Annotated in this window: 111 protein-coding genes, 1 other RNA gene and 1 riboswitch (2 of these 113 cut by a window edge); of the genes, 49 read left to right on the top strand and 63 right to left on the bottom strand. The window is 73.6% G+C overall.

Annotated elements, in window-relative coordinates; all coding sequences use genetic code 11:
- Together HBO46_RS04165 and HBO46_RS04160 are read right to left on the bottom strand one after the other, a co-directional pair.
- Positions 1–25 carry the 5' portion of a hypothetical protein gene (locus tag HBO46_RS04165; RefSeq protein ID WP_166136399.1) on the bottom strand. 635 nt of this gene lie to the left of the window's left edge, so the window shows 25 of its 660 coding nt (coding positions 1–25); its start codon is at positions 23–25; its stop codon lies beyond the left edge, outside the window.
- A gap of 8 nt (positions 26–33) precedes the next feature.
- On the bottom strand, positions 34–255 hold the full coding sequence (locus HBO46_RS04160) for a hypothetical protein (protein WP_166136402.1): 222 nt from the start codon (positions 253–255) through the stop codon (positions 34–36).
- A gap of 482 nt (positions 256–737) precedes the next feature.
- Between HBO46_RS04160 and HBO46_RS04155 the strand changes: the two genes are divergently transcribed.
- Both HBO46_RS04155 and HBO46_RS04150 read left to right on the top strand, forming a co-directional pair.
- Positions 738–1,730 (top strand): hypothetical protein, encoded by a 993-nt coding sequence (locus HBO46_RS04155; RefSeq protein ID WP_166136405.1) that lies wholly within the window; start codon positions 738–740, stop codon positions 1,728–1,730.
- Positions 1,727–2,572, top strand: coding sequence for a hypothetical protein (locus tag HBO46_RS04150; protein ID WP_166136408.1), 846 nt, complete (start codon positions 1,727–1,729; stop codon positions 2,570–2,572). The genes HBO46_RS04155 and HBO46_RS04150 overlap by 4 nt, the downstream gene beginning before the upstream one ends.
- A 101-nt stretch (positions 2,573–2,673) precedes the next feature.
- Here the strand turns inward: HBO46_RS04150 and ssrA are convergent.
- From ssrA to ftsE, 8 genes are all read right to left on the bottom strand, one after another.
- Positions 2,674–3,044, bottom strand: a transfer-messenger RNA (tmRNA) gene (ssrA, locus tag HBO46_RS04145).
- 78 nt (positions 3,045–3,122) lie between these two features.
- A complete protein-coding gene (locus HBO46_RS04140) occupies positions 3,123–3,914 on the bottom strand; it encodes a hypothetical protein (RefSeq protein ID WP_166136411.1) in 792 nt (263 codons plus the stop codon).
- Positions 3,915–4,088: 174 nt separating this feature from the next.
- A complete protein-coding gene (locus tag HBO46_RS04135; protein ID WP_166136414.1) occupies positions 4,089–5,384 on the bottom strand; it encodes a hemolysin family protein in 1,296 nt (431 codons plus the stop codon).
- Between the two features lie 24 nt (positions 5,385–5,408).
- Positions 5,409–6,044, bottom strand: coding sequence for a maleylpyruvate isomerase family mycothiol-dependent enzyme (locus HBO46_RS04130; RefSeq protein ID WP_166136417.1), 636 nt, complete (start codon positions 6,042–6,044; stop codon positions 5,409–5,411).
- A 54-nt stretch (positions 6,045–6,098) separates the two neighbouring features.
- A complete protein-coding gene (gene smpB / locus HBO46_RS04125; RefSeq protein ID WP_153322258.1) occupies positions 6,099–6,578 on the bottom strand; it encodes an SsrA-binding protein SmpB in 480 nt (159 codons plus the stop codon).
- 68 nt (positions 6,579–6,646) lie between these two features.
- Positions 6,647–7,906 carry a M23 family metallopeptidase gene (locus tag HBO46_RS04120; protein WP_166136420.1) on the bottom strand — a complete coding sequence of 420 codons (1,260 nt, stop codon included), beginning with the start codon at positions 7,904–7,906 and terminating at the stop codon, positions 6,647–6,649.
- 75 nt (positions 7,907–7,981) lie between these two features.
- Positions 7,982–8,899, bottom strand: coding sequence for a permease-like cell division protein FtsX (gene ftsX / locus HBO46_RS04115; protein ID WP_166136423.1), 918 nt, complete (start codon positions 8,897–8,899; stop codon positions 7,982–7,984).
- Between the two features lie 105 nt (positions 8,900–9,004).
- Complete coding sequence (gene ftsE / locus HBO46_RS04110) at positions 9,005–9,694, bottom strand: cell division ATP-binding protein FtsE (RefSeq protein ID WP_166136426.1); 690 nt, start codon at positions 9,692–9,694, stop codon at positions 9,005–9,007.
- Between the two features lie 61 nt (positions 9,695–9,755).
- Here ftsE and HBO46_RS04105 point away from each other — a divergent pair, with 61 nt between their 5' ends.
- The 6 genes from HBO46_RS04105 (at position 9,756) to HBO46_RS04080 (ending at position 15,690) form a co-directional block, all read left to right on the top strand.
- Positions 9,756–10,400, top strand: a complete 645-nt coding sequence (locus HBO46_RS04105; RefSeq protein WP_166136429.1) for a hypothetical protein — start codon at positions 9,756–9,758, stop codon at positions 10,398–10,400.
- A gap of 179 nt (positions 10,401–10,579) precedes the next feature.
- Positions 10,580–11,659, top strand: coding sequence for an ABC transporter substrate-binding protein (locus tag HBO46_RS04100; RefSeq protein WP_166136432.1), 1,080 nt, complete (start codon positions 10,580–10,582; stop codon positions 11,657–11,659).
- Entirely contained in the window at positions 11,656–12,528 is an 873-nt protein-coding gene (locus HBO46_RS04095; protein WP_166136435.1) for an ABC transporter permease, read from the top strand. Before HBO46_RS04100 ends, HBO46_RS04095 begins: the two co-directional genes overlap by 4 nt.
- The gene (locus tag HBO46_RS04090; protein WP_166136438.1) at positions 12,507–13,319 is read left to right on the top strand and encodes an ABC transporter ATP-binding protein; all 813 of its coding nucleotides are present in this window, start codon (positions 12,507–12,509) and stop codon (positions 13,317–13,319) included. Before HBO46_RS04095 ends, HBO46_RS04090 begins: the two co-directional genes overlap by 22 nt.
- The gene (locus tag HBO46_RS04085) at positions 13,316–14,653 is read left to right on the top strand and encodes an LLM class flavin-dependent oxidoreductase (protein ID WP_166136441.1); all 1,338 of its coding nucleotides are present in this window, start codon (positions 13,316–13,318) and stop codon (positions 14,651–14,653) included. The genes HBO46_RS04090 and HBO46_RS04085 overlap by 4 nt, the downstream gene beginning before the upstream one ends.
- Positions 14,650–15,690 (top strand): aldo/keto reductase, encoded by a 1,041-nt coding sequence (locus HBO46_RS04080; protein WP_166136448.1) that lies wholly within the window; start codon positions 14,650–14,652, stop codon positions 15,688–15,690. Before HBO46_RS04085 ends, HBO46_RS04080 begins: the two co-directional genes overlap by 4 nt.
- 107 nt (positions 15,691–15,797) lie before the next feature.
- On the opposite strand, the gene prfB is transcribed toward HBO46_RS04080, so the two are convergent.
- Both prfB and HBO46_RS04070 read right to left on the bottom strand, forming a co-directional pair.
- Positions 15,798–16,916 carry a peptide chain release factor 2 gene (gene prfB, locus HBO46_RS04075; RefSeq protein WP_166136451.1) on the bottom strand — a complete coding sequence of 373 codons (1,119 nt, stop codon included), beginning with the start codon at positions 16,914–16,916 and terminating at the stop codon, positions 15,798–15,800.
- A 252-nt stretch (positions 16,917–17,168) separates the two neighbouring features.
- Complete coding sequence (locus tag HBO46_RS04070; RefSeq protein ID WP_166136456.1) at positions 17,169–17,630, bottom strand: CAP domain-containing protein; 462 nt, start codon at positions 17,628–17,630, stop codon at positions 17,169–17,171.
- A 105-nt stretch (positions 17,631–17,735) separates the two neighbouring features.
- Here HBO46_RS04070 and HBO46_RS04065 point away from each other — a divergent pair, with 105 nt between their 5' ends.
- The 4 genes from HBO46_RS04065 (at position 17,736) to HBO46_RS04050 (ending at position 21,425) form a co-directional block, all read left to right on the top strand.
- Complete coding sequence (locus HBO46_RS04065; protein ID WP_166136459.1) at positions 17,736–18,302, top strand: TetR/AcrR family transcriptional regulator; 567 nt, start codon at positions 17,736–17,738, stop codon at positions 18,300–18,302.
- Positions 18,299–19,042, top strand: coding sequence for a maleate cis-trans isomerase family protein (locus HBO46_RS04060; protein WP_166136462.1), 744 nt, complete (start codon positions 18,299–18,301; stop codon positions 19,040–19,042). The genes HBO46_RS04065 and HBO46_RS04060 overlap by 4 nt, the downstream gene beginning before the upstream one ends.
- 94 nt (positions 19,043–19,136) lie before the next feature.
- A complete protein-coding gene (locus HBO46_RS04055; protein WP_166136465.1) occupies positions 19,137–20,006 on the top strand; it encodes an alpha/beta fold hydrolase in 870 nt (289 codons plus the stop codon).
- Positions 20,007–20,165: 159 nt separating this feature from the next.
- On the top strand, positions 20,166–21,425 hold the full coding sequence (locus HBO46_RS04050; RefSeq protein WP_166136468.1) for an HNH endonuclease signature motif containing protein: 1,260 nt from the start codon (positions 20,166–20,168) through the stop codon (positions 21,423–21,425).
- Between the two features lie 10 nt (positions 21,426–21,435).
- Here HBO46_RS04050 and HBO46_RS04045 read toward each other — a convergent pair whose 3' ends face one another.
- The 9 genes from HBO46_RS04045 to HBO46_RS04005 all read right to left on the bottom strand — a co-directional run bounded on the left by HBO46_RS04045 (position 21,436) and on the right by HBO46_RS04005 (position 26,526).
- Positions 21,436–21,843, bottom strand: a complete 408-nt coding sequence (locus tag HBO46_RS04045) for a VOC family protein (protein ID WP_166136471.1) — start codon at positions 21,841–21,843, stop codon at positions 21,436–21,438.
- Positions 21,844–21,853: 10 nt separating this feature from the next.
- Positions 21,854–22,306, bottom strand: coding sequence for a DUF3592 domain-containing protein (locus tag HBO46_RS04040; protein ID WP_166136474.1), 453 nt, complete (start codon positions 22,304–22,306; stop codon positions 21,854–21,856).
- 76 nt (positions 22,307–22,382) lie between these two features.
- A complete protein-coding gene (locus HBO46_RS04035) occupies positions 22,383–22,850 on the bottom strand; it encodes a Tad domain-containing protein (protein ID WP_166136477.1) in 468 nt (155 codons plus the stop codon).
- A complete protein-coding gene (locus tag HBO46_RS04030; RefSeq protein WP_166136480.1) occupies positions 22,847–23,305 on the bottom strand; it encodes a hypothetical protein in 459 nt (152 codons plus the stop codon). The genes HBO46_RS04035 and HBO46_RS04030 overlap by 4 nt, the downstream gene beginning before the upstream one ends.
- Positions 23,302–23,706, bottom strand: coding sequence for a TadE/TadG family type IV pilus assembly protein (locus HBO46_RS04025; RefSeq protein ID WP_166136482.1), 405 nt, complete (start codon positions 23,704–23,706; stop codon positions 23,302–23,304). The genes HBO46_RS04030 and HBO46_RS04025 overlap by 4 nt, the downstream gene beginning before the upstream one ends.
- Positions 23,706–23,903 carry a hypothetical protein gene (locus HBO46_RS04020; RefSeq protein WP_166136485.1) on the bottom strand — a complete coding sequence of 66 codons (198 nt, stop codon included), beginning with the start codon at positions 23,901–23,903 and terminating at the stop codon, positions 23,706–23,708. The genes HBO46_RS04025 and HBO46_RS04020 overlap by 1 nt, the downstream gene beginning before the upstream one ends.
- A 51-nt stretch (positions 23,904–23,954) precedes the next feature.
- On the bottom strand, positions 23,955–24,896 hold the full coding sequence (locus tag HBO46_RS04015; RefSeq protein ID WP_166136488.1) for a type II secretion system F family protein: 942 nt from the start codon (positions 24,894–24,896) through the stop codon (positions 23,955–23,957).
- Complete coding sequence (locus tag HBO46_RS04010; RefSeq protein ID WP_166136490.1) at positions 24,893–25,744, bottom strand: type II secretion system F family protein; 852 nt, start codon at positions 25,742–25,744, stop codon at positions 24,893–24,895. Before HBO46_RS04010 ends, HBO46_RS04015 begins: the two co-directional genes overlap by 4 nt.
- On the bottom strand, positions 25,744–26,526 hold the full coding sequence (locus HBO46_RS04005) for a CpaF family protein (protein WP_224769483.1): 783 nt from the start codon (positions 26,524–26,526) through the stop codon (positions 25,744–25,746). The genes HBO46_RS04010 and HBO46_RS04005 overlap by 1 nt, the downstream gene beginning before the upstream one ends.
- A gap of 3 nt (positions 26,527–26,529) precedes the next feature.
- Between HBO46_RS04005 and HBO46_RS04000 the strand changes: the two genes are divergently transcribed.
- The gene (locus tag HBO46_RS04000; protein WP_166136493.1) at positions 26,530–27,195 is read left to right on the top strand and encodes a restriction endonuclease; all 666 of its coding nucleotides are present in this window, start codon (positions 26,530–26,532) and stop codon (positions 27,193–27,195) included.
- A gap of 22 nt (positions 27,196–27,217) precedes the next feature.
- Here the strand turns inward: HBO46_RS04000 and HBO46_RS03995 are convergent, their stop codons facing one another.
- On the bottom strand, positions 27,218–28,000 hold the full coding sequence (locus HBO46_RS03995) for a DNA methyltransferase (RefSeq protein WP_224769364.1): 783 nt from the start codon (positions 27,998–28,000) through the stop codon (positions 27,218–27,220).
- A 140-nt stretch (positions 28,001–28,140) separates the two neighbouring features.
- Here HBO46_RS03995 and HBO46_RS03990 point away from each other — a divergent pair, with 140 nt between their 5' ends.
- The 10 genes from HBO46_RS03990 to HBO46_RS03945 all read left to right on the top strand — a co-directional run bounded on the left by HBO46_RS03990 (position 28,141) and on the right by HBO46_RS03945 (position 35,878).
- Positions 28,141–28,437: a hypothetical protein gene (locus tag HBO46_RS03990; RefSeq protein WP_166136499.1), complete on the top strand. Its 297-nt coding sequence runs from the start codon at positions 28,141–28,143 to the stop codon at positions 28,435–28,437.
- 90 nt (positions 28,438–28,527) lie between these two features.
- Complete coding sequence (locus HBO46_RS03985) at positions 28,528–28,701, top strand: hypothetical protein (protein WP_166136502.1); 174 nt, start codon at positions 28,528–28,530, stop codon at positions 28,699–28,701.
- Entirely contained in the window at positions 28,698–28,931 is a 234-nt protein-coding gene (locus HBO46_RS03980; protein WP_166136505.1) for a hypothetical protein, read from the top strand. The genes HBO46_RS03985 and HBO46_RS03980 overlap by 4 nt, the downstream gene beginning before the upstream one ends.
- Complete coding sequence (locus HBO46_RS03975; RefSeq protein ID WP_166136508.1) at positions 28,928–29,734, top strand: hypothetical protein; 807 nt, start codon at positions 28,928–28,930, stop codon at positions 29,732–29,734. Before HBO46_RS03980 ends, HBO46_RS03975 begins: the two co-directional genes overlap by 4 nt.
- Complete coding sequence (locus HBO46_RS03970; RefSeq protein ID WP_166136511.1) at positions 29,731–29,934, top strand: hypothetical protein; 204 nt, start codon at positions 29,731–29,733, stop codon at positions 29,932–29,934. The genes HBO46_RS03975 and HBO46_RS03970 overlap by 4 nt, the downstream gene beginning before the upstream one ends.
- On the top strand, positions 29,931–31,538 hold the full coding sequence (locus HBO46_RS03965; RefSeq protein WP_166136514.1) for a terminase large subunit domain-containing protein: 1,608 nt from the start codon (positions 29,931–29,933) through the stop codon (positions 31,536–31,538). Before HBO46_RS03970 ends, HBO46_RS03965 begins: the two co-directional genes overlap by 4 nt.
- Positions 31,539–31,895: 357 nt before the next feature.
- On the top strand, positions 31,896–32,105 hold the full coding sequence (locus HBO46_RS03960) for a hypothetical protein (RefSeq protein WP_166136517.1): 210 nt from the start codon (positions 31,896–31,898) through the stop codon (positions 32,103–32,105).
- Entirely contained in the window at positions 32,102–34,618 is a 2,517-nt protein-coding gene (locus tag HBO46_RS03955; protein WP_166136520.1) for a bifunctional DNA primase/polymerase, read from the top strand. The genes HBO46_RS03960 and HBO46_RS03955 overlap by 4 nt, the downstream gene beginning before the upstream one ends.
- Before the next feature lie 457 nt (positions 34,619–35,075).
- Entirely contained in the window at positions 35,076–35,657 is a 582-nt protein-coding gene (locus HBO46_RS03950; RefSeq protein ID WP_166136523.1) for a recombinase family protein, read from the top strand.
- Positions 35,654–35,878, top strand: a complete 225-nt coding sequence (locus HBO46_RS03945) for a hypothetical protein (protein ID WP_166136526.1) — start codon at positions 35,654–35,656, stop codon at positions 35,876–35,878. The genes HBO46_RS03950 and HBO46_RS03945 overlap by 4 nt, the downstream gene beginning before the upstream one ends.
- A 40-nt stretch (positions 35,879–35,918) precedes the next feature.
- Here the strand turns inward: HBO46_RS03945 and HBO46_RS03940 are convergent, their stop codons facing one another.
- Both HBO46_RS03940 and HBO46_RS03935 read right to left on the bottom strand, forming a co-directional pair.
- Positions 35,919–37,448, bottom strand: coding sequence for a recombinase family protein (locus HBO46_RS03940; RefSeq protein WP_166136529.1), 1,530 nt, complete (start codon positions 37,446–37,448; stop codon positions 35,919–35,921).
- Entirely contained in the window at positions 37,418–38,128 is a 711-nt protein-coding gene (locus HBO46_RS03935; protein ID WP_224769363.1) for an ATPase, T2SS/T4P/T4SS family, read from the bottom strand. Before HBO46_RS03935 ends, HBO46_RS03940 begins: the two co-directional genes overlap by 31 nt.
- 186 nt (positions 38,129–38,314) lie before the next feature.
- Here HBO46_RS03935 and HBO46_RS03930 point away from each other — a divergent pair, with 186 nt between their 5' ends.
- Positions 38,315–39,934 (top strand): AMP-binding protein, encoded by a 1,620-nt coding sequence (locus tag HBO46_RS03930; RefSeq protein WP_166136532.1) that lies wholly within the window; start codon positions 38,315–38,317, stop codon positions 39,932–39,934.
- Between the two features lie 56 nt (positions 39,935–39,990).
- Here HBO46_RS03930 and HBO46_RS03925 read toward each other — a convergent pair whose 3' ends face one another.
- On the bottom strand, positions 39,991–40,650 hold the full coding sequence (locus tag HBO46_RS03925) for a GAP family protein (RefSeq protein ID WP_166136535.1): 660 nt from the start codon (positions 40,648–40,650) through the stop codon (positions 39,991–39,993).
- An 88-nt stretch (positions 40,651–40,738) separates the two neighbouring features.
- On the opposite strand from HBO46_RS03925, the gene HBO46_RS03920 reads away from it, so the two are divergent.
- Positions 40,739–41,527 carry a spermidine synthase gene (locus HBO46_RS03920; protein WP_224769362.1) on the top strand — a complete coding sequence of 263 codons (789 nt, stop codon included), beginning with the start codon at positions 40,739–40,741 and terminating at the stop codon, positions 41,525–41,527.
- A gap of 5 nt (positions 41,528–41,532) precedes the next feature.
- On the opposite strand, the gene HBO46_RS03915 is transcribed toward HBO46_RS03920, so the two are convergent.
- The 6 genes from HBO46_RS03915 to ligD (HBO46_RS03890) form a co-directional block, all read right to left on the bottom strand.
- Entirely contained in the window at positions 41,533–42,132 is a 600-nt protein-coding gene (locus HBO46_RS03915; RefSeq protein ID WP_166136538.1) for a C40 family peptidase, read from the bottom strand.
- A 6-nt stretch (positions 42,133–42,138) separates the two neighbouring features.
- Positions 42,139–42,267, bottom strand: a riboswitch (cyclic di-AMP (ydaO/yuaA leader).
- 177 nt (positions 42,268–42,444) lie between these two features.
- Positions 42,445–43,383, bottom strand: a complete 939-nt coding sequence (locus HBO46_RS03910) for an oxygenase MpaB family protein (protein WP_166136541.1) — start codon at positions 43,381–43,383, stop codon at positions 42,445–42,447.
- 40 nt (positions 43,384–43,423) lie between these two features.
- Entirely contained in the window at positions 43,424–44,119 is a 696-nt protein-coding gene (locus HBO46_RS03905) for a response regulator transcription factor (protein WP_166136544.1), read from the bottom strand.
- 48 nt (positions 44,120–44,167) lie between these two features.
- Positions 44,168–44,668 (bottom strand): hypothetical protein, encoded by a 501-nt coding sequence (locus HBO46_RS03900; RefSeq protein WP_166136547.1) that lies wholly within the window; start codon positions 44,666–44,668, stop codon positions 44,168–44,170.
- A gap of 155 nt (positions 44,669–44,823) precedes the next feature.
- Entirely contained in the window at positions 44,824–45,735 is a 912-nt protein-coding gene (ligD, locus tag HBO46_RS03895; protein WP_166136550.1) for a non-homologous end-joining DNA ligase, read from the bottom strand.
- Complete coding sequence (ligD, locus tag HBO46_RS03890; protein WP_166136553.1) at positions 45,732–46,670, bottom strand: non-homologous end-joining DNA ligase; 939 nt, start codon at positions 46,668–46,670, stop codon at positions 45,732–45,734. The genes ligD (HBO46_RS03895) and ligD (HBO46_RS03890) overlap by 4 nt, the downstream gene beginning before the upstream one ends.
- 115 nt (positions 46,671–46,785) lie before the next feature.
- Between ligD (HBO46_RS03890) and HBO46_RS03885 the strand changes: the two genes are divergently transcribed.
- The 4 genes from HBO46_RS03885 to ku are packed head-to-tail and all read left to right on the top strand — an operon-like array spanning position 46,786 to position 51,002.
- Positions 46,786–48,102, top strand: coding sequence for a flavin-containing monooxygenase (locus HBO46_RS03885; RefSeq protein ID WP_207949896.1), 1,317 nt, complete (start codon positions 46,786–46,788; stop codon positions 48,100–48,102).
- A complete protein-coding gene (locus HBO46_RS03880; RefSeq protein WP_166136556.1) occupies positions 48,099–49,046 on the top strand; it encodes a bile acid:sodium symporter family protein in 948 nt (315 codons plus the stop codon). The genes HBO46_RS03885 and HBO46_RS03880 overlap by 4 nt, the downstream gene beginning before the upstream one ends.
- Positions 49,043–50,014 (top strand): SDR family oxidoreductase, encoded by a 972-nt coding sequence (locus HBO46_RS03875; RefSeq protein WP_166136558.1) that lies wholly within the window; start codon positions 49,043–49,045, stop codon positions 50,012–50,014. Before HBO46_RS03880 ends, HBO46_RS03875 begins: the two co-directional genes overlap by 4 nt.
- Positions 50,015–50,033: 19 nt before the next feature.
- On the top strand, positions 50,034–51,002 hold the full coding sequence (ku, locus tag HBO46_RS03870; RefSeq protein ID WP_166136561.1) for a non-homologous end joining protein Ku: 969 nt from the start codon (positions 50,034–50,036) through the stop codon (positions 51,000–51,002).
- A gap of 2 nt (positions 51,003–51,004) precedes the next feature.
- Here the strand turns inward: ku and HBO46_RS03865 are convergent, their stop codons facing one another.
- A complete protein-coding gene (locus HBO46_RS03865) occupies positions 51,005–52,561 on the bottom strand; it encodes an MFS transporter (protein WP_166136563.1) in 1,557 nt (518 codons plus the stop codon).
- Positions 52,562–52,699: 138 nt separating this feature from the next.
- Here HBO46_RS03865 and HBO46_RS03860 point away from each other — a divergent pair, with 138 nt between their 5' ends.
- From HBO46_RS03860 to HBO46_RS03825, 8 genes are all read left to right on the top strand, one after another.
- On the top strand, positions 52,700–53,461 hold the full coding sequence (locus tag HBO46_RS03860; protein ID WP_166136566.1) for a VOC family protein: 762 nt from the start codon (positions 52,700–52,702) through the stop codon (positions 53,459–53,461).
- Between the two features lie 244 nt (positions 53,462–53,705).
- Positions 53,706–54,248 carry an isopentenyl-diphosphate Delta-isomerase gene (gene idi / locus HBO46_RS03855; RefSeq protein WP_166137731.1) on the top strand — a complete coding sequence of 181 codons (543 nt, stop codon included), beginning with the start codon at positions 53,706–53,708 and terminating at the stop codon, positions 54,246–54,248.
- Positions 54,245–55,279: a polyprenyl synthetase family protein gene (locus tag HBO46_RS03850; protein ID WP_166136569.1), complete on the top strand. Its 1,035-nt coding sequence runs from the start codon at positions 54,245–54,247 to the stop codon at positions 55,277–55,279. The genes idi and HBO46_RS03850 overlap by 4 nt, the downstream gene beginning before the upstream one ends.
- Positions 55,276–56,178, top strand: a complete 903-nt coding sequence (locus tag HBO46_RS03845; protein ID WP_166136572.1) for a phytoene/squalene synthase family protein — start codon at positions 55,276–55,278, stop codon at positions 56,176–56,178. The genes HBO46_RS03850 and HBO46_RS03845 overlap by 4 nt, the downstream gene beginning before the upstream one ends.
- On the top strand, positions 56,175–57,788 hold the full coding sequence (gene crtI / locus HBO46_RS03840) for a phytoene desaturase family protein (RefSeq protein WP_166136575.1): 1,614 nt from the start codon (positions 56,175–56,177) through the stop codon (positions 57,786–57,788). Before HBO46_RS03845 ends, crtI begins: the two co-directional genes overlap by 4 nt.
- Positions 57,785–58,135 (top strand): lycopene cyclase domain-containing protein, encoded by a 351-nt coding sequence (locus HBO46_RS03835; protein WP_166136578.1) that lies wholly within the window; start codon positions 57,785–57,787, stop codon positions 58,133–58,135. Before crtI ends, HBO46_RS03835 begins: the two co-directional genes overlap by 4 nt.
- Positions 58,132–58,467, top strand: coding sequence for a lycopene cyclase domain-containing protein (locus HBO46_RS03830; RefSeq protein ID WP_166136581.1), 336 nt, complete (start codon positions 58,132–58,134; stop codon positions 58,465–58,467). Before HBO46_RS03835 ends, HBO46_RS03830 begins: the two co-directional genes overlap by 4 nt.
- Complete coding sequence (locus HBO46_RS03825; RefSeq protein ID WP_166136583.1) at positions 58,464–59,342, top strand: prenyltransferase; 879 nt, start codon at positions 58,464–58,466, stop codon at positions 59,340–59,342. Before HBO46_RS03830 ends, HBO46_RS03825 begins: the two co-directional genes overlap by 4 nt.
- Here HBO46_RS03825 and HBO46_RS03820 read toward each other — a convergent pair.
- Positions 59,305–60,102: a glycosyltransferase gene (locus HBO46_RS03820; RefSeq protein WP_166136586.1), complete on the bottom strand. Its 798-nt coding sequence runs from the start codon at positions 60,100–60,102 to the stop codon at positions 59,305–59,307. The genes HBO46_RS03825 and HBO46_RS03820 overlap by 38 nt on opposite strands.
- The gene (locus HBO46_RS03815) at positions 60,099–60,692 is read right to left on the bottom strand and encodes a hypothetical protein (RefSeq protein WP_207949895.1); all 594 of its coding nucleotides are present in this window, start codon (positions 60,690–60,692) and stop codon (positions 60,099–60,101) included. Before HBO46_RS03815 ends, HBO46_RS03820 begins: the two co-directional genes overlap by 4 nt.
- A 187-nt stretch (positions 60,693–60,879) precedes the next feature.
- On the opposite strand from HBO46_RS03815, the gene HBO46_RS03810 reads away from it, so the two are divergent.
- A complete protein-coding gene (locus HBO46_RS03810; RefSeq protein ID WP_166136589.1) occupies positions 60,880–62,181 on the top strand; it encodes an HNH endonuclease signature motif containing protein in 1,302 nt (433 codons plus the stop codon).
- Between the two features lie 79 nt (positions 62,182–62,260).
- On the opposite strand, the gene HBO46_RS03805 is transcribed toward HBO46_RS03810, so the two are convergent.
- From HBO46_RS03805 to mfd, 3 genes are read right to left on the bottom strand one after another with little or no spacing between them, the layout of a single operon-like run.
- The gene (locus tag HBO46_RS03805; protein WP_166136592.1) at positions 62,261–62,896 is read right to left on the bottom strand and encodes a MazG family protein; all 636 of its coding nucleotides are present in this window, start codon (positions 62,894–62,896) and stop codon (positions 62,261–62,263) included.
- Between the two features lie 10 nt (positions 62,897–62,906).
- Positions 62,907–63,617 carry a hypothetical protein gene (locus HBO46_RS03800; protein WP_166136596.1) on the bottom strand — a complete coding sequence of 237 codons (711 nt, stop codon included), beginning with the start codon at positions 63,615–63,617 and terminating at the stop codon, positions 62,907–62,909.
- Positions 63,618–63,625: 8 nt separating this feature from the next.
- The gene (mfd, locus tag HBO46_RS03795) at positions 63,626–67,213 is read right to left on the bottom strand and encodes a transcription-repair coupling factor (RefSeq protein ID WP_166136599.1); all 3,588 of its coding nucleotides are present in this window, start codon (positions 67,211–67,213) and stop codon (positions 63,626–63,628) included.
- Positions 67,214–67,693: 480 nt separating this feature from the next.
- On the opposite strand from mfd, the gene HBO46_RS03790 reads away from it, so the two are divergent.
- The 3 genes from HBO46_RS03790 to HBO46_RS03780 are packed head-to-tail and all read left to right on the top strand — an operon-like array spanning position 67,694 to position 70,725.
- Entirely contained in the window at positions 67,694–68,410 is a 717-nt protein-coding gene (locus tag HBO46_RS03790; protein ID WP_166136602.1) for an ICP22 family protein, read from the top strand.
- A 12-nt stretch (positions 68,411–68,422) separates the two neighbouring features.
- Positions 68,423–69,718 carry an MFS transporter gene (locus tag HBO46_RS03785; RefSeq protein WP_166136605.1) on the top strand — a complete coding sequence of 432 codons (1,296 nt, stop codon included), beginning with the start codon at positions 68,423–68,425 and terminating at the stop codon, positions 69,716–69,718.
- A complete protein-coding gene (locus tag HBO46_RS03780; protein ID WP_166136608.1) occupies positions 69,715–70,725 on the top strand; it encodes a TolB-like translocation protein in 1,011 nt (336 codons plus the stop codon). Before HBO46_RS03785 ends, HBO46_RS03780 begins: the two co-directional genes overlap by 4 nt.
- 21 nt (positions 70,726–70,746) lie before the next feature.
- On the opposite strand, the gene HBO46_RS03775 is transcribed toward HBO46_RS03780, so the two are convergent.
- The 8 genes from HBO46_RS03775 to HBO46_RS03740 form a co-directional block, all read right to left on the bottom strand.
- Positions 70,747–71,424 carry a methyltransferase type 11 gene (locus HBO46_RS03775; RefSeq protein ID WP_166136610.1) on the bottom strand — a complete coding sequence of 226 codons (678 nt, stop codon included), beginning with the start codon at positions 71,422–71,424 and terminating at the stop codon, positions 70,747–70,749.
- Positions 71,424–72,752 (bottom strand): UDP-glucose dehydrogenase family protein, encoded by a 1,329-nt coding sequence (locus HBO46_RS03770; protein ID WP_166136613.1) that lies wholly within the window; start codon positions 72,750–72,752, stop codon positions 71,424–71,426. Before HBO46_RS03770 ends, HBO46_RS03775 begins: the two co-directional genes overlap by 1 nt.
- Before the next feature lie 10 nt (positions 72,753–72,762).
- Entirely contained in the window at positions 72,763–74,070 is a 1,308-nt protein-coding gene (locus tag HBO46_RS03765; protein ID WP_166136616.1) for a glycosyltransferase family 4 protein, read from the bottom strand.
- Between the two features lie 139 nt (positions 74,071–74,209).
- On the bottom strand, positions 74,210–74,932 hold the full coding sequence (locus HBO46_RS03760; protein WP_166136618.1) for a hypothetical protein: 723 nt from the start codon (positions 74,930–74,932) through the stop codon (positions 74,210–74,212).
- 321 nt (positions 74,933–75,253) lie between these two features.
- Positions 75,254–75,538 carry an acyl carrier protein gene (locus tag HBO46_RS03755; RefSeq protein ID WP_166136621.1) on the bottom strand — a complete coding sequence of 95 codons (285 nt, stop codon included), beginning with the start codon at positions 75,536–75,538 and terminating at the stop codon, positions 75,254–75,256.
- Between the two features lie 50 nt (positions 75,539–75,588).
- Positions 75,589–76,815 carry a pyridoxal-dependent decarboxylase, exosortase A system-associated gene (locus HBO46_RS03750; protein WP_166136624.1) on the bottom strand — a complete coding sequence of 409 codons (1,227 nt, stop codon included), beginning with the start codon at positions 76,813–76,815 and terminating at the stop codon, positions 75,589–75,591.
- Positions 76,815–78,410, bottom strand: coding sequence for an acyl-CoA ligase (AMP-forming), exosortase A system-associated (locus tag HBO46_RS03745; protein ID WP_166136627.1), 1,596 nt, complete (start codon positions 78,408–78,410; stop codon positions 76,815–76,817). Before HBO46_RS03745 ends, HBO46_RS03750 begins: the two co-directional genes overlap by 1 nt.
- Before the next feature lie 37 nt (positions 78,411–78,447).
- Entirely contained in the window at positions 78,448–79,350 is a 903-nt protein-coding gene (locus HBO46_RS03740) for a hypothetical protein (RefSeq protein ID WP_224769360.1), read from the bottom strand.
- Between the two features lie 121 nt (positions 79,351–79,471).
- Here HBO46_RS03740 and HBO46_RS03735 point away from each other — a divergent pair, with 121 nt between their 5' ends.
- Positions 79,472–80,347, top strand: coding sequence for a glycosyltransferase (locus HBO46_RS03735; RefSeq protein WP_166136630.1), 876 nt, complete (start codon positions 79,472–79,474; stop codon positions 80,345–80,347).
- 3 nt (positions 80,348–80,350) lie between these two features.
- A complete protein-coding gene (locus HBO46_RS03730; RefSeq protein WP_207949893.1) occupies positions 80,351–81,016 on the top strand; it encodes a polysaccharide deacetylase family protein in 666 nt (221 codons plus the stop codon).
- A gap of 7 nt (positions 81,017–81,023) precedes the next feature.
- Here the strand turns inward: HBO46_RS03730 and HBO46_RS03725 are convergent, their stop codons facing one another.
- The 13 genes from HBO46_RS03725 to HBO46_RS03665 all read right to left on the bottom strand — a co-directional run bounded on the left by HBO46_RS03725 (position 81,024) and on the right by HBO46_RS03665 (position 98,953).
- Complete coding sequence (locus tag HBO46_RS03725) at positions 81,024–81,947, bottom strand: glycosyltransferase (protein WP_166136633.1); 924 nt, start codon at positions 81,945–81,947, stop codon at positions 81,024–81,026.
- Positions 81,934–83,403, bottom strand: a complete 1,470-nt coding sequence (locus tag HBO46_RS03720; protein ID WP_166136636.1) for an O-antigen ligase family protein — start codon at positions 83,401–83,403, stop codon at positions 81,934–81,936. The genes HBO46_RS03725 and HBO46_RS03720 overlap by 14 nt, the downstream gene beginning before the upstream one ends.
- A gap of 2 nt (positions 83,404–83,405) precedes the next feature.
- Positions 83,406–84,179 (bottom strand): YveK family protein, encoded by a 774-nt coding sequence (locus HBO46_RS03715; RefSeq protein WP_166136639.1) that lies wholly within the window; start codon positions 84,177–84,179, stop codon positions 83,406–83,408.
- A 1-nt stretch (position 84,180) separates the two neighbouring features.
- The gene (locus HBO46_RS03710; protein ID WP_397187313.1) at positions 84,181–85,497 is read right to left on the bottom strand and encodes a rhamnosyltransferase WsaF family glycosyltransferase; all 1,317 of its coding nucleotides are present in this window, start codon (positions 85,495–85,497) and stop codon (positions 84,181–84,183) included.
- Positions 85,498–85,502: 5 nt separating this feature from the next.
- The gene (locus HBO46_RS03705; protein ID WP_166136645.1) at positions 85,503–86,666 is read right to left on the bottom strand and encodes a DegT/DnrJ/EryC1/StrS family aminotransferase; all 1,164 of its coding nucleotides are present in this window, start codon (positions 86,664–86,666) and stop codon (positions 85,503–85,505) included.
- Positions 86,663–88,138 carry an oligosaccharide flippase family protein gene (locus HBO46_RS03700; RefSeq protein ID WP_166136648.1) on the bottom strand — a complete coding sequence of 492 codons (1,476 nt, stop codon included), beginning with the start codon at positions 88,136–88,138 and terminating at the stop codon, positions 86,663–86,665. The genes HBO46_RS03705 and HBO46_RS03700 overlap by 4 nt, the downstream gene beginning before the upstream one ends.
- The gene (locus HBO46_RS03695; protein WP_166136651.1) at positions 88,135–89,178 is read right to left on the bottom strand and encodes a glycosyltransferase family 2 protein; all 1,044 of its coding nucleotides are present in this window, start codon (positions 89,176–89,178) and stop codon (positions 88,135–88,137) included. Before HBO46_RS03695 ends, HBO46_RS03700 begins: the two co-directional genes overlap by 4 nt.
- Complete coding sequence (locus HBO46_RS03690; RefSeq protein ID WP_166136654.1) at positions 89,178–89,834, bottom strand: LbetaH domain-containing protein; 657 nt, start codon at positions 89,832–89,834, stop codon at positions 89,178–89,180. The genes HBO46_RS03695 and HBO46_RS03690 overlap by 1 nt, the downstream gene beginning before the upstream one ends.
- Positions 89,831–91,006: a DegT/DnrJ/EryC1/StrS family aminotransferase gene (locus HBO46_RS03685; protein ID WP_207949891.1), complete on the bottom strand. Its 1,176-nt coding sequence runs from the start codon at positions 91,004–91,006 to the stop codon at positions 89,831–89,833. Before HBO46_RS03685 ends, HBO46_RS03690 begins: the two co-directional genes overlap by 4 nt.
- Entirely contained in the window at positions 91,003–92,010 is a 1,008-nt protein-coding gene (locus HBO46_RS03680; RefSeq protein WP_166136657.1) for an NAD-dependent epimerase/dehydratase family protein, read from the bottom strand. Before HBO46_RS03680 ends, HBO46_RS03685 begins: the two co-directional genes overlap by 4 nt.
- Complete coding sequence (locus HBO46_RS03675) at positions 92,007–93,110, bottom strand: Gfo/Idh/MocA family protein (protein WP_166136660.1); 1,104 nt, start codon at positions 93,108–93,110, stop codon at positions 92,007–92,009. The genes HBO46_RS03680 and HBO46_RS03675 overlap by 4 nt, the downstream gene beginning before the upstream one ends.
- A 133-nt stretch (positions 93,111–93,243) precedes the next feature.
- Positions 93,244–98,127 carry a DUF4082 domain-containing protein gene (locus HBO46_RS03670; protein WP_166136663.1) on the bottom strand — a complete coding sequence of 1,628 codons (4,884 nt, stop codon included), beginning with the start codon at positions 98,125–98,127 and terminating at the stop codon, positions 93,244–93,246.
- Between the two features lie 178 nt (positions 98,128–98,305).
- Positions 98,306–98,953, bottom strand: a complete 648-nt coding sequence (locus HBO46_RS03665; protein ID WP_166136666.1) for a LuxR C-terminal-related transcriptional regulator — start codon at positions 98,951–98,953, stop codon at positions 98,306–98,308.
- Between the two features lie 404 nt (positions 98,954–99,357).
- On the opposite strand from HBO46_RS03665, the gene HBO46_RS03660 reads away from it, so the two are divergent.
- Both HBO46_RS03660 and HBO46_RS03655 read left to right on the top strand, forming a co-directional pair.
- The gene (locus tag HBO46_RS03660; RefSeq protein WP_166136669.1) at positions 99,358–99,981 is read left to right on the top strand and encodes an acyltransferase; all 624 of its coding nucleotides are present in this window, start codon (positions 99,358–99,360) and stop codon (positions 99,979–99,981) included.
- A 411-nt stretch (positions 99,982–100,392) separates the two neighbouring features.
- Positions 100,393–101,928 (top strand): glycoside hydrolase family 16 protein, encoded by a 1,536-nt coding sequence (locus HBO46_RS03655; protein WP_166136672.1) that lies wholly within the window; start codon positions 100,393–100,395, stop codon positions 101,926–101,928.
- Here the strand turns inward: HBO46_RS03655 and HBO46_RS03650 are convergent.
- A complete protein-coding gene (locus tag HBO46_RS03650) occupies positions 101,901–103,466 on the bottom strand; it encodes an oligosaccharide flippase family protein (protein ID WP_166136675.1) in 1,566 nt (521 codons plus the stop codon). The genes HBO46_RS03655 and HBO46_RS03650 overlap by 28 nt on opposite strands.
- 195 nt (positions 103,467–103,661) lie before the next feature.
- On the opposite strand from HBO46_RS03650, the gene HBO46_RS03645 reads away from it, so the two are divergent.
- A complete protein-coding gene (locus HBO46_RS03645) occupies positions 103,662–105,071 on the top strand; it encodes an NACHT domain-containing protein (protein ID WP_166136678.1) in 1,410 nt (469 codons plus the stop codon).
- Positions 105,068–105,904, top strand: a complete 837-nt coding sequence (locus HBO46_RS03640) for a hypothetical protein (protein WP_166136681.1) — start codon at positions 105,068–105,070, stop codon at positions 105,902–105,904. The genes HBO46_RS03645 and HBO46_RS03640 overlap by 4 nt, the downstream gene beginning before the upstream one ends.
- Before the next feature lie 6 nt (positions 105,905–105,910).
- On the opposite strand, the gene HBO46_RS03635 is transcribed toward HBO46_RS03640, so the two are convergent.
- The 3 genes from HBO46_RS03635 to HBO46_RS03625 are packed head-to-tail and all read right to left on the bottom strand — an operon-like array spanning position 105,911 to position 109,655.
- The gene (locus HBO46_RS03635) at positions 105,911–107,125 is read right to left on the bottom strand and encodes a PQQ-binding-like beta-propeller repeat protein (RefSeq protein WP_166136684.1); all 1,215 of its coding nucleotides are present in this window, start codon (positions 107,123–107,125) and stop codon (positions 105,911–105,913) included.
- Positions 107,122–108,027, bottom strand: coding sequence for a sulfotransferase family protein (locus tag HBO46_RS03630; RefSeq protein WP_166136687.1), 906 nt, complete (start codon positions 108,025–108,027; stop codon positions 107,122–107,124). Before HBO46_RS03630 ends, HBO46_RS03635 begins: the two co-directional genes overlap by 4 nt.
- A complete protein-coding gene (locus HBO46_RS03625; RefSeq protein WP_166136690.1) occupies positions 108,024–109,655 on the bottom strand; it encodes a Wzz/FepE/Etk N-terminal domain-containing protein in 1,632 nt (543 codons plus the stop codon). The genes HBO46_RS03630 and HBO46_RS03625 overlap by 4 nt, the downstream gene beginning before the upstream one ends.
- 166 nt (positions 109,656–109,821) lie before the next feature.
- Here HBO46_RS03625 and HBO46_RS03620 point away from each other — a divergent pair, with 166 nt between their 5' ends.
- Both HBO46_RS03620 and HBO46_RS03615 read left to right on the top strand, forming a co-directional pair.
- Positions 109,822–111,192 (top strand): O-antigen ligase family protein, encoded by a 1,371-nt coding sequence (locus HBO46_RS03620; RefSeq protein ID WP_166136693.1) that lies wholly within the window; start codon positions 109,822–109,824, stop codon positions 111,190–111,192.
- Positions 111,189–112,103 carry a glycosyltransferase family 2 protein gene (locus HBO46_RS03615; RefSeq protein WP_166136696.1) on the top strand — a complete coding sequence of 305 codons (915 nt, stop codon included), beginning with the start codon at positions 111,189–111,191 and terminating at the stop codon, positions 112,101–112,103. The genes HBO46_RS03620 and HBO46_RS03615 overlap by 4 nt, the downstream gene beginning before the upstream one ends.
- Positions 112,104–112,166: 63 nt before the next feature.
- Here the strand turns inward: HBO46_RS03615 and HBO46_RS03610 are convergent, their stop codons facing one another.
- Positions 112,167–112,598 carry the final stretch of a PKD domain-containing protein gene (locus tag HBO46_RS03610; protein WP_166136699.1) on the bottom strand. 2,754 nt of this gene lie beyond the right edge of the window, so 432 of the gene's 3,186 nt are visible here — the last part of the coding sequence; the start codon falls outside the window, past its right edge — the gene reads right to left on this strand; it ends in the stop codon at positions 112,167–112,169.

Genomic DNA, 112,598 nt, shown 5'->3' with positions numbered 1-112,598 from the left:
GCGGGACGCGGCGCGGTGTCGTCATCGGGCCGTTCAGCGCCTGTTGCGGGGATGCTGGCGAGCCACCCGCTCGTTGCCGTGCCGGTAGTTCCCGGTCCACCGGGCCATGGCCAGCTGGGGATCATCCTCGACCTCGGCGAGGAACTCCGCGGCGCGGCCGCCTCGCAGCTTCGCCGCCACCCGGCCGTAGTGCGTGATGACCACGCTGCCGTCGGCGCGGCGGACGTACTCGAATCCCTCCGGAGAGCCACCCACGCGCTGGATGCTAGTCCGTCGCCGGGTCATTGCTCACAGGGATAAGAGACCGACAATTCTGCGAAGTCCTCGTCCTTAATCCGCGAAGACCGTTCGGTGGGGTCTACATGGATTGGCTAGACCGCAGGTCAGCGATGCTTTTCCTCGAAACGGTCTAGAGGCTTGCACCCTCGGCGCCGAAATCAGCACCCACCCTGGTCCGCGCTAGCGGCACAAGGTGCGCACAAGTCTCACCAGAGGCCCGACTCACGCTGGCGACCGTTGGCCGCGGAGGTGCGCACTTCTCGACGTGGGGTACGGCCACGGCCCAATTTCCGTGCGCCGCGGGCTGCGCTCTAGTAGGTTCCCCGCACGCCACTGGGTCTGGGACCAGGCTGTGCCTCGATCCCGCCACTTGAAAGGTCTCCATGCCATTTCCTCGAGGATTGCCGCAGCGTGGCGTTCCAGCACACGCTCTCGCCGCAATCGTCGCTCTCGCTGTCGTGTCTGCATCCGCCTGCACCGGGCAGACGAAGATTGACAAGGAAACGGTGGCGCAGGAAACCAGCGCCTCACCGGCGCCCACGTCGACGCCCACGCCCACGCCGGTGAGTCACTTCGAGGAAGCGTTGCTGGTGAAGGACGCGGCACAGCCGTTCGGCTACATGATCTCGGTCATTGGGTGGAGCGCCCTGGGGAAGCAGGTGCCCAGCTTCTTGACCGAAGTCAAGTACTCCCACAGCCGAGAACTGTGGGACAAGGGCCTCGCAGAAGCGTTGAAGGCGGCCGCATTCAGTGACGTCCCGCTGATCACGTTGGCCGCTGCGGCATCCGCCGATGCACAGAGCGGACGCACCATGCTGAGGCCTGACCAACGCAAGGCGTTGCAGGGAGTGCTGGACAGGATCCTCGCGGAGAAACTCACCTTCGACCCCGCTGCCGAGGTCAGGCCCTCAATCACCTCTGCGGCGATGATCGCGGAATTGTCTCGCCGCCTGAAGCACCGCGAGCGTGAGACCAAGAAGTTCATCCGCGACGTGGAGCCGGAACTCGCGGACACGTCCATCCCGTGTTCGCCGGAAGCCTGGAGTTCGTCGGAGAACTACGTGGTCACGGAGCGCATCGCCGCCGGACTCCCGCTGGAGTGCGCGACCGAGGACCTGACGAGTGCTTGGCGGGGGGTCGTCGACTCCTTGGAGGCTGCCGACCTCCGGGCTGGTCTCACCTCGGAGCAGTTGGACTGGCTGAGGATCGTCGTGCTGGTCTCGGCAACCTCCCCCGACTTCGCCGCGCAGGACAGGGCCCGGGTGCAGGCGCTGCTGGATGAGGCAAATGAGCACTTGTCGGACGACGCCTTCGTCTGGCTCTACTTCTACAAGCTCTTCGCCGACTACCCCGACACCGGTTACTCGATCAAGCAATCTGAAGCCGCCAACGAGGTGCTCACGCATTTTGCGGCTCGAGGTGGCGCCCCGACGCTGGAGGTCGACCGGTGACCCGACTCGGCGGAACTCTCCCGCGGCTGCTGCTGCCCGTTGGAGCCGCTCTGCTTGGCTCGTCGCTGCTTGGGTGCAGCAGCCGCGCTGAAGCCCCTGAGCCGTTGACCAACGCAGGGATTCGAGACCTGGTGAGGGACAAGTGGCAGTACCAAGAAGAGCAGATGGCGGCGTGCATGAAGAGCGAAGGATTCGACTACTTCCCCCGAGAGTTCGACGAGGACTCCTTGGTCCTCCCCACGGGGAATCGCAAGGACGCTCGTTACATGGAGGTCACCATGACGGTTGACGAGGTGAAGCAGAAGGGCTTCGGTGTCACCACCAACTCCGGTAGCACTGAGTTGTCCGATCGTGAGGACAAGAACGACCAGTACGCCGCCGGCCTCTCGCACGCCGACTATGCCGCCTACCAACTCGCGCTGGAGGGCGAGAAGGGTTGCGACGCCACGGCCGCCAGCGCCATGGACAAGTCGTTCCAACAGCGGGAGAGCGACCTGGAGCGAAGCACGGAGACTATCCGCACGTTCGTCTTCTCGAGCGCTGAGTTCGCCGCCATGTCCAAGGAATGGTCCTCCTGCATGGCGCAGCGCGGCTGGGACAGGGCCAACCTCGTGGAGTTCGACAGCACGATCCGCGAAGAAGCCCAGAAACGGATGGACGCCATCGCGGTTCCGTCGAGCTCCACCGAAGAGGGTCCTGCCGCGATCTTCTACCCCACCAAGGAACTCGAGGACATCCACAAGTACGAAGTGGGTGCTGCTGTTGACTTCGTCGAGTGCTTTGACACGATCCGCAGCGACTACGACGACCTGCTCGAGCAAGCCCACGAGCGGTTGGCCTAGGTCAACCGCCAGCTGCTGACCTGACCCATCGGGTCCGGACATGACAACGAGGGCCCGCCGCGGGTGCGGCGGGCCCTCGTCACAGAAGGGGATCTGCTGATCTGTGGAGCTGCGGGGAATCGAACCCCGGTCCTCGAGCGTCGAACCAAGTCTTCTCCGGGTGCAGTCCGTGATGTCGCTTTTCTCGGCCCCGGGGCTCGCACGGACACGTCCCCGACAGGCTCAGTCACGGAATAGTCCCGCTCACCCTCCGCGACACGGAGTGAGCAGCAAGTCTCCTAGATGACGCCAGGGTCCGGGACGGAGACGGATGCCCGGTCTGACGCTTCGATCACCGCTCAGGCGGCGAGAGCGAAGGAACTGCGCTTAGCGTTGGCAGTTGTTGTTTTCCAGCGGTCGTTTACGAGATGTCGCTGGCTCCTCGACCCGCTTCCCTTGGAACTAACGTCCCAAGTCGAAACCGATCAGCCCCTCTGTAGTTGTCAACGCCGCCAGTGTAGACGCCACGCCCCAGCCTCCGCACCCGACATACGGGCGCGGAGGCCGAGCCTCAGCCGTGCACCCGCACCCGGACCTCGCGCAGCTGCCCGTCGAGCACGACACCCAGGCGCCAGTCGCGGGAGTAGCCGGTGGCCATCGTCATGCCGACCGGCAGCACCCAGGTCCCGGCGCCGGCCCGAGCGAAGCCGATCCGCGAGCCGTGCGGCGCGCGCCCGGCCGGGGCGGCGTAGACGTAGAGCGGCTGGGTCCCCGAGCGCGCGAGCACGGAGTACGTGCGCCCCTTGGCCACCTGCCACACGCCGCTGCGGCGCGAGGCGCCGCTGATCACGATGTCGCTCAGGCGGTACGACGTACGCGCCGTGCGGGTGTTCCCGGCCCGGTCGCGCGCCGTGGCGCGCACCAGGACCCGGTCGCCCGTCCGGGTCGTCGTGACCCGGCACGTGGCCAGGCCGGAGAGGGCGTCGCCGGCGACACAGCGCGCCTGCGGGCGCTCGAGGTACGTCGCGGCCGGTCGCACGCCGGCGACCCGGACCCGCGGTGCGGTGCGGTCGAGCGCGACCCGCGCCGAGACGGTGGCCACTCCCCCGTCGATCGCATGGAGGGTGCGAGTGACGGTGCGACCGCCCGTTTGGCGCTTCACCATGACCGGGGCCGGGCACGGGGTCGCGAGCGCGCCGCTGGTCGGCGCACAGGTGAAGCTCACCGTCACCGGGCGGCGGTACCAGCCGGCCTCGCCCCGCGGCGCCGCCGAGGTGAGCCGGGCACGGATCACCGGGTCGCGGCGGGCGGTCGAGGCCGAGGCGGGCAGGAACGCACCGTCGCCGGCGTACTCGGCGGACACCGCCCGGTCACCGCCCCGCCACGACCGCAGCGGCCGCCCGTGCGAGCAGACCTCGTACCACCATCCGTGCCACTTCCTTTGTTTTAATCGCATATCTTTAAAGAAGTGATACTCGTGGTGCCTCCGCGCCCATCGGGACCGGAGGTCCCCCAGACCAGTCGCCCCTGACGGAGGTCAGTCGTCGGCGGCCTCGCCCGGCGACGCGGCCCGGACCCGGACGCGGGTGATGCGGCGGTCCTCGACGGCCTCGACCTCGATGACGTGGCCCTCGACCGTCACCCGGTCGCCCACGGCCGCCATCCGGGTGAGCCGTGCCAGCACGAACCCCGCGACGGTCTCGTAGGCCCCGTCGGGGAGCTCGATGCCGGTGCGCTCCTCGAACTCCTCGAGGGTCAGGCCGCCGTCGAGGGAGACCTCGCTGCCGGGCGCGAGGCGGTCCGGCTCGACCTCGTCCTCGTCGTACTCGTCACGGATCTCGCCGATCAGCTCCTCGATCAGGTCCTCGAGGGTCACGATGCCGTCGGTGCCGCCGTACTCGTCGACCACCAAGGCGATGTGGGCGCGCTCGCGGCGCATCCGGCTCAAGGTGGGCAGCACCCGGTTGGTCGCCGGCAGCACCAGCAGCTCGCGCGCCACCTCGGCGACCTGCACCTCACCGAGGTCGCCGCGCCCGAGCAGGTCGCGCAGGTGCACGTAGCCGATCACCTGGTCGAAGTCGCGGCCGGTGACCGGGTAGCGGGTGTAGGGGTTCACCGCCATGATCTCGACCGCCTCGGCGAGGGTGATCTCACCGGGCAGAAACACCACGTCGGGGCGCGGGCACATCGCCTCCTTGACCGAGCGGTCACCGGCCTCGAAGACCTCCTCGACGATCGCGCGCTCCTCGGCGGGGATCCCGGCGTGACCCGAGATCATCCCGCGCAGCTCGTCCTCGTCGATCTCGTCGCTGGCGGCGTCCGGGTTGCCGCCGAGCAGCCGCACCAGCAGGTTCGTCGACACCGACAGCAGCCAGATGACCGGGGTCATCAGCGTCGCGAAGCGCCCCAGCGGCGGCGCCAGCACCCGCGAGAACCCCATCGAGCGCTGGAGCGCGAGCCGCTTCGGCACCAGCTCACCGAGCACGAGCGAGAGGTAGGAGACCACCAGCGTCGTCACCACCAGCGACACCGTCTCCGCCGCCGGGACGCCGAGGTCGGCCAGCGACGGGGCGAACTGCGGGGCCAGCGAGGAGGCACCGAACGCCGCCGAGAAGAACCCCGCGACGGTCACGCCGATCTGCACCGCGGAGAGGAACCGGTTGGGGTCGCGGGCGAGGCTGGCGACCGATCCGCCGCGCCCGCCCTCCGCCTCCAGCTTGGCGACCTGTCCCTCGCGCAGCGAGACCAGGGCGATCTCGGTGGCGGCGAAGACCCCGCCCATCAAGATGAAGGCGACGATGAGGACGACGTCGATCAGCGTGCCGGAGTCCATGGCCGCCACGGTAACCATGTCGGGTCAGGCGGTGACCCAAGCCCGTACGGCGGCCGTGCCGGGCCCGGCGAGCCGCTCCACCTCCGCGGCCCGCCCGGCGAGCACCGTGGCGAGCGCCTCGGCCGGGCCGGTGACCTCCGGGCCAGTGCCGCTGCGCCAGCCCAGGTCGGTCGCGACCCACGTCGTGTCCGGGTGACCGCCCAGCATCGTGCCCAGCCGCGGGGCGCGGCCGCTGAGCAGCTCGAGCACCGGGCGCCACAGCTCCGCGGGCCGCTCGGCGGGCAGCCCCAGCGGGAAGGCGATGTCCACGCGGTGCACCATCACCTCGGTCATCGCGGCACGAGCGCCCATGCCGGGCGGCGCGACCCGGCCCTCGGCGTGCTCGCGCAGCAGCGCGACCAGCTCGGCGGGCTCGCGCTCGACGTACTGGTCGGCGAGGTACTCGATCACCGCCGAGGGGCTGCCCACGCCACCGACCGCCGCGCGCACCAACCCCAGCACGCCGCTGGCCTGCACGCTGACCAGGTGGGCCACCACGCCCTGCACCGTCCACGCGGCACACAGGCTCGGGGTGGGCCACTGCTCGGGCGCGAGGCCGTCAAGCAGGTCGGCGAGCTCACGACGCTCGGTCGCGACGGTGCTCCACAGCGGGTCGGCCATCCTCCATGGTGCACCCGGACGGCCCGCGGGGCCACGCCCGGCGCCGGGCGGGACTCAGTCCTTCATGCCCTTGAGGTGGCGACCGAGCGCCTGCTCCTTCTCACGGTCCGCGGTGCGCTCCGCGATGCTCTGGCGCTTGTCCCACGACTTCTTGCCCTTGGCCAGGGCGATCTCGACCTTGGCCCGGCCGTCCTTGAAGTACAGCGAGAGCGGCACCACCGTCAGGCCCTTCTCGTTGACCCGCCGCTCGATCTTGTCGATCTCCACGCGGTTCAGCAGCAGCTTGCGCTTGCGGCGCGCGGAGTGGTTGGTCCAGGTCCCCTGGGAGTACTCGGGGATGTGGACGCCGTGCAGCCAGGCCTCACCGCGGTCGATGTCGACGAAGCCGTCGACCAGCGACGCACGCCCCTGCCGCAGCGACTTCACCTCGGTGCCCTGGAGCACCAGGCCGGCCTCGAAGGTGTCCTCGATGTGATAGTCGTGGCGCGCCTTCTTGTTCTGGGCGACCATCTTCTGCCCCTGCTCCCTGGCCATGCGCTGATTGTGTCAACCGACGCAACCGGGTTGTTCGCCGGAGGGTCCCCGGCGCCGCCGACCAGGGCTCAGAGGTAGTTCATCGGGTTCGCCGTGGCGCCGTTGACCAGCACCGTGAAGTGCAGGTGGCAGCCCGTCGACCAGCCGGTCGAGCCGACGTACCCGATGACCTGGCCACGCGAGACCCGCTGCCCGGGGCTCACGGTGTAGTTCGTCGCGTGGTTGTAGACGGCCGTGACGTACTTGCCGTTGACGTTGCCGACGTTGAGGTGCAGCCGGTTGCCGTAGACCTGGGAGTAGTAGCGCGAGGCCACCGTGCCGTCGGCGACCGCGCGCATCGGCGTCCCGCACGCGGCGCCGAAGTCGGTGCCGTCGTGCAGGCCCCAGTAGCCGTAGATCGGGTGCTTGCGGTAGCCGTACGGCGAGGTGAGGTAGCCGCCCGGCGCCGGGTTGTCGAAGAACCCGCCGGCGTCGCCGCGGTAGCCACCGCGGGTCTTCGCGGCGGCGGCGAGGATCTGGCGGCGGATGCGCTCCTCGCGCTGCTCGAGGCGGTCCAGCACCCGCTGGTCGCGCGCCTTGGCGGCGTACGCCGTGCGCTGCGCGGCGCGCCGGGCGTCGACGCGGGTGCGCACGGCCGCGCGGGCCTCGCGCGCCTCGGCGTGCAGGCCGCGCATCGTGCGCAGGTGGGCGGCCGCCTCGCGGCGCTGCTCGGCGACCTCGGCGCGGGCCTCCTCGACCCGCGACTCGCGGACCTGGAGCAGCACCTCGGTCGCCCGCAGCTCGTCGTAGGCAGCGGTCTCGTTGCCGACCACCGTCTTGCGGGCCTCGACGCCGCGCATCAGGTCGCTGGGGCTCTGGGCCTCCAGGATCGAGAAGACCGCGAGCATCTCCGGGTCGCCCTCCTGATAGATGGAGGTGACGGTGTCGACCACCGAGGCGCGCTGGTCGGCGACGGCCTGCTGGCCGGCGGCGACCTCGGCGCGGGCCACCCGCAGCCGCTCCTCGGCGACCTTGAGGCGGGCCCGCATCTGCTCATCACGCGCCTTGGCCGCGGTGACCCGGGCCCGGGCGGTGTCGAGGACCTGCCGGGCCGAGGTCAGCTCGGCGACGGAGGCCTCGAGCGCCGCGGCCGCGCGGCGGGCCCGGGCACTGGAGTGCTCAAGCTCGTCGTGGGCGTGGTCGAGCTGCTTCTCGACCTTCTTCTGCTCCTGCTTGAGCCCGTCGTCGGCCGCCTGGGCCAACGGGACCGCGGCGGAGCCGGCGAGGAGGGCGCCGGCGAGCGCGAACGAGGCCATGCGGGAACGCGAGGCGCGGGGGAAGATGCGCACCAGGTCTGCCTTAACTGATCGGGGAAACTCGGGAGAGCTCGGGGAAGAACCCGCGCCCACGTTAGGCGTCAGCGATCAGACTTTGAGGTATTTGCGGGTCAGCAGGAGTGTCGGCAGCAGCGTGAGCAGCGGGCCGAGGATCGCGATCACGATCACCGAGGTCGTCAGCTCCGGCCAGCCGATCCACGGGATGAACGCGAGCGACTCGGCGAGCTTGTCCTGCACGCCGAACTTCATCAGCGCCGCGAGCGCGCCACCGGCCAGCACCACGCTGATCACCGCGGTCACCAGCGCCTCGAGGAGGAACGGCAGGGTGATGTAGAGCGTGGAGGCGCCGACCAGCCGCATGATGCCGATCTCCTTGCGCCGCGCGAACGCCGCCAGGCGGATCGTGTTGGCGACCAGCAGCAGCGCGGCCAGCACCAGGAAGCCGGCGACCGCGAGCGCGCCCTTCTGGAGCACGTCGAGGGTGTCGTAGATGCGCACCACGACCTCGCGGTTGTCCACCACCCGGCTGACGCCCGGCAGCCCGGCCACCGCGCTGGTGATGCCGGCCGACTCCTTCGGGTTCTTCAGGGTGATCCAGATGGCCTCCGGCATGTTCTCGGCCGTCATCACCGGGTCGGAGCCCTCGAAGTACTCGTCGGGGAAGTCGAAGAGCTCGCGCATCTTGTCGAAGGCCTCCTCCCGCGTCTCGAAGTCGGAGGAGGCGACCTCGGCGTTGTCGTCGATGACGGCCTGGATCTCCTCCTTCTGCGGCTCGGTCGCGGCGGTGTTGCACGAGGGCGACTGGTCGTCCTCGCGGCACAGGTAGACCGCGATCTGGAGCTCGTTGCCGTAGCGCTCAGCGGCCCGGTCGGCCTGCTGGTTGAGCAGGACGCCCAGGGCCACGAGCGTGAGGGAGACGAAGAGGGTGAGGACGACCGCGACGTGCATCGACAGGTTGCGGCGCAGCCCCTGACGGAGCTCGGAGAAGACGTAGCGCAGCTGCATGAGGTCGGAAGGACTCCTGATCAGGATGGATCTCGGGACGTACGACGGGCTCGGGACTCCTCCGTCCCCGCGCGTGTGGGCGCGGCGGGCGGCGAGCCGCGGGTGTCAGTGCTGGAAGCCGTAGACGCCCTGGGCCTGGTCGCGCACGACCCGGCCGTGGTCGAGCTCGACGACGCGCTTGCGCATCTGGTCGACGATCCCGTGGTCGTGGGTGGCCATGAGCACCGTCGTACCGGTGCGGTTGATGCGGTCGAGCAGCTTCATGATGCCGACCGAGGTCGACGGGTCCAGGTTGCCGGTGGGCTCGTCGGCGATCAGGATCATCGGCCGGTTGACGAACGCGCGGGCGATCGCGACGCGCTGCTGCTCGCCGCCGGAGAGCTCGTCGGGCAACCGGTCGCCCTTGCCCTCGAGCCCGACCAGCTCCAGGGTCTCGGGGACCAGGCTGGCGATCTCGGCGCGCGAGCGCCCGATCACCTGCAGCGCGAAGGCGACGTTCTCGGAGACCGTCTTGTTGGGCAGCAGCCGGAAGTCCTGGAACACCGTGCCGATCTGGCGGCGCAGCCGGGGGACCTTCCAGCCGGCAAGCCGGTTGATCTCCTTGCCGGCGACGTAGACGCGGCCCGACGTGGGGCGCGTCTCGCGCAGCACCAGTCGCAGCGCCGTCGACTTGCCGGACCCGGAGGTGCCGACGAGGAAGACGAACTCGCCCTTCTCGACGTCGATCGACACCTGGTCGAGGGCGGGGCTGCCCGTGCCGGGGTAGGTCTTGGTGACCTTCTCGAATCGAATCACGCGTACGACGGTAACCGAGGCGGCGGACGATGCGGGGATCGTGCTTCCGTATCGTGGGGTGGTGTTCCGCACCGCCCGGCCCCTGAGGCTCGTCGTCGCCGCGATCGCTCTCACCGGGGTCGTGGTGCTGCTCGGTGTGCTCACCCTGGGCGGGGACCCCTCCCCCTCGGCGGACGAGCCCGACGCCCCCGTCGTCTCACCGACGCTCACCCTGGCCGATCTCGACACCACCTCCCTGGCGGTGCGCCGCGACTCCTTCTGCGCCCAGGTCCCGCCGGAGAGCGTGGCCGCCGCGCTCGGCGCCGACCCCGAGGACGAGCAGGCCCACGCCCCGGGCGACCGGGTCGAGCTGGCGAAGGGCGTGCGCGACGTGGCCCACGAGCACGGCTGCGCCTGGACGGCCGGCGACGCCGCCGCCCGCGCCTGGGTCTTCGCCCCGCCGGTGAGCCCGGACCAGGCCCGCGCGGTGGCCCGCGCGGCCCGGGAGGCCGACGGGTGCACGCCGCTGCCCGGCGCCCCGTCGTACGGCGCGGCGTCGGTCGGCCTGGCCTGCCGCACCGACCGCGGGCGGGAGGTCTCCTGGCGCGGGTTGTTCGGCGACGCCTGGCTGACCTGCACGCTGCGCGACCGCGACGTCCCCCGCGAGGAGCTGGTGGACCGGGCCGCGATCTGGTGCGCCACGGTCGCCCAGGCCGCCTCCGCCTGACGCGCGCTCCACGAGCGCCCACCCGGTCCTCCGGGTGGGCGCTCGTCGTCTGTGCGCGGGGGCCCGGACCGGGGCATCGGCGAAACCTGTCGCCAGATCGTGGCACCGCGGGCCGTGACACGCGCCCCGATTATGTGTACTAATTCAGTTGACTTTATTGCAAAACCTGAAGGAGAACCATGCCCTCCACCCCGCCCCGTCGGCGTCACCGACGACCGCGGCGCCGCCTCAGCGTCTCGCTGGCCTTGGCCGTCTCGGGACTCGTGCTCGCCGGCTGCTCCTCCGAGGCTGCCGGGCCGGCCCTCGAGACGGGCGCCGACGTGCCGGACGAGGTCCCCCAGGAGACGGTCCTGCGGGTCGGCGACCCGGCGACCCAGACCGCGCTCGAGGTCTCCGGCCTCATCGACGAGATCGACTTCGACATCGAGTTCGCCAACATCAACGGCGGTCCGAAGACCCTCGAGGCGTTCCGCGCCGGCGCCCTCGACATCGGCGCCGTCGCGGACATCCCCCCGCTCTTCGCCACCTGGACCGACACCGAGGTCCGCATCCTCGCCGCCCGCGAGACCGTCGACCCGCTCGAGCACCCGACGTACGCCCTCGGCATCGCGCCGGGCACCGACGTCGCCGACCTCGACGACCTCGCCGGCAAGAAGATCGCCTACTCCCCCGGCCAGGCCCAGGGCGCGCTGGTCCTGCGCGTGCTGGACAAGGCCGGGCTCGCCCAGGACGACGTCGAGCTCGTCGAGATGACCAGCGTCGACGACTCCTTCGTCAACGCCCTGGGCAGCAAGCAGGTCGACGTCGCGCCGCTCCAGCCCACGCTCGCCAAGACCTACCTCGCCAAGTACGAGCGCGACGGGGCCGCGACCATCGCCTCCGGGGTCCGCGACGACGCCTGGGTCCTCTACGCGCCGGTCGAGGTGGTCCAGGACGCCCACAAGGCCGCCGCCGCCAAGAAGTACGTCGCGATCTGGGCCGAGGCCCAGGAGTGGATCAACGCGCACCCCGAGGAGTTCGCCGAGGCCTTCTACGTCGAGCACGAGGGGCTCTTCCCCGAGGACGCCCGCTACGTCGTCGAGGCCCTCGGCACCTTCGAGGTCCCGACCGCCTGGGACGACCTGATCGCGCGCCACCAGGAGACCGCCGACCTGCTCGCCCGCGAGCAGGGGCACGACGACCTCGACGTCACCGACCTCTACGACCGTCGCTTCGAGCAGGCGATCGCCCAGGCCCTCGGAGCCGGGAGCCCGTCATGACGACCGCGGCGCCCCTCGACCGGGCCGCGGCCACCGCCGGCGCTCACCGGGCACCGCTGCACGACGGCTCGAGCGCCGTCGACGCCCGCGTCGTACGCCGCCGGCTCGGGCCCGGACCACGCGTGCCGTTCGCGGTGCTGCTCGGCCCGGTGCTGCTCGTCGTCGGCTGGTGCGTCGGCTCGGCCACCGGCCTGCTCGACCCCCGCACGCTCAGCGAGCCGTGGACGGTGGTCCGCACCGCCGGGGACCTGATCGAGAGCGGCCGACTCCAGGACAGCCTGCTGACCTCCGCGGTCCGCGCCGGGCTCGGCCTCGCGCTCGGCACCGTCGTCGGCGTGGTGCTGGCCATCGCCGCCGGGCTCTCCCGGCTCGGTGAGTCGGTGGTCGACGGGCCGGTGCAGATCAAGCGCTCCATCCCGAGCCTGGCGCTGATCCCGCTGCTGATCTTGTGGTTCGGCATCGGTGAGCAGATGAAGGTCATCACGATCGCGCTCGGCGTGCTGGTGCCGGTCTACATCCACACCCACCACGGCCTGCGCGCCATCGAGGGCCGCTACGCCGAGCTCGCGGAGACCGTCGATCTGAGCCGCACCGCGTTCGTCCGCAGCATCGTCATCCCGGGGGCGATGCCCGGGTTCCTGCTCGGCCTGCGCTTCGCGGTGACCTCCGCGATCCTCGCGCTCGTCGTGGTCGAGCAGATCAACGCCACCAGCGGGATCGGCCACATGATCACGCTCGCCTCCAGCTATGGCCAGACCGACGTGATCGTCGTCGGCCTGGTCGTCTACGCCGCGCTCGGCCTCATCGCCGACGGCACCGTCCGCCTGATCGAGAGGAAGGCCCTGACATGGCGACGCACCCTGGGCTGACGCCCGCCACCACCGCTGACATCACCGGCACCCCCGTCGGCCCCGACGAGCCGCACGGCAGCGCCGTACGGGTCCGCGGCCTGCACCGCCGCTTCAGCGAGGCCGGAGGCGTGCTCAACGGCCTCGACCTCGACATCGCCCCCGGCGAGTTCGTCGCCCTGCTCGGGCGCAGCGGCAGCGGCAAGAGCACGCTGCTGCGCGCGCTCGCCGGGCTGGACCGCGACGTCGCGGGCCACGGCACCATCGAGGTCCCGACCAACGTCTCGGTGGTCTTCCAGGACTCCCGGCTGCTCCCGTGGAAGCGGGTCTTGGACAACGTCGTCCTCGGCCTCACCGGCAAGCACGCCCAGGCCCGGGGCCGCACCGCCCTGGAGGAGGTCGGCCTCGGCGGCCGCGACCGCGCCTGGCCGCACCAGCTCTCCGGAGGCGAGCAGCAGCGCGCCGCGCTGGCCCGCTCCCTGGTCCGCGAGCCCGCCCTGCTGCTCGCCGACGAGCCGTTCGGCGCGCTCGACGCGCTCACCCGGATCCGCATGCACACGCTGCTGCGCCGGCTGTGCGAGGCGCACCGGCCCGCCGTCCTGCTGGTCACCCACGACGTGGACGAGGCGATCGTGCTGGCCGACCGGGTGATCGTGCTCGACGACGGCGTCGTGCGCTCCGACCTCACCGTGCAGCTGCGCGGTCGCCGCTCCCAGGCCGACCCCGAGTTCGCCGCCCTGCGCACCCGCCTGCTCGGCGAGCTCGGCGTCGTGGACGACGCGGACGCCGTCCGCACGGAGGCCGCGTCATGAGCCTGCACCTGAACCTGTTCATCTACCCCGGCGGCCACCACGAGGCCGCCTGGCGCCACCCGGACACCGACATCTCCCGGGTCCTGGACATCACCTACTACCAGGCGCTCGCCCGCAAGGCCGAGGGCGCGAAGCTCGACGCGATCTTCTTCGCCGACGGCCCCTCGCTGGCCGACAACATCCGCTACGCCTCGCGGTTCCGCCTCGAGCCGCTCACCTGGATGTCGGCCATCGCGGCGGTGACCAGCCGGATCGGGCTGATCGGCACCGCCTCGACGACCTACACCGAGCCCTACAACCTGGCCCGGCAGTTCGCCTCGCTCGACCACCTCAGCAACGGCCGCGCCGGCTGGAACATCGTCACCACCGGCGCCGCCGGGGCGGCGGCCAACTTCGGCCTCCCCGAGCACCCGCCGCACGCCGACCGCTACGCCCGCGCCGAGGAGTACCTCGAGGTGGTCACCCGGCTGTGGGACAGCTGGGAGGACGAGGCGCTGGTGATCGACCAGGACAGCGGGATCTTCGCCGACACCGACCGGATCCACCGCGTCGACCACGTCGGGCGGGAGTTCTCCGTCGCCGGGCCGCTCAACCTGCCGCGCTCCCCGCAGGGCCGGCCGGTCTACGTGCAGGCCGGCTCCTCCGACGACGGGCGCGGCTTCGCGGCCCGCTGGGCCGAGGCGATCTTCACCGCGCACCAGACCCTCGAGAGCGCCCAGGAGTTCTACGCCGACATCAAGGAGCGCGCCCGCGGCGTCGGGCGCGACCCGGGCTCGGTGCTGGTGCTGCCGGGCATCAGCCCGGTGATCGCCGCGACGGAGGCCGAGGCGCGCACGCTGCACGACCGGCTCAACGCGCTCACCCAGCCGGCGTACTCGCTCGAGGTGCTGCACCACACCCTCGGCGTCGACCTGTCGGGCCACGACCTGGACGGCCCCGTCCCGGCCGAGGCGCTGCGCCTCGACGGCGACCGCACCGCCTCCAGCCGGGCCCAGCTCGTCGTCGACATCGTCGAGCGCGAGCAGCCGACGATCCGCCAGCTCATGCACCGCCTCGCCGGCGCCCGCGGGCACCGGGTGGTGGTCGGCACCGCCGAGCAGGTCGCCGACCAGATGCAGCTGTGGCACGAGAGCGGCGCGGCCGACGGCTTCAACGTGATGCCTCCTTGGCTGACCGGCGGCTTCGACCGGTTCGTCGACGGCGTGCTGCCGATCCTGCGCGAGCGCGGGCTGTTCCGCCACGAGTACGACGGCACCACGCTGCGCGAGCACCTCGGCCTCGAGCGGCCCCCGAGCCTCTTCGCCCACCCCGCACCCCACCAGGAGACCGCATGAACACCGAGCACTGGCGCGACCTCGGCACCACCGGCGTGAAGGTCAGCCCGCTCACCCTCGGCGCGATGATGTTCGGCGAGTGGGGCAATCCCGACGCCGAGGACTCGATCCGGATCATCCACCGGGCGCTGGACGCCGGGATCAACGTCATCGACACCGCCGACGTCTACTCCCGCGGGGAGTCCGAGCGGATCGTCGGCCGGGCCCTGAAGGGCCGCCGCGACGACGTCGTGCTGGCCACCAAGTTCCACGGCGCGATGTCGGAGGACCCCAACCACGGGGGCACCTCGCGGCGCTGGATCATCCGCGAGGTCGAGGCCTCGCTGCGCCGGCTGCGCACCGACCACATCGACCTCTACCAGGTGCACCGGCCGCGCCCGGAGATCGCGATCGACGAGACCCTCTCGGCGCTCTCCGACCTGGTCCACCAGGGCAAGATCCGCTACCTCGGCACCTCCACGTTCCTGCCCTCGCAGGTCGTCGAGGCGCAGTGGGTCGCCGAGCGCCGCCACCGCGAGCGGCCGGTGACCGAGCAGCCGCCGTACTCGATCCTGGCCCGGGAGGTCGAGCGTGACCTGCTGCCGACCGCGCAGAGGTACGGCCTCGGCATCCTGCCGTGGAGCCCGCTGGCCGGCGGCTGGCTCTCGGGGCGCCACCGCCGTGGCGAGGAGTCCGTGACCTCCACGCGGCTCGCGCGCCAGCCCGGACGCCACGACCCGCAGCACCCCGCCAACGCCCGCAAGCTCGAGGCGGTGCACCGGCTCCAGGACCTCGCCGACGACACGGGGGTCTCGCTGATCCACCTCGCGCTGGCGTTCGTGCTCGAGCACCCGGCGGTCTCCTCGGTGATCATCGGGCCGCGCACGATGGAGCAGTTGGAGTCCCAGCTGGGCGCGGAGAAGGTGTCGCTGCCGCGCGACGTGCTCGACCGCATCGACGAGATCGTCGCACCGGGGACCACGATCAACGACGCGGACCGGGGTTACGCACCGCCGGCCCTCACCGAGGCACGTCTGCGCCGCCGCTCGGCGTACTGACACCCCTGGCACCGGGGCGCCTCGACGCGACAGGCCCCGCCTCCCGATCGGAAGGCGGGGCCTGTCGTACGTCGTGTGCGGCGCGGCCGGTGGCCAGCCGACCAGCGTCAGTTCTCGTCGGCCTTCTCGGCGCCGCGGCGCCAGCGGATGCCCGCCTCGAGGAAGCCGTCGATGTCACCGTCGAAGACCGAGCTGGGGTTGCCGACCTCGTAGCCGGTCCGCAGGTCCTTGACGACCTGGTAGGGGTTGAGCACGTAGTTGCGCATCTGGTCGCCCCAGCTCGCCTGCACGTCGCCCTTGAGCTCGTCGAGGTGCGCCTTCTCCTCGGCCTTCTTGCGGGCCAGCAGCTTGGCCTTCAGCACGACCATCGCGCTGGCCTTGTTCTGCAGCTGGCTCTTCTCGTTCTGGCAGCTCACCACGGTGCCGGTGGGGATGTGGGTCAGCCGGACCGCGGAGTCGGTGGTGTTGACCGACTGCCCGCCCGGGCCGCCGGAGCGGTAGACGTCGACGCGGATCTCCTCGTCGGGGATGTCGATCTCGTCGGTCTGCTCGAGCACGGGCACGACCTCGACGGCGGCGAACGACGTCTGGCGGCGGCCCTGGTTGTCGAAGGGGCTGATCCGCACGAGGCGGTGGGTGCCGGCCTCGACGCTCAGCGTGCCGTAGGCGTACGGCGCGTGGATCGCAAAGGTCGCCGACTTCAGGCCGGCCTCCTCGGCGTAGGAGGTGTCGAAGACCTCGACGGGGTACTTGTGCTGCTCGGCCCAGCGCGTGTACATGCGCATCAGCATCTCGGCGAAGTCCGCGGCGTCGACGCCACCGGCGCCGGCGCGGATGGTCACCAGGGCCTCGCGGGAGTCGTACTCACCGGAGAGCAGGGTGCGGACCTCGAGGCCCTCGACGGACTTCTTCACCCGCTCGAGCTCGATCTGCGCCTCGGCGAGCACCTCGGCGTCGCCCTCCTCCTGGGCCATCTCGGCCATCAGGCCGACATCCTCGATGCGACTCGCGAGGCTCTCGAAGCGATCGAGCTCGCCCTGGAGGGCGGAGAGCCGGCCGGTCACGCGCGTGGCGTTGGCCTGGTCGTCCCACAGGTCGGGGGCACCCACCTGCTCACCGAGGTCGGCGATCTCGACCTTCATGGCATCCACGTCGAGCACCTGCTCGATGGTGCGCATGGTTGCCTGGAGCTGCTTGATCTCGACGTCGAAGTCCGGTCCGGCCACGTCCTACAGGTTACGGCTCCACCGGGTAGGTGTCGAAAGCCCACACGAGCCGGGTTATTTCGGGTCCGCGCCGAAGCGGGACAACTTTCCACCGGCTGGGCCGCTCCCTACGCTCACAGCGCTTGGTCCCGCCCACGCCGGGCCGGATGGCGGTGCTCTTTGGGGATCCTCCCTCACGGGAGGGTGCGCCGCCCCGGCCGGCGTACGGCGGCGGGCTCAGGCCCAGGCTCAGGCCCCAAGCCAGGCCCCGACTCAGGCAGTGCGGCCGAGGACCTGCGCGGCGTACCACTGGCCGTTGTCGGCGCGGCGCGCGGCGATGCCCACCCGGTTGAACTGGCCGTTGAGGATGTTGGCGCGATGGCCGGGCGACTTCATCCAGCCCTGGCGCACGACGGCGCGCCCCGTGGGGTAGCCGTAGGCGACGTTCTCCCCCACCATCGACAGCCCGCAGCGCTGCAGCAGCGGGCCGAGGTCCTGGTGGAAGAGCCGCTGCTGCGCGGCCATCTTGCGCGCCTGCTGGGCGGCGGCCTTGCGCAGGCAGGCGTTCTTCTTCACCGCGCCGCGGTCGTGGTTGGCGCGCACCGCGTTGGTCGCACGCACGGCCTGGTTGGCGTAGGTCTGCTCCGGAGTCGCGGCGCCGGCCGGCGTCGGCACGGCGAGCGGGGCCAGAAGGAGGGCGAGCAGGACGGACAGGGTTCCGAGACGGTGAGGCATCCGGCGAGGTTACGAGGTCGGTGGTGACCGCGGCACCCACCGACCATCCCTCGTCCTTCACTCACATCACGACACATAACCGGGGCATCCCGTATCGTTTACTCAATGGCACGGACTGGACGCCCGGCAGGGCCGGCGAACGAGACGGCGACCGTGGTGCTCACCGCGGCACTTGAGCTGCTGCTCGTGGAGGGCGCGACCGCGCTGACCGCGCAGCGGCTGCACCAGGCGACCGGCGTCTCGCGCTCGACGATCTACCGCCACTGGCCGACCCCGACCGACGTGCTGGCCGCGCTCATCGACGTCGCTCCGTCGCCGCCGAGCCCCTCGTCCGGCGACCTCGCGGCCGACCTGCACGCGGCGGTGGACGTGCTGTGCGACCGGCTGCGCGACAAGCCGGTGGCGGCCTTCCTCCAGGCGTTGACCACCACCGCGGCCCACGACCCGGCCGCTGCCGACCTGCGCCGGCGCTACGTCGAGGACCTGCTCGAGCCGTTCGGCACGGTGCTGGCCCAGGCCGAGGTGCCGCGTGGCCCGGCCGACGACGTGATCGCCGTGGTCGTCTCACCGCTGCTCGTCGACGCCCTGCTGCTGGACCGACCCGCGGCGCGCGCCCGGGCGCATCGCGCGGTGGACCTCTGCCTCGCCGGGCTCGAGGGCGTGTCGCGATGACCAACGTCGTGGGCCCGCGCGGCGTCTTCGGGGTGATCGTGCCGAGCACCAACACGGTGGTCGAGCACGACTACTGGCGCGCCGGCGTCGAGGGCGTGGCCTTCCGCGCCGGGTCGATGCACATCCCCGACCCGACGATGGCCGGGGACGCCGGATTCGAGGCGCTGCTCGTGCAGATCCGCGCGTCGATCGACACCGCCGTCCGCGACGTGCTCACCGCCGAGCCGGACCGGATGGTGATGGGCATGTCGGCCGAGACGTTCTGGGGCGGCATCGAGGGCAACGCGGCGTTCGAGCAGCGGATGCGGGCCCGCACCGGCCTCCCGGTCACCACCGGCGCCGGCGCCTGCCGGGCCGCCCTGCACGAGCTCGGCGTACGACGCATCGCGGTGTTCTCGCCCTACCAGCCGGTCGCCGACCGCGAGGTCGGCAGGTTCTTCACCGAGGCTGGCTTCGACGTCGCGGCGATCACCGGCCTGCGCTGCCCCACCGCCATGGACATCGCCCGCGTCGGCGAGGACCGGCTGCGCGAGGTGGTCGCCGAGATCGACGGCCCCGGGGTGGAGGCGATCGTGCAGGTCGGCACCAACCTCTCCTTCGTCGGCCTCGCCGAGACCCTGGAGGCCGAGCTGGGTCGCCCGGTGGTCGCCATCAACGCCGCCACCCTGTGGCACGCCCTGCGCGAGCACGGCATCGAGGACCGCCTCCCCGGCTCCGGCGTCCTCCTCCGCGAGCACTGACCCCCTCGCCGAGTCGGCGCCAACGGCTCGGGCGGCGCGGGACAGCGGCGACGAACGCTCGCCACGTGCGGTGGCGCGGCGCGAAGATGTCGGGGTGGAGCGCTACGTGGACGTGGGCGACGGGACCCGACTCTGGGTCGAGGAGTCCGGACGCCCCGACGGCTCGGCGCTGCTGCTGGTGATGGGTGCCAACGCCTGCGCGCTCACCTGGCCCGAGGACCTGGTCGCCCGGCTCGGGACGCGCCACCGCGTCGTGCGCTACGACCACCGCGACACCGGCAGGTCGACGTGGGCGTTCGAGCGCCGGCCGTACGCCGTGGCGCAGCTGGCGCGCGACGCGGTCGCCGTGCTCGACGGCCTCGGCATCGACCGCGCCCATGTGGTCGGCATGTCGATGGGCGGCACGCTGGTGCAGCTGCTGCTGCTCGACCACCCGGACCGACTGCGCTCGGCCACGGTCTTCGCGACCTCGGCGCTGATGGGGGCAGAGGCTGACGACGCTCCCGCACAGTTCTCCTCCATCGACCCACCCCTGCTGCGCCTCTGGGAGCACCTGGGCGACGTGCGGGACCGTGCGGACGAGATCGCCTTCCGGGTGCTGCACTGGCGGATCCTGAACGGCGACCAGGTGCCGTTCGACACCGAGGAGTTCCGGCGACTCGAGGAGCGGGTCGTCGCCCACACCGGGCGTCACGACCACCCGGCCGCGCACGCCCGCGCCGACCGATCCGGCCTGGCGCGGGGCGCCGAGCTGGGCACGATCACCACCCCGACCCTCGTCATCGAGGCACCCGCAGACCCGATCAACCCGCCGCCGAGCGCCGCACGGATCGCCGAGGCGATCCCCGGCGCCCAGCTGGTCAGCATCCCCGGGATGGGCCACGCGCTCGGCGCACCGATCCTCGGGCCGCTCGGCGAGGCGATCCTGGCCCACACCGTGCGGGTCGACGCCACCCGTCCCTGAGCAGTGACCGCTCCCTCGCCGCGATTGCCCACAGCGATTCGGACGAGGTTCTCCACAGATTCAGCCTTTACCTTCCAAGCCATTTCGAACGCTTTCGAACATCGGTAGAATCGATCCTACGAAACCAAGTCTTCTACCACCTCATCTCGGGAGGCGACGATGACCGACACGGCTCATCCCTACCTCGCCGACGTGGGGTGCGCGGAGGCATTTCTCGACAAGATCGCGGACCGCGATCCGACCTTCCTGTCGATCTCGGAGAAGCGCCAGGCGCTGCGGATGACGGCCCACCTGGCCTCGCGCGCCCAAGCGATGCACGCACGGGTGATCGCGTGCGCCGACGACGTGGCCGACGCCGATGGCTGTCGCGACGTGGCCGCGTGGGTCGCGCACCGCACCCACACCTCCGGTCCGACTGCGCGGCGCCTGCAGCGGCTCGGGGTCGCCTGCGAGCTGCGTTGGCACCGCGTCGGCACGGCGCTCGCGGGCGGTCATGTCAGCGTCGACCAGGGCCACGTGATGGTCGCAGCCCTTGACGACCTCACGGATGCCTTCTCGCTGATTGAGGCGAGCGCGGAGGAGTGGTCGGCGATGCTGGCCCGTGCGGAGACCTATCTGGTCGAGCAGGCCGCCGACTTCGGGCCCCGTGAGCTCGGCCGCCTGGCCGAGCGGCTGCTGGAGGTGGTCGCGCCGGAGTGGGCCGAGAAGGTCGAGGAGGAGCAGCTGCGCGCTGCGGAGCGCCGAGCCCGTCGGCGTACGACGTTCGGCGTGCGGCACCTCGGCGACGGGTCCGCGGTGATCCGGGCGCAGGTGCCGGAGTCGGTGGCGCTGCGGCTGACCACGATGCTGGAGTCCTTCACCAACCCCCGCCGGGCCGCCGATGAGCCGGCGGCGGACGGGCGGCGGGTGCCCTACGAGCGGCGACTCGGCGAGGCGTTCTGCTCGCTGCTCGAGGCGATCGACCCCACCCGCCTGCCGCTGCACGGCGGCGACGCCACGACGCTGGTGATCACGATGGACCTGACAGCCCTCATCGAGGGGCTGGGTTCGGCGACGCTGGCGGACGGCTCCCGGATCACCGCCGGCGAAGCCCGGCGCCTGGCCTGCACCGCGAATCTCGTCCCCGCGGTCCTCGGCACGCCTTCGGTGCCGCTCGACCTCGGCCGCACGAACCGGCTCTTCAGTCCGGGCCAGAGAAAAGCCCTGGCAATTCGAGACAGAGAATGCCGCGCCGACGGCTGCACGATTCCCTCGACCTGGTGCGAGGCGCATCATGTGGATCCGTGGTCAGCGGGCGGAAAGACCGATCTCGACAAAGGCATTCTGCTGTGCAGCCATCACCATCACCTGATCCACGACGACCGATATCTGCACCAACGCATGCCGAACGGCGATATTCGATTCGCTCGGCGGACGTGAGGAGCGCGGCTCATTCCTCGGCGGGCTCGTAGCCGAGCAGCCAGTGCAGCCCGTAGCGGTCGACGACCTCGCCGTCGGAGGCTCCCCACCCGCGCGCCTGGAGGTCCGAGAGCACCCGGCCACCGTCGGAGAGCCGGGCGAACCACTCGTGGGCAACGTCCGGGTCGGCCGCGCCGAGCAGGGAGAGCATCAGGCCCTCGGCCTTCAGTGGCGACTCGTCCGGGCCGGCGTCGGCGCCGAACAGCGCGACCGGCCCGTCGACGAGCATGCCGTGGGCGACCGCCTCCGGCGGGCCGTCGACCCGGCCGAAGTCGGCGTAGGCGTGCACCTGGACCCCGCAACCGAAGACGTCGCCGTAGAACGTCAGTGCCTCGCGCGCGGTCCCGGGGAAGTGGATGTAGGGCGTGGGATGTGTCATGGCACACACGCTAGGCGCTGGGCGGCCGACGCCGGCGGTAGGCGAGCAGCGGTGTCGCGACGGCGACCAGCAGGCCGAGCGCCCCGGTCACCAGCATCACCCAGCGGACACCGGCGCCGCCCGGCCCGTACGCCCGTTCGGGGTGCGCGGCCTCGTAGGAGACCTCGATCGGCTTCCCGTCGTACGCCGCCACGCACCGGCGCCCGCCGAGGTTCCCGCCGAGGTCGAGGCGATAGGTCTTCCCCTCCACGGTGTACTCGACGAGCCGGTAGCACGGAGACTCGATGTGGCGCCCGGTCACCGTGCGGTCGGGGAGCGGCTGGGTCGCAAAGCCGTGGAGCCCCCAGACGCCGAACGCACCGCCGAGCAGGACGCCGAGCAGGGAGATCACGATCGGGGCGTCGCGTCGTCGGCGCCGCTTCTCCCCATCAGGTCCCGAGGTGTCGGGTCTCGTGCTGGCCACTCCTCGCACACTCCTCGCGCAGTCTCAGGGCCCGGTCAACCTAGCCGGACGACGCCCCGCGCTCGGGACCGCGGCATCAGTCGATGCTCGACACCGCCGAGCCGGTGGCCCCGACGCGGGGGCTCGAGGGCGAGCCGGGGAAGGTGAGCGGCAGGTCGAGCGGCGCGCTGAGCTCGACGGTGACCCGCTGGTCGCTCCCGACGCCGACGTCGAAGGTGAGCCCGGGGTAGCGCCCGTGCGCACCTACCTGACGCAGGTAGTCCGCGACCGCCGCACGCACCGTCGCCACGGTGACCCGCAGCCGCTCGTCGGGCAGGCCGTCGGTGTAGACGTCCACACCGGTGGCCCCCAGATCGGCGCCGTGCAGCGCCGCACCGTCGGCCAGCGTGGACAGCTCCGAGCGCTGGAGGTACGCGGCAGTCGCGTCGATGACCACCGCGATGGTGAGCGCGATGATCAGCGCGAACCCGACGATCAGCGGCGTCACCTGACCCCGTTCCGCGCGCAGCCGGGGCCCCGGGCGAGGCGCGTCGGAGCGGGTCACCGGATCTCCTGGTACTGCCCGATCGGCACCGTGTGGCTCGCGTCCAGGGCGAACCGGCCGCGCTCGGCACCCAGCGCCGCTGGCAGCACCGGCAGCGCCACGCTCGAGCGGATCCGCACGGTGATCACCGAGGTGCCGCTGTGGCAGTTCGGATAGGGCGTGCAGCTGATGTCCACGCGCAGCGGGGCCGAGCCGATCCCCTGGTCGGCGAGAGCGAGGCGCGCCGCCGCCTCCGCACGCCGCTCCCCCTCCGCGTCGGTGGGTGCCAGCGCATAGGCCCGGCCGGCCGCACGGGCGGCCGCACTCACGCCGTACGCACCACGCTGGACCTCGAAGACCGACAGCACGATCCACAGCAGCGGCACCAGGAGCAGCAGCCCCAGCCAGACCAGCTCGACCAGCGCGCTGCCCTCCTCGCCACGCTCCCGGCGGCGCGGCAACCGCCGCGCGCTCACGGCGCCACCTCGACGCTCTCCTCGACGGCGTGCGCGGTGACCACCAGGTCCACGCCCGGGCCACCCAAGCCGAGCGCCGGCACGCTCGCACGCACCGTCACCTCGATCATCGGCTGCCCGTCACGCACGACCCGGGTCGCGCTCACGTCGCGCGCGAAGCGCCCCGAGACCGCGCCCTCCACCTGCTGGCGCGTGCGCGCCACCCCGTCGGCCGGACCACGGTCGGCCGTCGCGGCGTACCGCGCTCCTTCCGAGGCCGCCGCAGCGAGGGTGTTGCGCACGAACAGGGTCAGCGCGACCTGCAGGATCCCCAGCACCAGCGGGACCAGCACGAGCACGACGAGCACGAAGTCGACCACCGCGCTGCCGCGCTCCCCCGCCGCTCGAGGCGGGGGCCGCACTACTGCACCTTGGCCAGCGCGTTGCTCAGCATCCGGGTCAACTGCGGCTGCGCGACGGCGGTGATCGCACCGACGAGCCCGACCGTCATCAAGGTGACCAGCACCCAGCCGGGTACGTCGCCGCGCTCGTCACGCCGACCGCGCGCCACCACGAGCGTGGCCTGCAGCCTGACCACGAGGAACAGAAGGTGTGTCATGACGAGCTCCGATCTCCGAGTCCAGCAGGGTGAAGCAGGGGTGAAGCGGGGTCAGGGGGTGGTCAGCGAGAGACCGACAGCGCCGGGCCAGAACGCGAAGAGCACCGTCACCGGGAGGACCAGGAACACGACGGGCACCATCATCGCGACCTCCTTGCGGGCGGCCACCTCGATCAGCTCGCGGCGTCCCGCCTCGCGCACGTCGGCGGCCTGGGCGTGCAGGACGTCGGCCAGCGGGGTGCCGCGCTCGGAGGCGACCGCGATGCCCTGGGCGAAGCGCGCGACCAGCGGCAGGCCGCTGCGCGCCGCCATCGCGTCAAAGGCGGAGGCCACCGGCTCACCGGTGCGTACGGCGGCCAGCACGACGGCCAGCTCGTCGGAGAGGTCACCGCCGCTGCGGCGTACGACGCGGTCCAGCGCGGACACGGGGCTCTCCCCGGCGGCCACCGCGAGCGCGAGCAGCTCCGCGACGGTGGGGAACTCCTCGAGGATGCGCCGCTCCCTGGCCTTGACCTGCGAGGACAGCCAGGTGTCACGGGCCAGGACCCCGCATGCGAAGGCAACCGCGCAGACCAGCAGCGACGCGACCGCGGCGCCGGGCGCGGTGACAGCGCGCAGCAGGCCCCACGCGGCCGCGACGGCGAATCCGGTCAGCCCCCACAGCACCTGCTCGACGCGGAACTCCTGCACGGTGGTCTCGAGGCCGGCGCGCTCGAGGCGGCGGCGTACCGACGTGGCGCCGCCGAGGACGCGCTCCACCGCCTGCGCGGCCGAGCGCAGCAGCGGCCCGAAGACCCCGACCGCTGCGGCCGCCGGCGACGCAGACGCGACGTCGGCGGCAGGGCCGTCCCCGAGCCGGGGCAGGTCGCGCACCCATGGCAGCACCCGGTCCGCGAGCGGCACCCGGCGCATCGCGACCAGGCGGGTGCCGACCAGCAGCAGCCCACCGGCGAGCGTCGCCCCGAGCACGGCTCCCCACATCGCGAGGCTCATGACAGGATCCGCCGCTCGACCGGAAGGCGCCCGACGCGCATCATCACGCGGTAGGCGACCGCGCAGACGGAGGCGCCGACGACGAGCACGACCACGCCGGCGGGCGTGGCGTAGCGCCGGATCGCGTCGCCCTGCAGCGACAGCATCAGCAGCACCACCCACGGCGCCGCGACGGCGAGCCGGGCGCCATTGACCGTCCACGACTGGCGCGACTCCAGCTCGGAGCGGGTGCGGGCCTCCTCGCGCAGGTAGCCCGACAGGTTGCGCAGCAGCCGACCGAGCTCGCCACCGCCGACTTCGCGCGCGATCCGCAGCCCCTCGACGACGCGGTCGCCGACCGGGTCGGAGAGCCGCTCCTTGAGCCGGTCGAGGCAGTCGCTGAAGCGGCCGGTGACCTGGTAGTCCAGCGCGAAGGACCGGAACGCCGGCTGGAGCGGCTCCGGACCGCGGGTGCCCAGCGCGGCCAGCCCGTCGGGCAGCGACATCCCGGCGCGGACCGCGGAGGCGAGGTTGTCGACGGCCTCGGGCCAGACCTCGGCGAACTCCCGCTGACGCCGACGGGCCCGGCTGGTCACCACCGCGACCGGCAGGTAGCCGCCCAGGACGCCGAAGACCAGCGCGACCGGCGCGGTGCGGGAGACGAGCTGGACCAGGAGCGCGGCCACCACGCCCACCGCCACGCACAGCAGCACGAACCCCGGCGCGGACACCTCCCGGAGCCCTGCCCGGGCGAGCAGTCGCACCACCCGGCCCTCGGGTCTCGGGGCCCGCTCGGGGTGCGGCAGCGCGAACGCCGACCAGATCAGCAGCAGCCCGATGCCCACCCCGAGGCCGACCAGCGCGCCCATCAGGAGACCTCGCGGCCCTGCTCGGGTGCGGTGGCGGGCTCGGCGAGCAGCGCGTGCACGTCGATGCCGGCGCGTTCGTAGAGCTCCACCCGCGGCGGCATCCCCCGGGTGCGCCGCAGGTCGCCACCGCGCCGCTCGAAGATCGGCTCCACCTCGATCACGTCGTTCTCCACGCGGCCGGGCACGGCGACGATCTCGTTGACCCGTCGTACGCCGTGCTGGTCGAGCCCGAGGTGGACCACCAGGTCCACCGACGAGGCGACCGTGGGCACGACGAAGCGGGCCGAGATGTTCTCGCCGGCCAGCAGCGGGAGCGTGCACATCTTCACCAGCGCCTCGCGGGCGCTGTTGGCGTGCAGGGTCCCCATGCCGGGCAAGCCCGCGTTGAGCGCCAGCAGCAGGTCGAGACACTCCTCCGCACGCACCTCCCCCACGATCAGCCGACTGGGACGCATGCGCAGGCTCTCCTTGACCAGGTCGCGCAGCCGGATCTCCCCCGTGCCCTCGAGCCCGGACTGGCGCGTCTGCATCGGCACCCAGTCGGGGTGCGGGAACCGCAGCTCGAAGACCTCCTCGACCGACACGATCCGCTCCCCGCCGGGGATCGCGGCCGCGAGGCAGTTGAGCATCGTGGTCTTCCCGGTCTGGGTGCAAACCGAACCAAACCGGGCTAATTGTCGGTCCGACCTCCGCGTTCGGCAGGGCGTTTTCTGGAACCGCTGACAGCCCCGCTCCGCGCCCCTAGGGTCACAAGCCCAACGGGGCGAGGTAAAGGACTGAATGACGTGGGCTTCCTAGAGGACTGGGACCTCTCGTACGACGAGATCAACGAGTTGCTCACGGACAACCCGAGCCTGCGGTCGTTCGTCATGGGCTACGCGGCCGAGGTCAAGTGCCGGAACATGTTCTTCTGGGACCACCCGGACGTCAGCGCGATCTACAAGCCGGACGACCACGACCGGACCGAAAAGGGCGACTGGATGCTGACCTACAAGGGGCACCGCATCGGCGTAGAGGTGAAGAGCCTCCAGACGGTCAGCATGCGGCGAAGGCGTGACGGGTCGGTGATGCCGCACTACCAGTGCGACGCCTCGGACGCACGGACGGTCGTCTTCGACGACGGCTCGACCGTCCACACGACCGCGCTCCTTGTCGGAGAGTTCGACGTGGTGGCCGTGAACATTCACGCATTCGAGGGCAAGTGGGACTTCGCCTTCTGCAAGAACGAGGACCTGCTCACCATGGAGGGCGCGACTCGCGGCGCGGCGCGGCACTACACACTGACGCAGCAGCGAAGCCTCATCAAGACGACTCAGCCAATGCCGTTCGACGTTCCCCCGCCCTACTCCCGGGACCCCTTCGTGCTGTTCGACGAGATCATCGAGGAGCGGGAGCGTGGCCAGCAGCCGGTGGCCCCCGTCCAGGCAATTCTCGACGAGGACGGCAGGTAGGCGCTGTTCGACTGAGGGGCGCTCAGGCGAGCCCCATCTCGCGCGCTTCCTTCACGGTCGGCCGGATCCGCTTCGGGGCTTCCGGGTTCCGTTTGATGAACACCAGGAAGTAGGAGTGTGCCTTGCGTGCGTGCTCTTGCTTCACCAGTCGGGCGACGCCCGGCCGGTTCGGCCGCACCACGACGAACAGGTCCTTGCAGTAGAAGCCGTCAGCCTCGTAGGCGTTGATCAACTCGACGTGGGTTAGGCGCTGCCGATTGGCACTGACCTCGTCCTGACACTTGACGATAAACACCCCGTACTTCCGGAGGACGCGCTTGGCTTCGACTCCCGCCTTCAAGTAGAGGTCAACCACGGCGTCGTGGTACTTCGGCGCACCCTCGACATGCTCGGTGGCCTGACCATCGGAGTACGCCTTGCGGAACGCCGCGTGTGTACCCGAGCCCGCCATGTTCTTCGCCGACGTTCGGAACAGGCCCTCCATGTACGGCGGGTCGAGGACCACGCAGTCCATCTCCCCGTCCTTGTAGGGCAGCGCCCGGCAGTCGACGCCCATCTGAATGTCGGTCCCGTAGACGTCGTACTTATGCTCGTCGATCTTGCGCCAGAACGCGCCCTGACCGAAGGTCACGTCGGCGATCTTGCTGCCGTCCGGCACGTGCAGTCGAAGGATGTCGGGGAAGATCTCCGCGTTGCCGCCGATGGTCGCACTCACCACCACATCGGAGGTCGCTACGCCCTCGGGGCGCTTGCGCCCCGTCGCCGTCTTCGGCGGCTGGCCCTCTTCCCAAAGTTCGGACTGCATGGAGGACATTCTGAGGGTTCCCTTCTCTGACGCAGGCACCGGGCAGGTTCTTCAAACAGATGTTCGAAGGAACCATAACCCGCTCAGACGGCGTCCGCGGTCACGGCTCGCCGCGCGGGTGCCTCGTGGAGAATGGGCCCGTGAAGGTGTTGAAACGCAACGACCGTCTGGGGCTTCGGCTGGAGTTCGAGCCAGAGGCAGAGCGCAAGTACCGCGTCGTGGTCGACGAGGAGGTCGTGTACGCGACCAACGTCGATTCGTCCGCGCTGAGCGAGTACGCGGACATCGCTGCCGAACGGGACAAGCCCTTCGCTGAGCGCCGCAAACGCGAAGCCGACTTCAAACTCGGGCAGGCCCTACAGAACGAGCGAGTCGCGCGTACCAGCGGCAACGCCGCCAAAACGTCCGGCGGCAAGGGTGGGCGCGGCGGCGTCTAGGCCCTTGTGCGGTGGGCGCACCGCATCCGACAAAGCCGCGTCATAATTGGAGGGAGGAAGCCGACGCCTTGAAGTGAGAGGAAGGCTTCCATGTCCCAGCCCCCGACCGTGAGCGCCGCGTGCGCCCGCCTCGCCGCCCTCCGCCGCTGGCGGCGCGAGGACGATCCCGTTGTTGCCGCAGCCAAGCGCGACCTCGTGGTCGCCCAGGCCACGGCCCTCGCGGCCGAAGCGGCCCGACTCCTCCGGGGCGGTGGCGCGCGGTGAGCAAGCCCATCGAGCCCTACCGGTTCGCCAACGGCGAGCCCTGGCGGGGCCCCACCCGGGTCCCCGTCGCGGTGCCCGGGTCGTCATCGGTGCGGCGCGGGGGCGACTTCGCGGCGCGTTCCCGGGCGGTCCGGGCGCTGGCCGCCGCCGACCCGACGTGGCAGCGGCGCGCCCCCGCCCAGCGCCGCCGCCTGATCGACCTCTACCTCGCCGAGGAGGCCCGGTCGTGAGCGCGCCGTGCCGCCTGTGCGGGGTCGCGACCGACCGCGCCGTCGAGACCGTGGAGAAGCAGTCGCCCTCGGGCCTGCGCGGGGGCCCGGCCTACGAGGTCGGCACCTGTGCCGAGTGCGAGGGGCTGCTCCCGGCCGAGCCCGGCGCCGCCGTCCGCGCCGCCCTGCGCGTGCTCGGAAAGGACGAGGGCGACTGGCGGCTCGCCGCCGAGGCGTTCGACAAGGAGGGGATCGACGCGGCCTACGTGCTTCACGACGCGGCGGCGCGCAACGGCCGGGCCGCCCAGCGGAAGCCGTGGGGGCACGTCGAGAAGGCACTGAAGGCCGACCTTCGGGCCGCCTACGTCAAGGTCCTCGACGCCAAGGTCCACCGCGCCGCAGGTTGCGGCCGGAGGGCCCCGGCGGCGGCACCGCCGGGCCACGGCCCGCGCGGCTGCCTCCTGTGCGGCGTCGGCGTCTCCGCCGCGTGGCGCTCCGTCACGACCGGCGCGCTCACCCGCGGCCCGGGGTTGGTCAGCGGCCACCTCTGCGCGACCTGCTCCGAGGTGCACGACGAGGTCGGCGCGATCGGCGCCACGTTGGTCGAGAGGGCCGCGCTGAGCCACGCCGGGGTGCCGTGGTCGGAGGAGATGACGGCCCCGGGGCTCAAGCCGTGGGTGGCCACGAGTCTGGAGCCCGGCGAGCCCTGGGCATGGGTCGGCGGGTTCCGCCTGCCCGAACCGCCGCCCACGGTCGAGGACCTGGCGGCCAAGGTGGCCGCCCTCGCCGCCGCCGTCGCGGCGCTGGAGGCGAGGCTGCCGTGAACGACCCGCTGGAGTGGGCCGACATCGACGGCCTGTGCGGGGACCAGACGTGCCGGGTCCGCGTGCACATGAGCCTCTGGCTCCCGGGCGACCCGCTGGTCATCCCGCCGTGCGCCGCCTGCGCGGACGCCGCTCGCGCCGCGCTGCTCGGCGCCCAGGGCGACCGGCTCCGGGCGCTGAGCGTGGAGGCGCGCCGGTGAGCGAGGCGGCGTACGCCCTGGCGACGACGCTCCGGGTGGTGGCGGGCTCGGCCGAGCCGGTCCCGTGGGGCTCCGTCGCCGACGCGCGGCAGCGGGCCGACATGCACGCGCTGCTCGCCGAGGACGACCCGCGACAGCACGTCTGGCAGCGGGCCCGCGGCTACATGAAGACCACCGATTCGGGGGTCGCCGCGCTCGCGTCGCTCCTCGTGGACGTGCCTCCGAGCGGCGTGGTGCAGGTGTTCGCGGTGGACCAGGACCAGGCCCGGAAGATCATGACCGCGATCCGCGTCGCCGCGGACCACCTGCCCGCCGACGCCCCGCCGCTGAAGATCACCGCCAACGGCGCGACGCGGGTCGACACCGAGGCCGCGGTCGTCGTCGAGACGTCGGACGCCGCGTCGGCGCTCGGCGCGAGCCCGCACCTTCTGATCCTCGACGAGTTCGCCAACTGGAAGGACACCGGCTCGTTCCAGGACCTCTGGGACCACGTCTACTCCGGCCTGCCCAAGCAGGGCGGGGCCCGCATCCTGATCGTGACCTCGGCCGGGCCGGTCGGCACGTGGGCTCACGGGCGGCTGACGACGTTCCAGAAGTCGCGGCACTGGCGCTACAGCCTCGCGCCTGGCCCGGCGCCGTGGCGCACCCCAGAGGACCTCGAGCGGCAGCGCGAGGGCCTGTCCTCGCACGCGGCCTACCGCATGTTCCATCTCAACGAGTTCACGTCCGCCGAGGACGCGCTGGTGACCGAGGAGGACCTGGCCGCCGCCGTCCGGGACGGCGTGCGGGAGCGGCCCTACGACCCGGCGCACGGGTACGTGATCACGGCCGACCTCGGGACCTCGCACGACGCGTCGGTCATCACCGTGTGCCACCGCGAGGGCAACCGCGTCGTCCAGGACACCGTCCGCCGGTGGCTGCCACGGCTCGGCCGCCCGGTGCCGCTGCCGGAGGTCCGCGACGAGTTGGTTCGGCTGCACGAGGACTACGGCCACGCGCCGATCCGCATCGACCCGAGCCAGGCCCGTTTGATGGTCCAGGAGGCCCAGGCCGCCGGGGTGCTGATCGAGGCGGTCACGATCAGCGTGGCCTACAACCACAACTGCACGACGGCGCTGCAGTCGGCGTTCGAACAGCGCCGGATCGACCTGCTCGACGTGAAGGACCAGACCGACGAGTTGCTGACCGTCGTGGTCAGGACCAAGACGTCCGGGGGCAAGGTGACCGTGCAGATGGACAGCAGCGGCAACGGCCACGACGACCAGGCCGACGCCCTCGGCATGGCCGTGGAGTTCCTGATGTCGCGGCCCCACTTCGGGATGCCTCACGTCACCAACGTCGGCGCCCTCTCCCAGGTGCGCGTCCGGCACGCGTCCGGGGCGACCCCGGTCAGGGGCGCGGCGCGGGAGGGGGTGAGGGTCAGCCAGCGCGACCTCTCGTCCTCCTCGCAGGCGGCGCGGGCGGCGAGGGCGCCGGTCCGGGACGCCCTCGCCGCGTACGCCCGGGCGCGGGGTTGGGCCGCGCCCGGGCGTGCAGCCAGCGGAAGCAGGAAGCAGGCGCGCCCCGACACCCGGCCGAGCGACGCTGCGCCGCCCGCGGGCTGACCCCCAGGGGTCGGGTACCCCGGCGCCCCGGTCGGCAGAGAGCGGGGCACCCTGGGCCAACCCCGAGCCCCACGGGGGCGGCCCGCGGGATGATTGTCGCGGGGTTCCTGCCCGTCCCCCGACCCGCTCGGGTCCCCGGCCGCCTTGGTGAAGTGGCCGGGGCCCGGCGCCGTCTCTGGCCGCAGCGGCTTGGCCGAACCCTAGGTATGATTGGGGTGCGGGATGACGGGCAGTCACCCTCGGATGTGAGTACGGGCGTAGCACCCGACGACTGCCCCGACCGCCGAGAACGCCCTTCGGGACGGCCACCACCGGGCCGTGGACGAGTAATCGTTGCCACCGAAGGGCAGGACCACCGTGATCCCCAAGCGAACCACCACCCTGGCCGCGTACGCGCGCGCCATCAAGGCCAGCGAGCCCCCGGAGGTCGTCGCCGACGCCCTCGCGCTCGACACCGCCGCGAGGCTGCAGGAGCAGATCACGGCCGCGCTGGCGAGGTCGCCGATCGACCCCGACGACGCCCGGGAACTCGCCGCCCTGCTGCTCGCCGGAGGTGAGGGGCGATGACGCTGTTCCTCCACCCCGCCGGGCCGTTCGAGGCCGCGGCCGAGCGGTACCGCGACGCGGGCATGGCCCCGGTGTCGCTGCCCGCGAAGGCGAAGGAGCCCCCGGTCGAGGGCTTCACCGGGAAGAAGCACCGCGGCGTCCACGCCTTCACCGACGCCGACCTCCGTTTCCTGGCCGAGTACAACCCCGGCGGCAACGTCGGCGTGCGCCTGCCCGAGGACGTCGTGGGCATCGACGTTGACGTCCGCAACGGCGGCGACCAGACCGTCGCCTTCAAGGCCGTGGCGCTCGGGCCGCTGCCGCCCACGCTCAGCAGCACCAGCCGTGAGGACGGGTCGCGGATCGCCTTCTACCGGGTGCCCGCCGGCCTGGAGTGGCGGGACGTCGGCGACGGCGTCGAGACGATCTGGTGGGGCTCCCGCTACGCCGTCGCCTGGCCGTCGCGGCACCCCGACACCGGCGCCACCTACCGGTGGTACGGCGCGGACGACGCCGCGCTGCCCGGCCCGCCCGCGGGCGGGTGGGACGCCGTCACCGCGGCGCTGCCCGAGCCGTGGGTCGAGGCGCTGAGGAAGGCGGAGCGCGCCGAGGTTGCCGCCGTCGACCTCCCGACCCTCCGCCCGGCCGAGGTCCGCCGCCGCGTCAACGGCGCCCTGCGCTGGCTCGGCGAGGCGAAGCACGGCCAGCGCAACGCGCGCATCTTCGACACCGGCGTCCTCGTCGGCGGCCTGTGGGCGCAACTGCCCCCCGACTGCGCGGACGAGGACCTGGACCCGGACGCGCTCCGCGGCCTCGTCTGCAAGGTGTTCGCCGACATCGGCGTGGACCCCGACGAGAGGAAGGCCAACGACACGCTGGACCGAGGCTGGGACACCGGCGTCCGCGACCCCGCGGCCAACCCGCCGCCCGACTTCTCGGTCGAGCCCGGTGAGCCGGAGGCCCGGCCGAAGGTCCGGCTCGACGTCACCAACCCGGACGCGGCGTACAAGGCCGCGTGCCGGGCGCTCGGCACCGGGTCGCTGTCCGGAGTGTTCCGGCGCGACGGCAGCCTCGTCTACACCCCGCGCCAGGGCGAGGACGGGTACGTCGAGCCCACCGGCAGTCGGCAGTACGAGGACGGCTCGGTGGTGTACGACGAGGACGGGGCCGCGCAGGTCCGGCGGCTCGACGGCCCCGCGCTGCGCGCGCTCGTCGCGCACAACGCCGACGTGTTCAAGATGGTCACGCCCCAGGGGCAGCGGGTCGCCCAGGAGAAGGCCGCGGTGCTCCCCACCGACACGGCGGCGCTGCTCCTCGGCTCGCCGGAGTACGTCACCGGGGCCCGCGCGCTGCGCGCCGTGGTGCACACGCCCCTGGTCCTCGCGGACGGGTCGGTGCTCGCCGAGCCCGGCTACGACGCGGCGACGGGGGTGCTCCTCCTGCCCGAGATCGACGTCCCGGTGCCCCGGGGCGAGGTCACCCGCGCCCAGGCCGCGGAGGCCGTCGCGCTGCTCGACGCGCTGCTCGGGCCGCCCGGCGGCGGCCCCACCGCGGGGTTCCCGTTCGTCACCCACGACGACCGGGCGACGTACCTGGCCGCGCTGCTCACCCCGCTGCTCCGGGAGGTGGCCGGGCCGCCGTACCCGCTGTTCGCGATCGGCGCGCCGACGCCCGGGTCCGGGAAGTCGTACCTCGCCTGGATCCTCCGCGCCGTCCACGGCGGCGTCTTCCGGGCCGAGATGCCCCGGAGCGACGACGAGTTGCGCAAGCAGATCACGACGATCCTCGACCAGACGACCGGCCCGGTGGTCACCTTCGACAACCTCAGCGGGCCGTTCGCGTCCTCCCGGTTCGACGGCCTCCTGACGTCGGGCGAGTGGACCGACCGGCTGCTCGGCGGCAACGAGGAGGCCACCCTGACCAACGACCGGGTCTGGACCGTCACCGGCAACAACCTGACGTTCGGCGGCGACATGCGGCGCCGGGTGCGGTGGGTGACGATCGACGCCGGGGTGGCCCGGCCCGAGGAGCGCCGGTTCGCGATCGACCTCAAGCCGTGGGTCGAGGAGCGCCGGGGCGACCTGCTCGGCGCGCTGCTCACGCTGGTCGTCGGGTGGCACCAGGCCGGGCGGCCGTCGTCGGACCCGGGCCGGTCGGACGACTACGCGCGGTGGACCCGCGCCACGCAGGGCATCCTCGCCTGGGCCGGGGTGCCGGGGAAGGTTGGCGGGGCGGCCCGGGAGGGCGGGCTGGAGGAGGCCGAGGACGCCGACGTCCTCGACCTCCTCCGCGCCGAGTTCGGGGCCCGGCCGTGGACGGCCGCCGAGGCGGTCGCCCGGGGCGACTTCGACCGCGACCTCGCCGGGGCGCTGCCCCGGCCCGCGCACGGGGGCCGCCCCAACGCCAAGTCGCTCGGCCACTGGCTGCGCCGGTGGCAGGACCGGCCGACCGAGTCCGGGCACACCCTCCGCAAGCAGGGCACGGCCTGGCGGTTCGAGCGGGCGCTGGCGCCGGAGGACCTCGACCTCCTGTAGAGAACGGCGGCCCGGACCCCCGCGGCGAACCCGAAACCACGGGTCCCGGGGGTCCGGGTGTCGCGGATTGTTTTGTTTGGCGCCTACCCCAGCCAAGCCGGTTATCTGCCTTCTACGACAGCACGCAGCAACGGGAAGACCCGAAAAGGCAGATAACGCGCCCGGCCCGGCTGGCCGGTGAACAAAACAACCCGCAAACCGCGGGCTCGGCCCGGAGACCCGGCGCCCACCCCGACCGGCGTCGCCGGTGGCCGGTTCTTGGTTCGCCGCCGGGGTGCGGCGCGGCGTTCTCGACGGCGGCCGGTGGCCGCCCCGGCGCCCGCCCGCGGCCGGGCCATCTGGGGTGAACCCGTGCCGGGCCGCTGAAGACGTGCGAAACGCCACAAGAGTGGTCATATTTGAAGTTGAACGTTCAACCAGGCGGCCTGTGTGGGCCGACAACCCAGGAGGACCACCCATGACAGCCACCGTCGGCTACCGCCGCGTCTCGTCCACCGACCAGCGCCTCGACCGCCAGGACCTCGGCACCGTCGACAAGGTGTTCGAGGACCACGCCAGCGGCAAGGACCGCGACCGCCCCGGGCTCGCTGCCTGCCTGGCCTACGTCCGCGAGGGCGACACGCTCCGGTGCTACTCCGCGGACCGCCTCGCCCGCAGCCTGGTCGACCTGATCGCCACCGTGGACGACCTGACGGGCCGGGGCGTGCGTGTCGAGTTCATCAAGGAGGGCCTGGTCTTCGACGCCTCCGAGTCCGCCGACCCGTACGCCCGGTGCCTCATGCAGGTGATGGGCGCGTTCGCCGAGTTGGAGCGCGACCTGATCCGCACCCGGCAGGCCGAGGGCATCGCCCTCGCCAAGGGCCGCGGCGCCTACACCGGCCGCCAGCCAGCGCTGTCGCCGGACGAGGTCCGCGTCGCCCGCCAGCGCCACCGCGACGGCGTCACGCTGGCCCGGCTGGTCAAGGACTTCGGCGTCGCGAAGAGCACGATGCAGGCCGCGATCGCGGGCACCGGCGTCTACGCGGGCGTCGCAGCGTGAGCGCGCTCGACGTCGGCGACCCGGCCGCCCTGGAGGCGGCGCTCGACGCGCTGCCCGAGGGTTGCTGGATCGAGGTCACCAACGAGGACGGGCGGCACCTCGTCGTGCGGGTGCCCGGCGGGTGGCACCTGCCGGGGGACGTCACGGTGGCGTCCGGGGACGTCGCGGACGGCCGCCCCGAGCGCGTGGAGGTTGTTGGGCGACGACGACCCTCTCCCTAGGTGACGCGCGGTAGCGCACCGCTGCCTGCCCGGGCGCCGCTCAGGCACCCACGCCGAGCCACCCCTCGTCAGGGTCATGCCACGTCGGCGTCGGCTTGAGCACCAGGGTCAGCCGCTCCAGCATCTGCCCCGCGGTCCGGCGTCCCGGCCGCCCGCGCCGGACCTCCACCCGCTCGACGCAGTCGTCCAGGACCGCCCGGCGCTCCTCGACGGTGGCCGCGGCCTCGTAGTCCTCGCGGAACGTCCGGTCGGTGGCGACCTGGACCCACTCGACCTCCCCGCCCTCGGCCCGCCGCGCGTCGCGCAGTTCAAGAAGCGCGTCCTCCCGCTCGCGCAGCCGACGCCGCTCGTCGGCCGACCCGGCGGCGCGGATCTTGGCGCTGAGGTCGTCCAGCGCCAACTCGATCTCCGGCAGTTCGGCCTCCCCGCCGGTCACGACCCGCTGCACGCGCTGCCAGCGGAGGTCGCCGCCGACGCGCCCCAGGACGTGCTCGACCAGCGCGTCCTCGAAGTTGGAGATCACCATGTTGCAGCCCTTGGCCCGACAGACGTAGCCCTCGCGGCCCTGGATCGTCCCGCGCCACATCCGTACCGGCCCGTCGTGCCTCTCCGAGCGGCACCACATGAGGCCGCTGAGCAGCGGCGAGGTCGAGGACTTCATCGCCCGCGGCCGGGCCTGCGGGGAGTCGCGGCCGTCCAGCGAGGCGACCAGCGCCCGCCACTCCGCCACCGGCAGGGCGGCGAGGTCGGGGTAGACCCGGGGCATCCCGCGCTCGTCCCGCACCACGTCCTCGCCCCGCCGCTTCGTGTCCACGTTGCCGGGGTTGTGCGGGACCATCCCGGCGCAGACCGGGTGCCGGACGACGCGCTCGACCTGGCTGTGGTGCCAGCGGCCCAGCGCGAACGGCACGCCGCGCCAGGACGGCGCTGGAACACCGTCGTCGGTGAGGCCCTTGGCGATCCCGTACATCGTGCCGCCGCCCGCGGCCTCGGTGAGGATCCGCCGCACGACCGGCGCCTGTGCGGGGTCCTTGGCGAGCACCTTGCCGGGCCCGGCCGGGTTGTCCACGTTGCGCCACCCGTACGGCGTCGCGCCCCCGGCGCTGCGGCCGGTGGTCAGCAGGTGGGCGCGGGCGGCGGCGACCCGCGCGGCGATGTTTTCGGCCTCGACCTGGGCGATGCCTGCGAGCAGGCCGAGCACCATCTTGCCGACCGTGGTCGAGCCGTCCACCCGCTCCTTGCAGAGCACGAGGGCCTTGCCCCGCGCCTCCAGCCAGTTGTGGGTGTCCCAGAAGGACGCGATGTTGCGGACGAGCCGGTCGAGGGACCAGACGATGAGCACGTCCCACGGCCGGTCGAGGTCGCAGACCTGCCGGAAGCCCCGCCGGTCGAGCGGCGCGGTCTTCGAGCCGCTGACGCCGTCGTCCACGGCGACGAGCACCACGTCGAGGCCGAGCCGCCGGGCCTCCTCCTCGCACGCCTCGCGCTGCCGGGCGATGGACACGCTGGTCTCGCTGGCCTGCGAGAGCCGCAGGTAGATCACGGCCCGGGTGGGCTTCCGCTTCGCCATGCCCCCATAATGCCTGGTTTCTGCATGTGTTGGGTACCACCGGCGACCATGATGTTGAGCCCGGCGCGCACCGAGGCCTCCAGGAAACCCGCCGCCCGCGGCGTCATCGACCCCAGCTCGACCAGGTCGGCGACCCGGGCCGCGCGCAGCACGAACTTGCGGATGTTGACCGCGGAGAACCCCCGGCTGATCCCCTCCAGCACCACGTGCAGGCGATGGCCCTCGGGCAGCATCGCGTCCACGAACGGCTGGCTCAGGTCGAGCCGGCGACCACTGGACTTCAACATCCGCTCGACCAGCTCGGTCACCTGCGCGGCGCTCAGCATCAGGTTGGTCAGCTCGTGGCGCCCCCTGCGCGCCACGAACACCCGGGACGGATCGTTGATCCAGATCTCCTCGACCTCGGGGTCGTCGAGGAACTCCTGCAGCGGCCCGAACCCCGCCACCCGCGCGACCAGCTCGCCGACCACGACCTCGACGTCGGGCACCGGCTCCACCTGCCCGGTCAGGCTCCGCTCGTCGTGGGCGCGCACCACGCCCTCGGCGATCCGGCGTACGACCCCGGCGTCGCGCTGCGGGTCGACCCCCTCGCGGCGTACGAGGTCACGCACCCGCTCATCGAGCAGGTCGACCAGCACACTGCGCGTCTGGGCGTGCCGCCCTGCCGTGGTGATCGCCATGTCGTGGCCCCGTCCCGAGTGACTCGTGGGCCAGAACGTAGGCGAGCCAGCCGACCACGGCCAGCCCCTCTACCCAGATCTGTGGACAACGGGTTCGCGCGGGCAGCCGGCGCGGACGAGAACACGTTGCACTTTCTTCGTGACTCGGGTCACATTTGACCCTGATCCTCGCTAGCGTGCCCAGGCATGAAGTTCAACCTGGCCTCCGTGTTCGAGACCGTCGCCGACGCCGTGCCCGAGCGGGTCGCCCTCACCTACGAGGGTCGTGACCTGACCTACGCCGAGTTCGACCGCGAGGCCACCCAGGTCGGCCACCTCTTCGCGGCACACGGCGTCGCGCCGGGTGAGCACGTCGCGATCTTCCTCAAGAACAGCGTCGAGCACGTCACCTCGATGGTCGGCCTGCTCAAGATCCGCGCGGTGCCGATCAACGTGAACTACCGCTACACCGCCGCGGAGCTGGAGTACCTCTTCACCAACTCCGACAGCGTCGCCGTCGTCGTCGAGGAGACCGCCCACCAGCAGGTGCTCGCCTCGATCCTCGACCGCCTCCCCCAGCTCCGCACCGTGTACGTCGCCGGGCAGCCCGACGCGGCGCTCGTGTCCGCGGCCGGCGAGCGCGGTGTCGCGCTCGTCGACCTCGCCGGCTGGCGCGACCAGCCGGCCGAGCGGGACTTCGCCGAGCGCACCGGGGAGGAGCACTACATCCTCTACACCGGCGGCACCACGGGCTACCCGAAGGGCGTCGTCTGGACCCACGACGACCTCTTCCACAAGCCGCTCTCGGGCGGCAACCCCTACGGCGACGCCCACCCCGACCTCGCCGCCGTCGCGGCGGCCGCCCAGGCGATGCCCCCGATCTCGTTCCTCATCGCGGCCCCGCTGATGCACGGCGCGGCGTCGTACGCGATGTTCTTCTACTTCATCTTCGGCGGCCGGCTGGTCATGCTCCGTGACTTCGACCCGGCGAGGATCGTCGACGGCATCGCGCACGACGGCCTGCAGAGCCTGCTCATCGTCGGCGACGCAATGGGCATGCCGCTGGCCGATGAGATGGAGCGCCGCCAGGACGCGGTCGACTACTCCGCGCTGTTCATGATCACCTCCGGCGGGGCGATCTGGTCCCAAGCCTGCCGCGACCGGTTCAAGGCGCTCGCGCCCGGCGCGATGCAGCGCGACAACTTCGGCGCCTCGGAGTCGGGCAACGACGGCGAGATCACGCTGGACGAGCGGGGCAACCTGCGGGTGCCGGCCACCGACAAGATGCTCGTCGTCGACGACACGCTCGCCGAGGTGCCCGCCGGACCCGAGAACGTCGGCCTCATCGCCCGCCTCGGCCCGGTCCCCCAGGGCTACTACAAGGACGAGGAGAAGACCGCCCGCACGTTCCGCACACTGCCCGACGGGCGGCGCTGCTCGGTGCTGGGCGACATGGGCTACCGCGACCACGACGGCTCGATCGTCTTCCTCGGCCGCGGCTCGCAGTGCATCAACACCGGCGGGGAGAAGGTCTACGTCGAGGAGGTCGAGAACGTCCTCCACGGCCACCCCGACATCGCCGACGTCCTCGTCGTCGCCATCCCCGACGAGCGGCTCGGCGAGCGGGTCGCCGCCGTCGTCTCCCCGCGGGAGGGCCGCGAGCCGCAGCTCGAGGACGTCCAACGCCACGCGCGCGAGTCGCTGGCCGGCTACAAGGTCCCCCGCGACCTGGTCGTCGTCCCCGAGGTCAAGCGCACCCCCGCCGGCAAGGCCGACTACCGCTGGGCCAAGGCGGTCGCGAGCGAGCACGCCCCCACCCCCGCCTGACGCGGGTTACGGCCAACCCCTCTACCCAGATCTGCGGACAACGGGCCCTGTCGGCCTCAGAGACCGACCATGCGCACGATGCCGCGGACCACCAGGAAGAGGCCTACCGCGGCCAGGAGCAGCACCGTGACCAACCGACCGCGGGTGTCGATGAAGTCGCCCAGCGCCTGCAGACCGCGACGGGTGGGACCGGGCGCCACCAGGGTCATCGCGAGCGGCAGCCAGGCCGGCACCGCCGCCACGACGACCACGACGGCGAGCACGATCAGACGGGCGAGCACGTCGAGGTGGCTGGCGGCGATCTCCTTGGCGATGGGGACCATGACCGCCAGCGTCGTGAAGTTCGTCGCCATCGAGAACACGCCGAAGCCCAGCGCTCGGCTCGGGCTGAGCCCGCCGCGCTCCCGCGACTTCTCGGGCTTCGGGGACCGCGGCCGGCGGTACCGGAGCACGGCGGCGATGAGCACGAGAAGGGTGCCGAGGACGATGTCGAGCGAGGCGCTGAGGCTGGGCTCCTTCGGCAGCGCGATGGACCTGCCGAAGAGGACCAGGAGCGACAGGAGCACCAGCAAGGTCGTGGCGACCCCGAGGGCGTAGCTCGCCGCGACGCGGCGGCCGTTGCGCCCGGCCAGCAGCACGGTCTGCTCGGTGAGCATGACCGGGCTGATCGCGCCGGCGAAGGCCAGCGGGATCACGAGCGCCAGGACACTGAGCATTGAGCGGAAGCGTAACGGCGGCGAGACGGGCGTAGACCCTGCTGCGACGTGGCGCGGCGCGGCCGGGCATGGCTGCGAGGATGGGCCCGTGGACACCGGGACTCTCGAGATCGTGCCGACCGAGCGGGCGGGGTCGTTCGTGCTGCGCCTCGACGGGCACGAGCAGTCCCACGTCGACCTCGAGGACCCGACCCGGCTGGCCTTCGACTACGTACGACGCATCGGCGACGTGCTCGACGCGTGCGCGCCGGCGGGTGAGCCGGTGCGGGTGGTGCACGTGGGCGGGGCGGCGATGACGCTGCCGCGCTACGTGGCGGCGACCCGGCCGCGGTCGGCGCAGATCGTGCTCGAGCCGGCCGTGCACGTGACCGAGCGGGTGCGCGCGGAGCTGCCGCTGCCGGCGCGCAGCGGGATCAAGGTGCGCCCGGTGGACGGCCGCACGGGCCTGGCGGCGCTGCGCCCGGAGAGCGCCGACGTCATCGTCGTCGACGCGTACGCCGAGGGGCGCGTGCCGGGTGACCTGGTCACCCGCGAGGCCGCGGCGGTGGCGGCGGAGGTGCTCGGCGCGCAGGGCCTGCTGCTGCTCAACCTCGCCGACCGGGCGCCGTTCGCGTGGACCCGGCGGGTGGTGGCGGCGGTGCGCGAGAGCCTGCCGCGGCTGATGCTGAGCGCCGAGCCGGCGACGCTGCGGGGCCGGCGCGGGGGCAACCTGCTGCTCGTCGCCTCGCGCGGGCCGGTGCCGCTGGAGGAGCTGGCCCGACGCGCGGCGAGCTCGCCGGCGCCGTACCGCGTGCTGGACGCGGGGCAGGTGAGCGACTCCTTCGGCGGCGGCCGGCCGTTCACCGACGCCGACGCGGAGCCCTCACCCGTCCCCTGAGTGCGTCAGCGGCGCGCGGTGCCCGCGAACCAGGAGTCGGTCCAGATCTTCGCCGCCTGCACGCGCTTGCCGGTCGACGGCGCGTGGATGATGCGGCGCTTGCCGTCCTTGACGCCGGTGAAGATGCCGACGTGGTAGACGCGGCCGCCGTTGTGGAAGAAGACCAGGTCGCCGCGGCGCATCTTCGAGCGCGAGATCCGCTTGGCCCAGCCGGCCTGCGCCGAGGAGGTCCGCGGGATCCCCTTGATGCCCGCCTTGCGGAAGGCATAGCTGGTCAGCCCGGAGCAGTCGAAGGCGTCGGGCCCGGTGGCGCCGTAGCGGTAGCGGTCGCCGATCTGGTTGCGCGCGACGGAGATCGCCTTGCCGATGCGACGCTCCTGCTTCTTGCGCGCGGCGGGCTTCTTGCTGGCGGCGGGCGCCACAGCCTGCAGGGTCACGCCGGAGGCGGCCTCGGCGGGCGGGGTCGGCGCGACCCCGAGCAGGGTGACGGCGAGGGCGCCGGCGCCGACGACGCGGGCCGCGAGTCGTACGGCGTGGCGCAGCGGGCCGGTCATGCGGCGGGGTTCCGCGGTGGTGGGACCGGTGGTGGGGGTGGTCGAGTGCATGGGCTGTCCTTCCCACGCCTGTGAGGTGAGCTGTCGGGCTCGGGCTTGGAAGGTGCCCGGCCACCCGCGGGTGGCTTCGCCCCGAGCGGTCCGTGGACCGCGTGGAGAGGTGGGTCCCCCACTCCTGCCCCGGCGGCGCGCGCACCGTCCGACTTCCGGCGCAGGCGGCGGGCAGGACTCGGCGTACCGCTGCGTCGGCGACCTGGGCTCAGGTCAAGGCATCGACGGTACGTCCGACGGGGGGCGAGGTCCAGTTCAGCGCAACCACCAGCCCCGACTCACGCAACCACGAGGGCCGGCTCGGCGAGGGGGTCAGTGCGGGACGGGGCAGCCTGGGGTGGGGGTCTGGGCGGGGAAGGTGCCGAGGTCGGCGACGCGGAAGCCGTCGGGGTAGCTGCGGATCCAGGGCAGGTCGGCGATCCGCTTGGGGTCGCGGCGCACCGGGAACGCCCGCAGGAGTACGCCGCGGGCGCGCAGCAGGCCGCGCGAGAGCGCCTCGACCCGGGGCGCGGGGGCGTCGTAGCCGAACGCCTCGCGCAGCGGCTGGTCCATCAGCGAGCGGCTGAACACCTCGACCGCCCGGGAGGCGACCGAGGGGTGGAAGGTGAGCAGCAGCGCGAGCGTGGCGTCGGCGACGCGGCGCCCGCCCTCGTCGAAGGCGAAGTGCTCGGCCTCGTAGGTGTCCATCAGGCGCGCGAACCCGTCGTAGCTGTCCGGGATGTCGGGGATCGCCAGGTGCCGGCCGAGCTCGCGGTAGTAGTTCACCGACGCGCGCAGCTCCACGTCGCTCAGCGGCCGCTTGCCGTAGTCGTCGAGCCAGCGCTTCGGGACCACCACGAAGGTGCTGAGCACGTAGCGCATCTCGTGGTCGGGGATGTCGTAGGAGCGGTGCATCTGGTTGATCCGCCGGATCGCCGCGCGCGCCTCGGGGTCCTCGAAGCCGCGGCCGAACGGCACCTCGAGCAGCAGCGCCGTGTCGTCGTAGCGCTTCTGGGTGTTGCCCGTGAACTCCCCGGTGCGGTCGAGCAGCCGGCCGATCCCGGGCACCGCGTAGGTGCGGAACAGCGCGAAGCTCAGCGCCTGGTTCATGTCCCAGGGGAACTCCTGCATCGCGACGTTGCGATAGATCTCGACGTACTGCGTCTCGGGGTCCATCGCGTCGTTGGTACGGCGCCAGTGCGTGCGCGCGACGCCGCCGAAGCGGGTGCCGCGGATCCGGATGCCGCCGCTCGTCTCGGTCGGGCCAGCCATGCCGGCCAACCTAGAGCAGCTCGGGCGGCAGGGGAACGGCTCAGAGCGGCGGGCGCGCGCCCTCGAGGCGGAAGCCGACGCCGCGGACCGCGACCACCTTGTCGGTGACGCCGACGCTCTCGAGCTTCTGGCGCAGCCGGCCGATCGTGACGTCGAGGGTCTTGGTCGAGCCGTACCAGTTCTCGTCCCACACGTCGGCCATCAGCCGGCCGCGGGAGACCACCTTGTCGCGGTTGGCGGCCAGGATCGACAAGACGTCGAACTCCTTGCCGGTCAGCGCCACCTCCTCGGTGCCGGCGTAGACCCGCCGGGCCGCGACGTCCACGCGCAGCGCGCCCTGCCCGCTGTCCTCGGTCCCGAAGCCGGTGCCGGCGGTACGGCGCAGCAGCGCCCGGATGCGGGCGTGCAGCTCGGCCAGGGCGAACGGCTTGGCGAGGTAGTCGTCGGCGCCGTAGTCGAGCCCGACCACGCGGTCCATCTCGCTGGCCCGGGCGGTGAGGATCAGGATCGCCCCGAGGTACCCCGCCTCGCGGGACTTGCGGCAGACCTCGAGCCCGTCGAGGTCGGGCAGGCCGAGGTCGAGCAGCAGCACGTCGGAGGGATCGGAGGCCAGGATCTCCAGCGCCCGGAGACCGGTGTCGACCCACTCCACGACGTACCCCTCACGCTCGAGCGTGCGGACGAGCGGATAGGCGATGTCCTCTTCGTCTTCGACGACGAGAACGCGCGGGGCCATGGCCGAAGCATAGGGCCCGGCGTCCCCCGGAAACTCGATGTTGCAGACTCAGGCCGGACTCGTCGCCCACGTGTAGGCGATCTCCACGTCCTCGGTCGGCCCCTCCCCCGCCGCGTGGTCGCGGGCCACGGTGAAGGTGAGGGTGGTGTCGCCCCCGCCCGGCAGCAGCCCGAGGTCCTGGGCGTAGTCACCGAGACCCCCGAGCGGGCCGGCGTACACCTGACGCCCGTCCTGGGAGATCGAGACCTCGAGCGGCTCCGCGCCGAAGGGCGTCTCCTCGCCGTGCTCGACGAGGGTCAGCCGCGCTGGCTGCGAGGTGTCGTTGGCGATGGTCAGGTCGCGGGTGACCTGCTCCCCCGGCTCCAGCTCGCTCACCACCAGCGTCGCGTGTCGGGTGTCGGCGACCGGCTCCAGGCGCACCCCGTCGGCGGCCCCGACCGTCACGCCCGGCCCGCCGAGGCCGAGGACCACCAGCGCCGCCCCACCCAGCGCCGCGGCGACCACCAGCACCCGTCGCGAGGAGCTGCTCCTGCGGGACGTCGGCGCCATCGGGCGGTCCTTCCGGGTCGGTGGCTGCGTGGCGTGCCCACGCTAGGAGCGCCCCTCTCTCCTGCGCCCCACGCCGACACCACGCGTCCCCTACGGGGCGGTAACATCGCCGGCCGCCGCGCGGCGGCCGGCCCGTCGCGCCTCGGATCGACAGGTCAGCCGAACAGGTCGCCGTGCTCCGCGACCCGCTCGAGCACCTCGCCGAACAGGAACTGGCCCAGGCCCTCGGGGTCCTCGGCGCCGGCCTCGACCTCCTCCCAGGTCACCGGCGTCGCCACCGTCGGCCGCTCCTTCCCGCGCAGCGAGTACGGCGAGATGGTGGTCTTGGAGCCGGCGTTCTGCGACCAGTCGAGGAACACCTTGCCGCCACGGCGCGACTTGGTCATCGTCGCGGTCACCCGGTCGGGGTGGGCGCGCTGGAGCTCCTCGGCGATCTCCTTGGCCAGCGCGGTGGCGTCCTCCGAGGGCAGCCGGCGCGGCAGGTCGGCGTACAGGTGCAGGCCCTTGCTGCCGCTGGTGACCGGCCGACCCTCCAGCCCCCGGTCCTCGAGGTGCTCGCGCACCAGCAGCGCGACCTGGCAGCACTCGTGCAGCCCGGCCGGCTCGCCGGGGTCGAGGTCGATGACGAGGCGGTCGGCGTTGCGCGGGCGCCCGTTGCGCCCGACCCTCCACTGGTGCACGTGCAGCTCCAGCGCGGCCAGGTTGACCAGCCAGGTGAGCGTGGCCAGGTCGCCCGCGACCGGGAAGACGAGCGTGTCGCCGTGTCGCGAGCTGCCGCGCGAGCCGGTGGTCGGCACCTTGACGGTGCGCACCCACGACGGGGTGCCGGGCGGGGTGTTCTTCTCGAAGAAGCTGCCGTCCTGCACGCCGTGCGGCCACCGGATCCGGGTGACCGCGCGGTCGGCGAGGTGCGGCAAGAGCACCGGCGCGATCTGGGCGTAGTAGTGCAGCACCTCCCCCTTGGTGGTGCCGGTGCGCGGGTAGAGCACCTTGTCGAGGCTGCTGATGGTCAGCGTGCGCCCGTCGACCTCGACGCGCACCTCCTGCCGGTCGCGTGCGGGGCTCACAGGTCCTCCGGGGACAGGTCACTGCGCACCCCTTGGTACGACGGCTGGCGCAGCCGCTGGGCACGCGAGGTGTGGTGGGTGTCGACGTCGACGACGAGCACCGGGTCGACCCAGACGGTGCCGCGGGCGTCGATGCGCGGCACCTCGTCGTCGAAGGGGCTGTCGGTGCGGGCGTGCCCGGCGAGCAACTCGGCGAGCTGGCGGCCCACCTTGGCCCCGATGCCGCTGCCGACCCGGCCCCGATAGAGCAGCCCCTCCTCGCTCGGCTCCCCCACCAGGAGCGCGGCGAGCCGGTCGCTGGTGCCCTCCTGCGGGCGCCAGCCGCCGACCACGTAGGAGTGCCGGTGGCGGTGAGCCAGCTTGCGCCAGTGCGGGCTGCGCTGGCCGAAGACGTAGCGGGAGTCGCGGCGCTTGCTCACCACGCCCTCGAGGCCCTGGGCGAGCGTCGCCTCGTGGAGCATCGCGCCGTCGTCGTACGACGCGGGCGCCTGCCAGGAGCCGAGGTCGCCCGCCTCGGCGAGCCCGGCGAGCAGCTCGCGGCGCCGCTCGAGCGGCTCGTCGACGAGCTCGCGGCCGTCGAGGCGGAGCAGGTCGAAGACCATGAAGGTCGCCGGGATGCTGGTGGCCAAGCGCGCGGCGCTGGTCGCGCGGCGCACGTGCATGCGGTCCTGGAGCACCCGGAAGTCCGGCAGCCCCTGCTCGTTGAGGGCGATGATCTCGCCGTCCACGAGCAGGTCCCGCCCCGCCTCCGGACCGTTGCCCACGACGTCGGGCCAGGCGATGGTGACGTCGTTGTCGTTGCGGCTGGTCAGCCGCGGCCCGTCCGCACCACTCCCGAGATCGGCCAGGATTCGCACCCCGTCCCACTTCACCTCGTGCGACCATGCGTCCCCGGTCGGGACCCGGTCGGTCTTCGTGGCGAGCATCGGGCGCATGCGGTCATCTTGACGTATCGCCCCAGCACCCTGAGCCCGCGTCGCGAATTGCCCTAAATCGACTGACTTAGATGAGAATGATCCGGCCCACCCGGGCACTCTCGAAGGGGGACACGTGGAGCAGACCTACGCCGTGATCGGCGCCGGACCCAGCGGCCTGGCCGGCGCGCGCAACCTGCAGCGCCAGGGGCTGGCGTGGGAGGGCTACGAGCTCGGCCCGGGCGTCGGCGGGCTGTGGGACATCGACGCCCCGCGCAGCACGGTCTATGAGTCCGCGCACCTGATCTCCTCCAAGCGCACCACCGAGTTCCGCGAGTTCCCGATGCGCGCCGAGGTGGCCGACTACCCCTCGCACCGCGAGCTGCTCGCCTACTTCCGCGACTTCGCCGACCACTTCGACCTCACCCGCGGCTTCCGCTTCCACACCGAGGTCACCGCCGTCACCCCGCACCCCGACGGCGGCCTGGTGGTCACCAGCACCGGCCCCGAGGGCGAGCGGGAGGTCCACCACGCCGGCGTGCTGGTCGCCAACGGCACCCTCAGCGAGCCGAACGTCCCGACCCTGCCCGGCAGCTTCGACGGCGAGCTGCTGCACACCAGCGCCTACAAGCGCGCCCAGGTCTTCGCCGGCAAGCGGGTGCTGGTGATCGGCGCCGGCAACTCCGGCTGCGACATCGCCGTGGACGCGGTGCACCACGCCGCCTCAGTCGACCTCTCGGTGCGCCGCGGCTACCACTTCGTCCCGAAGTACGTCCTGGGCCGCCCCTCCGACACCCTCAACCAGGGCCGCCCGCTGCCGCCGCGGCTCAAGCAGGCGATCGACTCCCGGCTGCTCAAGCTGTTCACCGGCGACCCGGTGCGCTTCGGGCTCCCTCGCCCCGACCACAAGATCTATGAGTCGCACCCGGTGGTGAACTCCCTGGTGCTGCACCACCTCGGCCACGGCGACATCACCGTGCGCCCCGACGTGGCGCGCCTCGACGGCGACGGGGTGTGCTTCAAGGACGGCTCGCGCGCGGCGTACGACCTGGTGGTGCTGGCGACCGGCTACCGGCTGCACTACCCGTTCCTGGACCCCGCGCTGCTGCGCTGGGCCGGGCCCGGCACCGCGCCGGACCTCTACCTCAACATCTTCTCCCCCGCCCACCCCGACCTGTTCGTGCTCGGCATGATCGAGGCCTCCGGCATCGGCTGGCAGGGCCGCTACGAGCAGGCCGAGCTGGTCGCGGCGTACCTGAGGGCGCGCCGCGAGGACCCGGCGGCCGCGGCGGCGCTCGACGCCCGGGCCGCCGGCCCGCGCCCCGACCTGTCCGGCGGCTACCGCTACCTCGGGCTGGAGCGGATGGCCTACTACGTCAACAAGGACGCCTACCGCTCCGCGGTGCGCGCCGAGACCGAGTCGCTGGTCGAGTCATGGGGAGCGCGCGCATGAACCCGACCCTCACGGTGCTGGCCACCGACGTGGACAACATCCGGATCGCCTTCGAGGAGGGGTCGCTGACGACGCTGAAGATCGTGATCGGCGCGATCCTCTTCGGCATCGCCCTGGACACCCGGCTCTCCGACTTCGCGGCCGCCGTACGCCGGCCCGTGGTGATCGCGATCGGCGTGGTCGCGCAGTTCCTGCTGCTGCCGGCCCTCACCTTCGCGCTCACGCTGCTGCTCGACGTGCGCGGCTCGGTGGCGCTCGGCATGATCCTGGTCGCCTGCTGCCCGCCCGGCAACGTCTCCAACATCCTCACCCACCGCGCCGGCGGCGACGTCGCGCTGTCGGTGTCGATGACCGCGATCGGCAACGTGCTGGCGATCTTCCTGATGCCGATCAACATGGCGTTCTGGGGCTCGCTGCACCCCACCGGCGACGCGCTGCTGCGCGACATCGACCTCTCCGCGCTCGACATGCTCACCGAGATCTCGTTCGTGATCGGCGTCCCGTTCGTCGCCGGCATCACCATCGCCCGGCTCTGGCCGCGCGTCGCCGCGGTGGGGCACCGGATCATCGGGCCGCTGTCGTTCCTCGCCCTCGGCGGCGTGATCCTCATCGGGGTCACCAACAACTGGGGCATCTTCGTGGACTACATCGGCATCGTGCTGCTCGCGGTGTTCCTCCACGACGCGCTCGCGCTGCTGCTGGGCTACGGCATCGCCCGGGCCACCCGGCTGCCACTGCCCAGCACCCAGGCGATGACCTTCGAGGTCGGCATCCGCAACGCCGGGCTCGGGCTGCTGCTGGTGTTCACCTACTTCGACGGCCTCGGCGGGATGGCGCTGGTCGCCGCCTGGTGGGGCATCTGGGACATCATCGCCGGGCTCGCCGTCGCCCAGTGGTGGCGCACCCGCAGCACCCGTCGTACGAGCGAGCTGGAGGCCGCATGAGCACCCCGACCACTCCCCTCTCGGTGCTGGTCACCGGCGGCAGCGGCTTCCTCGGCTCCTCGGTCGTGCGCGGCCTGGCCGAGGCCGGGCACCGGGTCACCAGCGCCGACCTGCGGCTGCCCGCCGCCCCGGTCCCCGGCGTCGACCACGTGGTCCTCGACGTGACCGACGGCGCCGGGGTGCTCGCCGGTGTCAAGGAGGCCTCCCCCGACGTCGTGGTGCACCTCGCCTCGATCGTGACCCCGGGCAAGGACTCCTCGCGCGAGCGGGAGCGGGCCGTGGACGTCGACGGCGCGCGCCACGTGCTCGACGCCTGCCTCGCCGCGGGGGTACGCCGCGTCGTGGTCTCCTCCAGCGGCGCGGCGTACGGCTACCACCCCGACAACGGCGCGGCCCACGGCGGCTGGCTCACCGAGGACGACCCGGTGCGCGGCAACGTGGAGTTCGCCTACAGCGACCACAAGCGCCAGGTCGAGGAGATGCTCGCCGACCTGCGCGAGACCCACCCCGAGCTCGAGCAGGTGGTGCTGCGCATCGGCACGATCCTCGGCGAGCGCGTCGACAACCAGATCACCGCGCTCTTCGAGAAGCGCCGGCTGCTGAAGATCCGCGGCTCGGACTCGCCCTTCGTGTTCATCTGGGACACCGACGTCGTGGCGATCATCGAGCGCGCCGTCACCGGCCCGGTCACCGGCATCTTCAACGTCGCCGGCGACGGGGCGCTGAGCATCGACGAGATCGCCGCGCGGCTCGGGCGCCCGGTGCTGGCCGTGCCCGAGCCGCTGATCCGCGCCGCCCTCACCGTCGGGCGCCGCCTCGGGCTCACGGCGTACGGCCCGGAGCAGACGCGGTTCCTGCGCTACCGCCCGGTGCTGGCCAACGGCCGCCTCAAGGAGGTCTTCGGCTACGTCCCCTCGCGCACCTCGGCCGAGGCGTTCGAGGCGTGGCGGATGCGTCGATCGGGCTGAGTGCGGATACTGAGGACGCATGCGAGCGATCTGGAAGGGCGCGGTCTCCTTCGGCCTGGTCAGCGTGCCGGTGAAGTTGTACGCCGCCACGGAGTCCCACGACGTGTCGTTCCGGCAGGTCCATGCCAAGGACGGCGGGCGGATCCGCTACCAGCGGACCTGCTCCATCGACGGCGAGGAGGTGCCCTACGCCGACATCGCCAAGGGCTACGAGACCGAGGACGGCGAGATGGTCGTCCTCGACGACGCCGATCTCGCCGAGCTGCCCTCGACCTCCTCGCGGGAGATCTCGGTGGAGAAGTTCGTGCCGAGCGAGCAGATCGATCCGATGCTGTTCGAGAAGTCCTACTACCTGGAGCCGGAGAAGTCGGGGGCGAAGCCGTACGCCCTGCTGCGCCAGGCCCTGCTCGAGGCCGACCGGATGGCGGTGGTGACCGTCGCGCTGCGCCAGCGCACGTCCGTGGCGGTGCTGCGGGTGCGCGCCGACGTGATCGTCCTGCAGACGATGATGTGGCCCGACGAGGTCCGCACCCCCGACTTCAACGTCAACGGCGGCGAGGCCAAGCCCGCCGAGGTCAAGATGGCCACGATGCTCGTCGAGACGCTGGCCGGCGACTTCGACCCCGCCGACTACGAGGACGACTACGCCGAGGCGGTCGAGGCCCTGGTCAAGGCGAAGGTCGAGGGCGGCGAGGTGCGGCGCACGCCCACCTCGACCAAGTCCTCCGGCGAGGTGGTCGACCTGCTGGCCGCCCTGCAGCGCTCGGTCGACGCCGCGAAGAAGGGCCGCGGCGAAGAGGCTGAGGACGAGGCGGGCGACGAGGACGCTGGGGAGCCGGAGAAGAAGACGACGCGCAAGGCCCCCGCCAAGAAGACCGCCGCGACGAAGAAGAGCCCCGCGAAGAAGGCGGCGAAGCCCGCTGCCAAGACGGCGAGCAAGACGGCCGCCAAGAAGACGACGAAGAAGGCCACCCGCAAGGCCAGCTGAGGTCAGTGCTGCTGGACGGTGATGTCGAGGTCGGCGGGGGCGGTGCGGTAGACGACGACCGCGACCGCGAGCATCACCAGGCCGCCGATCACCCCGGTCGTGGCCAGCGAGTCGGTGAACGCCTCGGCGGCCCGGGTCGCGAGCCCGGGCAGGTCCGCGGCGTCGGCCACGGCGACCGCGCCGCCGAGGGAGTCCTCGGCCTGCGCCTCCAGGTCGGCCGGCAACCCGGCCGCCCGGAGGTCCGCGGTGTCGAGGCGGGACCGGTAGACCACCGCGGCGAGGCTGCCGAGCACCGCGACGCCGAGGACCGTGCCGAGGTCGTAGGCGGTCTCCTCGGCGGCGGCGGCGCTGCCGGCGCGCTCGGGCGGGGAGCCGGCCATGATCATCGCCGAGGCGATCGCCAGCGACCCGGCACCCGCCCCCACCAGCGCCATCGAGAGCGCCGCCGTGAGGTAGGTGAGGTCGCCCGGGACGACGCCGAGGGCGACCGCTCCGAGGCCGGCCACCGCGAGCCCGCCGGACAGCACCAGCCGGGCCCCGATCCGCTTGGCGAGCGCGGGTGCCAGCAGCGAGGCGACCAGCCCACCGCCGGCGATCGGCAGCAGGTGGACGCCGGCGGCGAGCGGCGAGTGCCCCTCGACCAGCTGGAGCCACTGGGCCAGCAGGAGCAGCAGGGCCGCCATCGCGAACATCGCGGCCAGCGCCGCGACGACACCGGCGGTGAAGGAGCGCCCGGCGAACAGGCGTACGTCGAACAGCGGCGACTCGGCGCGCAGGCAGCGTCGTACGAACGCGACGAGCAGCGCGAGCGCGGCCGCCAGGACCATCCAGCCCAGCGGGTCGAGCAGGCTGGTCTCCTCGGCGAACCGCTTGACCGCCCAGACCAGCCCGACCATGCCGCCGACCGAGAGCAGCGTGGCCACCAGGTCCCACGGACCCGGGTGCGGGTCGCGGGCCTCGGGCAGGATGAGCGCCCCCGCGAGGATCGCGCCGAGCATCAGCGGGACGTTGACCAGGAACGCCGCGTGCCAGGAGAAGTGCTCCAGCAGGGCGCCGCCGACGATCGGGCCGACGGCCGCCCCGATCGCGGAGACCCCCGCCCACACGCCCAGCGCGGTCGCCCGCTCCCCCGGGTCGGTGAAGATCGAGCGCAGCAGCGACAGCGTGGTCGGCATGATCATCGCGCCGCCGACGCCGAGCAGCGCCCGCGCGGCGATCACCTCCGCCGGGCTGTCGACCAGCAGCACCGCGGCGGACGCTCCGCCGAACACCGCGAAGCCGGCGAGCAGCACCAGCCGGCGTCCCCACCGATCGGCCAGGGCGCTCATCGAGATCAGCAGCCCGGCGAGCGCCAGGGAGTAGACGTCGACGATCCACAGCTGCTCCGTGGCCGACGGGCGCAGGTCGGCGGCGAGGTCGGGCAGCGCCACGTTGAGGATCGTGAGGTCCATCGTGACCACGAGCAGGCTGGCCGAGAGCACCGCGAGGGAGGCCCAGCGGCGGGCCGTGGACACCTCGGCCGTCGCGGTGGCGGGTGCGGTCGGCGGGCTCTGGGGCAACGGAGGTCCTGGCGTCGGTGGGTCTGGGGGGGTCTGGGCGGGCTGGGGGCGCCGGGACGAAGTATCCCAGCCGGGCGATGAGTCAGCGCCCCGGCGCGGGTCCGTAGAGGCAGCATCCCCCGTCCCCAGGAGCCCACGATGCACACCACCCCGACCGCCGGCGAGCCCAGCTGGATCGAGCTGTTCACCTCCGACACCGACCAGGCCCGCCGCTTCTACGGCGAGATCCTCGGGTGGCGCGCCGGTGAGGCCAGCGAGGAGTTCGACGGCTACTTCATGTTCTTCCACGACGGCCTGCCGGTGGCCGGCTGCATGGACAACGCCGGGGGCTCGATGGGCCCGGCCGCCTGGTCGGTCTACCTGCACAGCGACGACCTCGCGGCGACGCTGGAGCGGGCGACCGCCCACGGCGCGACGGTGGAGGCGGGCCCGATGCAGGTCGGCGACGCCGGGCACATGGGCTTCCTCACCGACCCCCAGGGCCACGGCATCGGCGTGTGGCAGCCGCTGTCGCACCCGGGGTTCTCGGCGATCTCCGAGGACGGCGCGCCGGCCTGGTTCGAGCTGGCCACCGCCCGCTACCCGGACTCCTCGGACTTCTACCGCGACACCTTCGACTGGGACCTGCACACCGTGAGCGACACCGAGGACTTCCGCTACGCCACCGTCGGCAGGAGCCAGGAGGCCCGGGTAGGGATCATGGACGCCACCGCCGAGGACCAGGACCCGGGATGGCGGGTCTACCTGCAGGTCCCCGACGCCGACACGGCCGCCGCCCGGACCACCGAGCTCGGCGGCCGCGTCCTCACCGCGCCCCAGGACACGCCGTACGGACGCATGTGCGCGATCGCCGACCCCGCCGGCGCGGCGCTGACGATCCTGGGGCCGTTGCGCGGCTGAGCCGCGCCCCTCGCGCGCGGGCGCGCTGAGCGGTAGCGTCACTTGCGTCACGCGGCCTCCGGGAGACCGGTGTGGTGCAGCTGTCCAGACCACCTGCGACCCGACCAATCCAAGTTCCCGCACGGCTCCGAACCTGGAAGACCGGCGCAGGACGCACCTCGCCGGGCGACACAACAGGTGACACGAGCGGGAGGAAGCGCCGGTGGAGCGACCCAACGAGGCGGCCGCGGAGCCCGAGCCGGGGATGGTCGAGGACCTCGTCGTCCTCGTCGACGACGACGGCGCGCCCTGCGGGACCGCGCCCCGCGCCACCGTGCACACCGAGGACACCCCCCTGCACCTGGCGTTCTCCTGCTACGTCCGCGACGACGCGGGCCGGCTGCTGCTCACCCGCCGCGCGGTCACCAAGCGCACCTGGCCCGGCGTGTGGACCAACTCCTTCTGCGGCCATCAGCGCCCCGGCGAGGAGCTGACCGACACGATCCACCGCTACGCCGCCCACGAGCTCGGGCTGGAGGTCGTCGACCTCGAGCAGGTCGTGCCGGACTTCCGCTACCGCGCGGTCGATGCCAGCGGGCTCGTCGAGAACGAGATCTGTCCGGTGTGGACGGCGCGCACCTCCGGCACTCCCGCTCCGAACCCCGCCGAGGTCGAGGAGACCCGTTGGATCAGCGACACCGAGCTGCGCGCGGCACTCGACGCCGCGCCGTGGGCGCTCAGCCCCTGGCTCGCGCTCCAGGTGCCGCGGCTGGACGCGGCCGGCTGGGCCTCGGCGGTGCCCCGATGACCGGCAAGCGGACGACCGGCGCCACGACCCTCGAGCGTCGCGTCGCACCGGACCCGCTCGACCCGCCCCCCGGGACCGCGCTGCTGGCGGCCGCCCTGTTCGACGCCGGCCGCGGCGGCAAGCGCTTCCGCCCGCGGCTGGTCCACGCGGTCCACGACCTGCTCGGTGGCGTCGCCGGCGCCGCGGTGCCCCAGGTCGCCGAGGCCGTGGAGCTGCTGCACACCGCGTTCGTGGTCCACGACGACGTCATCGACGGCGACGACGTACGCCGCGGGCGCGCGAGCACGCCGGGGTCCTTCCGCCGCGAGGCGACCGACGCCGGCGCCTCCCCCGAGGCGGCCGCGACCTATGCGGTCGCCGGCGCGGTCCTCACCGGCGACCTCGCCCTGGCCGGGTCGCTGCGGGCGGTGGCCACGGCCCCGCTCGAGCCCGCCGTCGTACGCCGGCTGCTCGACCTGCTCGACCACGCGATCCGGGTCTCCGCCGCCGGCGAGCTCGCCGACGTCCGGCACTCCCTCGGCCTGGCCGAGCCCACGCTGGCGGAGGTCCTCGCCGTGGCCGAGCACAAGACGGCCGTCTACTCCTTCCAGCTGCCCATGCAGGCAGGCGCCGTGCTGGCCGGCGCCGACCCGGCCGTCATCGACGGCCTGGGCGAGGTCGGGCGCCGGCTCGGTGTCGCCTTCCAGCTCCTCGACGACCTGCTCGGGGTCTTCGGCGACCCGCGCGAGACCGGCAAGAGCAACCTCGGCGACCTGCGCGAGGGCAAGCGCACCCCGCTGGTCGTGCACGCCCGCTCCACCGCCGCCTGGCCGCAGGTGCAGCGCCACCTCGGTGACGCCGCGCTCGGCCCCGACGACGCCGCCCGGGTGCGCGACGCGCTCGAGGCCGGTGGCTCGCGGGCCTTCGTCACCGACCTGGTCGCCGCGCATGTCGACGCCGCCGTGGCCTGCACCGCCGGGCTGGACGTCCCACCGGACCTGCTGGACTGGGTGCGCGACCTCGCCGCCCGGATCGGCCGGGGCACCGCATGAGCGCCGTCGAGCCCCGCCCCGAGCCGAGCGCCGAGCCGCCCCCCGACGGCCCCCACCTGCTCTACGACCAGGTCGCCGAGGCCAGTGCGGCGCTGGTGATCGAGCGCTACTCCAGCTCCTTCGGCCTCGCCAGCCGGCTGCTCGCCGAGCCGGTCCGCACCCAGGTGCGCAACGTCTATGCGCTGGTCCGGGTCGCCGACGAGGTCGTCGACGCACCGCGCCCCGACTCCACCCGCGCCCAGCAGGCCCACGTCCTCGACGAGCTGGAGGCCGAGGTCCGCGTGGCCCTGGTGCGCGGACACAGCAGCAACCTGGTCGTCCACGCCTTCGCCCGCACCGCCCGCCGGTGCGGCATCGGCCACGACCTCATCGACCCGTTCTTCGCCTCGATGCGCACCGACCTGTTCCGCGCCGAGCACGACCAGGCGAGCTTCGATCGCTACGTCTACGGCTCGGCCGAGGTGATCGGGCTGATGTGCCTGCGCGCGTTCCTCGCCGAGGAGCCCGAGCCCGACACGGCGTACGACGCGCTGGCCGGCGGCGCCCAGCGCCTCGGCGCGGCCTTCCAGAAGGTCAACTTCCTGCGCGACCTGGCCACCGACGACGGGTTGCTGGGACGCAGCTACTTCCCCGGCGTGGACCCGGCGCGGCTCGACGATGCGACCCGCGACCGGCTGCTCGACGACATCGACGCCGACCTCGCGGCCGCCGCGGCGGTGATCCCCGACCTGCCGCCCAGCAGCCGGCGCGCCGTCAGCGTCGCCCACGGGCTCTTCGCCGAGCTCGCCGCCCGGCTGCGGCGTACGCCGGCAAGTGAGATCCGCGCCCGCCGGGTGCGGGTCCCCGGGCCGGTCAAGGCCCGCATCGCCGCCCGCTGCCTGCTGCGGGGCCCCCGATGAGGGCCGCGCACCGCGGCGCCGCCACCGCCACCCCGCCCGGCACCGCCGTCGTCATCGGCGGCGGGATCAGCGGGCTGGCCACGGCCGCCCTGCTGGCCCACGAGGGCTGGTCGGTCGACCTGCTCGAGCGCCAGGACGTCGTCGGCGGCCGCGCGGGTCGCTGGGAGGTCGACGGCTACCGCTTCGACACCGGCCCGTCGTGGTACCTGATGCCCGAGGTCTTCGACCACTTCTTCGAGCTGCTCGGCACCTCCACGGCCGAGCAGCTCGACCTCGTCACCCTCGACCCGGGCTACCGGGTCTTCTTCGAGGGCCGCGAGCAGCCCCTCGACCTGCGCCGCGAGCGGGCGGCCAACGAGGCGCTCTTCGAGTCTGTCGAGCCGGGCGGCGGGGCCGCGCTGTCGGCGTACCTCGACTCCGCCCAGCATGTCTACGAGCTGGCGGTGCAGCGCTTCCTCTACACCAGCTTCGACTCCCCCACCACCATGCTCAACGCCGAGGTGCTGCGCAACGGACCGCGACTCTCCTCGCTGCTGACCCGGTCGCTGGAGTCCCACGTCGGGGCCCGCTTCGACGACGAGCGGCTGCGCCAGGTGCTCGGCTACCCGGCGGTCTTCCTCGGCACCTCCCCCGAGCGCGCGCCCAGCATGTACCACCTGATGAGCTGGATGGACCTCGCCGACGGCGTGCGCTACCCGCAGGGCGGGTTCACCACGATCATCGACGCGATCGCGCGGCTGGCCGCCGCGCGCGGCGCCCGGCTGCGCACCGGGTGCACCGTCGAGGCGGTCCGCACCACCCGCAGCGGGCGCTCGGCCCGGGTCGAGGGGGTCCGCTACGTCGATGCCGACGGCGCGCGGCACGACCTGGACGCCGACCTGGTCGTGGGCGCCGCCGACCTGCACCACCTGGAGACCCGGCTGCTGCCGCGCGACCTGCAGACCTTCCCCGAGTCGTGGTGGCGCCGCCGTGACCCGGGGCCGGGCGGCGTGCTCGCGCTGCTGGGCGTCGACGGCGAGCTGCCCGAGCTCGCCCACCACTCGCTGTTCTTCACCCGTGACTGGCGGCGCAACTTCGACGACATCTTCGGCTCCGCCCGGCAGGTCCCGGACCCGGCGTCGCTCTACGTGTGCCGGCCCTCCGCGACCGACCCGAGCGTGGCGCCCGCGGGCAAGGAGAACCTCTTCGTGCTGATCCCCGTGCCGGCCGACACCGGCATCGGTCGCGGTGGCCTCGACGGCGCCGGCGACCCGGGGGTCGAGAAGGCCGTCGATGCCGCGATCGCCGAGATCGGCTCCTGGGCCGGCGTGTCGGACCTCGCCTCGCGGGTCGAGGTTCGCCGTACGATCGGGCCGGCCGACTTCGCGGCCGACCTCAACTCCTGGAGCGGCGGAATGCTCGGCCCCGGCCACACCCTCAAGCAGAGCGCGTTCTTCCGCGCCGCCAACGTCTCGCGCAAGGTGGAGGGCCTGGTGTACGCCGGCTACGCCACCCGCCCCGGCGTCGGTCTGCCCATGTGCCTGATCAGCGCCGAGCTGGTGCTCAAGCGGCTGCGGGGAGACACCTCCCCCGGGCCGTCGCTGGTCGCGGGCGCAGGACGGGGCGCATGAGCCTGGCGTACCTGGCGTCGATCATCGTCTCGGGGTTCTGCATGGGCCTGGTCGACCACCGCTGGAAGCTGTTCGTCTTCGACCGGCCCCGTCGCGCGCTCGTGCTGCTCGCGGTCGGGCTGGTCTACTTCCTCGCCTGGGACCTGGTGGCGATCGGCCTGGAGATCTACCACCGCGGCGAGTCGGAGGCCATGACCGGTATCGAGGTGGCTCCCGAGCTGCCGCTGGAGGAGCTCTTCTTCATCGTGTTCCTGTGCTACGTGACGATGGTGCTGCACGGGTTGTTCCGGATGCTGCTGGGCTCCCTGAGCAGCGGGGACCGCGGGCAGCGGGAGGCGCTGCGATGACCTACGTGCTCGTCTCCTCCGCGTTCGTCGCGGTGACCCTCGCGGTGCTCGCCGTCGCTGCGGTCGTGGGACGTCCGGACCGGCGCTGGTGGGCCGCGACCGGCCTCACCCTGGCCGCGCTGATGGTGCTGACCGCCGTCTTCGACAACCTGATGATCGCGGTGGACCTGTTCGGCTACGTCGACGACCAGATCTCCGGGCTCAAGATCGGCCTCGCCCCGATCGAGGACTTCGCCTGGCCGGTGGCGGCCGTCGCCGGCCTGCCCGCGCTCGCGCTGCTGGTGGACCGGGTGCTCGACCGGCCCGATCGGTCCGATCGGCCTGCTCGGTGAGCGCCTGGGGCCAGGTCCTCGCGTCGTCACGACCGCTGAGCTGGATCAACACCGCCTACCCGTTCGCCGCGGCGTACCTGCTCGCCGGCGGGCGCCCCGACGGCGCCGCCGAGTGGTGGGTCCTGGTGCTGGGGACGCTGTGGTTCCTGGTGCCGTACAACCTGCTGATGTACGGGGTGAACGACGTCTTCGACTATGAGTCCGACATCCGCAACCCGCGCAAGGGCGGGGTCGAGGGGGTCGTGCTCGACCGCGGCGTGCACCGGCGCACGATCTGGGCGGCGGTGCTCTCGAACCTGCCGTTCGTGGTGGCGCTGGTCGCGCTCGGCGACCTCGCCTCGACCGCGGTGCTGGCGGTGAGCGTGTTCGCGGTGGTCGCCTACTCCGCGCCGGGGCTGCGGTTCAAGGAGCGCCCGTTCCTGGACTCGATCACCTCGAGCACCCACTTCGTCTCCCCTGCCGTCTTCGGGCTGGCGATCAGCGGGGCCTCGCTCGACGCGACCTCGTTCGCGGCGCTGGCCGGGTTCTTCCTGTGGGGCATGGGCTCGCACGCCTTCGGTGCGGTGCAGGACATCGAGGCCGACCGGGCCGGCGGGATCGGCTCGGTCGGGACCGTCATGGGTGCCTCGACGACCACCTGGTTCGCGCTCGGCTGCTACGTCGTGGCCGGGCTGCTGCTGCTCACCCTGCCGTGGCCGGCCTCCCTGTCGGCGCTGCTGGTGCTGCCCTACGTCGCCAACGTCGCGCCGTACGTGCGCCTGAGCGACGCGGAGTGCGAGCGCGCGAACGCCGGGTGGCGCCGGTTCCTGTGGCTGAACTTCCTGAGCGGGTTCCTCGTCACGCAGCTGTTCTTGTGGATGACGATCGGCTGGTAGCCCGGTCGCGGTCGAACCGGTCGCGCCAACGCAGCCACGGCGGCTGGTCGGCCCAGTTGACGCGCAGCGTGCGGACGGCGCGGTCCAGGCGGCGGCGCAGCTGGGCGAGGCCGTGCAGCGAGCGCGCGGAGACGCCCACGTCGAGGCTGGGGTCGAGGCGGATGCGGGCGTGCGGGCCGAGCACGAAGGCGAGGTCGAGGTCGTCGTGCAGCTCGGCGTCGTCGCGGTGCACGCGGTCGCGCACGCGCTCCCAGGCCGAGCGGCGCAGCGCCATGCTGGAGCCCCACAGCGCGGTGTGGCCGAGCGCGAGGTGGCACAGCGCGTAGTAGGCCCCGAGGTAGACCAGCGCCACCGGGCGGCCGAGCAGCGGGGGCAGGTCGTAGAACCTGCCGGTCCCGGTCGCCGCGTCCAGGCGGGGGTCGGCCATCCGGCGCCCGATCCGCGAGACCCAGGTCCGCCCGGGCCGTGAGTCGGCGTCCAGCCGGGCGATGACGTCGCCGCGCGCCGCGTCGTACCCGGTCGCGGCCGCCTGCGGGATGCCGGGCGTCGCCTCGTGCACCACCCGGGCGCCGTGGCGGCCGGCGACCTCCGCGGTCTCGTCGGTGGAGGCGTTGTCGACCACGATCACCTCGTACGCCGCGACGCTCTGACGGGCCAGCAACGTCAGGCAGCGCTCGAGGGCGGCGGCGTCGTCGCGGGCGGGGATGACCACCGACACGCTGGGGTGGCGCGGGTGCGGCCGCGCCGGGGGTCTTCTCATGGCCGAGATCCTGCTCGTGGCCCGGCGGCGTCACGCACGAGGGTGTCGCTCAGCAGGACGGCGCCGGCGACGGCGGCGCCCACCAGGCCGGAGACCAGGTCGCCGAGGGTGTCCTCGTAGCCGACCTGGATCCGGTCGTCGGCCAGGAGATGGCCGGCCCACTCCAGTACCTCCCACACGAGCGCGAGCGCGGTGCCCACGCCGGTCGCCACCACGACCCGGCCTGCGCGCGACACCTCGACGGGCAGCATCGCGACCCGCACCATCACGACGTACGCGACCACGGCGATGAGCCCGGTCGCCGCGGCGTGCACGACGGTGTCCAGCCAGGCGAAGCGCAGGTAGAGGTCGAGGACCGCCGCCCACGCGCCCAGCAGCAGCACCGAGGAGTAGGTGACGTCGAGGGACGTCGGCGTGCCGAGGGCGCGCGGGATCATCGTGCCGCCCAGCACCAGCATGAACAGCGCGAAGCCCACGAAGCCCCATCCACTCGCGCCCGCCACCACGCTCACCAGCGCGACCGCGCGCAGCAGGTCCCCCACCACCCAGCGTGGCGCGGACACAGCGTCGGGCTCCGCAGTCGTCGTCACCGCGCCAAGGTACCCACGTCGGGAGACACCGAGCCCACCCGCGGGGGTCGTGGGCGGAGCTGTTGGTCGGGCGCAGCCCGCTGGTCGAGTTCGTCGAGACCACGGCCGGCGCCCCCGTTGGGCAAGCCTGTCGAGGCCGCAGTGGAGAACCTCTTGTTCTCGAACGTGCGTTCGAGTAGAATGAGGCATGCCCGACCACGAGCTCCCCGACTGCGACACCCCAGCCGCCGTGCTGGCGTTCGCGCAGGAGCAGCGGGCCGCGGTGCAGCGGGGCGAGGTGCTGATCCTGGAGGCCGCCCTGGTGTGGGCGGCGATGCACCCGGAGGAGACGGTCACCGACGCTGAGCCCGCCGCCGGGCTGGTGTTCGGAGAGCTGGCAGTCCCGCTCGCAGGTGAGGGGACGCCGCTGGTCGCGGAGTTCGCACCGATGGAGCTCGGTGCCGCGCTCGGCATGTCCACCGACGCCGCCCGAGGCCTCGTCGGCGATGCCCTGGAGCTGGCCCACCGGCTGCCGCGGATCTTCAAGCGCATTCGCGCCGGCGACGTCCCCGTCTGGAAGGGACGCCGGATCGCGCAGCTCACCACCACGCTGCCGCCGGCCGGCGCCGAGTTCGTGGACCGCCAGCTCGCCGCGTCCGTCGACAAGATCGGGTGGGCGGCGATCGGGCGGCTCGTCGACCGAGCCCGGGCGATGTTCGACCCCGAGGGTGCGGAGAAGCAGCGCCGCGAGGCCGCGGACGGGCGACGCTTCGACGTGCACACCCGCGAGGCCGCCCACGAGGGCATCGTCCACGTCGAAGGGGTCCTCGACCTCGCCGACGCAATGGACCTGGAAACTGCGATCCGCCACGGAGCCGAGGAGCTGGCGGTGCTCGGGTCCGCCGAGTCGTTGGACGTGCGTCGTTCGATGGCCGCCGGCGAGCTCGCCCGACGACAGCTCGCCTTCGACCTCCGCGCCGAAGCAGGTGACGGCACCGCGTCGGTCCTCAAGCCGCGGCAGGTCGTCATCCACGTCCACCTCTCCGACGCTGCGATCAGTCGCAACGAGGCCGGCATCGCCCACGTCGAGGAGACCCGCTCGATCGTCTCCACCGACCAGGTCCGCGACTGGTGCAGCAGCGACGCGCAGGTGGTGATCAAGCCGGTCATCGACCTCGAGGGCCACCACCACACCGACGCCTATGCGATCCCCGACAAGCTCACCGAGCAGACCCGGCTCACCCAGCCGGTGTGCGCCTTTCCGTGGTGTGAACGCCCGGCCCGCCGCTGCGACACCGACCACGTCACCGCACACGGTGCGGACGGACCGACGTGCAGCTGCAACCTGGCGCCGTTGTGTCGGCGACATCACCGGGCCAAGACCCACACGGCCTGGACCTACGACAAGACCGACGCCGCGACCTACCTCTGGCGATCACCCCACGGCCTTCACCTCGTGAAGGACCGGGCCACCACTCGCCTCCTCACCGCCCACCCGCCGGACGAGTAGATCGCCCGCCCCCGGACCCCGCCAGCACCCAGCAGGCGGGGCCACGCCCCTGTGCGGGTCTTGACCAGCGGACCTACGGTCAGTGGCCGCGGGTGTGCTCGCGGACGGTGTCGCGGAGCGCCTGCTCGGGGTCGATCCCGGCGGCGCGGGCCTCGGCGACCAGGGCGAGAAGGCGCTCGCCGAGGTCGGGCGAGGCGGGGTCGGGGGTGAGCGGCCGGCCGGCACGGGCGAGGCGGTCGAGGGCCTTGTCGGCGTACAGCAGGGCAGGGAGGGTGGGCGCGATGCCGTCGAGGACCGAGGTGCGGGCACTCTTCTCCTCGGCCTTGATCGCCTCCCATGCCTCGTTGACGGCGGCGGCGTCACCGGGGCGCTCGCGGTCCGCGCCTGGCTCGGCCGGCGCGAAGACGTGCGGGTTGCGGCGCACCATCTTGTCGGTGATGCCGCGGGCGACGTCGTCGAGGTCGAAGGCGCCGGACTCCTCGGCGATGACGGCGTGGAAGTACACCTGCAGCAGCAGGTCGCCGAGCTCCTCGCGCAGGTGTGCGGCGTCGCCGGTGTCGATGGCCTCGAGGGTCTCGTGGGTCTCCTCGAGCAGGTAGCGCGCGAGCGAGCGGTGCGTCTGCTCCGCCTTCCACGGACACTCGGCCCGCAGTCGGCGCATCACCTCGAGCAGTTCCTCCAGCGCGGGCGGCGCCCCCGGTCCGGTCTCCGGCATCGCGGCTCGTTCAGCCGTTGCAGAGCTGGTTGGCGGGCAGCCCACGGGTGACCTCGGCGACCTCGGCCTGGGACGCCGGCGTGGCGGCCATCCGGGCCCAGTCGGAGGCCGGCACCGACAGGTCCTCGCGCGCGGCGGCGACCCCGCCCTCGCCGATCTCGAGGCTGTCGAAGACCGGGTTGGACTCCAGTCCGTGCTCGTCGGCCCACTCGGCGCCCAGCTCGTAGCCGCGGGCGCGTGCCTCCTCCTCGGTGGCCTGCTCCCCGAGGTCCTCGCGACCCCAGGCGGTGAGCACCAGGTCGAGGTGGCCGTCGCCGGTGAACCCCGGCATCGCCTCCTCGAGCAGCGCAGGGTCGACGCCCTGGTAGGCGTTGCGGACCGTCGCGATCCCGGCCTCCAGGTCCTCGCTCACGTCGATGCCCTGCTCGGCCGCGATCCGGTCGGCCACGATGTTGAGCGCGAGGCCGCGCTGGGCGGCGGCGCGCACCACGCCCATGGGGTACGACGCGGCGGGGGCACCCGGAGCGGCGCCCGGGGCGGTCTGGCTGACCAGCACCGTGCACAGGCTGTCGCTGACGTCCTCGACCTCCGACATCGACACGACCTCGTCGTCAACCACCGCGGCGGCCCCCGGGCGCAGGTCGGTGCCGACGGCTCCGCAGCCGCTGAGCAGCACGAGCGGGACGACGGCGGCGGCGAGGGACACGAGCGGACGGCGCACAGGGGCTCCTAGGGCTTCGACTTCGGGTCGGTCTTGGTGACCGCATTGTCGGGGTCGATGATGGCGTCGATCACATGGCGGGCCCATTCAAGCAGGGCGATCCCGTCGATGGGCTTGCCCCCGACCGGTGCGGTCTGCGGTCGCGGCACCAGGATCGTGTCGACCTGGGGCTTGACGATGGAGCGCGGGTACATCCGGTTCAGCCGCACCACCCGCGACTCGGGCAGCGAGACCGGTGCGAAACGGACGTTCTTGCCCGCGATCGTGACCTCGCCGACCCCCGCCTGCCGCGCCCGCGCCCGGAACCGCGCGACCAGCAGCAGCGAGATGACGACGATCGGCGGCTCGCCGTACCGGTCGACGAGCTCCTCGTTGATGGCGTCGACGTCCTCGTCGGTGCGCACCTCGGCCAGGCGCTTGTACATCTCCAGGCGCAGCCGCTCGCTGGGGATGTAGTCGTGCGGCAGGTGGGCGTCGACCGGCAGCTCGATGCGCACCTCGTTGAGCTCGGGCTCGGTGTCGCCCTTGAACTCGTTGACCGCCTCGCCGACCAGTCGGACGTAGAGGTCGAACCCGACGTCCTCGATGTGCCCGGACTGCGCGCCGCCCAGCAGGTTGCCGGCGCCGCGGATCTCCAGGTCCTTCATCGCGATCGCCATGCCGCCGCCGAGGTCGGAGTGCTGGGCCAGGGTCGCGAGCCGCTCGTGGGCGGTCTCGGTCAGCGGCTTCTCGCCGGGGTAGAGGAAGTAGGCGTATGCCCGCTCGCGCGAGCGGCCGACCCGGCCGCGCAGCTGGTGCAGCTGGGACAGGCCGAGGGTGTCGGCACGCTCGATGATCATCGTGTTGGCGTTGGACACGTCGAGGCCGGACTCGACCAGCGTCGTGCAGACCAGCACGTCGAAGCGCTTCTCCCAGAAGTCGAGCATGACCTGCTCGAGCTGCTTCTCCCCCATCTGGCCGTGCGCGGTCGCGACCCGCGCCTCGGGCACCAGCTCGCGCAGGCGGGCGGCGGCCTTCTCGATGGAGTTGACCCGGTTGTGGATGTAGAACACCTGGCCGTCGCGGAGCAGCTCGCGGCGCAGCGCGGCGACCACCTGGCGGTCCTCGTAGGGACCGACGTAGGTGAGCACCGGGTGCCGCTCCTCCGGCGGGGTCGCGATCGTGGACATCTCGCGGATGCCGGTGATCGCCATCTCCAGGGTGCGCGGGATCGGCGTCGCGGACATCGAGAGCACGTCGACGGAGGTGCGCAGCCGCTTCATCTGCTCCTTGTGCTCGACACCGAAGCGCTGCTCCTCGTCGACGATGATCAGGCCGAGGTCCTTGAACCGGATGTCGGGGTTCAGCAGCCGGTGGGTGCCGACCACGATGTCGACGGTGCCGTCGGCGAGGCCGGCCATCACCTCCTTGGCCTCCTTGTCGCTCTGGAAGCGCGAGAGCGCCTTGAGGTTGACCGGGAAGTTGCTCATCCGCTCGGCGAACGTCGAGAGGTGCTGGGTGACCAGCAGCGTGGTCGGCACCAGGACGGCCACCTGCTTGCCGTCCTGCACCGCCTTGAACGCCGCGCGCACCGCGATCTCGGTCTTGCCGTAGCCGACGTCGCCGCAGATCAGCCGGTCCATCGGGACGGTCTGGCGCATGTCGGCCTTGACCTCCTCGACGGTGCTGAGCTGGTCGGGGGTCTCGGTGAAGGGGAAGGCGTCCTCGAGCTCGCGCTGCCAGGGCGTGTCCGGGCCGAAGGCGTAGCCCTTGGTGGCCTGGCGCGCGGCGTACAGCTTGATCAGCTCGGCGGCGATCTCCCGGACCGCCTTGCGGGCGCGGTTCTTGCGCTTGGTCCAGTCGGCGCCGCCGAGACGGTCCAGGCTGGGCTGCTCGCCGCCGACGTAGCGGGTCACCTGGTCGAGGGCGTCGGCCGGCACGTAGAGCCGGTCCGGCGGGGCGCCGCGCTTGGAGGCGCCGTACTCGAGGACGAGATACTCGCGCACCGCGCCGCCGGCCTCGCGCTGCTTCATCTCCACGAAGCGGCCCACGCCGTGCTGCTCGTGCACGACGTAGTCGCCGGTCTTGAGCTCGAGCGGGTCGATCTGCTTGCGCCGGCGCACCGGCATCTTGCGCATGTCGCGCGTGGAGCTCTTCTGCCCCGACACGTCGTCGCCGGTCAGCAGCACCAGCCGGTTGGTGTCGTCGACGAAGCCGTGCGCCAGCCCGCCGACGGTGACCGCCACGGTGGTCGGCAGCAGCTCCTCGCCGCTCTCGATGCCCTCGAGGAAGCGCGCGGAGACGTCCCGCTCGCTGAGCACCTCCACGGCACGCTCCGCGGAGCCGTGCCCGGCGTAGACGAGCACCGCGCGATAGCCGTCGTCGGTCCAGCGCTGCAGGTCGCGGGTGGCGCGCTCGGTGTCGCCGCGATAGGCGTCGACCGGGCGCATCGGCAGCCCGCGGCTCGGCACGCCGGCGTCCTCGGCCGAGGACGGGACCGGCGCGGCCTGCTGGTCGTCGAGGCCGAACGGGCTCAGCGTCCACCAGGGCAGCCCCAGGTCGAGGGCGTGGTCGCGTACGTCGCCGACCGAGCGGTACGACGCGGCGCCGAGGTCGATCGGGGCCGTCCCGCCGCTGGCCGCCGCGGCCCAGCTGGCGCCGAGGAACTCCTCGCTGGTCGCGACCAGGTCCTGGGCGCGGGTGCGGACCCGCTCGGGGTCCATGACCAGCACGTGGGTGCGCGCGGGCATCAGGTCGACCAGCAGCTCCATGTCGTCGACGAGCACCGGGGCCAGGGACTCCATGCCCTCGACGGCGATGCCGGCGGCGATCTTGTCGGTGAGCTCGAGCAGCTGGGGGTGGCTGCGGCCGAGCTCGGCGGCACGCGCGCGCACCTCCTCGGTGAGCAGCAGCTCGCGGCACGGCGGCGCCCAGAGCCGCTCGACCTTCTCCAGGGTGCGCTGGTCGGCGACGGAGAAGGCGCGGATCTCCTCGACCTCGTCGCCCCAGAACTCCACCCGGAGCGGGTGCTCCTCGGTGGGCGGGAAGACGTCGACGATGCCGCCGCGCACCGCGAACTCGCCGCGCTTCTCGACCAGGTCGACGCGCGAGTAGGCGGCGTCGGCCAGCCGGCGTACGACGTCGTCGAGGGAGGCGCTGGCGCCGGAGACGATCTCCACCGGGGCCAGGTCGCCGAGGCCCTTGACCTGCGGCTGGAGCACCGAGCGCACCGGCGCGACCACGACCTGCAGGGGCCCGTTGCTGACGTCGTCACCGGGGTGGCACAGGCGGCGCAGGACCGCGAGCCGGCGCCCGATGGTGTCGCTGCGGGGGCTGAGCCGCTCGTGCGGCAGCGTCTCCCAGCTGGGGTAGTAGGCCACCGTCGCGGGGTCCAGGAAGCAGCCGAGAGCGTCGACCAGGTCCTCGGCCTCGCGCGAGGTCGCCGTCACCGCGAGCACCGTGCGGCCCTCGCGGACCAGGCCGGTGACCACGAACGGGCGCAGCGACTCGGGGGCGGTGAGGTCCAGGGACCTGACCTTTCCGGGGCCGGCGTCGGCCAGGGCACCGGCGAGGGTCGGGTCGGCGAGCACGGCATCGGCGAGGCCGTTGAGACTCACGTGGCTCCTCGGAAGTTCGGAGTGGTCGCTCGCGCCGGACGGCAGCACGAGCGCCCCCGGTCGGGACCGACACGGAGGGACCCCGAGAGTCTACGGAAGCGCTCCGACACGAACGGCTCCGCGGCTGCCGCATATTGGGGATGCAGCGGGCGTCGTCCTCGCGCAGGGTGGTGCCCGGGGTTGCGACCCCTCGACCCATCAGTCGTCGAACCGGTGAGAACGCTCCCAGCCGCCCCCGCTGCGGGAGTCCACTCCCACCGGTGTGTGCGTGGTCCGACCCCCCGGCGGGCAGCCCGACGACTGATGGGTCGCCCACTTCCCCCCGTGCGCGGCGACGCTGCCCGGGTGCCGGTACAGCCCTCCTCCGACCCTCCTCCCTCGGATTGGGTATGTGGTCGGGGTTGCCCTTCGACCCCTCCGGGCGCTTCCTAGATTCACGGGGTGCGGCGCCGAGGGGCGCGCCGCCTCCCAGGAGGGACGATGAGGGTGCAGTTCGGCCGCCGGTTCCTCGTCCTGTACGTCCTCGGGGTGCTGTGCCTGGGCGCGGTGGTGATCGCGACCCTGCGCGAGGACCCCGGCCAGGACCCCTCGGACCCGGTCTCCGCCGCCCTCTCGGCCGGCGCCACGGACGGCACGGGTGGTGACCCCGACCCCGACGCGCCGGGAGGTCCCGGCGAGGGCGAGACGTCAGGGCGACCGCCCGGCTCGCCGCCCAGCGACGGCGCCGACCCGGGTCCCGGCGGCATCGAGGCCGACCCCGGGACCGGGTCCGAGACCGGGCGGGCCGATCCGGGCGCCGGGCCCGGAAAGCTGCCGGGGACGAGTCCGGGGCAGCGCCGCGACCCGGTGGTCCGCACCGTCGACGGACCCGGGTCCGCCGAGGGCGAGCTCGTGGACGGTCACCCCCGACGCGTCCTCCCACTGGCACCCGGGACCCGGGTACTGACCTCCAGCGTCTCCCCCGCGCCGGGGCGGCTCCAGGTCACCTTCACCGCCACCGGCGGCGAGGCCGATCAGGTGCTCGCCTTCTACCGCCGGCACCTGAGCGCCCTCGGCTTCCGCGAGGTGCCCGGGCGGGCGGCCAGCGGCGCCGAGGCGGCCTTCTTCGCCTGGCAGGCCAGCTCGGTGGTGGTCACCGCATCCCCCGAGGACGGCTCCTACGCGGTCTTCGCCGTGCTCCGCACCCGACGGACCTGACGCGGTCCTGACGTGTACGTCTCGCTGCGCCAGGTACCGCCCGCACCGGAGGCGGGGAGCTCCGGCTCGGTGTCCGCGTCGTCGGCGCCCCCGCCCCGCCGGGTGGCCCCGGTCGTGGTCACCCTCGGCTTCGTCAGCCTGCTCACCGACATCTCCTCGGAGTCGGTCGCGGCGATCCTGCCGCTCTACCTGACGGTGGGCCTGGGCGTCTCGACGCTCGCCTACGGGTTCATCGACGCGCTCTACCAGGGGGTCAGCGCCCTGGTGCGGATCGCCGGCGGCTGGAGCGCGGATCGCAGCGGACATCCGAAATGGGTCGCGCTGACCGGCTACGCGCTGAGCTGCGTGGCCCGGGTGGGCTTCCTGCTGGCCACCGGCGTCGGCGCGATCGCGGCCGTGGTCGCCGCCGACCGGGTCGGCAAGGGCATCCGCAGCGCGCCGCGCGACGCGATCATCTCGGCCGCGACCGCGCCGCAGCACACGGCGTACGCGTTCGGGGTGCACCGCAGCCTCGACACCGTCGGCGCGGTGATCGGACCGGTGCTGGCCTTCGCGATCCTGTGGTGGATCCCCGACGGCTACCTCACGGTGATGATGGTCTCGCTGGGCTTCGCGCTGCTCGGCGTGGTGCTGCTCGGGCTGTTCGTGGAGGACCGTCCGGCGTCCGCGGGGACGGCGAGCCCCGCGGCGGTGCGACCCGCCCGGCCCAGGGGCCCTGGCCCCCGCTGGCGCGACCTGGCCGCGCCGGGGATGGTGCGGCTGCTGGTGGTCGCGGGCGTGCTCGGCCTGCTCAGCGTCGGCGACGGGTTCGTCTACCTCGCGCTGCTCGAGCGCGGCGGCTTCGCGGCCCACTGGTTCCCGCTGCTCTACGTCGGCACCAGCGTGACCTACCTGCTGCTCGCGCTGCCGCTGGGACGCATCGCCGACCGGTACGGCCGGGCGCGGACGATGGTGCTCGGCCACGTGGCGCTGCTGGCGGCCTACGTCGCGGCCGCCGCCCCGCTGGCGCCCGCCCTGGGCACCGTGGTCGCGCTCGCGCTGCTCGGCCTCTTCTACGCCGCGACCGACGGGGTGCTCGCTGCCATCGCCGGGCGGGTCGTCACCCCCGCGCTGCGCGCCAGCGGGATCGCCTCCGCCCAGACCGTCGTCGCGCTGGCCCGGATGGCCGCCTCGGCCGGCTTTGGGCTGCTGTGGTTCTGGGTGGGCCCGGGGGCCGCGCTGCTGCTGGTCGCGGCCGCGCTGGCGGTGGTGGTGGTGCCGGCGCTCGTGGTGCTCGCGCCGCTGGACCGGGCCGAGGCGGCACGGTGAGCCGCCGGCTGCGGGTGGGGGTCTTCGTCGCGCTCCTGGTGCTCGTCGCCGCGGCCACCACGGTGTTCGCCCTGCGCGACGCCGAGCGCTACCGCGACCGGCACGACGCGCCCCCCGGCGTACCGGTCGCGGGGCGGGCGGGGCTGCCGGACGGCCCGCGGATCCTGTTCCGCCACACCGGGACCGACAGCCGCTTCGGCCTGGTCGCCGGCGTACCGCTCGCGGAGCCGGGCGGCGAGCGGGTGATCAGCGACGTGGCCTGCGACCGGGTGGACGCGGTGGGCGGCACCGTGTCGTGCCTGCACACGCTGCGCGGCGTGGTGACCCGCTACGAGCTGCGCGAGCTCGACGCCGACCTCACCGAGCAGCATCGCGTCTCGCTGCCGGGGATCCCGAGCCGCACCCGCCTCTCCCCCGATGCCGACCTGGTGGCGACCACGACGTTCGTCAGCGGGCACTCCTACATGCAGACCGGCTTCTCCACCGCGACCGAGATCCGTGACGTCGGCGGCGAGGGGCGCGGCAACCTCGAGCGGTTCGCCCTGATCCTCGACGGCGAGGAGGTGCGGCCCGCCGACCGCAACCTGTGGGGGGTGACCTTCCTCGACGACCGGACCTTCTACGCCACCGCGGCGACCGGCGGTCGCACCTACCTCGTGCGCGGCGACCTCGAGGCGCGCACGCTCACCGGGCTCCGCGAGAACGCCGAGTGCCCCTCGCTCTCCCCCGACGGCACCCGGCTGGCCTACAAGGTCGACGGCCCGGAGGCGGGGACACACTGGTCGTTCGCGGTGCTCGACCTGGCCACCGGCACCGAGACGGTGCTGGCCGGTGAGGCGGCAGGCGTCGACGACCAGGCGGCGTGGCTCGACGAGGACACGATCCTCTACGGGCTGCCCCGCACCGAGGAGCCCGGCGTCACCGACGTCTGGGCGCTGGACACCACGGCCACGGCCGAGCCCCGGCTGCTGATCGAGCAGGCCTGGTCGCCCGCCGTGGTCCGCTGAGCCCGCCGACTCGGCGGAGGGTCAGCGGGCGACGGCGATCAGCGACTTGGTGAGGCCGGCCATCCGCTCGTGGTGGAGCTCGGAGCGCGGGAAGTAGGCGCGCATCTCGGCGCGACCGATGAGCTCGGTCCACTGCACCTCGGCGAACGCGTCCGCACGGGTGTCGGGGCGGCTGTGGGCGAGCGGCCACACCGCCGCGACCCGTGCGCGGGCGCCGAGGGGCAGGAACTGCAGGCCCGGGCAGAGCCAGTGCGGCTCGACCGGGAAGTAGCGGTTCGGCGTCTGCACCCAGTGTCGCGGGGCCAGCGCGTGCACCTCGGCGGCGAGGGCGGCGCGCTGGGCGTGCCCGCCGACGTGCTCGATCAGGGAGTTGGAGAACACCAGGTCGTACGCCGTGGGGGCGCCGGCCGCGGCGAGCACCTCCCGCGCCGTGCAGGCGTCGCCCAGCACCGGGTGCAGCCACGGCTCGGAGGTCTCGCCGGGCTCGCGGAGGTTGAGCACGACCACCTCGGCCGGTCGCACCGGCGCGCGGTGCCAGGCCTCCGTGGTGCCGCCGAGGTCGAGCACGCGCATCTGGTCGAGGGAGGGGAAGAGCTGCTGGAAGAGCTCCCAGCGCTGGGCCCGGCGCCGCGCCCCCACCGAGGTGGGCGAGTCCACCATGAGCTCGCGCAGCCGGGAGGCCCCCGTCGTGGTCGCCATCAGGACGACCGGGCCTCGGTGAGCGGTCGGCCGAGCGCGCGATAGGTCCAGCCGGCGGCCCGCCAGCGCGCCGGGTCGAGGGCGTTGCGCCCGTCCAGCACCCGCCGCCGCTGCACGAGGGCGCCCAGCTCGTGGGGGTCGAGGTCGACGTACTCGCGCCACTCCGTCAGCAGCAGCACCAGGTCGGCCCCGGTCGCGGCCTCCTCGGCCGTGAAGGCGTACTTCAGGTCCGGCCAGCGGCGGCGCGCGTTGTCGATGGCCTGCGGGTCGGTGACCACGACCTCGGCGCCCTGCAGCGACATCTGGGCGGCGACGCTGAGGGCCGGGGAGTCGCGGACGTCGTCGCTGTCGGGCTTGAAGGCCGCGCCCAGGATCGCGATCCGGCGACCCACGATCGAGCCGTGGCACTCGGCCCGGGCCAGGTCGACCATGCGCACCCGGCGGCGCAGGTTGATCGCGTCCACCTCGCGCAGGAACGCCAGCGCCTGGTCGGCGCCGAGCTCGCCCGCGCGGGCCATGAACGCGCGGATGTCCTTGGGCAGGCAGCCGCCGCCGAAGCCGAGCCCCGCACGCAGGAACTGCTGACCGATCCGCGCGTCGTGACCGATCGCCGCGGCGAGCTGCACGACGTCGCCGCCGGAGGCCTCGCAGACCTCCGCCATCGCGTTGATGAAGGAGATCTTGGTGGCCAGGAAGGAGTTCGCGGCGGCCTTGACCAGCTGCGCGGTCGCCAGGTCGGTCTCGATGACGGGGACGCCCCCGGCGATCGGGCGGGCGTAGACCTCGCGCAGCACGGCCCGGGCGTGGTCGGCGTCGCCGTCCTCGGCCAGGCCGACCACCAGCCGGTCCGGGTGCAGGGTGTCCTGGACGGCGTGGCCCTCGCGCAGGAACTCGGGGTTCCACACGAGCGTCACGCCGGGGCAGGCGCCGCGGAGCTCGGCCAGCAGCGCCTCGGCGGTGCCGACCGGGACGGTGGACTTGCCGACGACCACGTCGCCGGGGCGCAGGTACGGCACCAGCATCTCCACGGCGGCCTCGACGTGGCTGACGTCGGCGGCGTTCTCGCCGGGCAGCTGCGGGGTGCCGACGCAGACGAAGTGCACCGTGCAGCCGGCCGCGGCCTCCAGGTCGGTGGTGAAGCGCAGCGAGCCGGTCGCGGCGGCGAGCAGGTCGGCCAGACCGGGCTCGAAGAAGGGTGCCTGCCCGGCGGCCAGCCGGGCCACCTTGTCGGCGTCCACGTCGATGCCGACGACGTCGTGCCCGAACGCCGCCAGGCCGGCGGCGTGGACCGCGCCGAGGTAGCCGCAGCCGATCACCGAGATGTGCATCAGTTCCTCCTCATGCGCCCAGCGGCTGGCGCCGAGGGGTCGGGTGCGGGCCGCGGCCGCGCACGAAGCGGCCCAGCTCGTCGGGGGTGTCCGGCACGTACGCCGGGTCGGACGGGTCACGGCCGACCAAACGGTCGAACACCGAGAGGTACGCCGCGCGCTGCGGGCGCCAGTCGAGGACCTCGCGGACCCGCTCGCGGGCGCGCAGCGACATCGCCTCGCGGCGCTCGGGGTCGTCGAGGATCAGCTCGACGGCGTCGGCGAACGCGGACACGTCGCCCGAGGGGACGTAGAGGCAGCTGTCCTGGCCGGACACCCGGGTCTCGACGAGGTCGAAGGCCACCGACGGCAACGCGTAGGCCATGTACTCCATGGTCTTGTTCATCGTGGAGACGTCGTTGAGCGGCGTCTTCAGGTCGGGGCAGACGCCGAGCGTCGCGGCACTGAGGTGCTCGGCGATCATCTCCGGTCCGGCCCGGCCGGTGAAGGTCACGACGTCGTCCAGGCCGAGCTCGTGGCTGCGGCGCACCAGGTCCTCGTAGCAGTCGCCGAAGCCGAGCAGGGTCGCGCACACGTCCTGGCGTCCCCGCGCCCGCACCAGCTCGTCGACGACGTCGAGCACCAGGTCGACGCCGTCCTGCGGGCCCATGATCCCCAGGTAGACCAGCGAGTGGCGCCGCGCGGGCAGCACGTCGGTGGCCGGGAGGACCGGGCGCATCGCCTCGGTGTCCGGGCCGCTGCGCACCACCGTCACCTCGTCGGGGCCGAGCCCGCCGCGGGCGAAGGCGATGTCGCGGTAGGAGGTGTTGGTGGAGATGACGTGGTCGGCGGTGCGGTAGGTCATCCGCTCCAGCCAGCGCAGCCCGGCCAGCTGCGCCCGGCCGGCCAGGCCGGTGGGCTCGCCGAAGCGGGACAGGAACAGCTCGGGGTTGAGGTCGTGCTGGTCGTAGACGAAACGGACGCCGCGCCGCTTCCAGTACCGCGCGAGGGCCCAGTAGGTGTCGGGAGGGTTGCAGGCCTGGAGCACGTCGAAGGGCTGGCGCCGCCAGACCCGCCGGCTCAGCCAGGTCGTGCGCAGCCAGGAGTAGACGAACTCCACCAGGTAGCCGAGCGCGCCCGCGGCCGCGGGCGCGGGGCGGTACTTGTGGATGCGGACGCCGTCGATGATCTCCAGCCGTGGATCCCCCGGGCCCTTCGGACAGATGACGCTGACGTCGTACCCGGCGGACCGCAGGGCCTGGCACTCCAGCCAGACCCGACGGTCCAGGGGGACCGGCAGGTTCTGCACGATGACGAGGACATGCGCGACGGCGGGCATACCTCCAATCTCACGAGCCCGACGTGGGCCCTCCGACGAAGAAGTGCCACTTCACCAATAGTGATGAGCACCCCTCCGGGGACGTCTGGCCGACCCGTTGCGGCCGCCCACCGGGTCGGTCGTCGCGGACGCACGGAGGTCAGTCCCGGCAGCGCAGCGCAGCCCTCGGACGCGGTTGTCCGGTGGGTCCCAGGGACGCGATCGACGCCTCCCAGACGCTCAGCGCCGAGCACGCGACCTCGATCGGCCCGTACGCACTGGCATCGGGGACGACGTGGAGACGGCGTACGGATCCGGGTTGGCCGAGGCGGAAGGCGTACCCCCCGCCGGACACGACCAGGCCGTCGATGTCGACCGAGGTGTTGCCCTGGCCGGCGGGGTAGAAGAACGGGGCCGTGCCCCCGCAGCCGCGACGCTCCACCAGCTTCAGCACGCTGTCGCGCAGCACGAGCCGCCCGCCGTCGTAGCCCTGGAGCGCGTCGCCGTGCCAGTCGCCGCAGATGTCCGGCGACACCACGCGGACGAACGAGCGGCGGATCTCGACACCCCCGCAGTCGTCCTTCCCACCGACGCGGAACCCCTCCGCGAGACCGACGATCTTCACTCCGTCCGCGACGTAGCCGCCGGTGCCGATCACCGGCCGGTCACCGGAGGTCTGCTGGCCACGGGCCCGTCGCACCGTCGTGTCGATGATGCGCAGACCGGTCTGACAGGTCGCACCCGTGAAGTTCTCGATACGCCCGCCCCGGACCTCGACCCGACGGACGGTCACGTCGGGGGCATCGATGAGCAGGTCGCCGCGAATGATGCGCACGTCGCTGATCTGCGCCCCGCTCTCGGTGACGCGCAGGTCGCCGCGCACGATCCGATCCGGCTTCCACCCACGAGGCACACCCGTCGTACGCCTGGTGGGGAACTCACCTGCCGCGGCCCTCGGCGCTGGGGCGGCCGAGGACAGCTCCGCCACGGGCTCCGGGATGGGTTCGGCGTTCGCGACGGACGCCGGCGCCAGGATCGACGCGGCGAGCAGACCGGCGATCGCCAGGGGCAGGCAGTTTCGGCGGGGAGACGGAGACACGACAGTGGCCCTTCCGTTGAGGTCCGACGAGCAACCCTTGCTCATTCCCCCGCCGTTGCGAACCCTCCGTATCCAATTCCGGGTAGGTGCCGGTGGTGGCTCCGCTCACCCGCGCCCGGAGACGAACGCGGCCAGCGAGCCGAGGGTCTCGAACACCTCGCCGGTGAAGTCCTCGTCGTCGATGACGATGTCGAAGTGCTCCTCCAGGGCGCTGGCCAGCTCGACGACGGCGAGCGAGTCGAGCTCGGGGAGCTCGCCGAGCAGGGCGGTGTCCGGCCCGAGGGCCTCCTCGCGGTCCTCGATGCCGAGGGTCCGCGCGAGCACGGCCCGGACCTGCACGAAGGTGTCGGGACCGGTCTCGGTCGGGCGGGTCGGCGCGGTCTCGGTCATGGTTCCTCCTGGCTGGCGGGGTGCGGGTCTGGGTGGGCGCGGCGGGCGGTTCAGACGAGGATCTCCGGCGGTGCCGGGTGGCCCAGGAAGCCCAGCGGGCTCGCGCTGCGGCCGTAGGCGCCGGCCTGGAACAGCACGACGAGGTCGCCGACCTGCGCGTCCGGCACCGCGACACCCGTGCCGAGCACGTCGAGGGGGGTGCACAGGCAGCCCACGACGTCGGCGCGCTCGGTGCGCTGCTGGTCGAGCCGGTCGCCGACGACGAGCGGGTAGTTGCGGCGGATCACCTGGCCGAAGTTGCCGGAGGCGGCGAGCTGGTGGTGCATGCCGCCGTCGACGACGAGGTAGGTGGTGCCGCGGGAGACCTTCCGGTCCACCACCCGCGTCACGTAGACCCCCGCCTCCCCCACCAGGAACCGGCCGAGCTCCACGACGACGTGCGCGTCGGGCAGCGCCGGGCGCACCCGCTCCTCCACGAGCACCCGCAGCTGCTCCCCCACGCGGGGCAGGTCGAGCGGCTGGTCCTTGTCGAAGTAGGGGATCCCGAAGCCGCCGCCGAGGTTGAGGTAGCTCACCGGCCCCGCGGCCTTGTCGGCCAGGGCGAGGAGCAGCTCGACGGTGCGCTGCTGGGCCTCGGCGATGATCTCGGCGTGCAGGTTCTGCGAGCCGGCGAAGAGGTGGAAGCCCTCGAGGGCGAGGTCACGCTCGGCCAGCAGGTCCAGCAGTCCTGGCACCTGCTCGACGTCCACGCCGAACTGCTGGGGGCCGCCGCCCATCCGCATGCCGGAGCCCTTGACCACGAAGTCCGGGTTGACCCGGACCGCGACCCGGGGGCGGAGCCCGACCCGCTCGCCGGCACCGACGACCCGGTCCGCCTCGCCGGCGGACTCCAGCTCGACCAGCACACCGGCCGCGACCGCCTGCTCGAGCTCGGCGTCGGTCTTGCCCGGCCCGGCGAAGCTCGTGCGCTCAGGCGACCCGGCGGCGTCCAGGGCCACGTGCATCTCCCCCGCCGAGGCCACGTCGAGCCAGTCCACCAGACCGGCGAGGTGGCCCACGACGGCCGGCATCGGGTTGGCCTTCACGGCGTACCCGAGCTCGACCTCGGCGCCCAGTGCCGCGCGCAGCCGCTGCACCCGTGCGGTGATCGCGTCGCGGTCGTAGGCGAAGTACGGCGTGCTGCCGACCCGGGCGGTCAGCCGGCCCAGCGGGACCCCGCCGACGCAGAGCTGGCCGTCGGCGGTGCCGAATCGCTCGAGGTGGTGCTCGACGTCCATCAGGAGACCTCCTTGCGCAGCAGCACACGGTCGAACTTGCCGTTCGGCGAGCGCGGCAGCTCGTCGAGGACGCGCACCTCCGCGGGCACCATGAAGAGCGGAAGGCGACGGCGCAGCTCGGCGAGCAGCGCCCCCGCGTCGTACGCCGTGGGGTCGGGCGTGCCGGCGGGCGGGCTGATGACCAGCACGATCCGCTGCCCGAGCCGGTCGTCCTCCACACCGAGCGCGGCGGCCTCGCCGACCAGCCCGGTGTCGTGGGCGACCTCCTCGACCTCGCTCGGGCTGACCCGGTAGCCGGAGGTCTTGATCATGTCGTCGGAGCGGCCGACGAAGTAGAGGAAGCCCTCCGCGTCGGCGACCACCGCGTCGCCGGACCACACCGCGCGCTCCGGCGCCCGCCACGCGGCGTGCGGGTCGGGCACGGGACGGAACCGCTCGGCGGTGCGCTCCGGGTCGTTCCAGTAGCCCTGGGCGACCAGCGGGCCGCGGTGGACCAGCTCGCCCTCCTCCCCCGGCGCCGCCGGGGTGCCGTCGGGGCGCAGCACCAGCACCTCCGCGTCGGGCACCGCGCGCCCGATCGAGTCCGGGCGCCGGTCCACCTCGTCGGGGTCGAGGTAGGTGGAGCGGAAGGCCTCGGTGAGGCCGTACATCAGGAACGGGCGCGCCTGCGGGAACAGCTCGCGCAGCCGGGTCAGCGTCGCGCGCGGCATCCGCCCGCCGGTGTTGGCGAAGTAGCGCAGCCCCCGCGCCTCCGGCGGCCACTCCACGCCGGCCAGCTGGATCCAGAGCGGGGGCACGCAGGTCAGCCCGGTCACGCCGTGGCGCGCGCACAGCCGCACCACGTCGCGCGGCAGCAGGTAATTGACCAGCACGACGTGCGCCCCGACCGCGAACGCGGTGGTGACCTGGCTCAGCCCCGCGTCGAAGCTCAGCGGCAGCGCCGCGAGGATGACGTCGTCGGGGCCGTTGTCGAGGTAGCTGCTCACGCTCTCGGCCCCGACCACGAGGTTGCGGTGGCTGAGCACGACGCCCTTCGGGCGACCGGTGCTGCCGGAGGTGTAGAGGATCGCGGCGAGGTCGGAGTCGACGCCGGCGCGGGGGTCCACCGTTCCGGGCGCGGCCCCGCGGCCGCCGGCGCGCAGCGCTGCCCAGGAGCCCACCTGCACCGCGCCGTCGCCCGGGTCGGTCGCGTGCTCCGCGTCGTCGACGAACACCACCCGCTCCAGTGCCGGCAGCAGGTGCGCGGCCCCGCGCAGCGCCCGCCAGCGGGCCGCGGAGGTGACGAGCAGGCGCACGTCGCAGTCGGCGAGCACGTGGGCGACCTGCTCGGCCTTGAGGAGCGGGTTGACCGGGACGAACACCGCCCCGGCGTACGACGCGGCGAAGATGGACTCCACCGTCTCCAGGCGCTTGTCGAGCAGGACCGCCACCCGGTCGCCGGGTGCGAGGCCGAGGAGACGCATCCCCGCGGCGGCCTCCCGGACGGTCGCGGCGAGCTCGCCGTAGCTGCGGGTCTGCTCGCCGGCGGTGAGCGCGGGCGCGTCGGGTCGGCATCGTGCCTGCTCCTCGAGCAGGTCGTGCAGGTGTACTCGCATCGGGGGTCCCCCTTGGGCGCGCGCCGTCACTGGGCTCTCACCAGGCGACGAGCGCGAGCTCGCTGTACAGGTTGTCGACCGCGGACGCCGGGACGCCGGTGCCGCGGAACATCTTGGGACGCGGGCGGGCCAGCAGCACCGACGCGGCCGGCCGGCCGGACAGCAGGCGCATCTCGGCGAGCGTCACGGGCAGGCCGCGGGCCAGCAGGTGGCGACCCAGCACTCCCTGGTGGCGGGCCAGCACGGCCGGGTCCTCGACGTGCAGCAGCGTGGCGAAGAGCCGCAGCCCCCGGCGCCGGTCGCGGCGATAGACGACGTAGCACTGCTCCCCGCCGGCCACCACCAGCAGGTGCCGGGCCGCGGCGGCGCCGCGGTGGTCACGCAGGATCCGTCGCTGCTCGCCCTCGAGACGTGCCTCGATCTCGTCGAGGTCGGTGACGACGCGACCGCGTCCGAGGCCGGGGAGGTTGGCCACCAGCGCCGTGGTGGTGTCGAGGTGCTCGAACCCGAGCCGCTCGTTGAGCGGAACGACGCTCCCGCTCGGGGAGAGGTCGGTGAAGACGTGACCGCGCTGCGCGAGGACCGCCCGCAGCAGCCGCAGGCCGTGGCTGCGCTGGTCCTCGCGCACGCACCACGCCGCGAGGTTGCAGAAGCGCACCGGGACGCCGTCGACGGGGCGCTCGGCGTAGAAGGCCAGCTGGACGCCGACCACCTCCGCGTCGGCGCCCTCGCCCGCACGCAGCAGGAAGCCGTGGTTGGGTGCCTCGCCCGGCCAGGTCGGGTCCGCGGCCGCCGCCCACTGCGCAGGGCTCAACCGCCCGTTGAGGTGGGCATGCAGGAACGCGCCGACCTCGGGCAGGTCGGCGCGATGGATGGGCTCGACGCGGACCCTGCCGCCGCGGGCGCCGTCGCGCGCCCCCTCCAGCCCCTCTTTCAGCATGGCGATCAACGTAGGGAGACCCCCACGGGGCGGTCGGACGAAGCGACGGCGCGTACCCAATGGTGGGGAGGCAGCTCCGCCTCGCCCCGACGCCCCCGTCCCGGTCGCCACGGTGGGGGCCATGAGTGCTGTGAGTCCTGTGAGCGTCGTCATCGCGGCCCACGACGAGGAGGCCGTCATCGGCCACACCCTCGACACCCTGCTCGCCGGTGCGGCCCCCGGCGAGCTGGACGTGGTCGTCGCCGCCAACGGCTGCCGGGACCGCACGGCGCAGGTCGCCGGGCGACGGCCCGGGGTCACCGTCGTCGAGGTCGCCCGCGCGAGCAAGACGCACGCGCTCAACGTGGCGGAGCGCCTCGCGATCGGGTTCCCCCGGATCTACCTCGATGCCGACATCGCCGTGCCGGTCACCGCGGTGCGCGCCCTGTGTGCGGCCCTGGAGGGTCCGCACGCGCCGCTGGTCGCCGTACCGGCCCGGCACCTGGAGACGCGCGGGCGGCCGTGGCCGGTGCGCGGCTACACGGCGATCCACCGCCGGTTGCCTGCCTTCGACGAGGGCCTGTTCGGGCGCGGCATGATCGCGGTCTCCGAGGCGGGCCGGGCCCGGTTCGATGCCTTCCCCGACGTGGTGGCCGACGACCTCTTCCTGGACTCGCTGTTCGGCCCGACCGAGCGGGTGCAGGTCCGCGAGGTCACCACCACCGTGCAGACGCCGCTGCGCACCGCCGACCTCAGTCGCCGCCTGGCCCGGGTACGCCGCGGCAACGCGGCGCTCCGCGCCGGCTCGGGCGGGACCGGAGGCGTCGCCGCCGTGAGGGACGCCGACCGCTGGTCGTGGCTGCGCGACGTCGTCGTCCCGCGTCCCTGGCTGGCACCCGCTGCCGTGGTCTACGTGGCGCTGAGCGCCCGGGCGGCGCTGGAGGCCCGGCGCCAACGCGGCGCCGCCGCCCCGGCCTGGGGCCACGACGAGTCGACGCGCACGCTGCGGGCGGGCTGAGCCGTGGAGGAGCAGCGGATCAACCTGTGCTTCCACGGCGTCGGTACGCCGGCGCGCGACCTGGAGATCGGCGAGGCGCACTACTGGGTGCGGACCAGCGTCTTCCACGCGATCCTGGACGCCGTCGCCGACGACCCGCGGGTGCGGATCAGCTTCGACGACGGCAACGCCTCCGACGCCGAGATCGCTCTTCCGGCCCTGCGCGAGCGCGACCTGCGGGCGACGTTCTTCGTGCTGAGCGGACGCCTCGACGAACCCGGCAGCCTGAGCCGTGAGCAGGTGCTCGAGCTGCGCGACCAAGGCATGGGGATCGGCACCCACGGCCGCGCGCACCGCCCCTGGCGGGGCCTGGACCCGGTGGCGGCACGCGCGGAGCTCGAGGGCGCCCGCGAGGAGCTCGCCGAGCTGGTCGGGCAGCCCGTCGACGAGGCCGCGCTGCCGCTGGGCCGCTACGACCGGGCCCTGCTGTCCGGTCTGCGGCGCCTGGGCTACCGCACCGTCCACACCAGCGACCGGCGCTGGGCGCGCCCGGACGCCTGGCTGCAGCCGCGCTTCAGCGTCCGCGACCACGACACCGTCCCGCGCCTGGAGCAGGAGGTGCTGCGTCCCCCGCCGCTGCGTTCACGCGCGCGGGGCGAGCTGGTGGGCCTGGTCAAGCGGCTGCGCTGAGACCTGCTCAGGCCACCCATTCCGGGCCGGCGGGACGCCGCAGCAGCCGCGGGCTGAGCAGCACCCGCACGGCCGCGCGCGCCGTCCGGCGTCCCAGGCAGGCACGGCTGGCCTCGCGCAGCACCAGCGCGGCCCAGACCGCGCACGCCGCCGCGCGTCCACCGCGACGGCGCGCGAGGCGCACCCGGTTGGCAGTCAGCAGCGGCCACAGCCGTGGGGACACCCCCGAGTCGCCCTCGAGGTGCGTGGCCCCGGCCGTGGGCACGAACCGCACCACCAGGCCGGCGTCGCCGACGCGCAGGTGGAAGTCGGTCTCCTCGGAGTACAGGAAGTAGGTCTCGTCCCAGGGACCGACCCGGGTCCAGCACTCCGCGTCCACCAGCTGCACCGAGCCCTCCGCCCAGGCGGTGTCACAGGCGGCGCGGTAGCGCTCGGCGTCGGTGATGGTCTCCCCGAGCCGACCGAGGCGTCCCGCGCGGTCCGCGCCGATCACGGCGTCGGCCCAGGTGCGCAGCACCGTGGGCTTGCGACGCAGCGAGTCGATCCGCTCGCCGTTCGCGTCGCGCAGCAGCGGGACCGCGACCCCGACCCCGGGCTCCCGCAGCGCGGCCAGCAGGGCCGGACCGCATCCCGGGTCCAGGCGCACGTCCGGGTTGAGCACCAGCACGGCGGTGTGCGGCCCGCCGGCCGCGACCGCTGCGTTGATGCCGGCCGCGTAGCCGGCGTTGCGTCCCATCTCGACCACGACCGCGTCCGGCGCCAGGTCCCGGACCACCGCGACGCTGTCGTCGTGGGAGTCGTTGTCGGCCACGACGAGCCGCCACGGCAGCGGGTCGAGCGCGTCCGGCAGGCTGGCCAGCAGTTCCGGGAGCAGGGGTGCTGAGTTGAAGGTGACGACGGTGACCAGCACCGTCGGGTCAGCCGCGGACACCGGCGGTCCTCCGCTCCGGAGCCGGTCGCGCCTCGGCCCGCCGGGCCGGGGCGGCGGGTTCGCCGTCGGCGCGGGCCAGGCGTCGCGCGGCGCCCGCCATCCCGGCGACCACGAAGCTCACCCCTGCCGCCATCGGGAACCCCCACGCGTCGAAGGTGAACATGCCGACCGCGCCGCCGGCCACCGACGCGGCCAGGGCGAGCCCCAGGTGCCGCGATCGGCTCGCTCGGGCCCGGCGGGCGCCGATGCCGTCGAGGAATGCGACGACGAGGAAGAGCACCACCGCCAGCAGGCCGAGGATCCCGATCTCGACGAGCAGCATCAGGTACTGGTTGTCCAGGATCCGGTAGTAGCGAGGGATGAAGGTGAACAGCCCCCGGCCGATCAGCCAGTGGTCGGAGTAGAGGTCGAGGACGACGCCGTAGTCGGTGGTCCGTCCGGTGACGCTCGGGTCGTTGAAGAGGTTGCTGAACAGCGAGACCAGCGTCCCGACCAGGCCGGGGATCATCAGCCGCAGCGCGACGACGGCGACGGGGGCGATCAGCAGTGCCCGCAGCCGCCAGCGCGCCGGCCAGCCCAGGAACAGCACCAGCAGCGCGACGAGGGTCACCAGGACCGCGGAGCGCGAGATCGAGACGTTGGCCCCGATGAAGATCAGCACGGTCGGCACGACCGCCGAGAGGAAGGCGCCGCGGCGTCCCCAGTGGTGGATCGTGCGGTGCAGCGCGAGCGGGAAGAGGCAGGCGAGAACGACCCCGAACTCGATGGGGTGGACGGCGGTGGCCGAGACCCGGTTGAAGATCGACCGGGTCTGGGTCCCCCCGATCTCGCTGTTGGCGACCAGGCCGGGCAGCGAGATCGAGCCGGCGAGGTTGTAGCCGGTGACGAACTGCACCAGCCCGATCGCGGCGATCGCGGCCCCCAGCCAGGTGAGCCAGGTGACCAGCCGCTCCAGGTCACGCCAGGAGCCGATCCCGTCGGAGATCACCAAGGTGATGCCGATCCACGCCGCGAAGGCGAGCAGCCCGCGGTCGCCGGCACTGATCATCATCCCGCTGACGTGGCTGACCGTCGGGGTGGCCAGGGTCCACAGCTCGTCGGTCTCCTGGCGCACGGTGAGCGGGGCGTACCAGCCGCCCGCGTTGCCGTTCGCGTACGACGCCAGCACGCACAGCACCAGCGCCAGCACCGCGACCCGCATCGCGCTGAAGCCGCGGACGGGGTTCTGCCCGGCCACGGTGCTCGCGCACCACCAGACCAGCGCAGCGATGCCGAGCAGGCTGGCCGGGGAGCCCGCGGCACCCAACGGGCCCAGGACGAGCTGGGAGGGCACGCACAGCAGCAGGACGACGTAGGCGAGTGTCACGAGCAGCGGCGCTCGGCCCTGCCAGGAGTCGTTGCCGGATCGCAGGCCCGTCGTCAGGCCCGATCCCAGGCGCGCGACCCCCGTGGCCATCCTCAGCCGACCCGTCGCGACGGCTCGTCGCCACGGTCGCGCGCGCGTGCGGCCGCACTCAGACGGGCCGGGGTGACCCGCTCCGGGCTCTCCTCCTCGCCGTCGACGGCCGGCTCGTCGCCCCGCCCGCCGTCGCCGCGCCGCGTGCCTCGGGCGCCGCCCACCGCGGGAGCACCGCGGGAGCCGAGCAGGCGGTCCACCCCGAGTGCCAGCAGCAGCGTGGCGAGCAGTCCGGCGGCCGCCGCCGCGCCCAGGGCCCGGATCCGGCTGCCGCCGAGGGCCTCGGCGCCGGCGCTCACCGCGACCCGGTCCCCGCTGATCAGCTGGCGCGGGGGCACCTCGGCCCGCTTCTGCAGCTGGGCGAGCTGGGTGTCGATCTCCTTCATCACCGCGTCGCGGGTGGAGATCGCGGCCTCCGGGTCGGTGCTCGTGGTGGTGACCTGCATGATCGGCCCGGCTCCCGGCAGCACCGCGACGTCGTACTCCGCGTCGTGCCCCGCGCCCGCCAGCGTCCGGGCCACGTCCGGTGTCGAGACGTTGCCGGCGAGCATGGAGGCCAGCGTCACCTGGCCGGCCTGGAGGTTCAGGAACGGGTTGCTGGGGGTGGCCGGACCGCTCGCCTCGGGCGGCAGCAGCAGCACGACCTGGCTGGAGGCCTGGTACTGGGTGCCGACGGTCTGGAGCACCCCGACACAGGCGGCGGCGGTGAGCGCCAGCCCGATCAGGACCACCACCCAGCGGCGCGCCAGCGCCCTCAGGAGGTTGAGTACGGACATCTCAGGTCGCCTTCCCGTGCATGGTGAGGTCCCGGCTCGCGGACGCGTCGAGGGGTGGGAGCAGACAGGAGGCATCCGGCTCGGGCACCAGCCCTTCCAGCAACGTCACCACCGTCCGGCCGGCTTCCGCCCAGCTGACCGAGCGCACCGAGGACGCGGCCGCGACCGCGCGTTCCCGCTGCACGTCCTGCGGGGAGCGCACCAGCTCGACCAGCGACCGCGCAATGGCTCCTGGCGACGCCACGGTGTACCGGACATGCTCGTTGTCGAGCACCGCTCGGTTGTGTTCGGCCTCGTTGACCACCGGCAGGCAGCCAGCGGCCAGCATCTCCCAGGGCACCAGGGAGACGTTGGTCGCGGACAGCACGAGTCCCGCCGTGCAGCGGCGGTACAGCTCTCCGAGCTCGGCGGGCGAGAGACGCCCGTGCTGCTGCGCGGCGAAGGGGAGGTCGCGCACCGTGGAGCCGTAACAGTGGATCGGCACGTCAGGACACTCCCGTGCGAACCTGGTGAGCGCGAGGACCGCCAGTTCGTGCCCCCGCCGCGGCGTCCCCGGCCGGCAGTAGTAGGCCACCCCGGACCTGGACGGTGTGGTCACGGCGGACATCGGGCCCCGGTAGGTGTCGAGGTCGCAGCCGAAGTCGAAGTGGTCGGCGCTCATGCCGTGGTCGGCGCGCAGGCGCTCGGCCAGCCACGGACCGGCCGTGATGCCGTGCAGGCCGAAGCGATAGGTCGCCTCGGCCAGCATCGCCGAGCTCCCGGCCGGGTAGAAGAGATTCTCGAGATCCTGCACCAGATAGCAGCGAACCCCACGGGCAGGCGAGCCCAGCACGGCATACGCGGTCTCCCACCCGGTCGCCACGATCACGTGTGCGTCGGCGATGCCGTCGGCGAGGTGGCGCACCTCGGCTCGGACATCGGGCCAGTGCTCACGCACGATCTCCTCGTGCTGACGCACCGACCACCCGTGCTGGTCGCGCAGGTAGAGGGTGCACCGATGCCCGGCGTCCTCGAGTGCGCGCACCAGTCGGAGCATCGTGGTGTGCCCGCCCGATCCCGGTCCCGGAGGTGAGCTCACCCAGGCCACGTGCAGTGGTTCGCCTGACTGGCGGGCCATCGCTGCCGGCGCGGGACGCATCCCGGCCAGCACTTCCTCGGCTGCGTCGATCTCCTCGCTGGTGACCAACAGCGGCGCCGTGCCGGGCGGGACGAGCGCCGCGGCCGCTCGCGTGCGCAACCGGCGTCCCACACCGTCGCTCCCCTCCGTCGCGAGCAGCCGGCGCAGCTGCCGGACGCGGTCGACGGCACCCCCAGGCATCCGCTTCACGACTTCCCTCCCGCGCCAGCCGTGCCCGATCCGCCATCGGCCCGCACGGCAGCCACGAGCTCCTCGGCGACCCGCTGCTGCTGGGCAGCGGTGATGCCGGGGAACATCGGCAGCGACAGGATCTCGGTCGCCGCGCGCTCCGCCACTGGGAAGCTGCCGGCCCCGAGCCCGAGGCCGGCGAACGCGGGCAGCAGGTGCACCGGGGTCGGGTAGTGGATGCCGGTGTCAATGCCGTGCTCGGCGAGGCGGCGCTGCACCGCGTCGCGCTGCGCGACCCGCACGACGTAGAGGTGCCAGACGTGCTCGTTGCCCGGCAGCGCGCGCGGGAGCCGTACGCCGGGGAGGTCGGCGAGCAGCGTCGCGTAGCGGGCCGCCGCGGCGTCGCGCTCGGCGTTCCACTCCTTGAGGTGCTCGAGCTTGACCTCGAGCACCGCGGCCTGCAGGGAGTCCATGCGCGAGTTCGTGCCGACCAGGTCGTGCTCGTAGCGCGCCTCGCCCCCGTGGTTGCGCAGCTGGCGCAGCCGGCGCGCGATCAGCGGGTCGTCGGTGGTGACCGCCCCCGCGTCCCCGAACGCGCCGAGGTTCTTGCCGGGATAGAAGCTGGTCGCGGCGAGGTCGGCGCACGCGCCCGCCGGGCGCCCCCACCGGGTCGCGCCCTGGGACTGCGCGGCGTCCTCGAGGAGCACCACCCCGGGCCCGACCACCTCGCGCAGGCGCTCGAACGGCGCGACCTGGCCGTAGAGGTCCACCCCGGCGACCACGCGGGTCCGGGGACCGACCCGGGCGGCGACGGCGTCGACGTCGATCAGCAGGTCCTCGTCGCAGTCCACCAGCACCAGCTCGGCGCCGGCGAGCACCACCGCCTCGGCGGTGGCCACGAACGTGTTGGCCGGGACCACCACCTCGTCGCCGGGCCCGACGCCAGCGGCCCGCAGGGCGAGGTGCAGGGCGTCGGTGCCGTTGCCGACCCCGACCGCGTGCTCGACGCCGCAGAAGGCGGCGTAGGCGTCCTCGAACCGGGCCACCTGCGGGCCCAGGACGAAGGCGCCGCTGTCGCACACCCGGTCCATCGCCCGACGGGCGTCGTCGCGGATCCGGGCGTTCTGCAGCGCCAGGTCGAGCAGCGGCACCCGGGCGCCGGGGGCGAGGTCGTCGGTCATGTGGGGCTCTTCCTGGTCAGCCGGACGGGGTCCGGGCGGTCGGCGTCGGAACGACGCAGGTCGGTGAGGCGGCGCAGCCACCACGGGGCGAGCGGGAGGGCGTAGGTCACGAGCGCGACCAGGCAGCCGGCGCTCAGCACGAGCAGCGGCGGGCCCGACCAGGCGCCGACCCACGCGCACGCGGCCGCGGCGGGGACCGCCGCCGCCAGCGGCACGAACCCGGCACGCAGGAAGGCGCCCGTGTCCACGCCCGCCCGGCGCAGGCACACGACGTACGCCGGCACGACGACGGCCACGGCGATCACGACGTGGCTCCAGCCCGCGCCGGCCAGCCCGAAGCCGGAGAGCCCGAGGTACATCGCCGGCACCAGCGCCGCCATCCAGAGCAGCTGGACGGCGAGCACCGCGCCGGTCGCCCCGACGGCGATGAGGAAGGTCGCGACCAGGTCGAGCAGCACCCGCAGCCCCCCGAACACCGCCAGGCCGGCCAGCGCCGCGGCGGCACCCGCCCAGCGCTCGCCGTACAGCACGGCGACCAGCGGACCGGCCAGGGTGGCCAGGGTCAGCCCCATCAGGACGGCCACGGCGGCTGCCGGGGCGACCGTGCGCACCAGGGCCCGGTTGCGGGCAGCGGTGTCCTGCACCTGGGAGAACCCGGGCAGCGCGACCACCCGCAACGCCTGGCCCACGGCGCTCATCGGCCACGAGGAGACGTTGAAGGCCAGCAGGTAGAGACCGAGCTCGGCCGGTCCCAGCACCCGGGCGACGATCAGGTTGTCGACGCTCAGCAGCGCCCAGGACACGAGGTTGGCCAGCGCCAGCGGCAGGCAGAAGGCCAGCGAGGCCCGGGCGATCTCCCGGTCCATGCCGAAGCGCGGCCGGCTGCGGGTGGCCAGGTGCAGCCCCAGGACGACGACGACCTGGTTGGCCACCTGTCCCCAGGCCAGCGACGCCGGTCCGACGTCGCGGGTGGCGAGGGTGGCCATGACGAGGGCGGAGGCCACCAGCCCGGCGCCGTTGACCACGAACAGCGTCCCCTGGCGGAACTCGCGCTGGAGCCGCGCGGCCGGGACGATGGACAGGCCGAAGATCGCGATGCTGATCGCCATCACCGCGATCACGCCCCGCGACTCCGGGCTGCGGAAGGCCGCCGCCAGCGGCTCCGCGGCCAGGAGCATCCCCAGCGCGAGGATGCCGCTGGTGAGCACGCCGAGGGTCGCCACCGTCGGCGCCCGGCGCTCGGGGTCGCTCGCGCGCACCAGGTCCGATCCGAGACCGAACTCGGCGAGGGTGCCGAGGATCGCCCAGATCGTGAGCGCAACCGCGAAGACCCCCAGCTCGTCGGGGGCGATCAGGCGGGCCATCAGGATGGAGACCGCGACGTTGCCGAGGCGCAGCACGACGTTGCCGGTCAGGCTCCAGCCCAGACCCCGGCCGATCCGCTCCGCGGAGGAGGTGGTCTGGGTGCTCACGTGCCGTACCGCCGCTCGTAGCGCCAGCGCACGTGGTGTCCGGCGCGGCCCGCGAACCGCAGCGCGGCAGCCGCCGGCAGCGGGTCCCGCGTGCCGGCGAGCGCCTCGAGGCGCCAGGCCAGGCTCCGCTCGGAGGTCGGCTGCAGGTCGCGCGCGAACGCCCGGTACGCCGCCGCCTCCTCGGCACGACCGTCCCGGCGGGCCGCCAGCGCCCGGCGGGCGGCCTCACGTCCCAGCGCGCGCCGGGCGACCGGCCACTGGGCCTGGAGCCCGGCCAGCCCCGCGACCTCCTCGGTGAAGAACAGCTCGAAGGTGCGCTGCCGCTCCTGGAGGTCGGTCAGCCAGCCGGCGTACGTCGTGAGGTGCATGTTGGCGTCGTGCACGCGGTACCACGCCTGGACCGGCCCGTTGACCCGCGCGACGTCCCAGCGGGCGGCGGCACGCAGCCACATCGCGAAGTCCGCCGAGTGCGGGAGACGGGGGTCGTAGCCGCGGTCCGCCAGCAGCTCGCGGCGCACCACCGCCTCCGGGCTGCTGATGAAGCACCTGCCGCGCCGGGTCGCGAGGCCGAGCCACTGCCGGCCCGGGTAGACGCTCCAGCTGCGGACCCGGGGGTCGGCGACCGGGACCGTCTCCTGGAAGGAGCGGGCGTAGCCGTAGACGAGGCCGACACCGGGATGGGCCTCGAAGAGCGCGGCCGCCCGGGTCAGCGCGCCGGGCGTCAGCAGGTCGTCGGCGGAGAGCAGGCTGACGTAGTCGCCGCGCGCCAGCGCGAGGCCGTCGTTGTAGGTCCGGATGTGCCCGCGGTTCTGCTCGTGCACGAGCACCCGGACCCGCGGGTCGGCGGCGGCGAGCGCCCGCGCGACGTCCGCGCTGTCGTCGGGCGAGGCGTCGTCGACGACGATCACCTCGACGTCGACCCCCGGCTGGTCGAGGGCGCTGGCCACCGCGTCGGGCAGGAAGTGCCCGTAGCGGTAGCAGGGCACCACGACCGACACCGTGGGGGTGGTGCTCAGCGGACGCGGACGGTGGAAGCGCATCAGGCCTCCACGCCCACCGGGTACGCCGCCGGCAGCGGGGCGGCGGGCACGCCGGCCCAGGTCTGGCCGGCCGGGAGCGGTCGCAGGAGCACCGCGCCCATGCCGAGCACCGAGTCCGCGCCGACGGCGAGATCCTCGCGGACGCTGGCGTTCATGCCGAGGTAGGCGCCGGCACCGACCGTGACGTTCCCCCCGAGGCTGACCCCGGCACACAGCGTCGCGTAGTCGGCCACGACGTCGTCGTGGGTCAGGGTCACGTGCGGCATCGCGACCACGTGGGCGCCGAGGCGCACGTCGCAGGTCAGGCTCACCTGGGCGAGCAGGATGCTGCCCCGGCCGACGACGCAGCTCGCCGGGATGTCGACGCTGGGGTGCACGACGCGCGCGTAGTGCTCCCAGGTCACCCCGAGCCCCGCCAGCCGCTCCACCAGCGCGCGCCGGGTGCCGCCGCGACCGGCGCAGACGACCACGTCACCGTCGAGCAGGTCGGCGACCTGCTCCAGCCCGCCGATCACCGGGACGCCGTCGAAGCTGCTCCCCCACCGGCTCGGGTCGTCGTCCACGGCCAGCACCCGCCCGTGGCTGCCGGAGGCGCGGACGGCCGCGAGCGTCTCGCGGGCGAGGCCGCCGGCCGCGACCAGCACCAGGCTCCTCATCGCCGCCCCCGGGCCAGGACCTCGACCACGCGGTCCTGCTCGCCCTCGGTGAGCTGGTGGAACAGCGGCAGGATCAGCGTGGTGTCGGTGAGGTGCTCGGTCACCGGGAGCGGCGCGGACTCCACGGCCGCGTACGCCGGCTGACGGTGGATCGCCATGATGCCGCGGCGCGCGGAGACCCCCGCGTCGGCGAGCGCGGCGAGCACGCCGTCCCGGTCCAGCGGGTGCTCGGGCAGCACCTCGACCCAGTAGGACTGGAAGTTCGACTCGCCGTGCTCCGGGTCGGCCACCGGGCGCAGCCCGGGGACGTCGGCGAGCGCGGCGGCGTAGCGGGCGGCGAGCTCGCGGCGGCGGCGCACGATCTGCGGCATCCGGGCGAGCTGGACCAGCCCGACGGCCGCCTGGAGGTCGGTCATCCGGTAGTTGAAGCCGATCTCGTCGTACTCCTCGGCCGGGGCGAGCACGCTTCCGTGCCGCTGCGCGGCCGAGATGCTCATCGCGTGCTCGCGCAGCCGGCGCGCCCGCGCCGCCCAGGCGGGCTGTCCGGTGGTGAGCATCCCGCCCTCGCCGGTGGTGAGCACCTTGCGGGGGTGGAAGGACCAGGCGGTGAGCGAGGCGCCGGCACCGACCGGGCGCCCGCGGTAGGTCGAGCCCGCGCCACAGGCGGCGTCCTCGATCACCACGACGCCGCGCGCGGAGCACAGCTCCTGGATCGGCTCCAGGTCCACCGGTACGCCGCCCTGGTCCACCGCGATCACGGCACGGGTGGCAGCGGTGAGCGCCCGCTCCACCGTGTCCGCGGTGACGTTGCCGGTGAGCGGGTCGACGTCGCAGAAGACCGGGCGCGCGCCCACGTAGGCGACCGCGTTGGCCGTGGCGATGAACGAGAACGAGGGCACGACGACCTCGTCGCCGGGCCCGATCCCGGCCACCTCCAGCGCGAGGTGCAGCGCGGCGGTGCAGCTGGACAGCGCCACCGCGTGGCCCGCCTGCTGCTGGTGGGCGAAGCGCTGCTCGAACTCCGCGACCCGGGGGCCCTGGGCCACCCAGCCGGACTCGATGACGGCCACGACCGCGGCTGCCTCCTCGGCGCCGAGCCAGGGCTGCATGACGTTGATCCGGGCGACCTCGGCACCCGCCGTGACCTCGCTGACCTCGCTGACCTCGCTCATCGCTGGAGCGCCAGGTCGCGGCCGGCGGCGATCTCCGCACGCAGCGGGCGCCACCAGGCGACCAGCTCGCGCAGCCCGTCCTCGAGGTCGACCTCGGTGCGGAACCCGAGGTCGGCCGCGGCCGCGCGGGTCTCGGCGAGCCGACGTACGACTCCGTTGACCGCGCGTTCGGGACCGTGCTCGACCGCCAGCGTCGAGTCCATGGCCCGCAGCAGCGCCGCGGCGAGCTCCAGCAGGCTGGTCTCGGTGCCGGAGGCGACGTTGTACACGCCCTCGCACACCGGCGAGGCGGCAGCCAGGACATTGGCCCGGGCCACGTCGCGGGTGTGGACGAAGTCCATCGTCTGCGCCCCGTCGCCGAAGACCAGCGGCGGCTGCCCGTCGGCGATGCGCTCCATCCACCGCACCAGCACCTCGGTGTAGAGGCCGTGGACGTCCATGCGCGGGCCGTAGACGTTGAAGTAGCGCAGCGCGACATAGGAGAGGCCCTCCATCGCGCGAAAGCTGCGCAGCATCCCCTCGTTGAAGGACTTCGCGGCGCCGTAGAAGGTGTCGTTGGCGTGGTGGTGGTGCGCCTCGGGCGTCGGGAAGACCTCCGCCATGCCGTAGACCGACGCCGACGAGGCCGCCACCAGCTTGGCCACCCGGGCGCGCGCGGCCGCCTCGACGACGTTGAAGGTGCCGTCGACCAGCACCTCCAGGGCCAGCCGCGGCTCCTCGGCGCACTGGGTGATCCGGATCGCGGCCTGGTGGAAGACCAGGTCCTGGCCCTCGGTCAGGTCGTGGACCAGGTCGCGGTCGCGCACGTCGCCCTCGACCAGACGCACCCGGCCGCTGCCGAGCGCCTCCGCCAGGTTGGCCCGGCGACCCCGCACGAGGTTGTCGAGCACGTCCACGTGGGCCACGTCGGCGGCCAGCAGCTGGTCGACCAGCGTGGAGCCGATGGTGCCGGCGCCGCCCGTCACCAGCACCCGTGCGCCCGACAGCGCGTCGCCCGGCGTCATCGCACGATCTCCATCGCACGGACGCCGTCGCTGACGTCGACGAGCGCGCCACGGGCCCGCAGGCTGGTGGCGGCCGACTCGAGCACCTGGAGGACCCGCAGGCCGGAGGATCCGTCGGTGGCCGGGGCGCGGCCCTCGCGGATGCTGGCGGCGAGCTCGGCCACCATCGCGGCGAGCGCCTCGTGCTCGGGCAGTGCCGGGGCCCAGGTGTCGCCGAGCCGGTAGGCCACCGAGGCGGTACGCCGGTCCGCGCTGTCGACGGTCTGCTGCACCAGGTCGACCCCGCGGTCGTAGACGCTCAGCCGCTGCTGCGGGTTGAGGTCGTCCCAGACCAGGGTCCGCTCGCTGCCCCCGATCACCATCTGGCGGATCTTGGTCGGACTGAGCCAGTTGACGTGGACGTGCGCCATCGCGCCGTTGGCCAGCGGCATGCTGAGGTAGCCCACGCAGGAGGTCCCGGCACCGACCGGGTCGGCCCCCTGGGCTGCGACCCCGAGCGGCTGCAGGCCACCGGGCAGCACGTGGTCGAGGATCGAGAGGTCGTGCGGCGCGAGGTCCCAGAAGACGTCGACGTCGGACTGCACCAGGCCGAGGTTGATGCGCACCGAGTCGACGTAGAGGATCTCGCCGAGTGCGCCCTCCGCGACCAGCTGGCGGATCTTCTGCACCGCCGGCGTGTAGCAGTAGGTGTGGTCGGTCATCAGCACCAGCCCGGAGGCGCGGGCCAGCTCGACCATCTCCCGGCCGTGCTGGACGCTGTCGGCCAGCGGCTTCTCGACCAGCACGTGCTTGCCGGCGCGCAGCGCGCGCGTCGCGATCGCGTGGTGGGTGGAGGCCGGCGTCGCGATCGCGACGGCGTCGACGTCCTCGCGCCCGAGCACGTCCTCGAGGGCGGCGGTCACCTGCACCTCCTCGCGTCGCCCGACCAGGTCGCGGGCGCGCTCGACGTCGAGGTCGCACACCGCGCGCACCTCCCAGTCGGGGGCGGCGCTGAAGTTGCGGAACAGGTTCGGGCCCCAGTAGCCGGCCCCGATCACCGCGACACCGAGCCGGGGTCGATCTGCCTCGCCGGCAGCCTCCGGCCCCCTGTGGTCAGCCATCCACTTCCCCCTCGTGACATCGGCCGGCCCCGGTGGGCCGACCGGATTGGGTCGACCTCCTTGGTAGGGCTGGAGGTTCGTACGCCGGGGGAAGTCCTCCGGCCAATACCTCACATTGGGGAGCCCCCCGGCGTCACGGGAGCGGGCTGCGGAAGACCACGTCGACGAAGTAGTTCGTCGCCCCCCACGACGCGCTCGGGAAGCCGCCCTGCGGGCCGTAGCGGTATCGGCCGTTGCCGCCCGCCGGCACCGACAGCGGACCGGACACCCAGCCGTCGGCGAAGAAGCCTGAGGTCGCGGAGTAGTGCCCGCGCGGGGCGAAGTAGGACACGACGTACGTCGTCCCCGCCGCGACGGGGTACGGCGTGTCCAGCACCGCCGTCTGCCACCCGGTCGCCGTCTCGTCGGCGAAGGTCACCGAGGTGAGCGGTGTGCCGTCCGCCGACCACAGCGTGCCGGTGTGGGTCCCGGTGTTGCCAGGCCCCTTGTAGAACCGGATCGCGGTGACGTCGCCGGCGACGGCCGGGGTGAACGACACCCCGAGCTCGACCGCGTCGGTCTCGGCGATGGCGGGGACCGCGGGGGTCTGCGTGCCCAGGAGCGTCGTGGAGGCGTGCGTCTGCGACACGGTGCGGAACGACCAGGTGGTGTCCGCCAGCGTGGCGCCGGCGGTCGAGACCACGCCCGAGAGCTCGACTCGGACCAGCGCGTCGCTCGGCAGCGCGCCCGCCGGCTCGGCGGTGAGCGTGGCGCCGTCGGCCGACAGCCGGGTGGTCGAGGGGACCTCGACACCGCCGACGAGCAGCCGCAGCCGCGCCGTCGGGCGGACCGGCGCGCTGAAGGTCACGCTCGGCCGCGCCGAGGTGGCGACCCCGGTCGCCGACGGGACCGGGTTGCGGCCGGTGATGGCCACCGTGGCGTCGGGGACGTACTCGACGTCGGCGAAGTAGGCGCTCGCGCCGTGGGAGTACGTCGGGAACCCGCCCGCCGGCCCGTAGAGGAAGCGGCCGTTGCCGCCCGCCGGCGCGGTGAGGTCGCCCACGGTCACGGGGGCGGAGAAGTAGCCCGGCGAGGAGGAGTAGTGCCCGTGCGGGGCGAGGTAGGACACCACGTAGGTCTGCCCCGCGGCGACCGGGACCGGCTGGGCGAGCACCGCTCGCTGCCAGCCGTCGGGGGTCTCGTCGGTGAACGTGACCCGGGCCAGCGCCACACCGCTGTCGCCGTCGACCCGCCACAGGGTGCCGACGTGGGTGCCGGTGTTGCCGGTGCCCTTGAGGAAGCGCAGCGCCCGGATCTGGCCGTCACGGCTCGGGGAGAACACCGTGCCGACCTCGACCGGTGAGGAGTCGTCGGCCGAGTCGGTGGGGACCGCGTCGCCGAAGATCGTCTGCGGGTCCAGCACGCCCGGGTCCCGGGTCTGGAAGTCCCAAGTGCGGGTCGGCAGCACCGCGCCCTCGGTGGAGACGACGTCGCGCAGCGTGACCCGCACGAGGCTCGCCGCCGGGTACGGCGCGGTGGGGGTGAAGGTGAGCCGTCGGCCGCCGCCGTCCAGCGTGGTCGTCCCGGCCACGGGGCTGCCGGCCACGGCGACGTCCAGGCGGGCGCCGGGGGCGACCGGCGCGCTGAGCCAGACCCGCACCGGCCGGCTGCGCGGCACGTCCACCGCGCCGGCGACCGGGTCCTGGGCCTCCACGGCGATCGTGGCGGGCAGGCGCTCGAAGACCACGTCGACCAGGTAGCTCGCCGAGGACCGGGACCCGGGGAAGCCGGTGCCGTAGGTGTAGCTGCCGGCCTGGCTGTCCACCCGCAGCGGGGCGCGGGACAGATCGGCGGAGGCGAAGGCGCCGGGCGTGACCGAGTAGCGGCCCTGCGGGGCGCGGTAGGCCGCGACGTACTCGGTGCCGGGTGTGATCGGCACCGGCTGGTCGAGCACGAGCGTCTGCCAGCCCTCGGAGGAGGGCGACTCGACGGTGCCCTCGGCGAGCACCCGTGCGCCGTCGACGGCCCAGAGCGTCGCCCGGTGCGGTCCGGTGTTGCCGGCGGCACGGTAGAAGCGGATCGCGGTCACGGTGCCGGCGACGTCGCTGCGGAAGCGGGTGCCGATCGTCACCGCTTCGGGGTCGCCGGAGTCCGGCAGGACCGGGGCGAGCTCGTCGGCGAACAGCGAGCAAGGGCACACCCCGACCGGGCCCTGGGGCACCGCGGTGGTGAAGGACCACTCGCGGGTCCCGCTGACCTGCTGCCCGGCGGCGTCGGTCGCCTGGACGGTCGCGGTGTGCCGGACCCCGCCGGCGAGTGCCTGGGCCGGGGTGAAGGACGCGGTGCGGCTCGCGGCGTCGTACGACGTGGTGCCGGGCACCGCCGTGCCGTTGGCGTCCACGACGCCGAGGCGTACGCTCGCCGCCCCCACGGGCTTGGAGAAGCGGGCGCGGACGACGCCGGCCGTCGGGACGCTGGTGGCGTCCGGGCGCGGGTGGCGCTCGAGCACCGTCAGCGGCGAGGTGTCGGTGACGCTGAAGACGGGCTCGACGAAGTAGTCGGTGTTGCGGCTCGACTCGGTGGGGAGCCGGCCGGGCCCGGCGTAGACGCCGGACGGGGGTACGCCGAACCCGCCGGGGACCGTGAACGGCCCGCGTCGCCAGGGCCGGGCGCTGAAGGCGTCGGGCGCCACCGAGTAGTGCCCGGCCGGCGCCGTGTAGGAGGCGATGTAGGTCTCGTCGGCGAGGACCGGCACCGGGGTGGCGAAGTCGACGCGCTGCCAGCCGGTGGCCGACTCGGCGCCGAAGGTCGCCGTCGCCAGCCGCTCTCCGGCCGCCGACCAGATCGACCCCGTGTGGGTGCCGGTGTTGCCCGCGGCCTTGTGGAACCGGACGCCGGTGAGGAACCCGTCGACGTCGACGCGGAAGCGCAGGCCCAGCTCGGCGGCGGAGGGGTCGTCGGCGGGAGGCAGGGCGGGCTCGTCGGCGCCGTGGATGGTGCAGGGACAGGTCACGGTGATCGCGCGGGTCACGACCGGGCCGATGTTCGCGCTGTCGTCGATGGCGCGCACCCGGATCGTCTCGGCCGCGACCCCGCGCTGGGTGTAGGCATAGCTCCAGGTGCCGGCGCCGGTCGCCGGGTGCCAGGTGTCGCCGTCGTCGGTGCTGACCTCCACCCCGGCGACCTGGCCGCCGCTGTCGGTGGCGGTGCCGGAGACGCTGAGCCGGGCGCCGTTCGCCCGGCTCGCGCCCGCCTCGGGCGAGGTGACGGTGACCGTCGGGCCGACCCGGTCGGTGGACGCGGTGGTCGCGGTGAGGTGCGCCTCCAGCGTGCGCGGCTGGGCGCCCATGTCGGCGAGCAGGTTGACCTGCGCCTGCTGCATCCGCGGGTCGGCGGGCTCCGGCGCGAACGGGCTGTCGTGCTGCTCGTCGAGCCCCCAGGTCCACTGCACGCTTCCGGCGCTGAAGACCAGCGCGCCGCTCGGGGCGCGGTAGAGCGTGGTGTGGTGGGTCGTCGTGCCCGGCTCGACCGTGTTGCCGAAGTCGGTGAGGTACTCCTGGGTCGGTCCGGTCGTGGTCGAGAGCCGCACCAGGCCGGGCGGACGGAAGCCGTTGTCGAGGTCCTCGTTGGACTCATAGCCCACCGTGTGCGGGGCGAGCACCGCCTGCCCGCCGGTGGGCAGGGAGGCCAGGGGGGTGTGGCGCCACAGCCGGGTGCGTCCCTCGCGGGCGTTCACGGTGACCGGGAGGTCGACGTGGTTGACCTGGTAGAGCGTCCCCGTCAGCGCGTTCTCGGGCCGGCCTGCCCCCTGGCTGGGTGGGGCGAAGCGGGGGTCGCGCCAGGTGCCCGTCCACTCCGGGGCCGGATCGGTCTTCGCCCGGTCCCAGGTCTCCTTGTAGGCCACCAGGGTGCGGTACGGCGTGTGCGAGGCGTCGGCGGACGGCTCGTAGCGGGTGCGCCAGTACACCTCGTTGCCGCTGAGGAACTGCAGGTTCAGCCCGGCGTCGCGCGCGGCCTCGACGTTGGCGCGCTGCGCGCCGCTCCAGTACTCGTCGTGCCCGACGGAGAGGAAGACGTCGTGGTTGCTCAGCAGGTGCCCGCGCCGGTCGGTGTCGACCCCGGCGAGATAGCTGACGTCGTAGCCGTTGCGCTCGAGGAAGCGGACCAGCGGGTACTCGTTGGAGAAGTAGAAGTCGCGCCCGCCGGGACCGTTGCGGGTCAGCATCGGCCGGTTGTAGCTGAGCTTGAGGGCCCGCCCGCGGGGGCCGCCCCAGTAGAAGTTCGACCCGCCGTAGTCGTTGTAGGCCACCCAGGTCGGGTCGGAGGTCTGGAAGACGACGTCGGCGTCGCTGTCCTCATCGCGCACCACGAACGTGATGTGGCTGCTCTCGCGGGTGCCCGGGATCTCCAGGTGGGCCAGGTAGACCCCCGACACCGCGGTCTGCGGCACCTGCCAGGAGGCCGAGACCGCCCAGTTGCCGCAGTCGTAGAGCTCGGTGCTCTCCTCGTCGATGCAGTCCGGCTGGGGCGGGGTGACGATGCGCCGGACCGAGTCGATGCGGCGCGCACCGTCGCCGCCGTAGTAGCCGGTGCGGTAGATGGTGATGTCGTAGTCCGGCGCGTCGGTGTCGATCTTGAAGTCCACGCGCTGGCCGACGTCGACGCTGATCTCGGTGGAGAACCCCTGGATCTCCTGGCTGCCGGCGCCCCACATGTCGTCCCAGACCTCCCGGTCCGTGCCGGGACGGCTGTTCTCGCAGGTGATCTCGTTGCCGGCGGGCCCGCACGGGTCGGACACGGCGCTCGTGGCCAGCGCGGCCGGGCTCAGCGCCGCGAGTCCGGCGGTGGCGGGCGACGGGGCCGGGGGCACCCCGGGGGACGTGGACGCGGCCGAGGCGCCGAGCGCCGGTGCCGGCCCCGCGCCGGCGACCACTCCGCCGAGCACCCCGCCCAGCGCGAGGAGGAGGCCGACGGCGCGGGCGCCTCGTCGGTGTGGGCGCCGGGGTCGGCTCGGGTCGTCTCGGTCGCTGCGGTTCACGTCGTGCCTGTCCTGCTCGGGTGCCGGGTGGGTGGCGGGTCCCGGACACCGAGCCGGCCCAGCCGTTGCCGACACTCTGTGACCCGCCGCAGGGCCTGCGAGCCGTTGCTCGGCGTACTCCCTCAAAATCAGGCACGCCGAGCCGCCGGTTCAGCCCATCCAGCTCAGCCCATCCAGTTCAGCGGGGCCGGTCGAGCTCGAGGAACCTGCCGTACGCCGCGACCGCGGCCAGCTGGGAGTTCACCGCGAGCTTGCGCAGGATCGCCCGGACGTGGCTGCGCACCGTGCCGTCGGCGACCCGGCACAGCTCGGCGATCTCCAGCACCGTGCGGCCGGCGTGCAGCAGCTGCAGGGTCTGCAGCTCGCGCGGGGTGAGCGCGGAGACCCGCCTGCTCAGGTCGGCGCCCTCACGCTCGGTGGCCCGCCAGGCGGCGAGCAGCTGCTCACGCCTCGTCGGGGCGACGATGCCCTCCCCGGCGAGGACCCGTCGCAGGGTGTGCTCGACCTCGTCGAGGACCGCCGAGCTGGGCAGCACGGCGGCCGCGCCGCTCTCCAGCAGCGCGCCCCACACCGGCCCCGGCTCACGCTCGGTGAGCACCACGGTCGGCAGCGCGAGCTCGCGCAGCAGCACCTGCACGTCGTGGAGCCGGCGCGGGCGGACCAGCTCGCTGGCCACCAGCATCAGGTCGGGGGCGAAGCGGCGCACGGCCCGCTCCTGGGCGGCGAAGACGCCCCCCAGTCGCACGTGGAGCGCCATGGCGACGAAGCCGCGCCCGCCGAGGGCGGCACGGATCGCCTCCGCCACGAGCGGCAGCTCCGAGGCCACCAGCAATCGCGTCGGCGACGCCTCCTGCCCGTCACGGGTCCGTGGCCCCTCACGCTCCCGAAGCTGCTCGGGTCGCACACCAGGACGGCTGGCGAGATCGCTCACCTCACACATCACCTCGGGTCGGAAGCCGGGTTCCACGGACGGTGTTCCGAGCCCGCCCCCCGGCACATCGGTGTGCCGGGCGCCGTCAGCATCACCGCACCGGGTACCGCAGCGGCACCCCTAGGAACGAGGTTTCCCTCATATGAGGGAACCCGCCGTGGGCCCTCCCGGTGGCTCGCCGCGGGAACGGCCGGTCAGCACTGCCCAGTTCTGGGTATGCCGCCCCCGGCCCCCGGCGCCGTGGCCGGGTCCGGCCGCACGCTCACGGTGACCTGGTCGAGCCCTGCACGAGGAGCGCCATGCCCGACACCGCCGACGCGGCCCTCACCGACGCCACCGTCGCACCCTCCGCTGACGTCGACCCGCGCGCGACCCTCGGTCCCGGGGCCCGGGTCTGGCACCTCGCCCAGATCCGCGAGCACGCCGAGATCGGGGCGGAGTGCACGATCGGGCGCGGCGTCTACGTGGGCCCGGGCGTCGTGATGGGGGCGCGCTGCAAGGTGCAGAACGGCGCGCTGGTCTACGAGCCGGCCCGGGTCGAGGAGGGCGTGTTCATCGGCCCCGCCGTGGTCTTCACCAACGACCTGCTGCCGCGCGCCGTGACACCGGAGGGCGCGCTCAAGACCGCCGCGGACTGGGACGTCGTCGGCGTCGTGGCCCGCACCGGCGCCAGCGTCGGCGCCCGCGCGGTCTGCATCGCGCCGGTGGCCCTCGGGCGCTGGTCGATGGTCGCCGCGGGCGCCGTGGTCACCCGCGACGTCCCCGACTTCGCGCTGGTGGCCGGCGTCCCGGCCCGCCGGGTCGGCTGGGTGGGGCGCGCCGGCGTACCGCTCGAGGAGACCGGGCCCGGTTCCTGGCGGTGCCCCCGCACGGGCGAGGAGTACGTCGTGGCCGGCGACGGGCTGCGCGAGGCGGCCGGCTGAGCCGTCGAGCCGCGACCCGAGGACGACCCGCTCGCGTACCTCAAAAAAGATGACCCGCCAGCGCCTCTGAAGGGCAGCAGAACAGCAGTAGCGTCCACCGGAGGCCGTCGCCCGGGGCGGTCGATCGCCATGCCATCCTCCATTCCCCACACCGCGGCACGACGGCGACACCCGTCCGGCAGGTCCGGGCGGAACCACCGACACCGAGCTGTCGGAGTCGGCGTCGGCCGCCGAGGGAGCGCACTCCCCATGCATCAGCCCATGCATCAGCCCACCCCTCCGCCCCGGCCGACGGCCCGGCGCCGAAGCCCGCGCCGCAGCGCGCGCCGCCTCCTGGCCCCCCTCGCCGCCGGCGCGCTGGCGCTTCCCCTGGCCGCGGCGGTCGCGGCACCGGCCTCCCCAGCATCATCCGTGTCACCCGTGTCATCGGCCGCACCTGTCCCGTCGGGGGCGCCGGCCGCCGCACCGATCGTGCGCCGCCTCAACGACCCGCGCATCAAGGAGTCCAGCGGGCTGGCGGCCAGCACCTTCAACCGCCCGCTGCTGTGGACCCACAACGACAGTGGCGACCGGCCGCGTCTCTTCGCGATCGGCACCCAGGGCCGCACCCGCGCGGTGCTGCGCCTGTCCAACGCCTCCGCGCTGGACTGGGAGGACGTCGCCGCCGGCCCGAACCACACCCTGTGGGCCGGCGACATCGGGGACAACCGCGCCGTGCGAAAGCAGATCAGCGTCTACCGCGTGCGCGAGCCGCGCCGGGTCGCCTCGGCACGGGTGCGTGCCACGCGGTTCCGTCTCGCCTACCCCGACGGCCCGCACGACGCGGACACCTTGTTGGTGCGGCCCCGCAGCGGGCGGATCCTGATCGTCACGAGGTCCAAGGGCGCCGGCGGCATCTACCGCGCGCCGCGTCGGCTGCGCGCCGACCGGGTCAACCGGCTCACCCGCGTCGCCCGCGCTCCTGCCGACGTGACCGCCGGCTCCTTCGCACCCGAGGGCGACTTCCTGGTGCTCGGCACCGAGGACGACGCGTTCGGCTACCGCAAGGTCGGCGGAAAGGGCACCCGCATCGCGCTCCCGGCCCGCCAGAAGGGCGAGTCGTTGGAGGTCCGGCGCGGCCGCCGCGCCGCCCTCGTCGGCAGCGAGGGCCGACGCAGCCCGATCTACCGGGTGCGGCTGCCGCGATCCCTGCGCGACGACCCCCGGTCCCCCTCCCCCGACCTTGGCCCGTCGCAGGTCAAGGGCTGGGCCCTGGACATCAACGAGGAGTTCAACACCCTCGACCCGAACCGGTGGAACGTCCGCGACCGCACCTACAACAGCAACGAGGACAGCTATCTGCTCGCCGCCAACACCCGCGTGCGCGACGGCGTCCTGGTCATCGAGGGCCGGCGGGAGAGCGCCGGCGGGCGCCAGTACACCTCCGGCTACGTCGACACCAACCGTCACTACTCCGTGCCCAACCGCTTCCGCGCCGAGATCCGGGCCCGGGTGCCGATGCAGCAGGGCCTGTGGGCGGCCCCGCTGTGGTTCCGCCCGACCGACGGGTCCGGCGGCGAGATCGACCTGGTCGAGACCTACGGCCGCGAGGCCGCGCGGCCTCTGGTGCACCAGACCATCCACACCGACTACGGCGCCCAGCACCGCCAGTCCGCGCTGACCTACCCCTTCGCCCGGCTCGGCGACCCGGCGGGCACGGGATGGCACACCTACGTCGTGGAGAAGACCCCCGGACGGATCGTCATGACGGTCGACGGGGTCACCACGGCCACCTGGCGTAGCGGCGATCCCGACTGGTTCAACAAGTACTACGAGGCCGGCAAGCGCTGGAACCTGCGCATCAACATGCAGATCGGCGGCAGCTACGGCGGAAAGCCCGACGCCAGCACCGACTGGTCCCGGGCCACGATGGCGGTGGACTACTTGCGCACGTGGGTGCCCGAGTAGGTCGACCGGCCCGGCAGCAGGGCGGCGAGCTCGGCGGTGTGCAGCCGGCGACGGTCGGCGACGGCGTACCCGCCCACGGCGACCACGGTGAGGAGCACCGAGAGGAGCAGGGCGAGGAGGCCCTCGCCGAGCTGGGCGCGCACCAGCCAGGACGCTGCGCCGGCGCAAACGAGCACGACGAGCAGGCATCGCGCCAGCGGGACCACGGCGAGCCGGACGCCGGTGAAGCGGCGCACCTGGAGCACCGCGAGCAGCGTGTCCAGCCAGGCGCAGGCCGCCCAGCTGATCGCCGCGCCGGTGATCCCGAAGGGCGCGATCAGCGCCAGGTTGGCCGCGACGTTCACGGCGAGCACGACGCCCTTGTTGGCGGCGGCCCAGCCGCTGTGGCCCGACATCAGCAGCAGCGACTGCACGTTGCCGCCCACCAGCATGCCCAGGCCGCCGACGCACAGGGCCACGACGGCCCGCGCGCCGCTGTCGAACCCCGGTCCCAGCAGACCCAGCACCGTGCCGGCGTGCGCGGCGAGCAGCACGAAGACCGGTGCGCCGGCCAGCACGATCCAGGTGCCGGTGACGTCGTAGAGGTCCTGCACGTCCTGGCGCCGTCCGCGGGCCAGCATCGCGCTGAACCGGGGCGCGACCACGATCCGCATTGCCTGGAGCAGCGCGGACCCGGCGCCCACGAAACGGGTCGCGGCGCCGTACACACCGGCGGCCGCGGGCCCAGCGATCAGCCCGACGAGCACCACGTCGAGCCAGACGAGGGACTCCTCGAGGCCTGCTGAGAGGGTGCGGGGCAGCGCGAACCCGAGCGCGCGGCGCCGCAGCGCCGGGTCGGCGACCCGGACGACGGGCAGGGCGTGCGTGCGCTCGAAGCGGGTGACCTGACGGTGCAGCACCCAGACCGCCGCGATCACCCCCGGCACGAGCGGGGCGGTCCAGGCGATCCCGGCGGTGACGACCGCGCCACCCGCCAGGGTCCCGGCGAGCACCGCGACCGGGCGCGCGAGCGGCACTCCGACGTTGCCGATGAGGGTGTAGGGCACCACGCCGCCGAAGGCCCGCGTCGCGGCCAGCGCGGCGAGCATGACGGCGGCCAGCGGCACCCCGCCGAGCACGGCGCCGAGCGCGCCCGAGTCGACGACGTCGATGCCGTGCCCGATCAGGACCGGGCGCAGCAGCAGCCAGCAGGCCCACACCGTCAGCCCGGCGGTCCCGGCGAGCCCCAGCAGCAGCAGGCACGCGGCACGGACCTGGGCCGGCTGCTCGTGGCGCAACCGGGGCACCAGCCAGACCGCCGTGGTGTCGGTGCCCAGGCGCGCGAGGCTGAGGCAGATCATGAAGATGCCCATCGCCTGGAGCACCAGGCCGGAGCCGGACGGCCCGAGCTGGCGGGCGAGGACCAGCACGAGGACGAACCCCATCGCGGTGCCGAACAGCGAGCCCAGCAGGCTCAGCGCACCACCGCGGGCCGTGGCCCGCAGCTCCCCCGTGAGGCCCGCCGGGTCCGGCACGGCCGCGACCGGCGTCGTACTCATCGCCACCCCTCCTCGGACGACCCACCCCCCGGGCAGGTCGCCGGCCCACTGTCGCCCGCCGCCCGGCGGGGGCTCGCGCAGGGCCGCACCCGCTACCCCGATTTGGGTACGTCGTCCCGAGGGTGCCGCGGCCGGTGCGCGACCCCGCCCAGCCTGAGGATCCACGCTCGCCCTCGCCCCTCGGAGACCTCGCACGTGACCAGGCCTGCCGCCCCTGCCCCGTCCTCGCCCACCGACACCGCCTCGCCGCCCGGGGTCCCCGGGCTCGCACCCGACCTCGACGGCCCGCTCGCCCACGTCGCCGAGCAGCTGTGGGGACCCGCGCTGCGTGCGGGCCGGCTGCGCCTCTCCCGCCACGCCCCGGAACCGGGCTGGCACGAGGTCGAGCGCTACCTGGTGCTGCCCTCGATCTCCCGCGCGAGCATCCTGCTCCCCGACGTGCCCAGCGCCGCCCTGCGCGGGGCGCTGCTCAACTACCGAGGCCTGCGCTCGGGGGCGACCGCGCTCCAGCGCTCGGTGCTCGGCGCCGCCGTCACCACCCGGATGGGGATGCCGTTCCCGCGGCTCTCGGTGCAGGTCCCCGACGAGCCCGATGCCGGAACCGGCGAGGCGACGGGTGACGCGACGGGCGGGGCCGACGGCAGGCTTCCGCTCGGGATCCTCGAGGGCGTCCTCGGGGCCGGGCCGCTGCTGGCCTCGATCGGCGTGCGGACCGGCGCCAACCGCAAGGCCACCCTCCAGCTCGTCGACCCCGAGGGTCGTCCCCGCGGCTTCGCCAAGCTGGGCTGGGACGCCGCCAGCGCCGCAGGCATCCGCGCGGAGACCGCCGCGCTCGAGCAGGGGCCGTACGACGGCCGGGTCCGGGTCCCCCGCCCGCTCGCGTCGGGCACCCTGGGGGCCCAGCCGTACGTCGTGACCGCACCGCTTCCGCTGGACGTCCGGGCGGTCCGGGGCCCGGTGCCGGCGCCCTCGGCGGAGGAGCTGGCGGTGCTGTGCCCGCGCGACCGGCTCGCCCCGATCGCCGCGACCGGGCAGTTCCGCGCCCTGCGCCGCCGCCTCGACGCCCTCGGCGCCCCCAGCCCGACCACCCGTCCGCTCCTGGCGCTCACCGGCGACCTGCTCGACACCCTCGCCGGGGTGCCCACCGAGGTCCCGGTGACCACCCGCTGGCACGGCGACCTCACGCCGTGGAACGTCGCCCGCGACGGCGCCGGCACGCTGTGGTGCTGGGACTGGGAGTCCAGCGAGCCCGACGCGGTCGCCGGGCTCGACGCGCTGCACTGGTACGCCGGGGTGCGCCGCGAGCGCGGCGAGCGCCTGTCCGCCGCGACGCCGGCCGCCCTGCTCGCGGACGCCGGGCACCTGTTGCGCGCGGCGGCGCTGCCGCGCGCCTGCGACGCGGGCGTGGCCGCCCTGTGGGCCGCGACGATCGCGGAGCGGGCGCTGGGCCTGGCCCTGGCCACCGGCGACCCGCTCGACCCGTCGCGCCCGGAGCGCTGGGAGGACGACTGGGTGCGCCCCGACGAGGTGGCGGCGCTGCTCACGGGGGCGCGCGACCTGCTCGCGGGCTCCGCCGCCGACTCCTCGACCCGGGCGTCCCGATGAGGGCCGCCCGCTCCCGCGGGCCCGCCGCCGCGGCGCTCGCCGGGCTGCTCACCGTGCCCGCCTGCGCCTCCTCGACGGTGGTCCCCGACCCCGCCGGGGCGGGCGGCACCCCGCTGGCCCCGACCCGTGCCCGTGCCCCGGCGGACTCCGTGGTGCTGCTCGGCGCCAACGCCGCCGGCCGGGCGGAGCAGCGCGGCTCGGCCGAGGTCACGGTGCGGACGCTCTCCCTGGACGGCGGCCGGATGACCGTGCGCGGCACCAGCCCCGGCGGCGACCCGGCACTGCGTCTCCCGGCGTTCTCCCCCGACCCTGCCCCGTACCCGCGGGCGATCGTCGCGGTGAGCCCCGTCGGCTCCCGCGACCTGCTGGAGCCCGGGACCCGCCCGTTCGTCTGGGGTGCCGACTTCCGCGTCGACCGCGCCACCGGCACGAGTGCCGTCGACAACGGCGACAACCTGGTCCAACGCGGGCTGTCCAACGATCCGGGCTTCTTCAAGGCCGAGCTCGACCAGCGCCGCCCGGGGTGCACGGTCACCGGCTCGGAGGACACCCTCGTGGTGCACGCCAGCGAGCGGGTGCTGCCCGGGACCTGGTACCACCTGCGCTGCGAGCTCACCCCTGGCGAGCTCGCCGTCTACGTCACCCAGCTGCCCGCCGACGACACGCCGCGCTCGTTCGCCAGCCACATCAGCGGCTTCGTCGGAGACGTGCGCTTCGACCCTGCCACCCCGCTGACGGTCGGCGGCAAGGTCGGGCTCGACGGCAAGCCACTGCCGAATGCCACCGACCAGTTCAACGGGCGGGTCGCGGCGCCGTACGTCGCCTACCCGTGAGGGCGGTCAGGGCAGGAGGCGCACCCAGCCCCGGGCCGGGACGCCGGCCACCTTGGTGATCCGGCCGCCGGCGACGAGGCCGCGGCGGCTGACGTCGATGGCGTAGATACCCCAGAAGTCCGGGATCCCCGGCCGCCACGAGCGCACCCGGCCGGTGCCGACGTCGGCGACCAGCAGCTTGGCGCGACGCTGGCCGCCGAAGCCGCCGTGCACACCGAAGTAGGCGAGCGAGCCGCGCACCCGCACCGCCTGGACGTCGCCGCCAGCCGCCACGCGCCACTGCCGGGCGCCGGTCGGCACCGACCACGAGCACAGCACGTTGAAGTTGTCCGCGAGCAGCACCCGCCTGCCGCGGGAGGTCACCTGCAGCGAGAGCACGTCACCGCCCGAGCGCGCCAGCTGGCGTCCGCGGACCCGACCGGTGGCGAGGTCGAGGGCCACGATGCTGTCGTGCGCGGCTCCCTCGACCTGCTCGAAGGCGCCGCCGGCCCACACCCGGCCGCTCACCTTGTCCACGCCGAGGGCGAAGACCGGACCGTCGAGCTGGGGGCGGAACGCCTCGTCGAGGCGACCGGTCGCCGGTGCGAGGCGGGCGAGCCAGCTCTGCTCGACCCCGCCGACGCGGGTCATCCGGCCGCCGGCCAGGAGGCCCCCGGCTCCGCGGGCCAGTGCCTGCACGCCGTGGTTGAGGCCCGCGTCGAACCCGGGCGACACCCGCCCGGTGTTCAGGTCGATCTTGGCCAGGCCGGTGCGTGGGAGGCCGCCGACCCGCTCGAAGTAGCCACCCACCCACAGCCAGCGGCCGCGGGTCTCCAGGGCCCGCACGACGCCGTCGGTGCCCGGCACCGCGCCGGCGACGAAGCGGCCGTTGCCCAGCCGGAACACCGCGAGGTTGCGGGCCGCCACCCGACGCCCGTTCGGGGCGATCGCGTTGCGGAACTCCCCGCCCACGATGACCAGGTCGCCCTTGATCCGCACGGCCATCACCCGGCCGTCGACCTGCCAGCTGCGCCGGACCTTGCCCGGGCTCCCCGATCGGGGCACGGTGATCCTGGCCGCGCTCGCCGCCGGGGCAGCGACCGCGGTCGCCGCGTGCGCCGCCGCGCTGCCGGGCACACCGTGCACACCGGGTACGACGGGTGCGAGGAGCACCACGGCCAGGACGGGCACCAGTGTCCGGGCCAGGCCACGCACCCGCGTCCGGTGGCGCCCGGCCCTCACGTCCATCCCAGCGGACGGCCGAGGAACTGCTCGAGCTCGGCGTTGTGCGGGGCGTAGAACTCCGCCAGCCGGTCGCGCTCGCGCGACGGGATGGAGTCGCGGGGCCGACTCGCGTTGAGCCCGGAGGTGCGGCTCAGCGGGGCCGGCGGCAGGCCGAGGAACGCGCAGGTCCGGTCGAGGACCGCCTGCGGGTCGGCGTACAGGTCCTCGCTGCGCAGCACCAGCAGCTGCTCGGCGGGGAAGGAGGCCAGCCAGTTGCGGATCTGCGGCAGGTAGACCCCGCGGGCGCGGTAGGAGTACCAGTCGTGGGCGGTGCCGTAGTAGCTCGGGTCCGCCGCCATCCGCTCCAGCTCACCGGCGGTGCGGTCCTCCTCGGCCGCCAGCGCGTCGGCGAAGCCGAGCGGCTCGACGCCGTTCTCGACCCGCTCCTGGTAGTGCGACCAGGCCCGCTTGACCGGGTCGCGCACCAGCATGATGCTGCGCACCCCGGGGGCGACCCGGCGCACCTCGGCGGCGATCCGCGGGTCCCACACGTAGTACGGCGACGCCTCCCCGCCCAGCGGGGCGTGGCCGAGCCGGGCGCCGAGCACGGCGCGGTAGGGGCGGGCGTGGAAGTGCGAGCGGTACCACCGCTCGCCGCGGTGGGTCTCACGGAAGAAGTAGTCGGTGCTCTTCTTCCCGCGCACCTGCGGGTAGAGCCCGAGCAGCCCGGGATGCTGGAGCAGGTAGTCGAACATCGAGGTGGTGCCGCCGCGCTTGGTGCCGATCACCAGGAAGTCCGGGGCGGGTCGCCACGGCGAGGTCGCGACGCCGTACGCACGGGTGGTGCGGTCCGCGACGTCCTTGATCCAGCGCGGGGCGGTGTCCTTCAGGCCGGCACCGGTGCGGGCAGCCGTGCTCATGCGCGGGTCCTCACGGCGTCGCCGGTCGCGCCCGCGTCGCCGGCGGCGTCCACGGGCGAGGCGGGGGCAGCGGACGACTCGTCGTCGGTGGGCGCGCCGCGACGCCCCCGTGCGTGCTCCCGGTCCGGTCGCGCGCGTCCGTGCACGTCGAGGGTGCCGAGCACCTGCCCCTCGACGGCCACGACGTCGGCGACCGCGGCGGCCAGGTCGGCGCGGCGCGTGCGCCCGGTGCGGGTGACGACCAGCACCGCGTCGGCGACACGGGCCGCGACCATCCGGCCGGCGGAGCCGGCCGCGGGCCCCAGGCACACGACGGTGCGGGCCGCGAGCGCCTCGCGCTGCGTGAGCGCGTCGCCGAAGCGGCTCAGCGCGCCGGCCTCGCCGCCGTGCGGGTCGAGCCACCGCACCCGCAGCTGCGGGTGCCGCGTCGAGCGGTAGCTCACGGTGCCGGCCGCCGGGTCGCCGGCCGGGACCGCAGGATCGGGCTCGAGGTGGAGCTCGGTGGCCAGCGTCCGCATCCGGTGCTGCGGGACGCCGACCAGCACCAGCTCCGCGCCGCCGTCCTGCCCCGCGGCGGCGAGGGTGAGCGCGGCGCCGAGGGTCGGCAGGCCGGCCTCGGCGTCGTCGCGACCGGTGGCGTCGAGCACGGCGAGCACCCGGTGCTCCTCCGCGGGGGTCGCCCGGGCGGCGAGCGCCGCACCGAGGAACTGCCACACGCGCAGCAGCGCGTCCTGCTCGGCGCCGCGCGCGGGCAGGTGCAGGTCCTGCGGCAGCGTGGCCAGCAGCGGTGCGGAGCCCGCCGCAACCAGGTCCTCCTCGTCACGGACCCGTCCGTCGAGGGCGTCGCGGGCGAAGGCGAGCACCAGGCCGAGGAGCAGCCCGGCCAGCAGTCCCCCGCCCACGATCACGGCCGGGGACTGACCCGTGGTGGCGCCGATGTCGCTGGCGGTGGTGATCACCGTGCCGCCGGTGGTCTCGATGGCGCTGAGCGCGCCGATGCGCAGCAGCAGCTCCTCGATCTCGGTGTTGAGGATGTCGCGCTCCTGGGCCGCGGCGCCGGCTGCCCGGCTGCCCGGCGGTGCCTCGGCGATCTCGCGGGTCGCGGCGAGGACGTCGTCGCGCAGCAGGTCGCGGCGCCGGCTGAGCTGCTCCACGGCGTTGGCCACCCGCTGGCGGGCGAGGTTGCCGCGATAGGCGAGGAACTCCACCGCGATCCGGTCCGCCCCGGCGACCGCCTCCTGCACGCTGCCGGCGGTGTAGGTCAGCCGCAGGACGGTGGCATCGGGGTAGACCTCCGCGCGCAGTCCGCTGCGCAGCTCGCCCGGGGTGGTGTCGCCCAGCTTCTCCGCCGCGCGCGACACGACCTCGGAGGACCGGACGGTCTGCACCTCCGTCTGGGCGTCGATCAGCCCGGAGGGCTCGCGCTGGAGGTCGAAGGGGTCCTGGGAGATGACGTTGAGGTTGACCATCGCCGCGGCGGTCGCCGTGCTCGGGCGCAGGGCGGCGTACGCCGCGCCGAGGCCGGCGCCCAGGGCCGCGCACACCAGCAGCACCACCCAGCGCCGGCGCAGCACCCGGGCGTAGCGACCCAGCCCCCACGGATCCGGAACTGCCTGACCAGCATGCATCTAGGACTCCAAGCTCGAGACGACCGTCCCCCACGGACCGGCGATGCGCCCACGGTAGGGAGCGGGCCGGACCGCCCCCGAGCGCTCCGGAGCCGTATCCCCCAGATGGGGTATACGGCGCCGGGCCGGACCCCGGCGCCGGGAGCGCCACCGGAGGATCCGGGACATGTCGAGTCCCTCCCCGACGCGGGCCCTGCCCGTCACCGGTCCGGCCGGGCCGGGGAGCCGCGCCGCCGCGGACCTGCCCGCCTGGCCGGTCGTGGTGCTGTTCGCCGGCCTCCCGCTGTGGTGGGTCGTTGGCGTGCTCGACCTCGTGTGGGTCCCGGCCGCCCTCGTGATGGCACTGCTGCTGGGCCGCGCCGACACCGTGCGCGCACCCCGCGGCCTCGGCGTCTGGCTGCTGTTCGTGGCCTGGTGCGCGGCCTCGGCGATCATGCTCAGCACCGCCGGGGACCTGATCGGGTTCGGCTACCGCCTCGCGCTGTACGTCGCGGGGACGGTGCTGCTCGTCTACGTCTACAACGCCCGGCACCGCCTCACCGAGCGGGTGGTCTGCGGCTGCCTGACCCTGTGGTGGGTCTACACGGTGCTCGGCGGGTTCCTCGGCCTGCTGATGCCGGCGGCGGTCCTGCGCACCCCGCTCGCCCGGGTGCTGCCCGACTCCCTGCTCGCCAACGAGCTGGTGAGCCACATGGTCGTGCGCCGCCTGAGCCAGTTCAACCCCGACTCCTTCCTCCAGGTCGCCCCGCGCCCGAGCGCGCCGTTCCTCTACACGAACAACTGGGGCAACGTGTACTCGCTGCTCCTCCCCTTCGTCCTGGTCCATCTGTGGCAGGTGCGCGGCCAACGCCGGTTCTGGCCGCTGCTGGCGCTGCTGCCCGCCTCGGCGGTGCCGGCGCTGCTGACCCTCAACCGGGGCATGTTCCTCGGCGTCGCCCTCGCGGCGGCGTACGTCGGGTTGCGCGCGCTGCTCGCCCGGCACCTCCCCACGGTGGCGGCCATCGTCGCGCTGGGCGTCGTGGCGTTCGCGCTCTTCCACGCGCTGCCGGTCGAGGAGCGCCAGGGCACCCGGCTGAGCACCAGCGCCGACGCCACCAGCACCGACGACCGCGCCGCGCTCTACGCGCAGGCCCTCGAGCTGGTGCCGGAGTCCCCGTTGTTCGGCCACGGCGCCCCGGTGGCGACCCTCGGCGAGGCCGGCGTCCCGGTCGGCACCCAGGGCCAGGTCTGGATGGTGCTGGTCTCCCACGGCCCGGTGGCGACGCTGTGCTTCCTGGGCTGGTTCGCGCTGGCCTTCCTCGGCACCCTGCGCCGCCGCGACCCGGTGGGGCTCGCGTGCAGCACCGCGCTGCTGGTCGGTGCCGTGGAGCTCTTCTACTACGGCGCCCTGCCCTACGGGCTCCCGCTGCTGATGGTGGCCGCGGCCCTCGGGCTGCGTGGCGCCGACCCCGCCTCGACGAACCCCGCCCCACCCGGCCGGCACCGGCCGCCCGGGAGGCACCGACCCCACCCCTCACCCGAACCGGAGCGCGCATGAGCCTTCCCCTCGTCACGGTGGTCATCGCCACCCGCGACCGACCCCAGATGCTGCGCGAGGCGATCGCCTCGGTGCGCGCCCAGGACTACGCCGGGCCCCTCGAGATCGTCGTGGTCGCCGACCGCTCCGAGCCCGACCCGATGCTGGAGAGCGACGACGGCCGCGTGAGCGTGCGCACGATCGCCAACTCCCGGCGCCCCGGGCTCGCGGGCGCGCGCAACACCGGCATCGAGGCCGCCCACGGCGAGCTCGTCGCGTTCTGCGACGACGACGACCTGTGGCTGCCCGGCAAGCTCGTGCGTCAGGTGGCCGCGCTCGCCGCGCGCCCCGACGCGGTGCTCGTCTGCTGCGGGATCACCGTGGCCTACGACGGGGGCACCTACGACCGGGTGCTGGCGGCCACCGAGGTCGGCTTCGAGGCGCTGCTGGCCGACCGGCACACCGAGCTGCACCCCTCGACGTTCGTGGCCCGCACGGCCGCCCTGCGCGGCGCCGTCGGTCTCGTCGAGGAGGAGGTCCCCGGCGGCTTCGGCGAGGACTACGAGCTGCTGCTGCGCTGCGCGCGCGCCCACCCGGTGCTCAACGTCCCCGAGCCGCTCGCCGTCGTGCGCTGGGGCACCCAGTCGTTCTTCTTCCGCCGCTGGGAGACGATGGCCGCCGGGCTCTCCTGGCTGCTCGCGCGCTACCCCGAGTTCGAGTCCTCCTCCCGCGGCTCCTCGCGCATCCACGGCCAGATCGCCTTCGCCCACGCCGCGATGGGGCACCGCCGTGAGGCGCTCGGCTGGGCCGGCCGCTCGATGCGGCGCAACCCCGTCGAGCCGCGCGCGATGCTGGCGCTCGCCGTGGCCGCCCGCGCCGTCACCCCGGACCGGGTGATGGAGGCGCTGCACCACCGCGGCCGCGGGATCTAGCGCGCAGCGTCGCGACGTACGACGAGGGCCCGGTCGATGACCGGGCCCTCGTCGTCGGGCGGCTCAGGGGTTGCTGGTGAGCGTCGCCCGCAGGTCGAAGCCGAGGTCCCGGGTGGCCCGGAAGTTCACGTGGGTCTCGGCCGCGATCACGTTGGTGCCGGTGCGCAGCAGCGCGGCCGGCACGGTGACGAGCAGCGGGTCGGCGTTCGCCACCGTGCTGTTGCGCGCGGAGGTGGCGTAGGTGGTGGAGGTGACCGGCCCGGCGGGCATGTTCGCGCGGGCCACCTCGGTGCCGTTCACGTAGACCACCACCCCGTCGTCGGCGACCGTCTCCAACGACAGACGCACCGCCTTCGTCGCGTCGGCGACCGTGAAGCTGCGCCGGAAGTACGCCGCCAGCGGGCGCTCGGCCGTCGTCGCGAACGTGTCGATGTTCGTGCCCAGCGTGGTGGTGGTGCCGAACCCGAGCGAGCCGGCTCCCCGGCTCCACGTCGC

This window comes from Nocardioides ochotonae (assembly GCF_011420305.2).
Taxonomy (GTDB): Bacteria; Actinomycetota; Actinomycetes; order Propionibacteriales; family Nocardioidaceae; genus Nocardioides; species Nocardioides ochotonae.
This window is presented reverse-complemented; position numbering and strand designations above follow the sequence as displayed.

Coding starts and splice junctions, on each gene's coding strand:
- HBO46_RS03685 (WP_207949891.1), bottom strand. CDS start 91,006: ATGAGCGAGGTCAGCGAGGTCAGCGAGGTCACGGCGGGTGCCGAGGTC.
- HBO46_RS04100 (WP_166136432.1), top strand. CDS start 10,580: ATGCCCTCCACCCCGCCCCGTCGGCGTCACCGACGACCGCGGCGCCGC.
- HBO46_RS03875 (WP_166136558.1), top strand. CDS start 49,043: ATGAGCACCCCGACCACTCCCCTCTCGGTGCTGGTCACCGGCGGCAGC.
- HBO46_RS03850 (WP_166136569.1), top strand. CDS start 54,245: ATGACCGGCAAGCGGACGACCGGCGCCACGACCCTCGAGCGTCGCGTC.
- ku (WP_166136561.1), top strand. CDS start 50,034: ATGCGAGCGATCTGGAAGGGCGCGGTCTCCTTCGGCCTGGTCAGCGTG.
- HBO46_RS04015 (WP_166136488.1), bottom strand. CDS start 24,896: ATGAGCCTCGCGATGTGGGGAGCCGTGCTCGGGGCGACGCTCGCCGGT.
- HBO46_RS03690 (WP_166136654.1), bottom strand. CDS start 89,834: ATGAGGAGCCTGGTGCTGGTCGCGGCCGGCGGCCTCGCCCGCGAGACG.
- HBO46_RS03995 (WP_224769364.1), bottom strand. CDS start 28,000: ATGCAGTCCGAACTTTGGGAAGAGGGCCAGCCGCCGAAGACGGCGACG.
- HBO46_RS04130 (WP_166136417.1), bottom strand. CDS start 6,044: ATGGCCGACCCGCTGTGGAGCACCGTCGCGACCGAGCGTCGTGAGCTC.
- HBO46_RS04010 (WP_166136490.1), bottom strand. CDS start 25,744: ATGGGCGCGCTGGTCGGCCTCGGGGTGGGCATCGGGCTGCTGCTGATC.
- HBO46_RS03735 (WP_166136630.1), top strand. CDS start 79,472: ATGAGTGCTGTGAGTCCTGTGAGCGTCGTCATCGCGGCCCACGACGAG.
- HBO46_RS04090 (WP_166136438.1), top strand. CDS start 12,507: ATGGCGACGCACCCTGGGCTGACGCCCGCCACCACCGCTGACATCACC.
- HBO46_RS03745 (WP_166136627.1), bottom strand. CDS start 78,410: ATGCGAGTACACCTGCACGACCTGCTCGAGGAGCAGGCACGATGCCGA.
- HBO46_RS03955 (WP_166136520.1), top strand. CDS start 32,102: ATGACGCTGTTCCTCCACCCCGCCGGGCCGTTCGAGGCCGCGGCCGAG.
- HBO46_RS03660 (WP_166136669.1), top strand. CDS start 99,358: ATGCCCGACACCGCCGACGCGGCCCTCACCGACGCCACCGTCGCACCC.
- HBO46_RS04060 (WP_166136462.1), top strand. CDS start 18,299: ATGACCAACGTCGTGGGCCCGCGCGGCGTCTTCGGGGTGATCGTGCCG.
- HBO46_RS03720 (WP_166136636.1), bottom strand. CDS start 83,403: ATGGCCACGGGGGTCGCGCGCCTGGGATCGGGCCTGACGACGGGCCTG.
- HBO46_RS03750 (WP_166136624.1), bottom strand. CDS start 76,815: ATGGACGTCGAGCACCACCTCGAGCGATTCGGCACCGCCGACGGCCAG.
- HBO46_RS03985 (WP_166136502.1), top strand. CDS start 28,528: ATGTCCCAGCCCCCGACCGTGAGCGCCGCGTGCGCCCGCCTCGCCGCC.
- HBO46_RS03930 (WP_166136532.1), top strand. CDS start 38,315: ATGAAGTTCAACCTGGCCTCCGTGTTCGAGACCGTCGCCGACGCCGTG.
- HBO46_RS03770 (WP_166136613.1), bottom strand. CDS start 72,752: ATGCACATCTCGGTGATCGGCTGCGGCTACCTCGGCGCGGTCCACGCC.
- HBO46_RS04050 (WP_166136468.1), top strand. CDS start 20,166: ATGACCGACACGGCTCATCCCTACCTCGCCGACGTGGGGTGCGCGGAG.
- HBO46_RS03710 (WP_397187313.1), bottom strand. CDS start 85,497: ATGCCTGGGGGTGCCGTCGACCGCGTCCGGCAGCTGCGCCGGCTGCTC.
- HBO46_RS03740 (WP_224769360.1), bottom strand. CDS start 79,350: ATGCTGAAAGAGGGGCTGGAGGGGGCGCGCGACGGCGCCCGCGGCGGC.
- HBO46_RS03615 (WP_166136696.1), top strand. CDS start 111,189: ATGAGCCTTCCCCTCGTCACGGTGGTCATCGCCACCCGCGACCGACCC.
- HBO46_RS04020 (WP_166136485.1), bottom strand. CDS start 23,903: ATGACACACCTTCTGTTCCTCGTGGTCAGGCTGCAGGCCACGCTCGTG.
- HBO46_RS03755 (WP_166136621.1), bottom strand. CDS start 75,538: ATGACCGAGACCGCGCCGACCCGCCCGACCGAGACCGGTCCCGACACC.
- HBO46_RS03910 (WP_166136541.1), bottom strand. CDS start 43,383: ATGGCTGGCCCGACCGAGACGAGCGGCGGCATCCGGATCCGCGGCACC.
- HBO46_RS04065 (WP_166136459.1), top strand. CDS start 17,736: ATGGCACGGACTGGACGCCCGGCAGGGCCGGCGAACGAGACGGCGACC.
- HBO46_RS04095 (WP_166136435.1), top strand. CDS start 11,656: ATGACGACCGCGGCGCCCCTCGACCGGGCCGCGGCCACCGCCGGCGCT.
- HBO46_RS03630 (WP_166136687.1), bottom strand. CDS start 108,027: ATGAGCACGGCTGCCCGCACCGGTGCCGGCCTGAAGGACACCGCCCCG.
- HBO46_RS03680 (WP_166136657.1), bottom strand. CDS start 92,010: ATGACGCCGGGCGACGCGCTGTCGGGCGCACGGGTGCTGGTGACGGGC.
- HBO46_RS03845 (WP_166136572.1), top strand. CDS start 55,276: ATGAGCGCCGTCGAGCCCCGCCCCGAGCCGAGCGCCGAGCCGCCCCCC.
- HBO46_RS03620 (WP_166136693.1), top strand. CDS start 109,822: ATGTCGAGTCCCTCCCCGACGCGGGCCCTGCCCGTCACCGGTCCGGCC.
- HBO46_RS03900 (WP_166136547.1), bottom strand. CDS start 44,668: ATGGCGCCGACGTCCCGCAGGAGCAGCTCCTCGCGACGGGTGCTGGTG.
- ligD (WP_166136553.1), bottom strand. CDS start 46,670: ATGCGCCCGATGCTCGCCACGAAGACCGACCGGGTCCCGACCGGGGAC.
- smpB (WP_153322258.1), bottom strand. CDS start 6,578: ATGGCCAGGGAGCAGGGGCAGAAGATGGTCGCCCAGAACAAGAAGGCG.
- HBO46_RS03950 (WP_166136523.1), top strand. CDS start 35,076: ATGACAGCCACCGTCGGCTACCGCCGCGTCTCGTCCACCGACCAGCGC.
- HBO46_RS03705 (WP_166136645.1), bottom strand. CDS start 86,666: ATGACCGACGACCTCGCCCCCGGCGCCCGGGTGCCGCTGCTCGACCTG.
- HBO46_RS03860 (WP_166136566.1), top strand. CDS start 52,700: ATGCACACCACCCCGACCGCCGGCGAGCCCAGCTGGATCGAGCTGTTC.
- HBO46_RS03830 (WP_166136581.1), top strand. CDS start 58,132: ATGACCTACGTGCTCGTCTCCTCCGCGTTCGTCGCGGTGACCCTCGCG.
- HBO46_RS03715 (WP_166136639.1), bottom strand. CDS start 84,179: ATGTCCGTACTCAACCTCCTGAGGGCGCTGGCGCGCCGCTGGGTGGTG.
- HBO46_RS04135 (WP_166136414.1), bottom strand. CDS start 5,384: ATGGACTCCGGCACGCTGATCGACGTCGTCCTCATCGTCGCCTTCATC.
- HBO46_RS03915 (WP_166136538.1), bottom strand. CDS start 42,132: ATGCACTCGACCACCCCCACCACCGGTCCCACCACCGCGGAACCCCGC.
- HBO46_RS03925 (WP_166136535.1), bottom strand. CDS start 40,650: ATGCTCAGTGTCCTGGCGCTCGTGATCCCGCTGGCCTTCGCCGGCGCG.
- HBO46_RS03935 (WP_224769363.1), bottom strand. CDS start 38,128: ATGGCGATCACCACGGCAGGGCGGCACGCCCAGACGCGCAGTGTGCTG.
- HBO46_RS03765 (WP_166136616.1), bottom strand. CDS start 74,070: ATGCCCGCCGTCGCGCATGTCCTCGTCATCGTGCAGAACCTGCCGGTC.
- ftsX (WP_166136423.1), bottom strand. CDS start 8,899: ATGCAGCTGCGCTACGTCTTCTCCGAGCTCCGTCAGGGGCTGCGCCGC.
- HBO46_RS03880 (WP_166136556.1), top strand. CDS start 48,099: ATGAACCCGACCCTCACGGTGCTGGCCACCGACGTGGACAACATCCGG.
- HBO46_RS04045 (WP_166136471.1), bottom strand. CDS start 21,843: ATGACACATCCCACGCCCTACATCCACTTCCCCGGGACCGCGCGCGAG.
- HBO46_RS03805 (WP_166136592.1), bottom strand. CDS start 62,896: ATGCCGGAGACCGGACCGGGGGCGCCGCCCGCGCTGGAGGAACTGCTC.
- HBO46_RS03695 (WP_166136651.1), bottom strand. CDS start 89,178: ATGCGCTTCCACCGTCCGCGTCCGCTGAGCACCACCCCCACGGTGTCG.
- HBO46_RS03905 (WP_166136544.1), bottom strand. CDS start 44,119: ATGGCCCCGCGCGTTCTCGTCGTCGAAGACGAAGAGGACATCGCCTAT.
- idi (WP_166137731.1), top strand. CDS start 53,706: ATGGTCGAGGACCTCGTCGTCCTCGTCGACGACGACGGCGCGCCCTGC.
- HBO46_RS03940 (WP_166136529.1), bottom strand. CDS start 37,448: ATGGCGAAGCGGAAGCCCACCCGGGCCGTGATCTACCTGCGGCTCTCG.
- HBO46_RS03820 (WP_166136586.1), bottom strand. CDS start 60,102: ATGAGAAGACCCCCGGCGCGGCCGCACCCGCGCCACCCCAGCGTGTCG.
- HBO46_RS04080 (WP_166136448.1), top strand. CDS start 14,650: ATGAACACCGAGCACTGGCGCGACCTCGGCACCACCGGCGTGAAGGTC.
- HBO46_RS03835 (WP_166136578.1), top strand. CDS start 57,785: ATGAGCCTGGCGTACCTGGCGTCGATCATCGTCTCGGGGTTCTGCATG.
- HBO46_RS03810 (WP_166136589.1), top strand. CDS start 60,880: ATGCCCGACCACGAGCTCCCCGACTGCGACACCCCAGCCGCCGTGCTG.
- HBO46_RS03675 (WP_166136660.1), bottom strand. CDS start 93,110: ATGGCTGACCACAGGGGGCCGGAGGCTGCCGGCGAGGCAGATCGACCC.
- HBO46_RS03775 (WP_166136610.1), bottom strand. CDS start 71,424: ATGGCGACCACGACGGGGGCCTCCCGGCTGCGCGAGCTCATGGTGGAC.
- HBO46_RS03790 (WP_166136602.1), top strand. CDS start 67,694: ATGAGGGTGCAGTTCGGCCGCCGGTTCCTCGTCCTGTACGTCCTCGGG.
- HBO46_RS03650 (WP_166136675.1), bottom strand. CDS start 103,466: ATGAGTACGACGCCGGTCGCGGCCGTGCCGGACCCGGCGGGCCTCACG.
- HBO46_RS04070 (WP_166136456.1), bottom strand. CDS start 17,630: ATGCCTCACCGTCTCGGAACCCTGTCCGTCCTGCTCGCCCTCCTTCTG.
- HBO46_RS03625 (WP_166136690.1), bottom strand. CDS start 109,655: ATGCATGCTGGTCAGGCAGTTCCGGATCCGTGGGGGCTGGGTCGCTAC.
- HBO46_RS04085 (WP_166136441.1), top strand. CDS start 13,316: ATGAGCCTGCACCTGAACCTGTTCATCTACCCCGGCGGCCACCACGAG.
- crtI (WP_166136575.1), top strand. CDS start 56,175: ATGAGGGCCGCGCACCGCGGCGCCGCCACCGCCACCCCGCCCGGCACC.
- HBO46_RS03640 (WP_166136681.1), top strand. CDS start 105,068: ATGAGGGCCGCCCGCTCCCGCGGGCCCGCCGCCGCGGCGCTCGCCGGG.